The organism is Streptomyces sp. NPDC039736 (assembly GCF_055596485.1).
In genome coordinates, this window is record NZ_JBVIUQ010000008.1 from 1 (window position 1) to 114,616 (window position 114,616).

Here is a 114,616-nt window from a genome sequence, read left to right on the forward strand (position 1 = left end):
CCAGATGTGGAAGCCCGGTAACGGGTGGAGCTGACTGGTACTAATAGGCCGAGGGCTTGTCCTCAGTTGCTCGCGTCCACTGTGTTAGTTCTGAAGCAACGAACAGTTGCTGGTAAGAGCAGAACCCACTTAATTGAAGAGTGTGCTTGTTCGCTCGAAACCGATAGGGTTTCGGTGGTCATAGCGTTAGGGAAACGCCCGGTTACATTTCGAACCCGGAAGCTAAGCCTTTCAGCGCCGATGGTACTGCAGGGGGGACCCTGTGGGAGAGTAGGACGCCGCCGAACAATCTTTCAAAAGGACCCTTGGTCCCAGCGTTCATGCTGGGACCAAGGGTCCTTTTTGTTTTTCCTGCCCGAAGCGCGTCGGATGTCCGACTGCGCGAGAATGACTGCGTTGCCCGAAGACTAGGAGTCACCCATGTCCACCAACTCTCCTGACGATCGTCCGGAGCGCGAGCCGCGTCACCGTGACAACAGCGGTGACCGGGGCGGATACCGCGGTGGTCGTGACAACGACCGCGGCCCCCGTCGTGACAACGACCGGGGTGGCTTCCGTCGCGATGACCGGCCCAGCGGGGACCGCGGTGGCTTCCGCCGCGACGACAACCGTGGTGGGGACCGTCGCGACGACCGTGGCGGCCGTCCGTCCGGTGACGACCGTGGTGGCCGTCCGGCCGGCGGTGGCTACGGCCGGCGTGACGACAGCAGCTCGTCCGGCGGCGGTTTCCGCCGTGACGACAACCGGGGCGGTGGCGGCGGCTTCCGCCGTGACGACCGTTCCGGGGGCGGAGACCGTGGCGGTTTCCGTGGACGTGACGACCGTGGCGGCCGTCCCGGTGGCGGTGGCGGCGGTTTCGAGCGTCGGGACGACCGGCGTGATGACCGTGGTGGGGACCGCGGCGGGTTCCGCCGTGACGACCGGCCCAGCGGCGACCGCGGCGGTTTCCGTCGCGATGACAACCGTGGTGGGCGTCCGGGTGGTTTCGAGCGTCGGGACGACAACCGTTCCGGTGGGGACCGCGGTGGGTTCCGCCGTGACGACCGGCCCAGCGGGGACCGCGGTGGTTTCCGTCGGGACGACAACCGTTCCGGTGGCGGCTTCGAGCGCCGGGACGACCGGCCGACTGGTGACCGCGGTGGTTTCCGCCGTGACGACCGGCCGAGTGGCGACCGTGGTGGGTTCCGTCGCGACGACAACCGTTCCGGTGGTGACCGTGGCGGGTTCCGCCGTGACGACCGGCCCAGCGGCGACCGCGGCGGTTTCCGTCGCGATGACAACCGTGGTGGGCGTCCGGGTGGTTTCGAGCGTCGGGACGACAACCGTTCCGGTGGGGACCGCGGTGGGTTCCGCCGTGACGACCGGCCCAGCGGGGACCGCGGTGGTTTCCGTCGGGACGACAACCGTTCCGGTGGTGGGCGTCCGGGTGGCTTCGAGCGCCGGGACGATCGCGGTGGTGACCGGGGCGGTTTCCGTCGGGACGACAACCGGTCCGGTGGCGGCTTCGAGCGCCGTGACGACCGGGGCGGCGACCGGGGCGGTTTCCGTCGCGACGACCGTGCGCCCCGGCGTGACGACGAGCGGGGCGGGTTCCGCCGTGACGACCGGCCCAGCGGTGACCGGGGCGGATTCCGCCGCGACGACCGTCGGGACGACCGGGGGCCGCGTCGGGACGACCGCTCCGGCGGTGGCTTCCGTGGCCGGGACGATCGCGGCGGGGAGCGGGGCGGGTACCGCGGCGGGCGCGACGACCGGCGTGATGACCGGGGCGGCGACCGCGGCGGCTTCCGTCGCGAGGACCGGGACCGTGAGCCGATCAAGCGGCTGCCGATCCCGGACGACGTCACCGGGCACGAGATCGACCCGGACGTGCGTCAGGAGCTGATGAGCCTGCCCAAGACCCTCGCCGAGGACGTTGCCAGGAACCTGGTGATGGTGGCCAAGCTCATCGACGACGAGCCGGAGGAGGCGTACGCGTACTCGCGCATCGCCCTGCGGCTGGCGTCGCGGGTGGCCGCGGTGCGTGAGGCCGCCGGCTTCGCCGCGTACTCCACGCAGCGGTACACCGAGGCGCTCGCCGAGTTCCGGGCGACCCGTCGGATGACCGGGACCGTGGACCTGTGGCCCGTCATGGCGGACTGCGAGCGCGGTCTCGGCCGTCCCGAGCGTGCGCTGGCCATGGCCGGCGAGCCCGAGGTGCAGAAGCTGGACAAGGCCGGACAGGTCGAGATGCGGCTCGTGGCGGCGGGCGCCCGGCGCGACATGGGGCAGATCGATGCCGCCATCGTCACGTTGCAGGGTCCCGAGCTGGGGTCCAACTCCGTACAGCCGTGGACGGCGCGACTGCGGTACGCGTACGCCGACGCCCTGCTGACGGCGGGGCGCGAGGACGAGGCGCGTGAGTGGTTCGCCAAGGCGGTGGAGGCGGACAAGGACGGCACGACGGACGCCTCCGACCGGCTGGCCGAGCTCGACGGTGTCGAGTTCGTCGACGCGCTGGACGAGGGCCACGAGGACGAGCAGCCCGTAGTGGCCGAGGCCGAGGAGGCCGAGGTGACCGAGGACGTCGTCGAGGTGCCGGTCGAGGAGGAGCCCGTGGTGGCCTCCGAGGAGGCCGGGGCGTCCGCGTCCGATGAGCGCGAGGCCGACAAGGGCTGAGTGTGAGAGAGGGCGGCACTCCGGGATTCCGGGGTGCCGCCCTTTTTTGTGCGGTGGGTCGTGCGTGGCCGGGGCGGGTCAGTCGATGGTGAGGCTGCGCAGGACCAGGCCGGTGGCGGGCTTCGGGCCGAAGGACGTGGACTTGCGGGGCATGGTGACGCCCTGGCGGGCCAGGTCCCGTACGACTTCCTCGCGGACCGGGTGCATGAGGACGGCGGTGGCGTCGTTGCGTTCGGCCTGTTCCACGGCGGCCTCGGTGTCGTGGATGTAGGCGATGTCCTCGGGGGCGTCCGGGACGTGCCAGACATGGGCGAGGAGGGTCTCGTGCAGAACGGACGCGTCCAGGGTGCGCCAGGCCGCCGGGCGGTCGGCGCGGACCGTGCGGGCGATGAGGTCCGGGTCGGGGCGGTCCAGGAGGTGGTACGAGCCGTCGCCCGCGAGGAGGAAGGCGTTGCCGTGCGCGGCCGAATCGGCGAGGGCGGCCATGGCTTCCGGAAGGGGCGCGTCCAGGTGTCGTACGCGGAAGGAACCGCCCACCGCGGCCAGCGCCTCGGACACCGGGAGGCGGTGCAGCAGGCGGTGGATGGCGCGGACCTGGAGGGGGTGGCGGGCCGTGTCGACCAGGAGGACCAGGCCGTAGTCCCAGGGGCTGGGGGCGGGGGCGTGCTCCTGCTGGAGGCGCAGGTAGGTGGCCCAGCGGTGGTGGCCGTCGGCGATGAGCGCCTGGTGGCCGGCGAGGCCGGCGGCGGTCTCGGCGATCTCGGCCGGGTCGGTGATCGCCCAGAGGCGGTGGTGGAAGCCGTCCTCGGTGGTGGTGGCCAGCAGCGGGGGGCGGGCGACCGTGCGGTCGATCACGGACGCGGTGTCGGCCGGGCCCGGGGCGCCCCGGTAGGTGAGGAGGAGGGGCTCCAGGTTGGCGGCCGTCGCGCGCATCAGGGCGGCGCGGTCCTCCACCACGTGCGGCATGACGTCCTCGTGGGGGAGGACGACGCCCTCCTCGGGGGAGGAGAGGGCCAGGGAGCCGATGAGGCCGCGTTGGAGGAGACCGTCGCGGGACTGCTCGTACACGTACAGGGCGGGGACGCGGTCGGGGGCGAGGATGCCCTCGGCGAGCCAGTCGCGGAGCGTCTGGGCGGCCTGCTGGTGGCGGGCGGTGGCGGTGTCCGCCTGCGGGAGGATCAGCCGCACGATGTTGTGCGGGTCCGCGGACTCCAGGTGGAGCAGGCCGTCGGGGCGGACCACGACGTCGTACGGCGGAGAGGTGACGGCGGAGAGACTGCCGACGGCCTCCGGGACGTAGCGGAGTCCGCGCAGGGGGACAAGTCGCAGGCCGTGGTCCCCGTCCGGCCCTGGTGTGGTCATTGATGCATCGTAAGTGGGGTGGGCGGATGGGTGATGATCGGGGGAAAGACAGTGGAACGAGGAGCGGATGAGCATGGGTGAGCGGCAGGGCAGGACCGAGGCCGGGGCCGACGGCGGGGCCGGGGTCAGGACCCGTCCGAGCAGGAGCGGGAAGGCGCTCAGCGAGGCGTACGACACGGCGCTCCTGGACCTCGACGGGGTCGTCTACGCCGGGGGCGAGGCGATCGCGCACGCGGTGGACGCGCTGGGGGCGGCGCGGGACGGCGGGATGCATCTCGCGTACGTGACGAACAACGCGCTGCGGACCCCGGATGCCGTTGCCGCCCATCTGACGGAGCTCGGGGTTCCGGCGGAGGCGGGGGACGTCATCACGTCGGCGCAGGCGGTGGCGCGGCTGATCTCGGAGCAGGTGCCGGAGGGCTCGCGGGTGCTCGTGATCGGCGGGGAGGGGCTGCGGGTCGCCCTGCGGGAGCGGGGGCTGGTGCCGGTGGAGTCGGCGGACGACGGGCCAGTGGCGGTGGCGCAGGGGTACGGCGGGCCGGACCTGCCATGGAGCCGGTTCGCGGAGGCGTCGTACGCGATCAGGGCCGGTGTGCCGTGGTTCGCGTCGAACACGGACCTGACGATTCCGAGCGCGCGGGGGATCGCGCCGGGGAACGGGGCGGCGGTCGAGGTCGTACGCATCGCCACGGGGGCGGAGCCGCAGGTGGCGGGGAAGCCGTTGCCGCCGATGCACCGGGAGACGATTCTGCGGACCGGGGCGGAACGGGCGCTGGTGGTGGGGGACCGGCTCGACACGGACATCGAGGGGGCGAACGTCGGGGGCGTGGATTCGCTGCTGGTGCTCACCGGGGTGACGGACGCGGTGCAGTTGCTGAGGGCGGAGGCGAAGTACCGGCCGACGTACGTGGACGCGGATCTGCGGGGGCTGTTGGCGGGGCAGCCGGAAGTGGTGGAGAAGGGGGCCGGTTTCGGCTGCGGGGGGTGGACGGCTTCGGTGAAGGGGGAGGCGCTGGTGGTCGAGGGAGAAGGGGCCGCGATGGACGGGCTGCGGGCGATGTGCGCGGTGGCGTGGGGACGGGCGGGGGACGGGGCGTGTGAGCTGGAGGTGGAGGAGGCGGTGGAGAAGGTGGGGCTGGCGTAGGGGAGAGCTGTAGGCGGACGGGGGGTGGGGCGGAGGCTTTCGAGGGGCCGCCGCCCTGGCGGGTTGTGCTGCTGCGGTGGGTCGCTTCCTGGCCGGGCTGTTCCGCCTCTTTCGGCCGTCTCCTGGACCCGGCCGTTCCGACTCCTTGGGACGCCTCCCCTGCCGGGCCGTTCCGCCCCTTGGGCCGTCCTCCTGCCCGGCGGTTCCGGCCTCTCGCGGCGGGTCCGCCGCCCACTGCGGCCGAGAGAAGGGTGAGGCTAGGCTAGCCTTACCTGGTGTTGGTTGAGAGTGGCCCTGATCAGAGCGTGGAGCACCGCCCCGCTCCCGCGTCGGGCCGTAAACGGAATGCCGGTCGGGCGCTCGGGCTCCTCGTCGCCCTGGGCGTGCTCGTGCTGGTGGTGCTGGCGAGCATCGCGGTAGGGGCGAAGAACGTTCCGCTCGGGGACGTGTGGCACGGGCTGTGGCACTACTCCGGGACCGGGAACGACGTCATCGTCCAGGACGTCCGGGTGCCGCGCACCGTCCTCGGCATCCTGGTCGGCGCCGCCCTCGGCACGGCCGGCGCGGTGATGCAGGGGCTGACCCGCAATCCCCTGGCCGAGCCGGGGGTCCTGGGGGTCAACGCCGGGGCCTCCGCCGCAGTGGTCAGCGCGATCAGCTTCTTCGGGGTGACCTCGCTCACCGGGTACGTGTGGTTCGCGTTCCTCGGGGCGGCGGTCGTCTCCGCCGTCGTGTACGTGCTCGGGGGCAGCCGGGGGGCCACGCCCGTGCGGCTGGCGCTGGCCGGGACGGCGGCGACCGCCGCGCTCTTCGGGTACGTGAACGCCGTGCAACTGCTGGATTCGGCGGCCCTGGAGCGGCTGCGGTTCTGGACCGTGGGGTCGCTGGCGTCCGCCGACATGGCGGTCGTCGGGAAGGTGTGGCCCTTCATCGTGGCGGGGCTGGTGCTCGCGCTGGTCCTGGCACGGCCGCTGAACGCCATGGAGATGGGCGAGGACAGCGCGCGGTCGCTCGGGGTGCATCTGACCCGTACACGAGTGCTGTCGATGGCCGCCGTGACGCTGCTGTGCGGCGCGGCCACCGCCGCGTGCGGGCCGATCGTCTTCATCGGGCTGATGGTGCCGCATCTCGTGCGGGCGGTGACCGGCCCCGACATGCGGTGGATCCTGCCGTACGCGGCCGTGCTCGCGCCCGTGCTGCTGCTCGGCTCCGACGTGGTCGGCCGGGTCGTCTCCCGGCCCGCCGAACTCCAGGTCGGGATCGTGACCGCGCTCATCGGCGGGCCGGTCTTCATCCACCTCGTGCGGCGCCGGCGAATGGGGCAGATGTGAGCATCGACAGGGACCCGCGCCCGCCCGTGAAGGCGAAGGCGAGCGCGGGCGACAAGAGGGCACGGGCGCTGCGGGCCGGCGGGCTCTCGGTGCGGTACGACGTCCGGGCGGGCGTCCTGACGCTGCTGACCGGGGTCGTGGCGCTGGGCGTCGCGGTGGCGCTCGTCCTCGGGGGCGGCGGCGACTTCCCGATGTCGCCCGGGGAGGTCGTCCAGACGCTGCTGGGCAACGGCGCCATGGCGCAGGAGTTCATCGTCCTGGACGTCCGGCTGCCCCGGGTGCTGACCGCGCTGCTGGTCGGCGCGGCGCTGGGGCTGTCCGGGTCGGTCTTCCAGTCGGTCTCGCGCAACCCGCTCGGCAGCCCGGACATGCTCGGCTTCAGCCAGGGCGCGATGGTGGGCGCGCTGGTGGTGATCGTGCTGTTCCAGGGGAACAACTGGACGATCGCCGTCGGCTCCCTCGTCGGCTGCCTGATCACGGGGGTGCTGGTCTATCTGCTCGCCTGGAAGCGAGGGGTGCACGGCTACCGGCTGGTGCTGGTCGGCATCGCGGCCGCCGCCATGCTGACCGCCGTCATGCAGTACCTGCTGACCAAGGCCGATCTGGCGGACGCCACCGAGGCGATGGTGTGGCTCACCGGTTCGCTGGACGGGCGCGGCTGGGAGCAGGTGTGGCCGATGGCCGTGGCGTGCGTGGTGCTCGTACCGCTGGTACTGCGGCACGGGCGGGCGCTGCGGATGATGGAGATGGGGGACGACGCGGCGTTCGCCCTGGGCGTGCCGGTGGAGCGGGTCCGGGTGGTGCTGATCGTGCTCGCGGTGCTGCTGATGGGCGCCGCGACGGCGGCGGCCGGGCCGATCGTCTTCGTCGCGCTCAGCGCGCCGCAGGTCGCCCGGCGGCTGACGCGGGCGCCGGGGCCCAATCTGGTGGCCTCCGCGCTGATGGGCTCGATGCTGCTGGTGGTGGCGGACTGGGCGGCCCAGTCGGCGTTCGGCGAGCGGCAGTTGCCGGTGGGCGTGGTGACCGGTGTGGTCGGCGGCTGCTATCTGCTGTGGTTGCTGGTGACCGAGCGCAAGGCGGGACGGCTGTGACGCTCCCGGCGGGCGGCGGCCCGCACCCGACACGGAACGACCCGACGCGGAACGACCCGACGCAGCGCGACCTGACGCAGCAGGACCTGACGAAGGCCGGTCTGTCGCGGAACGACCTGACGAAGCACGACCAGAGGAGTACGACGCCCATGCAGCGCCTCGCCGCGGAATCCGTGACGCTCGGCTACGACGAGCGCGTCATCGCCGAGGACCTCTCGGTGACGATCCCGGACAACTCCTTCACCGTCGTCGTCGGCCCGAACGCCTGCGGCAAGTCCACCCTGCTGCGCGCCCTGTCGCGGATGCTGAAGCCCGCGCGGGGGCGGGTGCTGCTGGACGGCCAGGTCATCCAGTCGATGCCCGCGAAGAAGGTGGCCAGGACGCTGGGACTGCTGCCGCAGTCGTCGGTCGCGCCCGACGGCATCACCGTCGCCGACCTGGTGGCCCGCGGCCGCTACCCGCACCAGGGGCTGCTGCGGCAGTGGTCGCCGCAGGACGAGCGGATCGTCGAGGAGTCGATGGCAGCCACCGGGGTGGGCGAACTCGCCGAGCGGTACGTCGACGAGCTGTCCGGCGGGCAGCGGCAGCGGGTCTGGATCGCCATGGCCCTCGCCCAGCAGACGCCGCTGCTGCTCCTGGACGAGCCGACCACCTTCCTCGACATCCAGCACCAGATCGACGTACTCGACCTGTGCGCGGAGCTGCACGAGACGCAGGGGCGCACGCTCGTGGCGGTGCTGCACGACCTCAACCACGCCGCCCGTTACGCCACCCACCTGATCGCCATGCGCGACGGCGAGGTCGTCGCGGAGGGCGCGCCGTCGCAGATCGTCACGGCGGAGCTGGTGGAGCGGGTCTTCGGGCTGAGGTGCCAGGTGATCGAGGACCCCGAGACGGGGACGCCGCTGGTGGTGCCGGCCGCGCGGAAGGCGCGTACCGCCGCCGCTACAGCAGCTTCCTGAGGTGCAGCAGGTCGCGGAAGCCCGCTTCCAGGCGGACGCGGCCGGACGCCCACGCCTTCGCGAAGTTCAGCTCGCCGTCGACGAGGGCGACCAGGTCGTCGCCCGCCATCGCGAGGCGGATCTGCGCGCGCTCCCGCGGCGGGCCCGGCCGGGTGTCCGCCACGGTGATCCGGCCGTCCGACAGACGGCCGGCGAAGGTCGTGTCGAGGTCGGTGACGTGGCAGCTGAGCGTGCGGTCGAAGGCCGCGGCGCCGCGCACGCCGTCGTGGTCGGAGCGGGTGAGGTTCTCCGAGAGTCTGTCGAGTGCTTCGCGGCACTCCTGCAAGGTCGCCATCACGGCCGACCGTACCGCAGGCCTTCGCGGTAGCGTCATGACCATGGACGAAGAGGACGCGAGAGCCGGCGAGGACACGGGCGGCGGGGCCGGCGGCATGGTGGCGTACGACCCGGCCGCCCCGGCCCCGCTCGGCGTCGTGCGCGAACCGACGGGGCAGCCGGAGGTGGACGCCCACCTGGAGCGGCTGGCCGACGTCGACCACCTCACGGCCGACGGACACATCGAGGTGTACGAGGATGTACACCGGGGGCTGCGCGAGACGCTGACCGCACTCGACGCACGCCCGGGACCTCCGGCGCCCCCCGCTTCACCGCACGACAACAGGAGCTGAACGCACGTGGCAGGAGTGGCACGCCGCCGCCTGGACGCCGAGCTGGTCCGCCGGAAGCTCGCCCGCTCGCGGGAGCACGCGAGCCAGCTCATCGCCGCGGGCCGGGTCACGGTCGGCAGGACGGTGGCCACGAAGGCCGCGACGCAGGTCGAGACGGCCGCGGCCCTGGTGGTGCGCCAGGACGACGACGACCCCGACTACGTGTCGCGCGGCGGCCACAAGCTGGCCGGGGCGCTGGCCGCCTTCACCCCGCTGGGCCTGGAGGTCGCGGGCCGGCGGGCGCTGGACGCGGGAGCCTCCACCGGCGGCTTCACGGACGTACTGCTGCGGGCGGGCGTGGGCCACGTGGTCGCGGTGGACGTCGGGTACGGGCAACTGGCCTGGTCGTTGCAGTCCGACGAGCGGGTCACCGTCAAGGACCGCACCAACGTCCGCGAGATGACCCCGGAGACGATCGACGGGGTGCCGGTGGACCTGGTGGTGGGCGATCTGTCGTTCATTCCGCTGGGTCTCGTGCTGCCCGCGCTCGCCCGGTGCGCCGCGCCGGACGCGGACCTGGTGCTGATGGTGAAGCCGCAGTTCGAGGTGGGCAAGGAGCGCCTGGGCAGCGGGGGGGTGGTGCGCAGCGCGGAGCTGCGCGCCGGTGCCGTACGGAACGTGGCGCGGCAGGCGTGGGAACTCGGGCTCGGGGTGCGGGGCGTGACGGCCAGTCCGCTGCCCGGCCCCTCGGGGAACGTCGAGTACTTTCTGTGGCTGAGGGCCGGAGCACCCGAGCTCGACCCGGCGGATGTCGATCGTGCAGTGGCGGAGGGGCCCCAGTGACGACAACAGGGACGACCGGAACGTCGGACGGGCCGGACCCGGTGCGCGCACCGGAACCGGAACCGGAGCAGGTGCTGGAGCCGGCGCGCGTGCTGGAGCCGACGGCGGAGCGGACCGTGTTCCTGCTCGCGCACACCGGGCGGCCCGCGGCCGTCCGCAGCGCCGAGCTGGTCGTGAAGGGGCTGCTGAGGAGCGGCCTGGGGGTGCGCCTGCTGGAGTCGGAGGCGGTGGACCTGCCGCTGCCCTCGTCGGTGGAGACGGTCGTCGAGGCGACCCCGGACGTGCTCGACGGCTGCGAGCTGCTGATCGTGCTGGGCGGCGACGGCACGTTGCTGCGCGGCGCCGACATCGCGCGTGCCTCCGGGGTGCCCATGCTGGGCGTCAACCTGGGGCGGGTCGGCTTCCTCGCGGAGGCCGAGCGGGACGACCTGGACAAGGTGGTGGACCGCGTCGTCACCCGTTCGTACGAGGTCGAGGAGCGGATGACGCTCGACGTCCTGGTGCACAACAACGGTGAGGTCGTCCACGAGGACTGGGCGCTGAACGAGGCCGCCGTCCAGAAGATCTCGCCGGAGCGGATGCTCGAAGTGGTGCTGGAGATCGACGGGCGGCCCGTCACCGGCTTCGGCTGCGACGGCATCGTGTGCGCGACACCGACCGGTTCCACCGCGTACGCCTTCTCGGCGGGCGGCCCCGTGGTGTGGCCGGAGGTGGAGGCGCTGCTGATGGTGCCGATCAGCGCGCACGCGCTGTTCGCGAAGCCGCTGGTGACCTCGCCGTCGTCCGTGCTCGCGGTGGAGGTGCAGCCGCACACGCCGGACGGGGTGTTGTGGTGCGACGGCCGCCGGACCGTGGGACTGCCGTCGGGGGCGCGCGTGGAGGTGCGCCGGGGAGCCGTTCCCGTACGGCTGGCGCGGCTGCACCAGGCGTCGTTCACCGACCGTCTGGTGGCCAAGTTCGCACTGCCGGTGGCCGGATGGCGGGGCGCGCCGCACTGAGGCGGGGCCGCGCCGGCCGGCAGGCCGAGCCGAACCACGGCGACCGCGCAGGCGTGCGCTCGCGCGGCCGCCGCGCGTGGACGCCGCCTCGTGCGGACGCCGCTTCAGGTGGACGAAGCCGCGAAAATCGACATGTAGATGGAACCGATCAACCGGACGGCCGCCACGTCACCCGCTTCGCGATCGGAACCCCGCGGGCCGGGCAGGCGCGCACCATGACACAGGCCGCAGAGATCAGGGCGGGGATTTCCCCGGGTTCCGTACCGCTCCGGGGGAGGGCGGCGGACAGGGGTCGTCGCACGGGGGGCTCCGGACCTCGTAAGGTCGTGTCCGTGTTGGAGGAGATGCGGATACGGTCGCTCGGAGTCATCGACGACGCTGTCGTCGAGCTGTCACCCGGCTTCACGGCGGTGACCGGCGAGACCGGAGCGGGCAAGACCATGGTCGTCACCAGTCTCGGGCTGCTGCTCGGAGGCCGGGCCGACGCTGCCCTGGTACGGGTCGGGGCCAAGGCGGCGGTGGTGGAGGGGCGGATCACGGTGCGCCCCGGCGAACCCGCCGCGCTGCGCGCCGAGGAGGCCGGGGCCGAGATCGAGGACGGGGCGCTGCTCGTCAGCAGGACGGTTTCCGCCGAGGGGCGTTCGCGCGCCCACCTCGGCGGTCGTTCGGTGCCGGTGGGCCTGCTCGCGGAGCTCGCCGACGACCTGGTGGCCGTGCACGGGCAGACCGACCAGCAGGGGCTGCTGCGGCCGTCCCGGCAGCGGCAGGCCCTCGACCGGTACGCGGGCGACGCCGTCTCGATGCCGCACGCCAAGTACGTGAGCGCCTACCGGCGTCTGAAGGCCGTCTCCGCCGAGCTGGACGAGATCACCACGCGGGCCAGGGAGCGGGCCCAGGAGGCCGATCTGCTGCGCTTCGGCCTGGAGGAGATCGCCGCCGTCGAGCCGCTGGCCGGCGAGGACGTGGAACTCGCCGCCGAGGCCGAGCGGCTGGGGCACGCCGAGGCGCTCGCCTCCGCCGCCGCCCTCGCCCACGCGGCCCTCGCGGGCAACCCGGAGGACCCCGAGGGCGTCGACGCCAACACCCTCGTCGCGGGCGCCCAGCGGGCCGTGGACGCCGTACGGGCGCACGACCCGGCGCTGGCGGCGCTGGCCGAGCGCATCGGCGAGATCGGCATCCTGCTGGGCGACGTGGCGGGCGAGCTGGCCGGGTACGCCGACAACCTGGACGCCGACCCGCTGCGGCTGGCCGCCGTGGAGGAGCGCAGGGCCGCTCTCACCCAGCTCACCCGCAAGTACGGCTCGGACATCGACGCCGTGCTGGCCTGGGCGCAGGAGGGCGCCGCCCGGCTCACCGAACTGGACGGCGACGACGACCGGATCGGCGAGCTGACCGCCGAGCGCGACATCCTGCGCGGCGAACTGTCCCTGCTGGCGCAGGCGTTGACCGACGCCCGCACCGAGGCCGCCGCCCGGTTCGCCGACGCGGTGACCGCGGAGCTCGCGTCGCTGGCGATGCCGCACGCCCGGGTGTCCATCGACATCCGCCAGACCGAGGACCCGGCCAACGGCATCGAGGTCAACGGCCGCCCGGTCCAGTACGGCTCCTCCGGCGCCGACGAGGTGGAGCTGCTGCTCGCCCCGCACCCGGGCGCGCACCCCAGGCCCATCGGCAAGGGCGCGTCCGGCGGTGAGCTGTCCCGGGTGATGCTCGCGGTGGAGGTCGTCTTCGCGGGGTCGGACCCCGTGCCGACGTACCTCTTCGACGAGGTCGACGCGGGCGTCGGCGGCAAGGCGGCCGTGGAGGTCGGCCGACGGCTCGCGAAGCTGGCGAAGTCGGCGCAGGTGGTGGTGGTGACGCACCTGCCGCAGGTGGCGGCGTTCGCCGACCGGCAACTGCTGGTCGAGAAGACCAACGACGGCTCGGTCACCAGGAGCGGTGTCACCGTGCTGGAGGGCGAGGACCGCGTGCGGGAACTGTCGCGGATGCTCGCGGGCCAGGAGGACTCCGAGACGGCGCGCGCGCACGCGGAGGAACTGCTCGCGACGGCGAGAGCGGACGCGTAGGTGACGGCCGGGAGGCGAGGGCGCGCCGCCGTGGTCAGGAGCCTGGGCGGGCGCGCCGCCGGGACCGGGAGCCTGGGCGGGCGCGTCGCCTCGGCCAGGAGCTCGGGCGGGCGCGTCGCCGGGGTGCTGGGCGCCGTGGGAGCGACGCTGGCGGTACGGGCCGGGATGCGGCGGTGGCCGCCGGGGGAGGCCGCGCTGTGGGAGCGGAAGAACTTCGAGGGCGCGGTCGTCGACCTGTACGCCGGTCCCGCCACCGCCCTCGGGACCGCCGCTTCCGTGGCCGCGTCGCCCGCCGTCCCGATACGCGCCAGAGCGGCCGCCGTGCTCGCGGTGCTCGCCGCCGGGGGCTGCGGGGCGTATGACGACATGGCGGGGCGCGACGACCCGCGCAGGGGCTTCCGCGCGCACCTCGGCGCGCTGCGGCAGGGCGAGATCACCAGCGGCGGCGTCAAGCTGCTCGGCATCGGCGCCGCCGGGCTGGCCGCGGGCGCACTCCTCAAGGACGGTGTCGTGGACCGGGTGCTCGCGGGAGTGGTCGTCGCGGGGACCGCGCACCTGGTGAACCTCGTCGACGTACGCCCCGGGCGCGCCGTCGGCACCGTGCTCGCGCTCGGTGCTCCCGGGCTCCTCGGGGGCGGTGCGGCCGGAGCGCTCGCCGCGGCACCCGTGGGGGCCGCCGCGGCCGTGTTCGACGACGATTTCGGGAGGCGCACGATGATCGGCGACACGGGCGCGCACGCGCTCGGCGCCGCCCTCGGTGCGGCGATCGCCGCCGGGAACGGGCGCACCGGACTCGTCCTGCACGCGACCGCCCTGGTCACGGCGGCGGCCTGCGGCGACCGGGTCAGCCGCGCGGCGGGCGCCTGCTGAACAGGCGGTCACTCGTGCGGGTGGTACCGGGCGTGAAGTGAAAGGACCGGGGCATGTGCGGTGCCCCAACGGCCCGGCCGGCTGGCATCCTTGGCGCCGTACTGCGCATCGCGCGCAGCACGAGCACCAGCGCAACAGAAACACCGTGGCAGCACCAGCACCCGCGCCGCCCCGGCCGAGGCCCCCACTTCAGGAGCACCCACCACCGTGAGCAGCACCCCGCCACCGCCGTACGGACAGTCGCAGTTGAGCGCCGTCCAGGTCCTCGGCGGCGGCAGCGCGGGCAGCAGCGCGCACGTCAGGTCGTTGACCGCAGGGCTCGTCGCACGGGGCGTGCGGGTCACCGTGTGCGCCCCCGCCGAACTGGAGAGCGCCTACGGCTTCGCGGACGTGGGCGCCGAGGTGGTGACCGTCCCCCGGCGCGGCGACCCGGTGGCGGTGGCGGCGCTGCGGTCCGCGTGCGGCGGCGCCGACGTCGTCCACGCGCACGGCCTGCACGCCGCCGTGCGGACCGCGTTCGCGCTGAGCGGGCGGGCGGCGCGCCGGGACGGGGCGCCGGGCCCGCGCACCGGACACGGCGGCCGGGTCCCGCTCGTCGTCACCTGGCACACCAGGGCCCACGCGGAGGGGCCGCGCGGTCACGTCGTACGGCTCATGGAGCGCAGCGCCGCCCGGGCCGCCGCCGTCGTCCTCGGCACCTCGTCCGACCTCGTCGACCGGGCCCGCAGCCGGGGCGCCAGGGACGCGCGCCTCGCACCGGTGACGGTGCCCGCGCCGCGGCCTCCGGAGGAGTTCCGGGAGAGCAAGGCGCGGGCCGAACTGGGCGCGGTGGAGCGGCCGTTGCTGATGGCCGTCGGCAGCCTGGTGCCGCACCGGGGCTACGACGTCCTGCTGGACGCCTCCCGGGCCTGGCGCGATCTCGACCCCGCCCCGCTGGTCACCATCGCCGGGGAGGGCCGTGAGCGGGCCGCGCTCCAGCGCCGGATCGAGGCGGAGGACCTGCCGGTGCGCCTGCTGGGGCGGCGCGACGACATCGCCGAGCTCCTCGCCGCCGCCGACGTCGCCGTGCTGCCCAGCCAGTGGGAGGCGCGCTCGGTGCTCGCGCAGGAGGCGCTGCGCGCGGGCGTCCCGCTGGTGGCCACCCGGGTCGGCGGCATCCCGGAACTGGTCGGCCGGGCTGCCGAGTTCGTGCCGTACGGAGATCCGCGGGCGCTCGCGAGCACGGTGCTCGCCCTGCTCGCCGACCCAAACCGGCGGGCGGCGCTGGCCGAGGAGGGACTGCGGCAGGCGGCCACCTGGCCCACCGAGGACGAGACGGTGGCGCAGGTGCTCAGCGTGTACGACGAGCTGACCGGGCAGAGCTGACCGGACAGAGCTGACCCCTGGCGGAGGGCCCGCGGGCCTAGGAGGCGTGCCGCCGCGCCCGCAGGGCCAGGCTCAGCGCCAGCACCGTCTGCGGATCGTCCAGGTCGGTGCCCAGCAGCTCCGAGATCCGCGCCAGCCGGTTGTAGAGCGTCTGCCGGTTGAGGTGCAGCTCGCGCGCGGTCTCCGCCTTGCGGCCCGCGTGCGCCAGATACGTCTCCAGGGTCGGCAGCAGCGGCGGGCGCGACGCCTTGTCGTGGTCGCGCAGCGGGCCGATCGCCCGGTCCACGAAGGCCGCCAGGTCCGGATGGTCGCGCAGCCGCCACAGCAACAGGTCGATGTCCAGGCGGCGGGCGTCGTACCAGGGCCGGTCGTGCAGCCCCTGCGCCGCCGTCGCCGTCTCCGCCGCGTGCCGCAGCCCCGCCGACGCCGCCGCCCAGCCGCCCGCGACCCCGACCACCACGACCGGCGGGTGCGCGCCCGCCCGGCCGAGCCCGGCGCGCTCCACGCCGGCGCGCAGGGCGGCGGCCACCCGGTCGGCGACGGCGGTGCGCTCCGACTCGGTCCGCAGCCCCAGCAGCAGCGGCACCCGCCCCTCCACGGGACGCACGCCGAGGAGCACCGGCACGCCCACCGACGCCAGCTCCTCCAGCACCGCCCGCGCCAGCACCGCCCAGTTCCCCGACGGCGACAGCTCGGCCGCCAGCCGCATCACCACCGGCAGCAGCGGCCCCTCGCCGGGCTTGAAGCCCAGCACCCGGGCCTGCGCCGGGGCCTCGTCCGCCGAGATGCGGCCCTGTGCCAGGTCGGTGAGGAAGTCGCCGCGTCCGCGCGCGGCCAGCTCCTCCTCCTGCCGGGCCTGCATCAGGACCACCGCCAGGATGTCCGCCGCCCGCTCCGCCGCCATCCGGTGCACCGGCAGCAGCGGATGTGCCACCCCGAGCAGCACCAGCCGGGCCCGCACCGAGCCCGCCCCGTGGCCCCCGCCGGGCACGTCCACCAGCACCCCGTTCGCGGGCGGCCCCGACTCGCGGGCCTCGCGCTGGCCGCGCAGCCCCTCCCAGACCTGGAGGGGGTCGGCCCCGGAGTCCCCGGCGGCGGGCCCGGCGGCGTACAGGAGCTGTCCGTCGGCGGTCTCCAGGAAGACCGGGTTGGCGGTGAAGTCCGCCAGGATGCCCAGCACCTGCGGCACCCCGCCCCCGCCGAGCAGCGCCTCCGTGCAGCGGCGGTGCACCTCTTCGGCCCGGCGCAGCAGCGTGTAGTGCCCGTTGACGATCTCGGTGTGCACCTCTTCGGTGACGGACACGAACGGCACCTCGCGGTGCAGCTGCACCAGCGGCAGCCCGGCCGCCCGCGCGGTCTCCACCAGCGTGGCGGGCAGCCGGCTGAAGCGCGGGCCCAGCTCCACGACGAGCGCCGCGATGCCCCGCTCGGCGAGCCTGCGCACGAAGGCGCGCTGCTCCGCCGGGCGGGTGCCCAGGCCCAGGCCGGTCGTCAGCAGCAGCTCGCCGCCCTTGAGCAGGGAGGCGATGTTGGGGACCTCCCCGGCGTGCACCCAGCGCACGGTCCGGGTCAGCCGGTCCGCGCCCGCCACGACCTCGGGCAGTCCGCTGCGGAGTCCCGGCAGTTCCAGCGCCCGTTGCACGGTGATTCCGCCCTGCGTGTCCATGGACCGGGACGGTACCCGCGCGCCTGTTCCAGGAACATCACCCGCCGGTCACAGCGGGCGTCCCCGGGCCGTCCGCCCCGACAACTCGTCGTGCGCCGAGGCCATTTGAACGACCGGTTGCCGATTGTGGCGTACGTCACGCGGCGGGAGACTGCATCGCCGCCCCCTCCACGACCCGTACGGCACGTCCCGGACCAGAGGAATGAGCGCACCCATGCCCGACCGCACACCACCGCAGGTGAACCGCCTCAAGGCCAACTCCGTCGGTCTCGTCGGCGTCGTCTTCATGGCGGTCGCCACCGCCGCCCCGATCACCGCCATGACCGGCAACCTCCCCATCGCCGTGGGCTTCGGCAACGGCACGGGCGCGCCCGCCGGGTACCTCTTCGCCACCCTCGTGCTGACGGTCTTCTCGGTCGGGTACGTCGCCATGGCCAAGCGCATCACCGCCGCCGGCGCCTTCTACGGCTACATCTCGCACGGCCTGGGCCGCGTCGCCGGAATGGCCTCCGGGATGCTCACCGTCCTCGCGTACGTCGTCTTCGAGGCGTCCATCGTCGGGATCTTCGCCTACTTCGCGCAGACCACCATGGCGGCGCAGCTCGGCGTCGACCTCCCGTGGGTCCTGTACGCCGCCCTCATGCTCGCGGTGACGGCGGCCCTGTCGTACTTCGACATCAACCTCACCGCGAAGGCGCTGGGCGTGATGCTGGTCGGCGAGATAGCCGTGCTGTTCGCGGTCGCCACGGCGGTGCTCCTGGCGGGCGGCGGCCCCGACGGCATCCCCGTCGAGCCGATCAACCCGGTGGGCGCCTTCACCGGCACCTCCGCCGGACTCGGGCTGTTCTTCGCCTTCTGGTCGTGGGTGGGCTTCGAATCCACCGCGATGTACGGGGAGGAGTCCCGCGATCCCAAGAAGGTCATCCCGCGCGCCACCCTGATCTCGGTGATCGGCGTCGGGCTGTTCTACATCTACGTGTCCTGGATGACGATCGCGGGCAACGGCCTGGCCGGCGCGGTGCGGGTCTCCTCCTCCGCGAGCCCGCTCGACCTGTTCTTCGACCCGGCCCGCACCTTCATCGGCGGCTGGGCCGTCAGCGCCTTCCAGTGGCTGCTGCTCACCGGTTCCTTCGCCTGCGGCATGGCCTTCCACCAGTGCGCGTCGCGCTATCTGTACGCCGTCGGGCGCGAGGGCTTCCTGCACCCGGCGCTGGGGCGCACGCACGCCGCGCACGGCTCCCCGTACGTGGCGTCCTTCGTGCAGTCGGGGATCGCGGTGGTGCTGGTCGGCGCGTTCTGGCTGACGGGCCAGGACCCGTACGTCCACCTCTACACACTGCTCGCGATCCTCGGCACGATGGCGATCCTCATCGTCCAGACGCTGTGCTCGTTCGCGGTGATCGGCTACTTCCGCCGGAACCACCCCGAGGACCGGCACTGGTTCAGGACCTTCACCGCGCCGCTGCTGGGCGGGATCGGCATGATCGCCGTCGTCGTGCTGCTGGTCGTGAACATGGAGACGGCGGCCGGGCTCGCCGCCGACTCGCTCTTCTTCGCGGCGATCCCGTGGATCGTCGGAACCGTCTTCTTCGGCGGCCTCGGCCTCGGCTTCTACCTGAAGGCCAGGCGTCCGGAGCGGTACGCCGTCATCGGCCGGATCGTGCTGGAGGACGCCACCGAGCGCGCCGCCGAGCCCGGCCCCGCCGCGCGGTCCACCACCGTCTGACCCGCACCTGGCACAAGGCCCCGGCGCGGCCGCTCCCGCGCCGGGACCGTCCTTCCCGTCCCCTCTCACCGAGGAGTCCCGCCATGTCGCGTGCACCCGCCCCCCGTACCCCCGCGATGCGTGCCCTGCGCCGGCTCGTCGCCGAGCACCGGGCCGCCGACCGCCTGAACATGCCCGTTGCCGACGTACGGGGCGCCACCCGGCGCGACCTGCTGCGGCGGGCCGGCGCGCTCGGCCTCGGCGTGGCGCTCGCGCACCGGGCCGCCCCGGCAGCGGCGGCGACGCCCGCCGCCGTGCGGGGCGACGCGCCCCGGATCGCCGTGGTCGGCGCGGGCATCGCCGGGCTGACCGCCGCGCTCACCCTCCAGGACGCGGGCCTGCCCTGCACCCTGTACGAAGCGAACCCGGACCGGGTCGGCGGCCGCATGTGGACGCAGCGCGCCCACTGGGGCGCCGGGCAGCTCTCCGAGATCGGCGGCGAGCTGATCGACACCGGCCACAAGAAGATCCTGGAGCTGTGCCGCCGCTTCGGCCTGCGCACCGAGGACTTCCTCGGCGGCGGTCCCAACGGGGCGGAGGAGGTGCTGTGGTTCAACGGCGCGTACTACCCGCGCGCCCGGGCCGACGAGGACTTCAAGGCCGTCCACCAGTCCCTGCGCCGCGACCTCGGCGAGGCGGGCGAGGTGAGGTGGAACCGGACCACCCCCGCCGGCACCGCCCTCGACACCATGTCCCTGTACGAGTGGATCGAGACCCGCGTACCCGGCGGCCACACCTCCCCGCTCGGCCGGTTCTTCGACGTGGCGTACAACGTCGAGTACGGGGCCGAGACCACCGAGCAGTCCGCGCTCGCCCTCGTCCTGCTGATGGGCTACCAGACCAATCCGGGCCACTTCAACATCTGGGGCCTGTCCAACGAGCGCTACCGCATCACCGGCGGCAACGACCGGCTCCCGCGCGCCATCGCCGCCGCCCTGTCGCCCGGCACCCTCCAGCACCACAAGCAGCTCACGGCGGTACGCGCCAACGCCGACGGCACCCAGACCCTGACCTTCACCGACGCCGGGACGACCACCACCGTCACCGCCGACCGCACCCTGCTGTGCGTCCCGCTGCCGGTGCTCCAGCGCCTCGACCTCTCCCGGGCGGGCTTCGACCCCCGGATGACGAACCTCGTCCGGGACGCCCGCATGGGCGTCTGCACCAAGCTCAACATGCAGTTCTCCGCCCGCCCCTGGCGCGGCGCCGGACCCTGGCCCGGGGTCTCGGCGGGCGACTGCTTCACCGACGGCGACGTCCAGCAGACCTGGGACACCACCAAGGTCCAGCCCGGCGGCGGCGGAATCCTCGTCCAGTTCGGCAGCGGACGCCTGGCCGGGGCGCTCACCCCGGCGACCCCCTTCGCCACCGAGTCCGACCCGTACGTACGCGACCTGGCGGCCCGGCGCGTCCGGGAGATCGACGCGTTCTTCCCCGGAACGTCGGAGAGCTGGACCGGCAGGGCCCAGCTCTCCGCATGGCACCGCAACCCCCACAGCCTGGGCGCGTACTCCTACTGGCCCATCGGCTACCTGCACCGGTACGCGGGCTACGAGGGCACCCCGCAGGGCAACATCCGCCTCGCGGGCGAGCACACCAGCTACGACTTCCAGGGCTTCATGGAGGGCGGCGCGACCGAAGGGGCCCGCGCCGCCCAGGAGGTGATCAGCGAACTGACCTGAGCCTCAGCCCCCGTACGCCCCGCTCGCCGTCAGCCGCAGTGCCGTGTCGATCAGCGGCACGTGGCTGAAGGCCTGCGGGAAGTTGCCCACCTGGCGCTGGAGACGGGAGTCCCACTCCTCGGCCAGCAGCCCCAGGTCGTTGCGCAGCGACAGCAGCTTCTCGAAGAGCTTCCGCGCCTCGTCCACCCGGCCGATCATCGCCAGGTCGTCCGCCAGCCAGAACGAACACGCCAGGAACGCGCCCTCGTCGCCCTCCAGGCCGTCCACACCCGCGCTGTCCCCCTCGGTGGGGTAGCGCAGCACGAAGCCGTCCGGCGTGGACAGCTCGCGCTGGATGGCCTCGATGGTCCCGATGACGCGCTTGTCGTCGGGCGGCAGGAAGCCCATCTGCGGGATGAGGAGCAGGGAGGCGTCCAGCTCCTTGGAGCCGTAGGACTGGGTGAAGGTGTTGCGCTCGGGGTCGTAGCCCTTCTCGCACACGTCGCGGTGGATCGTCTCGCGCAGCTCGCGCCAGCGCTCCAGCGGGCCGTCCGCGTCGCCGCCCTCGATCAGCTTGATCGTGCGGTCGACGGCCACCCAGGCCATCACCTTGGAGTGCACGAAGTGGCGGCGCGGGCCGCGCACCTCCCAGATGCCCTCGTCCGGCTGGTTCCAGTGGTCCTCCAGGTAGCGGATCAGCTTGAGCTGGAGGAGGGAGGCGTAGTCGTTGCGGGCCAGGCCCGTCATGTGCGCGAGGTGCAGGGCCTCGGTGACCTCGCCGTACACGTCGAGCTGGAGCTGGTGGGCGGCGCCGTTGCCGACCCGGACCGGGCCGGAGCCCTCGTAGCCGGGCAGCCAGTCCAGCTCCGCCTCGCCGAGCTCCCGCTCGCCCGCGATGCCGTACATGATCTGGAGGTTCTCCGGGTCCCCCGCCACCGCGCGCAGCAGCCACTCGCGCCAGGCGCGGGCCTCCTCGCGGTAGCCGGTGCGCAGCAGCGAGGACAGGGTGATCGCGGCGTCCCGCAGCCAGGTGTAGCGGTAGTCCCAGTTCCGGGAGCCGCCGATGTCCTCCGGCAGGGAGGTCGTGGGCGCGGCGACGATGCCGCCGGTCGGGGCGTACGTCAGGGCCTTCAGCGTGATCAGCGAGCGGACCACGGCCTCGCGGTAGGGACCGTGGTACGTGCAGTGCTCGACCCACTCGCGCCAGAAGTCGAGGGTGAGCTCCAGCGCGCCCTCGGGGTCGGGCAGCGGCGGGGCCTCCTTGTGCGAGGGCTGCCACTGGATGGTGAACGCGAGCCGCTCACCGGGCGCCACCGTGAAGTCGGAGTGCGTGGTCAGGTCCTGGCCGTGCGTCTCGACGTCCGTGTCCAGCCACACCGAGTCGGGCCCCGCCACCGCCACCGTGCGGCCGTCCATCCGGTGCACCCAGGGGGTGATGCGCCCGTAGCTGAAGCGCATGCGCAGCGCCGAGTGCATCGGCACCCGGCCGCTGACGCCCTCCACGATTCTGGTGAGCTGGGGAGCGCCGTCGCGCGGCGGCATGAAATCGGTCACCCGGACCGTGCCCCGCGGAGTGTCCCACTCCTGTTCCAGGACGAGGGTGTCCCCCCGGTAGCGGCGGCGGGAGGCCACGGGGGCCTCGGCGCCTTCCGCGTACGAGGGGCCGATCCGCCAGAAGCCGTGCTCCTCGGTGCCGAGAAGTCCGGCGAAGACGGCATGGGAATCGAAGCGTGGAAGGCACAGCCAGTCGACTGAGCCGTCCCGGCAGACCAGCGCCGCTGTCTGCATGTCTCCGATGAGTGCGTAGTCCTCGATGAGCCCGGCCACGTGCAATCTCCAGTCGAACGGCCACAGTCGCCCCCGGGGAAGGAGGCGGTCTGCGGTCAGGGGATCTTCGACGACGAGCTTCAGGGGCCGGGAGCGGGCGCGATGTGTGCCTTCGCCGGCCGGCTCGCAGCGATGTTCAGTGAAGGATACGACGCAGGAAGCCCATCTGCGGGAGGTCGTCACAAGGTGGGGGGCCCGAACGGGTGAGGCACACGTGATGCCGGTGTGTCGTTATGGTGAAGACGGCTCGAACGGGCGGCCGGAACACTGGCCCCGGGGGACCCGCCCGCCCCTGGCCGCCTTCACAGGTGGGGCCCCGGGGGCGCCCGGAAACAGGTCCAGCCGCCCCCGGGAAGGCCCCCGCGGGCACCCGGAAACCAGGCGCACCCGCCCTCCGCGACCTCCCCGCGGCCGCCCGGAGACGGATCGCCCCCGTTCCCCGGAAACCTCCCGCCGGGGCGGGCCCGCGGCGGACGCCGGAAGCAGCCTCCCGGAGTCGCTGATACCCTGGTAGCCCGTGGGCGGTGGGAGCAAAACCCCCCGAACCGCAGCGACGACGCCCCCAGACATCACCGGTGGAGAAACCGGCGATCCCTCCTTGGGCGGCCGGAAACGCACCCTCACCTCGCGACCACGGGAGCCCCGTCTTGGCCATGCAGACCTCTGCTTTTAAGAACAAAGCAGTCACGACGACCAAGCACATCTTCGTCACCGGGGGTGTCGCCTCTTCCCTCGGCAAGGGTCTGACTGCCTCCAGCCTCGGTGCGCTCCTGAAGGCCCGCGGTCTTCGGGTCACCATGCAGAAACTCGACCCGTACCTCAACGTCGACCCCGGCACGATGAACCCCTTCCAGCACGGTGAGGTGTTCGTCACCAACGACGGCGCCGAGACCGACCTGGACATCGGCCACTACGAGCGCTTCCTCGACGTCGACCTCGACGGCTCGGCCAACGTCACCACCGGCCAGGTCTACAACACCGTCATCGCCAAGGAGCGCCGCGGCGAGTACCTCGGCGACACCGTGCAGGTCATCCCGCACATCACCAACGAGATCAAGCACCGCATCCGGCGCATGGCCACCGACGACGTGGACGTCGTCATCACCGAGGTCGGCGGCACCGTCGGCGACATCGAGTCGCTGCCGTTCCTGGAGACCGTCCGCCAGGTCCGCCACGAGGTCGGCCGCGACAACGTCTTCGTCGTGCACATCTCGCTGCTCCCGTACATCGGCCCCTCGGGCGAGCTGAAGACCAAGCCGACCCAGCACTCGGTCGCCGCCCTGCGCAACATCGGCATCCAGCCCGACGCGATCGTGCTGCGCGCCGACCGCGAGGTCCCCACCGCCATCAAGCGCAAGATCTCGCTGATGTGCGACGTCGACGAGGACGCGGTGGTCGCCGCCATCGACGCCAAGTCGATCTACGACATCCCCAAGGTGCTGCACACCGAGGGCCTGGACGCCTACGTCGTCCGCAAGCTGGACCTGCCCTTCCGCGACGTGGACTGGACCGTCTGGGAGGACCTCCTGGACCGCGTCCACAACCCGGACCACGAGGTCACCGTCGCGCTGGTCGGCAAGTACATCGACCTGCCCGACGCCTACCTCTCGGTGACCGAGGCCATCCGCGCCGGCGGCTTCGCCAACAAGGCCCGGGTGAAGGTCAAGTGGGTGACCTCCGACGACTGCAAGACGCCGGAGGGCGCCCGCAAGCAGCTCGGCGACGTGGACGCGATCTGCATCCCCGGCGGCTTCGGCGAGCGCGGCGTCACCGGCAAGGTCGGCGCCATCCAGTACGCCCGGGAGAACAAGGTCCCGCTGCTGGGCCTGTGCCTGGGCCTGCAGTGCATCGTGATCGAGGCGGCCCGCAACCTGGCCGGCATCGAGGACGCCAACTCCACCGAGTTCGACGCCGCCACCGGCCACCCGGTGATCTCCACCATGGAGGAGCAGCTCGCCTACGTCGAGGGCGCGGGCGACCTGGGCGGCACCATGCGCCTCGGCCTCTACCCGGCGAAGCTCGCCGAGGGCTCCATCGTGCGCGAGGTCTACGGCGACGAGCAGTACGTCGACGAGCGCCACCGCCACCGCTACGAGGTCAACAACGCCTACCGCGCCGAGCTGGAGAAGAAGGCGGGCATCGTCTTCTCCGGCACCTCCCCGGACAACAAGCTCGTCGAGTACGTCGAGTACCCGCGCGAGGTGCACCCCTACCTGGTCGCCACCCAGGCGCACCCGGAGCTGCGCTCGCGCCCGACCCGCCCGCACCCGCTCTTCGCCGGCCTGGTGAAGGCGGCCGTCGAACGGCAGCAGGAAGCGCGCCAGCAGGGCAAGTAGGTCCCAGGCGTTACGGTGGACCGGGGTGGGGGCCGCTTCCAGGCCCGCACCCCGGTTCTCTCGTTTCATGGAGGCGTACGTGGCGATCAAGGACACCCCCCAGGAGTGGCGGATCACCGGGACGGTGATCCCGTTCGAGGGGGCCAAGACCAGTGTCCGCACCGACAGCGTGGTCATGCCGGACGGCTCGGTGGCCGGCCGCGACTACCAGGTGCACCCGGGCTCGGTCGCCGTCCTGGCACTCGACGACGAGGGAAGCGTCGCCGTCCTCTCCCAGTACCGCCACCCGGTGCGCCACAAGCTGTGGGAGATCCCCGCCGGACTCCTCGACGTGCCCGGCGAGAACCCGCTGCACGCCGCCCAGCGCGAACTGTACGAGGAGGCGCACATCAAGGCGGGGGACTGGCGGGTGCTGACCGACGTCTACACCTCGCCGGGCGGTTCCGACGAAGCGGTACGGATCTTCCTCGCCCGGGACCTCTCGGAGGCGGAGGGCGACCGGTTCGAGGTCTCCGAGGAGGAGGCCGACATGGAGCACGCCCGGGTGCCCCTCGCGGAACTGGTGCGGGGCGCCCTCAGCGGTGAGCTGCACAACAACTGCCTGGTCGTCGCGGCGCTCGCGGCGACCGCCGCGCTGGCGGGGGACGGGCTGGACGCGCTGCGGCCGGCGGAGGACCCCTGGCCCGCCCGGCCGTTCTGAGCGACTTCGAGACCGTTCATCGTAAAAACTGCTGATCCGATCGGGGGACCTGCCCGCCCTGCTCCTCCGGATCGGTAGCAGAGCGTGAACTACGCTCGGATCCCCGGCCGCAGTCGCCGCCGGGGACTGGAGCGCAGGCGGACGGGAGCGTGGCCCGTGACGGACCAGGCGGTGGACATCGGCAGCGCGGCGGCGGTCACGGCGACCGCTCCCGCGACGGCCTCGGCCCATGATTGGGCCGCCGGTCAATTCTTCGGCCGGAAACGGGAGTTGAAGGGCCTGCGCGCCGACATCCAGCGCACCGGCCTCGACACCCTCACCGGCCGCAAGGCGCCCAGGGCCCGCGTGCTGCTGATCGCCGGAAGGCCCGGTTCCGGACGGACCGCCCTCGCCGAGGAACTCGCCCGCGAGCTCTCCGGCGACTACCCAGAAGGGGCCTACCGGGCCCGCCTCACCGCCTCGGGCGGGCAGCGCGTCCCCACCGAGGAGACCGCCCGGGGCCTCCTGGACGACCTGGGCGTCGCCGCCCCCGCGGGGGCCGACGCGGACACCCTCGCCGCGATGGTGCGCGAGGCCCTCGCCGTACGCAGGGCGCTGCTGGTCCTGGACGACGCGGTGGACGCGGAACAGGTCGACCCCCTGCTCCCCGACAACCCCGCCTGCCTGGTCGTCGCGACCTCGCAGGGACCGCTCACCGGCATCGTGGACGTACGGCCCTGCACGCTCGGCGGCCTCGACACCGCCTCCGCCGTCGCCCTCCTCGCGCACTACACCGGCAGGGTCCGCATCACCGTCGACCCGACCGCCGCCGACGCGCTCGCCGAGGAGTGCGGGGGGCAGCCCGCGGCGCTGGTGCTGGTGGCCGGATGGCTCGCGGCCCGGCCCAAGCTGTCGGTGGCCGACGCCGTCCTGCACCTGAACGAACTCCCCGCCGACCTCGGACAGCCGCAGGGCGAGGGCCCGTTGGTCCGGGCGCTGCGCCTGGTGTACGGGTCGCTGCCGCAGCCGGCCGCGCGGATACTGCGTCTGCTCGCGCTCGCCCCCGCGGGCCTCGCGGACGCGCACACCGCGTCCGCGCTCGCCGGGTGCTCGGTGTCGGCCGCGCAGACCACACTGGACGACTTCGCGGTGCAGGGGCTGCTGCACCCGGTGCACGGTCCGGTGCCGCAGTACCTGGTGCCGGGGTGCCTGGCGCCGCTGCTGCTGGCGTTGACGGAGGCTCAGGACCGCGATTCGGAGCGGCAGTTGGCGCGGGCCCGGATGCTGGAGCGGACCGTTCGGCAGCTCCACTCGTGCCGGGCGGTCACCGAGCCCGAGGGCTCGCCGGCCCGCAAGAAGCTCGCCGGACTGCCGCGTTCGCTGCGTTTCTCCGGCCGGCGGGAGGCCGCCGAGTGGCTGCGCGCCCGGCAGCCCGCGCTGCTCGCCGCGGCCCGCGCGGCCGTCGAGGACGGCGGGCTCGACACCCTCGCCCGCAGGCTCGTCGCCGCACTCGTACGGGCACTGGTGGCGCACCGGGGCACCGAGGACGCAGCCCCCGAGCTGTACGGGCTGCACCGGCTGGTCCTGGACGTGGCCGAGCGCCGCGACCTGCACCGCGAGAAGGCCGCCGCCCTGCTCAACCTGGCCGATCTCGACGCGGGCACCGGCCGTACCGCCGAGGCGCTGGCCCGCTACCGGGCCGCCCTGGACGCCGCCCGGACCGCCCAGGACCCCTACGCCACCGCCCGCGCGATGGAATCCGTAGGCGGGACGTACCAGGAGATGGGGGACTTCCCCCGGGCCGCCGACTGGTACGGCCGGGCGCTCGCCCAGCGCCTGGCGCGCGGCGAGCACGAGGACGGGGCCCGGCTCTACGGGCGGCTCGGCGCGGTCCACACCTACGCGGGCCGCTACGGGGAGGCGCTGCGGGAGTGGCGGGCGGCCGCCGCCGCGCTGCGCAGGCTCGGTGATCTCCCGGGCCACGCACGGGCGTTGAGCGAGATGGCCCGGGTCCAGGAGTACGCCGGACGCCCCGAGGAGTGCCTGCGCACCTGCCAGGAGGCGGTGGAGTGGGCGCGCCGGGCCGACGACGTGCGCCTGCAGGCGGCGCTCCAGCTGCGGCTGGCCGACACCCTGGACCGGCTCGGCGACCCGGCGTCCGCCCGGCTGTACCGGGGGGCGGCGGAGAGACTAATGGAAGATGAGGTTCCAGCCTACGAAATCCGTAGCGCATCCGCGCGAGGTTGATGCTTTGTAAGGCTAGACAGCGGGAAATCCTTCATTAGACTGAGTTTGCTGCAACCGTCCGCGGCGTTCCCCAGGCCTGCCCTCTGTGCCTGGCCGTGTGCGGTGAGTGCCCGTTTTGCGGGTACTTGTTGCACACTCCGTTTCGTACCCCAGAGTCAAGGACCGTGATCGACGTGAAGGTCGGCATCCCCCGCGAGGTCAAGAACAACGAGTTCCGGGTGGCCATCACCCCGGCCGGCGTGCACGAGCTCGTGCGCCACGGCCACGAGGTCGTCATCGAGAAGGACGCCGGTCTCGGCTCCTCGATCACGGACGGCGAGTACGTCTCGGCCGGCGCCCGCATCCTGGACACCGCCGACGAGGTCTGGGCCTCGGCCGACCTGCTGCTGAAGGTCAAGGAGCCGATCGCCGAGGAGTACCACCGCCTCCGCAAGGACCAGACGCTCTTCACCTACCTGCACCTCGCGGCCTCCCGCGAGTGCACGGACGCGCTCCTCGAGTCCGGCACGACCGCCATCGCGTACGAGACGGTCGAGACCGCCAACCGCGCGCTGCCGCTGCTCGCCCCGATGTCCGAGGTCGCGGGCCGCATCGCCCCGCAGGTCGGCGCGTACCACCTGATGCGCCAGGTCGGCGGCCGCGGCGTGCTCCCGGGCGGCGTCCCGGGCACGGCGGCCGGCCGGGCCGTCGTCATCGGCGGCGGCGTCTCCGGCTGGAACGCCACCCAGATCGCCGTCGGCATGGGCTTCCACGTGACCCTGCTCGACCGTGACATCAACAAGCTGCGCGAGGCCGACAAGATCTTCGGCACCAAGGTGCAGACGATCGTCTCCAACGCCTTCGAGCTGGAGAAGGCCGTCGTCGAGGCCGACCTCGTCATCGGCGCCGTCCTCATCCCGGGCGCCAAGGCCCCGAAGCTGGTCACCAACGAGCTCGTTGCCAAGATGAAGCCCGGAAGTGTACTTGTCGACATTGCAATCGACCAGGGCGGCTGCTTCGAGGACTCGCACCCGACCACGCACGCCGAGCCGACGTTCAACGTCCACAACTCGGTCTTCTACTGCGTGGCCAACATGCCGGGCGCCGTCCCGAACACCTCGACCTACGCGCTCACCAACGCCACGCTGCCCTACATCGTGGAGCTCGCGAACCGCGGCTGGGTCGAGGCGCTGCGCCGCGACCCGGCGCTCGCCAAGGGCCTCAACACCCATGACGGCCAGGTCGTTTACCGCGAGGTGGCCGAGGCGCACGAGCTGCCGCACGTGGAGCTGAACACCCTGCTCGGCTGACCCGTCAACAGGCGTCGTCAACATCGCGCGCCCGGCCGGACCTTGCCCACGCGAGGTCCGGCCGGACGCGTGTCCGGCCGCTTTGCGACACTCGCTCAACTCGTCACGAAAGCCACCTTTTCCCCGTTTCGCACCCCGGCGAAACGAGTCGGTCGCACCCTGTCCGCGTGCGCGCGCACCCTTGACAGAGGGGTGTTCCATTGCCGACACATCGACCCGGGTCCGGTGGATTGTGTTGCTGCGGACCGGTGACACGCCATAGAGTCGGCCACCGTCGGCATGGTGCCACGCTGACCTATCGATAAGTTTCCTGGTCACGTCCCAAGGAGGTAAGACGACTTGTGAATGAGTCGACATTTACTCCCGGAGGTGGTCAACCGGGAACGCCTGCGCAGGGCCAGAGCCCTACGGGGCTCGAAGCTGTCGGCTCGGTCGCGGTCCGCACCTTCGCCACCCATCAGCACATGACGACATCCCACCAGAGCATGGACGGCCTACACGTGAACGCCATGGCCGGCGACCAGAGTGGCGATAAGTCCACCACCGGCTTCGCCGACTTCGACGAGGTCCCCCAGGGGCACTTCTACGATCCCGACGCCGAGTACGAGCCCGACCCCGAGTACGCGGCCACCCTCGCCCCCGACGCTGCCCGCCAGCGCCGCGAGCGGATCGGCCCGACCGGACGGCCGCTGCCGTACTTCCCGATCCCCGGACCGCTGACCGAGCACGGCCCGGCCAAGATCATCGCGATGTGCAACCAGAAGGGCGGGGTCGGCAAGACGACCTCGACCATCAACCTGGGTGCGGCCCTCGCCGAGTACGGACGCCGCGTCCTGCTCGTCGACTTCGACCCGCAGGGAGCCCTGTCGGTCGGTCTCGGGGTGAACCCGATGGAGCTCGACCTCACGGTCTACAACCTGCTCATGGAGCGGGGCATGTCGGCCGACGAGGTGCTGCTGAAGACGGCCGTTCCCAACATGGACCTGCTGCCCAGCAACATCGACCTCTCCGCCGCCGAGGTGCAGCTCGTCAGCGAGGTGGCCCGCGAGTCGACGCTCCAGCGGGCGCTCAAGCCGCTGATGAACGACTACGACTACATCGTGATCGACTGCCAGCCCTCGCTCGGCCTGCTCACCGTGAACGCCCTCACAGCCGCGCACAAGGTGATCGTGCCGCTGGAGTGCGAGTTCTTCGCGCTGCGCGGGGTGGCCCTGCTGACGGAGACCATCGAGAAGGTCCAGGAGCGGCTCAACCCGGACCTGGAGCTCGACGGCATCCTCGCCACGATGTACGACTCCCGCACGGTGCACAGCCGTGAGGTGCTCGCGCGCGTGGTGGAGGCGTTCGACGACCACGTCTACCACACGGTGATCGGCCGTACGGTGCGCTTCCCGGAGACCACGGTCGCCGGTGAGCCCATCACCACGTACGCCTCGAACTCCGTGGGCGCCGCCGCCTACCGCCAGCTCGCCAGGGAGGTGCTCGCCCGGTGTCACGCCGAGTGAGTCTGCCGGGGGCCGACGAGCTGTTCCGTACGACCGGGGGAATGGGCCTGCAGTCGGCGGGCCGCAGGTCCGGCGCGAACGGCGAGCCCCGCATCCCGGCGCCCGCCGGCGAGAGCGGGCCCGCGCCCGTGGAGCCCGCCGAGGGCCCCGAGCACGGGATCGCCGCCGACACCGCGGAGCAGCAGCGGACCCGGAGCGGCGAGGCCGCACCCCCGGCCCCCGCCCCGGCCGTCGGCCGCTCCCAGGAAGCCCCTGGCGCGCCCCGTGGGGCCGCGGGGGCCCCTGCGGGAGCCCAGCCCCGCCGGCGCGGCGGAAGGGGCGCCAACCGGCGTCCCAGCGGCCGCGAGCGGCACGACGAGAAGATCACGGTCTACGTCTCCGCCGAGGAGCTGATGGACCTGGAGCACGCCCGGCTGGTGCTCCGCGGCGAGCACGGGCTCGCCGTCGACCGGGGACGGATCGTCCGCGAGGCGGTCGCCGTCGTCCTCGCCGACCTGGAGTCCCGGGGCGACGCGAGCATTCTCGTGCGGCGCCTGCGCGGGCGCTGAGCGGGGCGGCGGTAGCCTCGCGGCTGCCCCCACACCGCTTCGCCCGCACCTCAGGACCTCCTTGATGCCGCCCGCCCCTTTGCTGCCGCCCGCCCCGCCCGACGACACCACCGGCCGCCCCTCGCGCCGCCGCCCCCCGGGGCGCGGTGCGGGGGCGGCTGCGTTCGCGGAGCCGGAAGCCGCTCCCGGGGCGGCGCCCGGGGCCGGCGACGGGAGGTTCACCGTGCGGCTGGCGAACTTCGAGGGGCCGTTCGACCTGCTGCTCCAGCTCATCTCCAAGCACAAGCTGGACGTGACCGAGGTCGCCCTGTCCCGGGTGACGGACGAGTTCATGGCGCACATGCGTGCCATGGGGCCTGACGGGGACCTGGACCAGACGACGGAGTTCCTGGTGGTCGCCGCCACCCTGCTGGACCTGAAGACGGCCCGGCTGCTGCCCGTCGCCGAGGTGGAGGACGAGGCGGACCTGGCGCTCCTGGAGGCGCGCGACCTGCTGTTCGCACGGCTGCTCCAGTACCGGGCGTACAAGGAGATCGCCGGGATCTTCGCGGAGCGCTGGGAGGCCGAGGGGCGCCGGTTTCCGCGCACCGTGGGCCTGGAGGAACAGCTCGCGCGGCTGCTGCCGGAGGTGGTCGTCGGCATCGGCGCGGAGGGTTTCGCCGGGCTGGCGGCCAGGGCGATGCAGCCGAAGCCGAGGCCCGAGGTGTACGTCGACCACGTCCACGCCCCCCTGGTGTCCGTGCAGGAGCAGGCGGGAGTGCTGGCCGGGCTGCTGCGGGCGCGGGGCGCGGCGAGCTTCCAGGAGCTGGTCGCGGACGCCCCGGACACCCTCACCGTGGTCGCCCGTTTCCTGGCCCTGCTGGAGCTGTACCGGGAGAAGGCCGTCGAGCTGGACCAGGAGCAGGCGCTGGGGGAGCTGACGGCGACCTGGGTGGGCAGTGCGTCCGGCGACCTGGCGGTGACCGGGGAGTTCGATCTCGTGGTGGAGGAGGAGAAGTGAGCGAGCGGGAGCTGCGCGGGGCGCTGGAGGCCGTGCTGATGGTCGTCGACGAGCCCGCGACCGCAGAGCACCTGGCGAAGGTCCTGGACGTCGGGGAGCGCGAGGTGAGCGACGCGCTGCGGGAGCTGGCCGACGAGTACACCGGGCAGCAGCGCGGCTTCGAGCTGCGGCTGGTGGCGGGCGGCTGGCGCTTCTACTCGCGCGCCCGGTACGCGCGGGCCGTGGAGGCGTTCGTACTGGACGGACAGCAGGCCCGGCTCACCCAGGCGGCCCTGGAGACCCTGGCGGTCGTCGCGTACCGGCAGCCGGTGTCCCGCTCGCGGGTTTCGGCCGTACGGGGAGTCAACTGCGACGGGGTCATGCGCACCCTCCTCCAGCGGGGTCTGGTCGGGGAGGCGGGCACGGAACCCGAAACAGGTGCGATCCTGTACAGGACGACGAACTACTTTCTGGAGCGGATGGGCCTGCGAGGCCTGGACGAGCTCCCGGAGCTCGCGCCCTTCCTCCCCGAGGCAGACGCGATCGAGGCTGAGACGCTAGAGGGTGTGCCGTCGTTCGATCCGGACGCCCCGGAGACTGACGCAGACGACGACAAGACGGATTTTTGATGCGAAGCAACGACAGGAACAGCAGCGGCGGCAACGACCGGAACCAGCGGGGTGCGGGTAACGGACGCGGCCCCGCTGGTGGCGGGCGCGGCGGCGCGGGCGGCGGACGAGGCGCGGGCTCCGGTGCAGGCTCGGCGGGTGGCTCCCGCGGCGGCGCCGGCGGCCGTGGCGGCTCCGGCGGCGGCCGCTCGGGCGGCGGCCAGGGCTTCGGCGGCGGGCGCGGCGGCTCGGGCGCCGGGCAGGGCTTCGGCGGCGGGCGCGGGACGTCCGGCGGCGGCCGTGACTCCCGGGACTTCCGCGACTCGCGTGATTCCCGCGACGCACGTGACTCCCGCGCCCCCCGCGATGGGCGTGACGCGCGTGACTCCCGTGATTTCCGTGACGGCGAGCGCGAGCAGCGGGAGCGTCGTCCGCGTCCCGAGGAGCGGCGCTACGACGTGGGCCCCTCCGCGACCCACCAGGGGCCGCGCAGCGGCCGCGGCGACTCCGCGCGCGGCGGCGCCAAGGGCGGCCCCAAGGCCCCCAAGACCCCGCAGAAGCCGGGCCGCCGCGGCAACTACAACGCCGGCGCCTCGCGTCCCCGCGAGCTCGACGCCAAGATCGAGCAGCGCAACCGGGACCGCTACGCGGGCAAGCCCGACATCAAGATCGAGAAGACCTTCCCGGGCGCCGAGCAGGAGGGCGAGCGGCTGCAGAAGATCCTCGCCCGGGCCGGCATGGGCTCGCGGCGCGCGTGCGAGGAGCTCATCGAGCAGGCCCGCGTCGAGGTCAACGGCGAGATCGTCGTCGAGCAGGGCATGCGGGTCGACCCGCACAAGGACGAGATCAAGGTCGACGGCCTGACCGTGGCCGCCCAGTCGCACCTGTTCTTCGCGCTGAACAAGCCCGCGGGCGTCGTCGCGACGATGGGCGACCCGGACGGCCGGCAGAACCTCAACGACTACGTGAACAACCGCGAGACGCGGCTGTTCCACGTGGGCCGTCTCGACACCGAGACCGAGGGCATCATCCTGCTCACCAACCACGGCGAGCTGGCGCACCGGCTGACCCACCCCAAGTACGGCGTCAAGAAGACCTACCTGGCCGCCATCCAGGGCCCGCTCCCGCGCGAGCTGGGCAAGCGCCTCAAGGACGGCATCGCCCTGGAGGACGGGTACGCCCGCGCCGACCACTTCCGCGTGGTCGAGAACACCGGCAAGAACTACCTGGTCGAGGTGACCCTCCACGAGGGCCGCAAGCACATCGTCCGCCGCATGCTGGCGGAGGCCGGCTTCCCGGTCGAGCGCCTGGTGCGCACGTCCTTCGGCCCGATCGCGCTGGGCGACCAGAAGTCGGGCTGGCTGCGCCGCCTGACCAACACCGAGGTCGGCATGCTGATGAAGGAAGTCGGTCTCTAAGGACCGCCGGACCCCCTCGGGGGTGCGCCCGGGGCCGGGATCCGCTCACGCGGGTTCCGGCCCTGGGCTTTTTCACTGCCCTTGCCGGGACGCGGCCCGGCCTTTATAGTCAATCTGACTATTTACGGTGGGGGGTGCGGCGATGAACTGGACGGAGGCCGTCGGGTTCGTCGCGGGCGCGCTGTGCGTGTGGCTGATCGGCCGTCAGTACACCGCCAACTGGCCGCTGGGCATGGCCGCCAACTGCCTGTTCGCCGTGCTCTTCTCCCGTGCCAGGCTGTACGCCGACGCGGGACTCCAGCTCGTCTTCACCGCCCTCGCCGGGTACGGCTGGTGGACCTGGACCCACGGGGGTGGACCGGGCCCGCGGCTGCCGGTCCGGCGCACGCGCCGGTCCGAGTGGCTGCTGCTGTGCGGGGCGGGGGCGGTGGGGACGGCCGCCGTCACCGTGCTGCTGCACCGGGCGACCGACTCGACGGTGCCGTTCTGGGACGCGTCGACGGCCGTGCTGTCCCTGCTGGCGACGTACGGCCAGTGCCGCAAGCTCGTCGAGTCCTGGTGGCTGTGGCCGGCGGCGGACGTGGTGCACGTGCCGGTGTACGCGTCCAAGGGGCTGTGGCTGACCGCGCTGCTGTACGGGGTGCTGGCCGGCCTGTGCGTGGCCGGGCTGCGGGAGTGGCGCCGGGATCTGCGGGGACGGGAGCGGATGTTCCGTACGGAGGCGGAGACGGAGACGGAGGCAGGGGCGAAATGGTGACAGGAATCGACATCCCGGAGGGATACGACCCGAAAGCGTTCGCGCCCTTCGCGGTCACGGCCGATCTCGCGGTCTTCACCGTGCGTCAGGCGGCCCTGCACGTGCTGCTGGTCCGGCGGGGGCAGGCGCCGTTCGCGGGGGCGTGGGCGCTGCCGGGGGGCTTCGTGCTGCCGGACGAGTCGGCGGAGCGGGCGGCGCTGCGGGAGCTGGCCGAGGAGACGGGGCTGTCGCGGGAGCGGGCCGCGGGGCTGCACCTGGAGCAGTTGCGCACCTACAGCGATCCGGAACGGGACCCGCGGATGCGGGTGGTGTCGGTGGCCTTCGCCGCGCTCGTACCGGACCTGCCGGAGCCGCGCGGGGGCGGGGACGCGGCGGAGGCCCAGTGGGTGCCGGTCGCGTCGGCCGTGTCCCTGGCCTTCGACCACGGGCGGATCCTCGCCGACGCGCGGCGCAGGATCGGCGACAAGCTGGAGTACACCTCGCTCGCGACGGGCTTCTGCCCGCCGGAGTTCACGCTCGGCGAGCTTCAGCAGGTGTACGAGACGGTGTGGGGGGTCCCGTTGGACCGGCCCAACTTCCGGCGCAAGGTGCTGGCGACGCCGGGGTTCGTGGAACCGGTGGGCGGCGCTGCGCCGAGGCGGACCGGGGGACGGGGCAAGCCGGCGGCGCTGTACCGGGCGGGGAGGGCCGCGGTGCTGCACCCGCCGTTGCTGCGACCCGCTGTCGATTCTTCTGAGGGAGGGCGTTGAGGATGACTGCCGCGCACGTGAAGAAGGCCGCCACCGGGGCCATGGTGGGGCTCGCGCTCGGGGACGCGCTGGGGTTCCCGACCGAGTTCGACGACGTACCGTCGATCCTGGCGAAGTGCGGGCCGTGGCGGGAGATGGAGCTGCCGAAGAAGGCGCTCGTCTCCGACGACACCCAGATGACGCTGGCACTGGCGCGGGGGCTGCGGGTGGCGCTGTCGCGGGGGCCGCTGGGGCCGCGGCGGATGGAGCGGCCGGTGCGGGAGGAGTTCGTGGACTGGTACCACTCCCCGGAGAACACCCGGGCCCCCGGGCGCACCTGCATGGTCGCGTGCCGCCTGCTGGACAGTGACCTGCCCTGGCAGAGGGCCTCGCAGATCGACTCCAAGGGGTGCGGGGCGAACATGCGGGTGGCACCGGTGGGGCTGGCGCCGGGGCTGGGGGAGCGGGAGCGGTCGGGGGCGGCACAGTTGCAGGCGGCGCTGACGCACGGACATCCGACGGCACTGGCGGCGAGCGACCTCACGGCGCGGGCGGTGTACCTGCTGGCCCGGGGGGTGGAACCGGCGGGCCTGGTCGGGCAGTTGCGGTCGTACGCGCTGGAGAGGCGGGAGCGGTACGACGCGCTGTGGCTGGGCGACCTGTGGTCCTACGCGCAGGACCCGACGCCGGAACGGTTCATCGCGCGGGGCTGGGACGAGTGCCTGGGCGTGCTGGAGGGGCTGGAGGCGGCCCTGCGCGACCGGTCGGCGCGGGCGTCGCTGGCGGAGACGGACCCGTGTCTGGTCACGGGGGACGGGTGGGTGGCGGAGGAGGCACTGGCGACGGCGCTGCTGTGCTTCCTGCTGTTCCCGGAGACCCCGCTCCTGGCCCTCCGCCGCGCGGCGTGCACGAGGGGCGACTCGGACTCCATCGCCTGCCTGACGGGCGCTTTCGCGGGGGCTTACCTGGGGGCGGGGGCGTGGCCGGGGGATTGGACGGAGAGGGTGGAGTATCGGGGGGAGTTGGTGGGGGTGGGGGTGGGGTGGGACGGGGCGGACCTGACCGGGTTGTAGGGAGGAGTGGTCAGGCGGGCCGGGATGTGGGGCTTGTTCGCGCACTGCAACTGGGAGGCCATGGTGCGGGCGACGGTTGCGGCGACCCGGCCGCGCAGCTCGGGGGAGAAGCTGTCGAGGTTCTTGGCGTTGAGGCGCACGGAGAGGGGGATTTGCTCCTGCTGCTGAGGGTGGGAGCCGCGGATCTTGCACGGGAAGGCGTAGCGGGAATCGCCTTCGTGGAGCCACCAGCCAGACAGGACGTCGCCCCCGGCAGCACGCCAGCCTGTTTGCGCTGACGCACTAAGGGGCCAGGCGTGCCATCCCACTCGCACAGTCAGAGAGCTTAGGCTCTTAGCTGGACCAAAGACACAGGGTGTTGCGCCGGGATCGTAGTCATTGTTGTCCGGTCGCCATGTGCGGGCTGCTGTTGACAGTTCAGCAACCAGTTTGCTGAGTGGGACGCCTGTGTTCGCATAAACGATTTCACCGCCGCCCATTGACTTGACGACCTTTTGCGCATTGGCCGAATCGATAAGGGAATTGCAGATGTCCTTCCCGCTTGAGTGGCTCCGTTGCGCGGGGGCGGAGCACCCTGCGACGGCAAGCGCAGCGGAGAGAAGGACACATGCGTGCGCGCTGTGTTTCTTCATGGCTCCCCCTAGGCGACTTGGCGGGACGACTGGATTTTCGCTCTGCCGAGGGCGTGCGACTCTTCAAGTTCTCGAAGGAGGGTGGATTTTTCGGCGCTGGACAATCCCACTGTGTTGCTGTATCTGGTTACAGGGCTTAGCGCTTCACGTTCGCAGGCGCCTTCGATTTCCTGCATCGTCCTAAGCGCCTTGCCGTCATTTTTGACCTCGTTGTCCTTCAGGTACTGCAACGTGTGAGTCCCGTACGCGGTACCGACCGCACCTGCTCCGGCGTCCATCGCCAAGGGCACGACAGTCGCCACCGCCACCCCAGCCGCAGGGCCGAGAATGAGTGTGCTGCCCACACCAGCCACCACGGCCGCCGTGCCCCCGACGGCATACTTGCGCCACTCGCCCTTCTTCTCCTCGTCCAGATTCGCTTGTTCCTCTTTGTCCTTGAAGTCGAGCTCGACCTGGGAGATTCGTGACTGGTCGAGAATTCCGTGCACCTTGGCAGCGTTGTGTGCGAAAGCCTTGCCCGATTCCGGGTCGTCCTCGAATGAGGCCAACGCGCTGGAGGTGTAGATCTGCTGAGCCGCCGACAGGATCTTGTACCCCTCCTCATCGGCCGCGACGACGTTCATGAAATTTCGCACCTTGTACTCGTCGAAGTCCGTGCGGGGGCCGCCGGACCTCCCGAAGAGCCCGGCCCTGTTCACGTCGTCGCCTCCGCCGCCGAAATTGAGTGTCGAGTAGTTCAGGTCGTCGATGTACGCCGCCCCCATCCGCCCCAAGCTGTCCATCAATGCCCCTTGCGGCTTCACCTCGGTCGTTGGGCTGTACAACTCGATGACCTTCCGCATGATGGCCGCCGTGTCCTTGTCCCGATGAAGCCCCGGCCTCGTGTCGTCCCACGGATGCCCCGTCGTCGCCGCCTCCAAGCGTGGCCCAGTGCGTCCGGGCCGCCCTCGTGGGAGTCCTCGGAGGAGCGGTCCAGGGTGTCGGGGGCCCATGTGAAGCCGGCGCTTGTCAGGTCGTCCAGGTGGCGGCCGGCCCTGAAGAACTCCTTGGCGGCCTCGGGGCTGTGGCCCAGGCCCTCCAGCACGCTGGTCAGCGGGTCGTAGCCCGCGCCGGTGAGGCCGGAGGGGTTGAAGCCGAAGTCGGGGTCGTCCGAGCGGCGGGGTTTGGTCTCCATGAAGAAGCCGGGGTCTTCTTTGTGGATGCGGAGGATGTCCTCCGCGATGGGGTTGATGAAGCGCGGGTCGTAGTCGCCGTAGCGCAGCAGCCCGCCCAGGATCTGGTAGCCGTACGGGCGGTCGATGCCGAGCGCGGGGGTGGGGACGGGCTGCGTGCCCAGGGCGCGGAACTCCTCGGCCCAGGAGACGGGGAGATGCGTGCGGTTGTCGGGGTCGGTGGCGGAGGCGAGGGCCGTGCCCATGGCGCGCTGGAGGTCCTTGGCCAGGGCCAGACGTTCGGGCTGGTCGCCGACCGTGCAGTCCAGGGACATCCGGGCGTAGAACTCCAGGGCCTGCTTCGGACTGCCCAGGCCCTGGTAGAAGGCCGTGGAGAAGTCGGAGTCCTTGGCGTTGAACGCGAGGATGCTGTTCAGCTCCGTGAACTGGGCGTCGGACAGCATCGGCCCCACCCCGGCCAACTCCAGCGCCCGTTCGGACTGTGCCGCGTCCAGTGAGCCGTACGACCGGTGGCCGAAGTTGCCGGGATCGCTCCCGTGGGACTTCCGCAGGGCGCGGGCCACCGAGGCGTCGATCTCCGCGGCGTGGGCGGCCAGCACCTTCAGCCGCCGGCTCAGCTCGATCTCGGCGGGCTTGGTCGGGTGGAGGGAGGGCGCGGCCATCCCCGGCAGGCCGGCGAGGTTCATGCCCAGCTTCGGGCCCTCCACGTCGCGGATGTGGCGTACCGCCTTCTGGAGCTTGGTGAGTTCCTGGTGGGCGTCTTCCAGGACGTGGGCGATGCTTGTCGCCTCCGTGCACGCGTCGGCGAATTCCTTCGTCGTCCTACGGATGAAGTCACGGGTGACGGTCGCGTTGACGCCGTCCCAGCGGGCGCGTTCGGAGGCGGGGAGGAGCCCCGAGCGGGCCTGGGCGGAGAGCCGTCTGAGGTGGGCCGCGGTCTGCTTCCAGTCGGCGGCCGTGCGTCCCAGCAGAGTCAGGTCGACCTCGGCCACGTCCGTGTACGTGAGGGTGCTCATCCGCCGTCGCCCCTACTTGAAGTAGGCGGAGAGGCGTGAGACGGGGACTTCGGGGGCGGCGACTCCCCGGATGGCGGTGCGGATCTTCGCGTCGTCCCGGGCGTGCGCCGCCTTCGTGTGGTCCAGGTGGTTGGAGACGTGCGCGCAGGCCTGGAGCAGGGAGCGCAGTTGGGAGGTCCAGACGCCGGCGGTCGTCTCCAGGGCGGCGCCCATCGCGAAGTGGTGGCGCCTGAGGGCCGCGGCGGTCCGGGCGGAGTGGTCCCGGGCGGCCACGTCCGCGTGCCGCAGGAGGGCTCCGTGCAGGACGTACGCCTCGTGCCCCACCGCGCCCAAGTCGTCCTGGTGGGCGATCAGGTCGGCCCGGGGGGCCGGGGCGGACTTCAGTTCGTTCCACTCGTTCCAGGCCACCGGCCGGTTCCTCCCCAGGTGTGCGTCAGCTCGACTCCTCGTACGCCAGGGCCGAACCGCGGCGCGTACGGATCAAGAAGTCTTCCACCCGGGCGTGGTCGGGGATCTCCGGAAGCGGGCTCGTGGAGAGCGCCGCCGCCGCGTCCTCGACCAGGGCGGCGAGCCGCTTCTCGACGGCTGGCCAGGGGACTTCGCCGCGTTTCACCGCGAGCAGCGGCTCGCGGGCGTCGCCCACGTCGACCGTGAGTTCACCCGTACGGAGAAGGTCCAGGCAACTGGAGAGGAGACGCAGGAGGTGCATGGCGTGCTTCCAGCGCGGGGCGCCGTACCGGCGTACGTCCGCGTCGATCTTGCGGCGCTGGCTCGCCGCGTACCCGACGAACGTGGCGTGGGCCCGGCGGGAGAGGAAGGCCGTGCGGAGGGTGAGGAGTTCCTCGCCGCGCGGGTCCGTGTGGAGGGGGAGGGGGGAGTGCAGGCATTCGAGGATGTTGGGGTTGGCGCGCAGGGCGAGGTCGCAGAAGCGTTCCAGTTCCCAGGAGAACTGTTCCGGGGCGGGGCCCTCGACGTGGGCGGGGGGTTTGGTGAAGCGCCAGAAGAGCGGGGTGGGGGCGAGGTAGACGCCCCGCACGTCCGTGTCGCTGTCCTCCGTCGCCAGGCCGAACGCACGCGAGCCCATGACGCAGGAGTAGAGGGTGTGGTCGCGGACGAGGACGTGCGGTGCGGGAGGGGGCGTGGTCATGCGGGAATTGTGGAGGGTCAGGACAGGCGGATCGAGCCGTTTTCCACGGTGATGGCGCGCGGCGGGAGCGGGCTGGGCGCCGGGCCGCCCGCCACGGAGGCGTCCGCGACGCGGTACTTGCTGCCGTGGCAGGGGCAGTTGATGGTGCCGCCGGTCACGTCGGCGACCGAGCAGCCCGCGTGCGTGCAGGTGGCGGAGAAGGCCTTGAAGCTGCCCGCCTCGGGCTGGGTGACCACGATCTTCTCGTCCTTGAAGACCTTGCCGCCGCCCACCGGGATGTCGGAGGTCGCCGCCAGCGGGGCCGGTTGCGGGGCCGACGGGTCGCTCGGGGCGGGCTGGTCGGCGGGGTCCTTCGCGGGCGGCGGGTCGGTGTCGCCGTCGCCGCCGTGCGTGGAGCAACCGGCGGCCGCCAGCACGGCCGCGGTCGTGGCGGCCGCCGCCAGGACCGTCCGGCGGGTCGTGGGTGCGTGCATGGGGGACTCCCTTGGGGTGCGGGGGTGCGGGTGCGGGGGACGCTGCCTCAGGTGGGTGACGCCGAACGTGCGGAAGAAGCCAGAGTGCCGAGGCCGGCCGAAGCACGGTAAGTACGGAGCACAGTAAGTCCGGAGCACAGTAAGTACGGTGCAGCCCAGACCGCCGACGACCGGCGGCAGTCACCCCGGCAGCCCCCGGCAGCCCCCGGCAGCCGCTGGGGCCGGCGGGCGGGCCCCGGGCGTGCGCGGCCGGCGGCGGGGGAGCGATCGCGTCGGCGTGGGCGGCCGGAGCCGTTGTCGGTGCGGCCGACTACGCTGAACGGATCATTGGGAGCAGTCGCACCGAGGAGTACGTCGTGGCGGTACGAGCGGTCCGCGGAGCCGTCCAACTGGAGACGGACGACGCCGCGCACATGGGCGAGCGGGTCGGCGCGCTGCTGACCGCCGTCCTGGAGCGCAACGGGCTGAGCGGCGACGACCTCATCAGCATCTGGTTCACGGCCACCCCCGACCTGCACAGCGACTTCCCGGCCGCCGCCGCCCGCCACCTCGGCATCGACGCCGTCCTCGACGTCCCGCTGATCTGCGCGCAGGAGCTCGACGTCACCGGGGCCATGCCCCGTGTCGTACGGCTGCTGGCGCACGTCGAGACCGGCCTCGCCAAGCCGGACATCCAGCACGTCTACCTCGGCGCCACCGCCGCCCTGCGCAAGGACATCGCCCAATGAGGACCGCACTCGTCATCGGCACCGGCCTGATCGGCACCTCGGCCGCCCTCGCGCTCGCCGCCCGGGGCGTCACCGTCCACCTCAGCGACCACGACCCCGACCGGGCCCGCACCGCCGCGGCCCTCGGCGCCGGGACCGACGAGCCCCCCGCCGGGCCGGTCGACCTGGCGATCGTCGCCGTGCCGCCCGCGCACGTCGCCGCGACCCTGGCCGACGCCATGCGGCGCGGCGCCGCCCGCGGGTACATCGACGTCGCCAGCGTCAAGCAGGGCCCGCGCCGCGACCTGGAGGCACAGGGCTGCGACCTGAGCACGTACATCGGTACGCATCCCATGGCGGGCAAGGAGAAGTCCGGTCCGCTGGCCGGCACCGCCGACCTCTTCGAGGGCCGTCCCTGGGTGCTCACCCCCACCCGCGACAGCGACACCGAGGTCTTCAACCTGGCCCTGGAGCTGATCGCCCTGTGCCGGGCCGTGCCCGTCGTCATGGACGCCGACGCCCACGACCGCGCCGTCGCCCTCGTCTCGCACACCCCGCAACTGGTCTCCTCGCTGGTCGCCGCCCGGCTGGAGGAGGCCGACGAGACGGCGGTACGGCTGTGCGGACAGGGCATCAGGGACGTCACCCGCATCGCCGCCTCCGAACCCCGGATGTGGGTGGAGATCCTCTCCGCGAACCCGGGGCCGGTCGCCGACGTGCTCAGCTCCGTCGCCGCCGACCTGGACGAGACCGTGCGGTCGCTGCGGGCCCTGCAGTCCGCCGACCAGGACAAGCGGCAGGGCGGCGCCGAGGGCGTCGAGGACGTCCTGCGCCGGGGCAACGCCGGCCGCGTACGGGTGCCCGGCAAGCACGGCTCGGCCCCCACGGCGTACGAGACGGTCACCGTGCTCATCAGCGACCAGCCCGGGCAGCTCGCCCGGATCTTCGCCGACGCGGGAGCGGCCGGGGTCAACATCGAGGACGTACGGATCGAGCACGCGACCGGACAGCAGGCCGGCCGCGTGCAGCTCACGGTGCAGCCGTCGGCGGTGGAGGGGCTGACGCGCACGCTGACGGAGCGGGGGTGGTCGCTGCGGCCGTAGCGGGAGTCCGCCGGGTGCCGCCCGTCAGGGGTACGCCATTCAGCCGGTACCGTAGATGGTTGGCAGTGTTGCGCCCCTGCGAGGGGCGAAACCGTCCCCACCGCCCCGCTCCGTGTACCAGGAAGGTGTCCGACACCGTGGAAACCGCCGCCCGGACCGCTCCGGCCGCAGTGATCGTCGCCATCGACGGCCCCTCCGGCACGGGCAAGTCCAGCACGTCCAAGGCCGTCGCCGCCAAGCTCGGACTCAGCTACCTGGACACCGGCGCCCAGTACCGCGCGATCACCTGGTGGATGCTGACCAACAACGTCGACACCTCCGACGCCGCCGCCGTCGCCACCGCCTCGGCCAAGCCCGCCATCGTCTCCGGCACCGACCCGCTGGCCCCGACCATCACGGTCGACGGCGTGGACGCGTCCGGTCCGATCCGTACGCAGGAGGTCACCGCCGAGGTCAGCGCGGTCAGCGCCGTGCCCGAGGTGCGCACCCGGATCACCGAACTCCAGCGCGAGATCGCCCGCGGCGCCGAGGGCGGCATCGTCGTCGAGGGCCGCGACATCGGCACCACCGTCCTCCCCGAGGCCGGCCTGAAGATCTTCCTCACCGCGTCCCCCGAGGCCCGCGCGGCCCGGCGCAGCGGCGAGACCAAGGGCGCCGACGTCAACGCCACCAAGGAAGCCCTGATCAAGCGGGACGCGGCCGACTCCGGCCGCAAGACCTCCCCGCTCGCCAAGGCGGCCGACGCCATCGAGGTCGACACCACCGACCTCACCCTCGACCAGGTCATCGAGTGCGTCGTCACCCTGGTCGAGGAGAAGCGGGCCGGCAAGTGACCGACACCTCCGCACCCGGCGTCGCCACCCGCCGGGGCGCCGCCGTCGGGCGCGGCATCGGCATCGGCCTGATGTACGGCCTGTGGAAGCCGCGCGTACTGGGCGCCTGGCGGGTGCCGGCCTCCGGGCCCGTCATCCTCGCGGTGAACCACGCGCACAACATCGACGGACCGATGCTGATGGGGACCGCGCCCCGCCCGGTGCACTTCCTCATCAAGAAGGAGGCCTTCGTCGGCCCCCTCGACCCGTTCCTGCGGGGCATCGGCCAGTTGAAGGTCGACCGGTCGGGCGCCGACCGGACGGCCGTCACCGACGCGCTGGGCGTGCTGCGCGACGGCGGGGTCCTGGGGATCTTCCCCGAGGGCTCGCGCGGCGAGGGCGATTTCGCCGCGCTGCGCGCGGGCCTCGCCTACTTCGCCGTACGGTCGGGGGCGCCCATCGTCCCCGTCGCCGTGCTCGGCGGGGCGGAGCGCCAGGGACGGCTGATACGCGCGCTGCCGCCGCTGCGCAGCAGGGTCGACGTCGTCTTCGGCGACGCCTTCGAGGCCGGGGACGGCAGCGGACGGCGTACCAGGAAGGCGCTGGACGAGGCCACCGTGCGCATCCAGGAACGGCTGACCGCCCACTTGGCGGGGGCCAGACGGCTCACCGGGCGTTAGGCGTTAGCGCGCCGCCCGAAGGTGGGCGAGACTTGAGTAGTGGGCCGCGGGGAAACGCGGCCCATCGATGATGAACGAGGACAGGACTTCATGAACGACCAGAACCACTCCGGCGACGAGCACGGACCCGAGCAGGCCGTGGACCACGGTGCGCTCGGCGACGCCGAGTACGCGGAGTTCATGGAGCTCGCGGCGCAGGAGGGCTTCGACCTCGAGGACATCGAGGGCGCCCTCTCCGAGGCCGCCGCCGGGCCGCTGCCCGTGCTCGCCGTCGTCGGCCGCCCCAATGTCGGCAAGTCGACCCTGGTGAACCGCATCATCGGCCGCCGCGAGGCCGTCGTGCAGGACAAGCCCGGCGTCACCCGCGACCGCGTCTCCTACGAGGCCGAGTGGGCGGGCCGCCGCTTCAAGGTGATGGACACCGGCGGCTGGGAGCAGGACGTGCTGGGGCTCGACGCCTCGGTCGCCGCCCAGGCCGAGTACGCGATCGAGACCGCCGACGCGGTCGTCTTCGTGGTGGACTCCACCGTCGGCGCCACCGACACCGACGAGGCCGTCGTACGGCTGCTGCGCAAGGCCAAGAAGCCCGTCGTGCTGTGCGCCAACAAGGTCGACGGCCTGTCCGGCGAGGCCGACGCGACCGCCCTGTGGTCGCTGGGCCTCGGCGAGCCGCACCCGGTCTCCTCCCTGCACGGCCGCGGTACGGGCGACATGCTCGACGCCGTCCTGGAGGCGCTGCCGGAAGCACCCGCGCAGACCTTCGGCAACGGCGCCGGGCTCGGCGGCCCGCGCCGCATCGCGCTCATCGGGCGTCCGAACGTCGGCAAGTCCTCGCTGCTGAACAAGGTGGCCAAGGAGGACCGCGTCGTCGTCAACGAGCTGGCCGGCACCACCCGCGACCCGGTCGACGAGCTGATCAACCTCGGCGGCACGACCTGGAAGTTCATCGACACCGCCGGCATCCGCCGCCGTGTGCACCTCCAGGAGGGCGCGGACTACTACGCCTCGCTGCGCACCGCCGCCGCCCTGGAGAAGGCCGAGGTGGCCGTCGTACTGATCGACTCCAGCGAGTCCATCTCCGTGCAGGACCAGCGCATCGTCACGATGGCCGTCGAGGCGGGCCGTGCCCTGGTGCTCGCCTTCAACAAGTGGGACACCCTCGACGAGGAGCGCCGCTACTACCTGGAGCGCGAGATCGAGACGGAGCTCGCCCAGGTCGCCTGGGCGCCGCGCGTCAATGTCTCCGCCCTCACCGGCCGCCACATGGAGAAGCTGGTCCCGGCGATCGAGACGGCGCTGGAGGGCTGGGAGACCCGTGTTCCCACCGGCCGGCTGAACGCCTTCCTCGGTGAGCTCGTCGCCGCCCACCCGCACCCGGTCCGCGGCGGCAAGCAGCCGCGCATCCTGTTCGGGACGCAGGCGGGCGCCAAGCCGCCGCGGTTCGTGCTGTTCGCCTCGGGCTTCCTGGAGGCGGGCTACCGGCGCTTCGTGGAGCGCCGGCTGCGCGAGGAGTTCGGCTTCGAGGGAACGCCGATCCACATCTCGGTGCGGGTGCGCGAGAAGCGCGGCCGCAAGAAGTAACACCTCTGCGAGGTGCTAGTAGCCCCTGCGGGGGCCGGGCGGCAGTGCGGCGGGGAAGTGGTTCCCGCTGTGCTGCCGCCCTTGGTTGTGCTGGGTGTGCAGGTTGTGCCAGGTGCTCAGGTGCGAGGGCTGGGCCGGCTGCGGGACCGGGGCGATCCGGTGGTGGGCCGGGTAGCCGCCGTGACCGTGGTGGCCCGTTCCCAGGCCCGCGCCGAAGGCCGTGAAGCCGAGGTCCTCCTCGCCGCTGCGGTCGCCCGGCAGGGCCCGGAACGAGCGGCGGTACTCGGAGTACAGCGCGTCGTAGATCGGTGTGTACGTCGGGTGGGCCTGCGGCGTCTCCTGCGCGGGCCGCATCGAGGGGATCTGGCTCTGGTACGGGCGAGTGGGGTCGTATGAGTGCACGTACGTGCCAACGACCCCACTGCCCGACGGATGCGGGTACGCAGCGTACGGAACGGACCGGAATCGGATACGCAGCGTACGCGCGCGGCCGCGCCGGGGCCGACGCCCCGGGGTGGGCTCAGGTGCCCGCGAGCGGCATCGTCGCGGCCACCAGCCGGCCGTTCGCCGCGGCCTTGTCCAGGGCGCCGCGCAGCAGGTCCTCGCGCGGCTGCCGGCCGATGGAGCCGACCGGGGCGGCCAGCACCAGGATCTTCTGCGACTTGTTCGCGGCGGCCCGCCAGCCGTCGGTGACCTGGAGCGGGCGGTGCGCCTGCCACCAGGCGACCGGTCCGCCGCCGTTGGTCCCCGGCTGCAGCACGGCGTGCAGCTGGCCGGCGGCGAGCAGCACGGACCAGCCGGGCAGCACCTCGGGGACCGCCTTCAGGTCGGCGACCGGCGTAAAGCCCTGCTCGATGAGCAGCGGCAGGAACTCGTCGCCGTCCTGCGAGCCGGGGCGGGCGACGGCGGCCGTCGGCTCGACCACCAGGGCCGGCCGCAGCTCGCCCTCGATGAGGACGAGACCGCTGGTCACGCCGAGGACGGCCTGCTCGGGCAGGGCGTCGGGGCCCCCCGCGGAGCCGTCCTGGCTCGCGGTGATGGACCGCACCGCGCCCTGGAGCTGCTCCTCGGAGACCGGGACGACCTGGGAGGGGATGCAGGTGGCGTGCGCGAAGGCGAGGACGGCGGTCTCCTCGCCGACGAACAGCACGGTGGAGGTGGCCTCCTGCGCGGAGTCGCCGGGGGTGCGGCAGGAGGTGCAGTCGTAACTGCCGGGGGCGTTCTCGCCGGCGAGCAGCCGGTCGGCTTCTTCGTCGCCGATCTCGGCGCGTACGTCGTCGCTGACGTCGAGCATGCGCGACACGGGTGGCTCCTCGAACTGGGTGCTGGCACCGGGCGGTTCCCGGAGCGTCAAGAAGACAACGGGCGATCCGTCGCCCGGGTCACGCGGGACGGGGAACGGAATCGACTCATCCGAAGCGGGGGCGAAATCGCGGAGCGCCGGTGGGGGTGAAGGACAAATACCGATATCGGGGAATCAAGCGGGTGGCCGGATTCGGCCGTTACCCGGGGTAGAGGGCGATCGTGTGTTCCCGGGCGGCACGACCGGGGGCCGGCGTCGTGGGTGCGGGGTGCGTCCGTGCGGGTCCCGGCCGGTCGCCCGACCGGGTGGGGCCCGGCGGTCCTCCGCGCGGCACGCGCGCGCGGGGGCCTCGCGGTGGTGGGGTGGGGCGGGTGTTGACGCCTCGATTCCGTTTCCTGTCCTGCGGCGTGCTCGGCGCGCTGCTCGCCCTCTCCCCGCTGTCCGGCGCGGCCGCCGAACCGGCGCCCGACGCGAAGGGGTTCGGACCGTACGGCTGTGCCGCGAGCCAGTGGCCCTGGAGTTGCCTCGCCGAGTGCGAGAGCAGCGGCGACTGGGCGATCAACACCGGCAACGGCTACTACGGCGGCCTCCAGTTCGGGCAGCCCACCTGGAAGGAGCACGGCGGACCGGCGTACGCGCCGCGCGCCGACCTCGCCACCCGGGACGAGCAGATCAAGGTCGCCGAACGGGTGCTGGCCGTGCAGGGGTGGCGGGCCTGGCCGCAGTGCTCGCGGAAGTACCGGCTGGGCGATCGGCGCGTGCACATCGTGAAGAAGGGCGACACGCTGGCGTCGATCGCCGCCACGTACAAGGTCAAGGGCGGTCCGCAGGCCCTCCACCAGGCGAACAAGGACATGATCGGCCCGCGCCCCGACGCGCTGAACCCGGGAACCTGGCTGGTCGTCCCCGACGCCTGACCGGCCCCGCGAGGGGCGGGCGGCACGCGGGCCAGCCGCCTCGCCGGGCCCCAACTGCCGTACGCGACCCGGGGGTTCCCGCTCTGCACCAAAGCGTTCCATCTCGCCCGCGCGAGGGGGCCGGGACAGTACAGTCCCCTGCGGAAGCACGACGGCGGACACCGCGAGCGGACCGCCGCAGACCGGGGGGACGCGCCGCCTCATGCACATCTCATTCCTGCTCCACAACGCGTACGCCGTCGGCGGCACCATCCGCACCACGTTCAACCTCGCCCGCGCCCTGGCCGAGCAGCACGACGTGGAGATCACCTCCGTCTTCCGGCACCGCGACGAACCCTCCCTGGGCGCCCCGGAGGGCGTCCGCCTGGCCCATCTCGTCGACCTGCGCGGGCAGAGCCCGCAGTACGACGGCGACCACCCCGACCACCGGCTGCCCGCCCGGATCTTCCCCACCGGGGACGGCCGGCACCCCCAGTACAGCCGCCTCACCGACCGGCGGATCGGCGCGCACCTGCGGGAGCTGAAGGCCGACGTCGTCGTCGGCACCCGGCCCGGGCTCAACGTGCACCTGGCCCGGCAGGCCCGCACCGACACCGTGCGCGTCGGCCAGGAGCACCTCACCCTGGACGGCCACCGCTTCCGGCTGCGGCGCGAACTGCGCTACCGCTACGCCGCGCTGGACGCCGTCACCACCGTCACGGAGGCCGACGCCGGGTCCTACCGCGAGCTGCTGAAGCACACCGGGGTGCGCGTAGAGGTGATGGCCAACAGCGTCCCGGCCGCCCGCCTGGCGCCCAGTGACGGCACCGGCAAGTGGGTGATCGCAGCCGGGCGGATCGCCCCCGGCAAGCGGTACGACCTGCTGGTGCGCGCCTTCGCCCAGGTGATCGCCGTACGGCCGGACTGGCGGCTGCGCATCTACGGCGGCGGCGAGAGCCTTTCGGGGCTGCGCGCCCTGGTGCACGAACTGCGCCTGCACAACCACGTGCTGCTGATGGGCGTCACCGACCCGCTGGAGGCGGAGTGGCCCAAGGGGTCCCTGGCCGCCGTCACCTCCGACCTCGAAGCGTTCGGCATGACCATCGTCGAGGCGATGCGCTGCGGGCTGCCGGTCGTCTCCACGGACTGCCCGCACGGCCCGCGCGAGATCATCCGCGACGGCGTCGACGGCCGGCTGGTCCCCAGGGGAGACGCCGACGCCGTGGCCCGCGCCCTGATCGGCCTGATCGAGGACGACGGCCTGCGCCGCCGCATGGGCCGCGCCGCCCTCGTCAACGCGGCCCGCTTCGACCCCGCCCCGATCGCCGAACGGCACGCGGCGCTGTACGCCGAACTCGTCGCCCGTGGGGCCCGCACCCGCACCCGTGGCACCTTGCGCGACCTGGCGCACCGCGTGCCGGGGGCGCTGATCGACGAAGCGTTCACCCTGCGCCGCAAGGTCCTCTCCACGCTCCGGAAAGGGCGTACCGCATGAGCAGCACCCCCTCCTCCCGGCCGGTCACCGCGCAGACCGCCGTACCGGCCGCCGGCTCGCCGTGCGCCGACTGCACCGCGGACTCCGCGGGCGGCCTCACCTTCGACGTGGGCGCCGCCGCCGCACCCGACGCCGCCCTGGTGCTGCACCGGGTCGGCGGCGGCGCCCGCGACGAGGTACGGCTCCCGCTCACCCCCGTCTCCGCGGGCCGGCTGCGCGCCGTGCTGCCGAGCACCGTCGACCTCCCCGAGGGCCGCTGGGAGACCCGGGTGCACGGCGCGGGCTCCGACCTGGCGGTGCGGCCGGGGCTGCGGGACCTGCGCGCCCTGGTGGACCGCACCCCCGACCCGCGCTCCGAGGCCGTCGCCGTGCGCATCCCGTACGCCACCTCCGACGGCCGCCTCGCGGTGCGCAGTTGGCGGCGGTCGCCGCACGCCGAGGCCGGTGACATCGTTTTCGCGGACGACGGCACCGCGATCACCGTCCGGGGCCGGCTGTACGGCGCCCGGCCCGGCCCCGGCGCGGCCGTCGAGGCCCTGCTGCGCGGCGAGGGGCGCGTGCACCGCGAGCCGGTGGCGCCCGTGGCGGAGGACGGCCACGACTTCACCTTCACGCTGCCGTGCGCGGCGCTCGCCGAGGGGCGCGACGGGGCGAAGTGGGTGTGGGACCTGTGGCTGGACGCGGACGCGGCCGGGGCCGGCGGGCCGGTACGGGTGGCCCGGCTGCTGGACGACATCGCCGAGAAACAGGGCGTGTTCAGCTACCCGGCGCTGCCGGTCGGCGACGACCCCAAGACCGTGGCCTTCCCGTACTACACCCTTGACAACGACCTCGCGGTCCAGGTCAGCACCCCCTGAACCACCGGGAGGCCGTTTCCCGGGGCATCGCGGACCGTACCTGTCCGCGAACCCTGGCAGACTCCACCGCATGTTGGAGACCTCGGCCCGGCTGCTGCGTCTGCTCTCGCTGCTCCAGGCCCACCGCGAATGGACCGGACCCGGCCTGGCGGAGCGCCTCGGCGTCACCCCGCGCACCGTGCGGCGCGACGTCGACCGGCTCCGCGAACTCGGCTACCCCGTCAACGCCAGCCCCGGCACCGGCGGCGGCTACCAGCTCGGCGTGGGCGCGCGGCTGCCGCCGCTGCTGCTCGACGACGACGAGGCGGTCGCCGTCGCGGTCGGCCTGCGCACCGCGGCCGGCCAGGGCGTCGAGGGCATCGGCGAGACCTCGGTGCGCGCCCTGGCCAAGCTGGAGCAGGTCCTGCCGGAGCGGCTGCGCCGCCGGGTGGGCGCGCTCAACGCGTTCACCGTGCCCCTGCTGCCGGGGCGCCGGTCCGCCGCCGTCGACCCCGGTGTGCTCACCGAACTCGCCACCGCCTGCCGGGACTGCGAGCGGCTGCGCTTCGAGTACCGCGACCACGCGGGCAATTCCACCCGGCGCACCGTCGAGCCGCACCGCCTGGTGTGCACCGACCGCCGCTGGTACCTGGTGGCCTGGGACGTGGACCGAGCCGACTGGCGTACGTTCCGCGCCGACCGGATCACCCCCAGCCCGCCGCACGGACCGCGCTTCGAGCCCCGTGAGGCCCCGGCCGACGACCTCGCCGCGTACGTCTCGCGGGGGATCTCCACGGCGGCGTACCCGGCGACCGCCGTTCTGCGCCTGTTCGTCCCGGTGGACCGGGCGCGCGAGGCCGTGGGGCCGGAGGACGGCGTACTGGAGGCCGAAGGACCGGACACCTGCCTGCTGCGGACCGGGGCGCACTCCATGGACGTCCTGGTGATCCATGTGCTGCTGATGGGGCTGGAGTTCGAGGTGGTGGAGCCGGCGGAGCTGACGAGCCGGATCACTGCGGCCCGTGATCTCCTCGCAAACGCTCTGGATCGAGGGGAGCGGGGTCCGTCTGCGACAGCCGCTGGAGCTCGGCGATCTCCGGATGGTGCAGGTCGAACGCCGGGGACTCCGAACGGATCTTCGGCAGGGTGACGAAGTTGTGCCGGGGCGGCGGGCTGGACGTCGCCCACTCCAGCGAGCGCCCGAAGCCCCAGGGGTCGTCCAGGCCGGCCTTCGCGCCGTACTTCGCGGTCTTCCAGACGTTGTGCAGGAACGGCAGCGTGGACAGGCCCAGCAGGAACGAGCCGCCGGTGGAGAGCATGTTCAGCACGGTGAACCCGTCGGCGGCCAGGTAGTCCGCGTAACGGCGGGGCATGCCCTCCGCGCCCAGCCAGTGCTGCACCAGGAACGTGGCGTGGAAGCCGACGAACAGCGTCCAGAAGTGGATCTTGCCCAGCCGTTCGTCGAGCAGCTTGCCGGTGAACTTCGGCCACCAGAAGTAGAAGCCCGCGAACATCGCGAACACCACCGTGCCGAACACCACGTAGTGGAAGTGCGCCACGACGAAGTAGGTGTCCGTGACGTGGAAGTCCAGTGGGGGCGACGCCAGCAGCACTCCGGTCAGCCCGCCGAACAGGAAGGTGACCAGGAAGCCGACGGACCACAGCATCGGCGTCTCGAAGGACAGCGAGCCCTTGAGCATCGTGCCCGTCCAGTTGAAGAACTTCACCCCGGTCGGCACCGCGATCAGGAACGACATGAAGGAGAAGAACGGCAGCAGCACCGCGCCGGTGGCGAACATGTGGTGCGCCCACACCACCAGCGAGAGGCCGGTGATGGCCATCGTCGCGCCGATCAGCATCACGTATCCGAAGATCGGTTTCCGGGAGAAGACCGGGATGATCTCCGTGATGATGCCGAAGAAGGGCAGCGCGATGATGTAGACCTCCGGGTGGCCGAAGAACCAGAACAGGTGCTGCCAGAGCAGCGTCCCGCCGTTCTCCGGCGCGAACACCGTCGAGCCGAACCGCCGGTCCGACTCCAGCACCAGCAGGGCCGCCGCGAGCACCGGGAAGGCCACCAGGATCAGGATCGAGGTGAACAGCACGTTCCAGGTGAAGATCGGCATCCGGAACATCGTCATGCCCGGCGCGCGCATCCCGATGATGGTTGTCAGGAAGTTCACCGCGCCCAGGATCGTGCCGAAGCCGGACAGGGCGAGCCCCATGATCCACAGGTCGGCCCCCGTGCCCGGCGAGCGCGTCAGACTGCTGAGCGGGGTGTAGGACGTCCAGCCGAAGTCGGCCGGGCCGGTGGTCACGAGCAGTGACCCGAGCACGATCAGCCCGCCGAAGAGGAACAGCCAGTACGAGAACATGTTCAGCCGGGGGAACGCCACATCGGGCGAGCCGATCTGGAGCGGCATGATCGCGTTGGCGAACCCGGCGAAGGTCGGCGTCGCGAACAGCAGCAGCATGATCGTGCCGTGCATCGTGAACGCCTGGTTGTACTGCTCGTTCGACATGATCTGCATGCCCGGCCTGGCCAGCTCGGCGCGCATCAGCAGCGCCATCAGCCCGGCGACCAGGAAGAAGCCGAACGAGGTGATCAGGTAGAGGTGCCCGATCTTCTTGTGGTCGGTGGTGGTCAGCCAGTCCACGACCACCCGCCCCGGCCGCCCCTGCCGTGCCGGTGGAGCGGCAGGCGCCTGCATGGTCTCCGTACCCATCGTGCCCCCTCGCGTCAGCGGACCGGGCCCCGCCCGAGACATGATGCGCGCGCGGCCCGGGCTCCGACAGGGGGCGTACGCGACGGGATCGCCGGAGGAGGCGGTGAGTTAATACGGAATAAAGGATTCCGCGGCTTTGCCGGCACCGTGCTTATCCGCGGCCTACGCCGCTTCATAACCCCGACGGCAGCCCTGGCCTGCGGTTCGATTCTTTTTCGGACGGAATTCGAAGAAAGCGTCGAACGTCTCCATTCCCGGGCCAATGCGCGGCGAGTCGGCGGGGAATGCGCCCCATCGAGTGAAAGTGGCGCGGACAAACTTTTGTCGTGATCTTGTGACACAAGCGTGACCGGGGAGGTATCGGGCCCTACGGTGGCCCCATGGCACCTCTACCGACACCTCCCGCCCAGCCCGACGACAACCCCGACACCTATGTGGGCCTCGCCCCGGAGGACGCCGAGCGCGCCGCCGCCGAACGCGGCTGGAGCACCGTCAGGACGCTTCCGCCGGGCTCCGTCATCACCATGGAGTTCCTGCACGGGCGGCTGAACTTCGAGGCCGAGGACGGCCGCGTGACCCGCTGCTGGATCGGCTGACCCGCCCGGCGGGCCCCCTCCGGCCGGGGCGGTCGGGCAGCTGCCCGGCGGCCCTCCGTCGGCCGTCCCGGCCCCGGCGGGACGGCGAAGGCCCCGTACCGCGCGATGCGGTACGGGGCCTTCCCTGTGCGTGCGTCGGGGACGCGGGGCGGCGCGCTCAGCGCGCCGGGTGGGGGGCGTGCGCCCCGTTGCCCCCGCGGGCCTGCGGCGGCCTGCGGCTGCCCACCGGGGTGACCGGCGCGCGCTCCGGGCGGGACGTGTGCGGCCGGGGCGCGAGGTGCGCCGGGGCCGGCAGGTGCTGGGCGGGACGGGTGCTCGCGTACCGGCCGCCGCCCGCGCCCACCGCCTCGCGGGCCGCGGCGGCGTCGGAGAGGGGCCGTATCGAGGGAACCACCACCGGGGAGACCGGCTCGACCGGGCCGGGCACGGCCGGGGCGGGCGCGCGGCGCGCACGCCAGCGGTCGCGCAGCTCGAAGAGGTACGCCTCGGCGCGGCCGATCGTCGGCTCCACCCAGGGCAGCGCCAGCAGGATCAGCAGGCCCGCGGCCCAGCCGAGCAGGACGTCGCTCAGCCAGTGCGTGCCCAGGTACACCGTGGTCGCCCCGACGCTCAGGGCGACCGTCGCGGAGATCACCGACAGCCAGCGCCTGGCCCGCGGGGTGGTCGCCAGATACGCCAGGATTCCCCAGGTCACGACGGCGTTGGCGGTGTGCCCCGAAGGGAATATATCGCCGCCCAGGAACAGCTCGGCCGAGCCGATCTCGGTGGCGTAGTGCGGACCGAGCCGGCCGAGGCCCACCTTCACCGCGCCCACCGTGATGTTCAGCAGGAGCAGGGAGGCGGCCATGACCAGCAGCGGACGCAGCGTGTGCTGCCGCCAGGAGCGCCAGCCCAGCCAGGCCGCGATCATCACGGCGGTCGGACCGCGCTGGCCGAGCACCACGAAGTAGTCGAGGAACGCGTGCACCTCGGGCCACTGCTCGTACGGCCGGAAGAGCATGACCTTCCAGTCGAGCAGCACGAGCCAGGACGAGACCAGGACGAGCCAGACGATGGCGATGTAGAACGCCACCGTCGACCCGAAGAGAACCTTGCGGGTCCGGCTCATGCCGGGCACCGCAATCTCCGGGGGCTCGGGTTCCCGGTCCAGCCGGGCAAAGATTCTGTCGATACGCACCCAATCGACATTACAGCGGGTGAGTGTGGGGCCCGCCCGGTCCCGCCCCTTCGTGATGACCATGTGATGTGGGGTGCGTCTCACGGCGGAGTTCGTCACCGGCTGTTCGGGAAAGGCCAGGGGCCTTGTGCCCTATTTCCCCGGGAACCCTCCGGACGGTCTCCCGGAATCCCGGGAATTCCTCCGGATGATCATTTCGGCGGGAAATCCACCGCGCGCGACAGGCGGGGTGCGTAACGGAGGGCCACGGCGGGCACCAGCCAGGGTGCCGGGCACGGGAACCGGCCGGCGGGCGCCGCGCGTGTCCGTGCGGGGAGCGCGGAACGCACGGTGCGGCGCGCCCGCGTGGCGCATGCCACACGGGCCGGGAGGTTTCCGTGAGAGGTGGGCCACGCACCCCGGAGGCGAACTCGCGTACGCTGACGGCTCGCTCGCCCGTCGATGCCGGGCCCACCAGGACCTATCACTTCGGACAGGTCCCCGGCGGCCCGCCGAGCGCGAGGGTTTTCACTGGGAGGTTACGTACATGGCAAGGACAACCACGGCCGGCAAAGAGCTGACTGCGGGAGGTCCTTGGCGACGGCTCCTCTCCGGTGACGGGGCCAACCGCTGGGTCGTGCTCGTCGTCCTGCTGCTCAGCCTGATCCTGGTCGCGCTCGACTCGACGATCCTGCACATCGCGGTGCCCTCGGTCACCGAGGACCTGCGGCCCGGCTCCGTGGAGCTGCTGTGGATCGTCGACTCGTATCCGCTGATCTGCGCCTCGCTGCTGATCCTCTTCGGCACGCTGGGTGACCGCGTCGGACGACGGCGCATCCTGATGATCGGTTACGCGCTGTTCACCGTCGCCTCCGCGATGGCGGCCCTCGCGCAGACCCCGGAGCTGCTCATCACGGCCCGCGCCCTGCTCGGCGTCGGCGGCGCGATGATCATGCCCGCGACGCTCTCCATCGTCCGCGCGGTCTTCCCCGACCGGCGCGAGCGCTCCATGGCGATCGGCATCTGGTCCGCGGTCACCGGCATCGGCGCGGCCGCGGGACCCGTGCTCGGCGGCTTCCTGGTCGAGAACTTCTGGTGGGGCTCGGTCTTCCTGATCAACATCCCGCTGATGCTCGTGATCATCCCGCTGGGCCGTCTGCTGCTGCCGGAGTCCAAGGGCAGCGGCGAGGGCCCGTGGGACGTGGTCGGCGCGCTGATGGCCTCCGCCGGCGTCCTCGGCGTGGTGTACGGGGTCAAGCGCGCGGGCAGCGGCGATCCGACGCTGGACGTCCTGACGCTCGGCCCGCTGCTGGCCGGCGCAGTCCTGCTGGTGCTCTTCGTGCGCCGCCAGCGGCGCCGGACGCATCCGCTCATCGACATGAAGCTGTTCTCCCGCGCGCCCTTCACCACCTCGGTGGGCTGCATCGTGCTGGGCATGCTGGCGCTGGTCGGCCTGGAGCTGATCGCGGTCCAGTACCTCCAGCTCGTGCTGCACCTGAGCCCGCTGGAGACCGGTATGCGGCTGCTGCCGCTGACCTTCGCCGCGATGGTGGCGGGCGGTCTCGGCTCCTACGTCCTGCAGCGGGTCGGACCCCGGGCGATGGTCGCCTTCGGGTTCACGCTCACCGCCGCCTCCGTCACGCTGCTGACGATGATGGGCCAGGAGGACCGGCCCTGGCTGCTGGCCGGCGGGTTCGTCCTGCTCGGCTTCGGCCTCCAGGCCACGCTGTTCGGATCGTACGAGTCCATGCTCAGCGAGGCCCCCGCCGACGCGGCGGGCGGGGCGGCGGCCATCGGCGAGACCGCCTACCAGCTCGGCGCGGGCATGGGCATCGCCCTGCTCGGCAGCGTCATGAACGCCGCGTACGCCCCCGGGCTCAAGCACGTCGAGGGCGTCGCGGCGGCCGACTCCCGGTACGCGTCGAACTCGCTCGGCGAGGCGTACGAGGTGGCCAAGGAGATCGGCGGCGCGGCCGGCAAGGCGCTGTACGACGCGGCCCGGGTCGCCTTCGTGCACGGACTGCACGTCACCCTGCTGACCAGCGCGGGCCTGCTCCTGGTCGGCGCGGTCGCCGCGCTGAAGCTGCCCCGCGGCATGGACCAGACGGACAGGGACGCCGACACGGACGCCGAGGACGCCCCCGCGTCGGGTGCCGTTCACTCCCTGAAGAAGTCCGGCTCCGCCACGCTGCCCGCGGCCCGGGAGCCCGCCGAGGCGACGGCCGGCCGGGACTGACCCGGCCGGAAGGATGCGGGGCCGCTCTGGACGAGCCGGGCCGCCGACCCGTACCTTCTCCCCGGAGCTTTGACCAACACCGCTGGTCGAGGCCGCTGTGAGCCATCGCAGTCCATCAGAGCCGCCGGAGGGCACCGATGTCCGCACGTCCCGCGAAGCTGCCGCCGTTCGACCCCGCCGACCCGCTCGGCATCGACGACCTGCTCGGCCCCGAGGACCTCGCGATCCGGGACACGGTCCGCGACTGGGCCGCCGACCGCGTCTTGCCGCACGTCGCCGGCTGGTACGAGCGCGGCGAGCTCCCCGTCATCCGCGACCTCGCCCGCGAACTCGGCTCCCTCGGCGCGCTCGGCATGTCCCTGACCGGCTACGGCTGCGCGGGTTCCACCGCCGTCCAGTACGGCCTGGCCTGCCTGGAGCTGGAGGCCGCGGACTCCGGCATCCGCTCCCTGGTCTCCGTGCAGGGCTCGCTCGCCATGTACGCGATCTGGAAGTACGGCTCCGAGGAGCAGAAGCAGCGCTGGCTGCCGGCCATGGCGTCCGGCGACACCATCGGCTGCTTCGGCCTCACCGAGCCCGACCACGGCTCCGACCCGGCGGGCATGCGGACGTACGCGAAGAAGGACGGCACCGACTGGGTGCTGACCGGCCGCAAGACGTGGATCACCAACGGCTCCGTCGCCGGGGTCGCCGTCGTCTGGGCGCAGACCGACGAGGGCATCCGCGGCTTCGTCGTCCCCACCGGCGCCCCCGGCTTCTCCGCGCCCGAGATCCACCACAAGTGGTCGCTGCGGGCGTCGGTCACCAGCGAACTGGTCATGGACGAGGTGCGGCTGCCCGCCGACGCGGTGCTGCCCGGGGTCACCGGTCTCAAGGGCCCGCTGAGCTGTCTCAGCCACGCGCGGTACGGCATCGTCTGGGGCTCGATGGGGGCGGCGCGTGCCAGCTTCGACGCGGCTCTCGACTACGCGAGGACCCGCGAGCAGTTCGGCAGGCCGATCGGCGGCTTCCAGCTCACCCAGGCCAAACTCGCGGACATGGCGGTCGAGCTGCACAAGGGCGTCCTGCTCGCCCACCACCTGGGGCTGCGCATGGACGCCGGGACGCTGCGCCCGGAACAGGTCAGCTTCGGCAAGCTGAACAACGTACGGGAGGCGATCGAGATCTGCCGGACCAGCCGGACGATCCTCGGCGCCAACGGGATCTCCCTCGAATACCCCGTGATGCGGCACGCCACCAACCTGGAATCGGTGCTCACCTACGAGGGCACCGTGGAGATGCACCAGCTCGTGCTGGGCAAGGCGCTCACCGGGCTCGACGCGTTCCGGTGAGCGGGCCCTGCACGGACCCGGCCGGACCGGGTGCCGGTGAGCGCCCTGCTCAGCTCTGGTTGAAGAAGCCGCCGGTCTGCCGGCCGGCGGACTCGCCGCTCACGATGGACGTGTCGGCGGGGGTCAGCAGGAACACTCTGGTGGCCACGCGCTCGATGGAGCCGCGCAGGCCGAAGGTCAGGCCCGCCGCGAAGTCCACGACGCGCTTGGCGTCGCCGGGCTCCATGGCGGTCAGGTTCACGATCACCGGGACGCCTTCCCGGAACAGCTCGCCGATGCCGCGGGCGTCGCGGAAGCCGTCGGGGGAGACGGTCGCGATGCGGCGGCCGGTGTCCTCGGCCTTCTCGGAGACGACACGGACCCGGGGATCCGTGACCCAGGGCTCGGGCGTCTCGTTGTTCCCCTCGGCGTACTCGTCGTCGTAGTAGCGGTCGTCGTCGTTGTCCTCGACGAGTCCGAGCCAGGCACTCGCCTTGCGCACCGATCCCATGAACGCCTCCTTTCACCGCGGTCTGCTTGTGTTCCGCTCCCCCTATGGTCGTCCATCATGCGGATTGCGCGCCAAGTGGATAGTCGGCGCGCAGGGTTTTCGTGACGGTACTGGTGCAGAAGTTGTGGTGATTTACCGGGGTTCTCTCGTTGCGGGGGCCGCCGGGAGAGTGTAAATCCCACCATCGGGCCAGACGGGTGAGCAGGGACACGCGCGGGTGAACATACGCCGTCGGTACGATCCCTGACGGACGGTTCACTACGTGTCCGGCGGCCCGTCGGCCCAGGCCGGACCGCTTTACGGGGGCGCGGAATGTTCGGCATCGTCAGGCCATGCACACATCGGCTCAGCGAGGGGCTCAAGACGGAGTGGATGGCGCACCTGTGCGGTCTCTGTCTGGCGCTCCGCAGTGACCACGGCCAGTTCTCACGGGTCGTCACCAACTACGACGGCCTGATCGTCTCGGTCCTGACGGAGGCTCAGTCGGTACGGTCCACTGACTGGCGGCGCACGGCCGGCCCCTGTCCGCTGCGGGCGATGCGCACCGCTCCGGTCGCACAGGGGGAGGGGGCGCGGCTCGCCGCCGCCGTCTCGCTGGTGCTGGCGTCCGCGAAGATACGCGACCACGTCGCCGACCGGGACGGGCTGTTGGGCCGCAGGCCGGTGGCGCTCGCCGCCCGCCGGGTGGCGAGGGGCTGGGACCGGGCCGGGGCCAGGATCGGCGGCTCGCTCGGTTTCGACACGGCGGTACTGGTCGACGCCGTCGACCGGCAGACCGGCATCGAGGCCGTCGCCGGGGCCGGTACGCCGCTGCTCTTCGTCACCGAGCCGACGGAGACGGCCACGGCCGCCGCCTTCGCGCACACCGCCGTCCTGGCCGGGCGGCCCGGGAACGCGGCCCCCCTCGCCGAGGCCGGACGCCTCTTCGGGCGGCTCGCGCACCTGCTGGACGCCGTGGAGGACAAGGCGGCCGACGACGCGTCGGGCGCCTGGAACCCGCTGACCGCGACCGGCACCTCCCTCGCCGAGGCGCGCCGGCTGTGCGACGACGCGGTGCACGGAGTGCGCCTGGCGCTGCGCGAGGCCGAGTTCGTCGACGGCAAGCTGGTGCACGTACTGCTGGCGCACGAACTCCAGCAGTCGGTGCACCGGGCGTTCGGCACCACCGCGTGCGGACCCGCCGGACACGGTCCCGCGGTGCTCGACGCGCACGGCAACCCGTACGCCCCGCCCGGCGGCCCGCAGGCGCCGGGCGTGCCGGGGGAGCCCGGCGGGCCGACCCCGCCGCCCGAGCCGCCGCGCGGTCCGCGGGGGCTGCTGGCCGGGTGCATGGTGGCGATCGGGCTGTTCTGCACCTGCCAGGTGTGCTGTGCGGACGAGTTCGAGGGGCCGTGGTCGCGGCGGAGGCGCGAAGGATGCGGCGGCAACTGCGACTGCTCGTGCTGTGACTGCTGTGAAGGGTGCAGTTGTTGCGAGGGCTGTGAGTGCTGCGACTGCAGCTGCTGACGCCGGAAAAACGAGGGGGGCGCGCAGCGGAGAAGCGGGAGGCGTGTGCGCCCGGTCGGCGTCGGTGGCCGGTGGGCGGCGGACAGTGGCGGGTGGAGTCCGACGCTCAACAGGACGCGGACCACACGCGACCGAAGTCGATGTGGGAGCGCGTGACCAGCCACTGCTGCGGATGCATGGCTGTCATGGAACAGGTGTTTCCGTGCGGCGTCAACCGGCGTGAGACCTGCTGCCCACAGTGTGGACATGCTTGACAGGGCGCGGATCGGCGGCCGTACGCTCCCCCCAGGGCCGTGCCTCCGGGTGCGGCGCAGGACCGTGCTGAGGGGCTCGGGCCGCCGTGTGTGCCCGTTTCGCGTGCCGTGTTGTGCCCGGTGGGGTGTGGACTCCCCTGTCCGTACCCCGCGTTCACGGAGCTCCCGCATGCCTGTCTCTGCCCTCCTGTCCTCCCCGGCTGCCCTTCCGCGCACCGCCGTGCCGCGTCTGTCGATCCCGCCCGCCGAAGGACGCGCCGCGCGCTACGAGGCCGACGTCGACGGGGAGTCGAGGTGTCTGCCCGTCGGATGGGATCCGGTACCCGCGCGGCAAGCGCGACGTCCGGAGGGGGAGTGACCGTGGGGTCGGCAGTCAGCAGGCCGCTGCATCTGGGGGCGGAGATCGGCGGCGAGGGGGAGGTGGCCGCCCGGGTGCGGCTGGCGGAGAGCGGGGCGCTGGACTTCGTCACCCTCGCCGGGACGGACGCGCTCGACGGGCTGGTCCGGGGGGCCTCGCAGACGTGCCGGGTCGGGCTCGCGCCCACGCTCGGCGCCCCGCACGCCGGACCCGTCGCAGCCCTGGCCGAACTGTTCCGGGAGGGACCGGGGCGCACGGGGTGGCGGGTGGACGCGTCGGCGGGCGGGGCGGCGGACCTCGCGCAGCGGGCGGCGGCGGGCGCCGGTGCCGCCGTCCGGGGGCCGGGCGGTGCCGGCGGCGGAACCGGGGGGCCGGGGGAGCGGCCGGTGACCGTCGTGGACGTGACCGTGTGCGGGGCGGACGGGCTCGCCGTGGCCGCGTACTGGGCCGATGTCGTCCTCGTACGGGCGTACAGCCCGGGCGAGGCCGGAGTGATGCGGGCCGAGCTGCGCCGACGCGCCGCGGCCGCCGGGCGCGCCCCCGACGGCCTGCGCGTCCTCGCGGCGCTCACCGTCGACCTCGCGGCGGAGCCCCGCCTGGACGGGCCGCCCGCCCCGGACCCGGAGGCGGTGCGCATCGGGCAGGACGGGTCCGCCCGCTACACCGGGGGGCCCGTCGGACTCGCCCAGGTGCTCACCCGGTGGCACGCGGCGGACGTGGTGGACGGGTTCCACGTGACGCCGCTGGCACCCGACCGGGACCTGGAACGGCTGGTCAACGGCACCGTCACGCTGCTCCAACACCGGTGTCTGCTCCGGCACTTCTACTCCGGGGCCACCCTCCGAGAGCACCTCGGGCTGCCGGACCCCGCCCGTGGGCACACCGCGGGAAGCCGGTCGTGAGCGCGCCGGGCGCGAGTGCGTGCCGTATGGAAGGGTGGCAGGCATGAGCAGCAGTGATCACACGCCGGAGGCCGCGCAGAACCCGCAGGCAGCCGCGCAGGACTGGCAGCGCTGGCACGAGCGGCGCGTCGAGACGGTCTCGTCCGCCTACGGACCCCTCTCCCTGACCGGCACCCACTGGCTGGCCGACCACCCGGACGGCCGCATCGACGGCGTGCCCGGGCGGTGGCGGGACGCCGGCGCCGAGGTGCTCCTGAGCGCCGAGGAGGCCGACGGCATCAGCGTCGACGGCGAGCCCCTCGCCGGAGAGGTGTCGCTCGGCCCGGACCGGGGGCCGATTCCCGCCTCCCGGGTCTCGGCCGGGGAGCGGCGGCTCGCCGTCCTGACCCGGGAGGGCCTGTGGGCGGTGCGCGACTTCGACCCGCACTCCCCGGCGCGGCGCGCCTTCAAGGGCATCGAGGCCCGGGGCCACGAACCCGCCTGGGTGCTGCCGGGCAGGTTCGTCCCGTACGAGGAGCACCGGACGGTGCAGGTGGAGAACGCCGACGGGCGCACCCGGGGGCTCGGGCTCGCGGGGCGGATCGTGTTCGCACACGAGGGCGCCGAGCACGCGCTGCACGTCGCCGTCGAGGGCGACGGCTCGCTGTGGGCCGTCTTCGCCGACGCGGGCAGCGGCAGGAGCAGCTACCGCTTCCGCTTCCTGCGGCCGGCCGCGCCCGGGGCCGACGGGACGGTGACCGTGGACTTCAACCGGTCGCTGCTGCCGCCCTGCGCGTTCGCCGACCACTTCATCTGCCCGTTCCCGCCGCCCGGCAACACACTGCCGTTCACGGTGCCGGTTGGGGAGCTCAACAAGCTCTAACCGTACGGAAGTTGACTCACACCGGCCCCGGGCGCCCCACGTGCACCGGGGCCGGCGCACGTCGCGTCGCCGTACGCCCGTACGCGGCTGAAACACGCCCTTGCGCGCCCCGGCAGCCGCCCGAATACTCCCGAGACAGCGCTTGTCAGGGGCATTGCGGGTTGGTCAGTGGTCACGGAACCCGCCGGACCGCCCCCGGCTGCGCCTCACGGGCCCCGGGAGATCCCCACCGCACCGGGCCCCCGATTCCCCTCGGGAGGAACGACAAGTGAGGAACGAGCGCACCACCACACCCCGCAGCGGAATGGCGAGACGCTTCCGTTTCATGGCCGTGGCGGCAGGACTCGCCGCCACCGCCGCCGTCGCCGTACCGAACGCACAGGCCCAGCCCGCCGCGACCCCGGCCGCGTTGAGCTCGGCGGAGCTCGCCACCGCCCAGGCCGCCGTCCTGCGCGCCGACGTGGCGGGCACCGCCTGGCACGTCGACCAGGCGACCAACACCCTCGTCGTCACCGCCGACAGCACCGTCTCCCGCGCCGAACTCGCCCGCATCACGGCATCCCTGGGCGACAAGGCCCGCGCCCTGCGCATCGAGCGCACCCCCGGCAAGTTCTCCAAGCTGCTCTCCGGCGGCGACGCCATCTACGCGCCGTCCTGGCGCTGCTCGCTGGGCTTCAACGTCCGCAAGGGCACGACGTACTACGCGCTGACCGCCGGGCACTGCACCGACGGCAACCCGACCTGGTACACCAACTCCGCCCGCACGACGCAGATCGGCCCGACCACCGGGTCCAGCTTCCCGGTCAACGACTACGGCATCCTGCGCTACGACAACGCCAACGTGGCCCACCCGGGCACCGTCGGCAACGTCGACATCACCGGCGCGGGCAACGCCACCGTCAACATGAACGTGACCCGGCGCGGCTCCACCACCGGCATCCACAGCGGCCGCGTCACCGGCCTCAACGCCACCGTCAACTACGGCGGCGGGGACGTCGTCTACGGCATGATCCGCACCAACGTGTGCGCCGAACCCGGCGACAGCGGCGGCCCGCTGTACTCCGGCACCACGGCGATCGGTCTGACGTCCGGCGGCAGCGGGAACTGCAGCACGGGCGGCACGACCTTCTTCCAGCCCGTCACCGAGGCGCTCAGCGCGTACGGGGTCACCATCTACTGACCCCCCCCAGGGGACCGGTGGGCCTTCCCCGGGCCACCGGCTCCCCGCAACGAACCGCAGCCAGCAGCGGGCAGGCCCCCGTACCGGACTCCTCCGGGCGGGGGCCTGTCGGCTGCGGGAGAAGGCGGGCGTCATGTCCGACCCGCCCGCGGCGCTCCGACTCCGCCTGCTCCGGACGGTGGTGGCGGGGACGGCTCCGGCTTCGCCCGCGGTGTTCGCACCTGCGACCGGCGGTACGCACACCGCGCACCGCGACGGCATGTCAAAGGAATGGGGGCGTGCGGTGCTTGTCGTGTGCGCGTACGGAAGTCGACCTTGTGTGCTCCCTGTGAGCCTGTGAATAGTGAGGCCTCACCCGGGCCCACCCCCACCTTCCGGGGCTCGGGACCCCCCACAGGAGGTCACTTGTGAAGCACCGACGCATACCCAAGCGGCGCGCGGCGGCGGCGGGAACCGCCGCCGTCGCCCTGGTCGCCACGGGCATCACCTTCCAGACCGCGAACGCCAGCGAAGGCGCGGCCCCCACGCCGGCGCTGAAGACCCTGTCCGTGGCGGGCGCGGGGCAGCTCGCGGCCACGCTCACCCGCACGCTCGGCGCGGACGCCGCCGGGTCGTACTACGACGCGAAGGCCCAGAACCTCGTCGTCAACGTCACCGGCGAGGCGGCGGCCGCGAAGGTGCGGGCGGCCGGCGGGCAGGCCAGAGTCGTCCAGCACACCCTGGCCGAGCTGACGTCGGCGCGGACGACGCTGGCCGGGCGGGCGTCGATCCCGGGGACGTCCTGGGCCACCGACCCGGTCAGCAACAGGATCGTCGTCACGGCGGACCGCACGGTGCGGGGCGCGAACCTCGCCAAGCTCGACAAGGCGGTCAAGGAACTCGGCTCGAAGGCGCTGCTCAAGCGCTCGAAGGGAGAGTTCAGGCCGCTCGTCGCGGGCGGCGACGCCATCTACGGAGGCAGCTCCCGCTGCTCGCTCGGCTTCAACGTCACCAAGGGCGGCGAACCGCACTTCCTGACCGCCGGCCACTGCACGGCCGGCATCCGGAGCTGGTCGGACAAGCAGGGCGGAGCGGCGATCGGCACCACGGCCGACTCCAACTTCCCCGGCAGCGACTACGGCCTGGTGAAGTACACGGGCGACACCCCGCACCCCAGCGAGGTGAACCTCTACAACGGCAGCACCCAGGCCATCACCAAGGCCGGTGACGCGACCGTCGGGCAGCAGGTGACGCGGTCCGGGTCCACCACCCAGGTCCACCGGGGCCAGGTCACCGGCCTCGACGCCACCGTGAACTACGGCGACGGGCAGGTCGTCAACGGGCTCATCCAGACCACGGTCTGCGCCGAACCCGGCGACAGCGGCGGTGCGCTCTTCGCGGGGGACACGGCGCTGGGGCTCACCTCGGGAGGCAGCGGGGACTGCTCCTCGGGGGGCGAGACCTTCTTCCAGCCGGTACGGGCGGCGCTGGCCGCCACGGGGACCCAGATCGGGTGATTCCGCGTCCGGCTCCGTGCGGTGCGGGGCGCGGTCCCGGCCCCCGGGGCCGGGGCGGGTTCTCTCCCCGCCCCGCCCCTTCCCGTCACCCCGCGGGGCTGTGATCGGGCCCGTGCGGGTGTGCGGTGGCCGGTCGCGCGGTTCCCCGCGCCCCTGCGAGGGGCGCGGGGAACCTTCACGAGCAGCCCGCCCCGGGGCCGCGGGCGTCAGCAGCGGCCCGCCGGGCGCTCGCGGGTGACCAGGTCGGTGTGGCCCGTGGTGCCGTCGCCCCAGACGACCCGCTTGCCGGTGTCGGCGGCCACGCCGTACTGCTCACCGCGCGAGCAGGAGACGCGGACCGGGTTCAGGCCGGCCGGGTCCGTCTGGATCAGCTTGGACAGGCTGGAGTTGACCAGGTCCTGGCCGGGCTTGAAGTACGTGTGGGTGAGCGCCTGGTCCGTGGCGTCCAGGCTCCAGATGTACGCCCGCTCGTCCGTCTCCCCGATGAGGTCGGTCATGCCGGTGCCGTCGACGTTCGCGCGGCGCAGGATCTGCCGGTTGTCGTCCATGATGTCGTCGACCAGCCAGTACAGGTGCTTGCCGGTGAGGACCAGGTTCCCGATGCCGATGTGGCCGCCCTTCGCGGGCAGCAGGGTCTTGGCGCCGGTGGCCAGGTCGAGGATCTCGGTGGAGATCTCCGAGTAGCCGTCCGGCGTCGGATAGACCTTGCCGTACGCCAGCTTCGTACCGTGCAGGGCCGGCAGACCCGTGGTGATCGTGGCGTCGTCGCCGTCCGCGTAGTGCACCTTCGGGTCGTTGCCGCGCACCCAGGCCACGCGCGAGGGGCGAGCCTGGTCCCCCTCCTGCCAGGTGACCACGTCCCCGGAGACGCGCACCGCGCCCGCCAGCGTGGGCAGGCTGCGGATCTTCCGGATAGGGCCGCCCTTGAGGGGGCGGGACAGCACGTCGGAGCCGTTCGCGCCGACCGCGACCCAGGCGACGGTCGTGCCGTCGGTGTCCGGACCGATGTGGTACCGGCCGTCGTTGGGGCTGATCAGCCGGGGCGCGCCACCCCTTCCGTCGGTGCGTCCGGCCCAGACCGAGTACGCCTCCTCGCCCTCCGCGTCGGACTTCGACGCGGCCCACCAGCCGCCGCCGGCGCCGGGCGCGGTGCCCCGGGTGTTGAGGTCGCCCAGCAGGGTGTCGGTGTCGACGCCGATGGCCTGCTCCCAGCCGGGCACGATGCCGTGCGCGGCGAAGGCGCGGGTGACCTTCTTCAGCTTGTCGCCCGTGACGCCCAGGTCCTTGGCCGCGGCCAGGACGGCGGCGCGGGCCTCGGTGAAGCCGTCGAGCGGGGTGAGGTACTCGGTGAGCGCCTTGTAGACGATCCGGTCGGCCTGCTTGCCGCCGAGGTCCTCGCGGATGTCCCACAACGCGCCGGAGAATATGGTGGAGTTGAGGTGCACGCCGCCCCGGTCCAGGCCGAAGGAGACGCCGAGGAAGTCCTTGGACGTCGTCCGCCCGTCGTTGAGGTCGCGCAGCGCGCAGTCGCGCGGCGACTTCGTACGGCACAGGCCCTCGCCGATGAGGCCGGCGTCGGGGGACTTCTCGTCGCCGCTCACGCTCACGTCGATGGCGTTGCCGAAGTAGTCGGCGACGGCCTCGTTGAGGGCGCCGGACTGACCGGTGTAGACGAGCCCTGCGGTGTGCTCGACCACGCCGTGCGTCATCTCGTGGCCCACCACGTCCAGGTCGGCGGCCAGGCTCTTGTACTCCTCGTCGCCGCTGCCGTAGACCATCTTGTCGCCGTCCCAGAAGGCGTTGGCGTACGGGACGCCGTACTCCGTGACGCCGACCAGGGAGTTGACGGCCATGCCGCGGCCGTCGAGGCTGTCGCGGCGGTGCTGCTTCTTGTAGTAGTCGTAGACCTGCCCGGCCGCCCAGTGGGCGTCCACGGCACCGCTCTCGGTGGCCTCCTTGCCGAACGTCTTCGACGGGGAGGCGACCTCCTTGATTCCCACGGGCCACTTGCCGGACGCGTCGCCGACGTCGACGCCCGCCGCGTCCCAGGTGGTGATGGGCTTCTTGCCGGCCTTCGCGGTGCGGGTGTGGTCGACCAGCAGGTACGCGGAGCCCCGCTGCTCGACCTCCAGCCTCACCTTCCCGCCGTCGAGCTTGACGCCCCTGCCCGTGGTGCCGGGCTGTTCGGCCTTCTTCGCGGCGGGGTCCACGGCGTTCTGGATGCCGGAGTACGAGAGCACCGGGAACCCGGCGTGGGCGTCGACGTACACCTCCTGCTTGACCGGCGCCTTGGCGAGCGGGTCGTAGCCGGTGACGGTGACGTGGTGGGTGAGGACGCCCTTGCCCCGGGGCAGGACGACGAGGCCGTGCGAAGCGGCGGCCAGTCGCGGCCGGCCGGCCCCGCCCTGCCGGCCGGGCCGGCGGGGTTCGCCCGTGTCGGGCAGGCGGAGCTTGCCGGCCGCGAGTTCCGTGCGTACGGAGGACAGGGCGCGCTCGCTCGCGGTCGCGGCCGGAACGGACGCCGTGGCGTCGACGTCGAGGCCGGTGAAGTACTTGCCGGAGGTGCCGGTGACCAGGCGTTCGCCGTCCTCGCTCTGCATCCGCACCAGGTACTGGCCGCCCAGGACCTTGACCCCGCGGTGCCGCTGCTGGAAGCGGACCGTCTCCGCCGCGCCGTCCCGGACGGTGTCGGCGGCGGTCAGGTCGCGCCGCGGGTCGGTGATGGCGTACCGGTCCCGCTTCGCGGCGAGGTGGCCGCGGGCCGCGTCCGCCGGGGTGCCGGCGGCGGGGGCCTGCTCGGCGATGTTGCCGACGAGGGCGGGGGTGGCCGTGCCCTCGCCGGGGACGACGTCCGCCGGGGGAGGGGCGGGGGCCGCGTGCGCGGGGAGGGCTCCGGTCAGGAGGGCCGCCGCGCCGAGCAGCGCGGCGACGCCAGCGGCGCGGGATGTCCGGCCGGGGGCCGCCGTGGGTCTGGTCTTGCTCAAGGTGTTCCCAACTTCCGTGGTCGCTTGCGCTGTTCATCGTTCATGCAAGGTGTTGCACGGATGTTGATCAAGGAATAAGTCCTGTCCACAAGTGAGGGCCGCGCGGGGCTGGACAGGACCGGGAGCGATGTGCGGAGCGCCGCCCGGCGAAAACTTGTGAAAGTTTTCACAAGCGCTCAAGGGTCTTTGGTCCCGAGCTGTTCGCGCAGGTGGGAAGGGGTGTACGCGCCCTCTTCGGCGAATCGGAGGGACCTTCTGCCCGCTTGTTGGGGGCATTCGCCGATCCTTTCCCGGCCCTGTCGGGAGTGGAATGGAGTCATCAGCGAGAAGGCCGCAGCGAAGGAGCACCTGTCATGCAGGCCCAGGAGATGGTCGACGGACTCGTCCGGGGAGCACTGGACGCGCTCACCACGTTCGAGGGGCTCGGCCAGGAGCAGGTCGACCACATCGTCAAGAAGGCGTCGCTCGCCGCACTCGCCGCCCACGGGGACCTGGCGCGGCAGGCGGTCGAGGAGACCGGCCGGGGCGTCTTCGAGGACAAGGCGGTCAAGAACCTCTTCGCCTGCGAGCACGTCACGAACTCCATGGCCGGTCTCAAGACCGTCGGCGTCGTCTCCCGCGACGAGCTGAACGGCATCACCGAGATCGCCGAACCGGTCGGCGTGGTCTGCGCGATGACCCCGGTCACCAACCCCACCTCGACCACCGTCTTCAAGGCGCTCATCGCCCTGAAGACCCGCAACCCGATCGTCTTCGCCTTCCACCCCTCCGCGCAGAACTGCTCGGCCGAGGCCGCCCGCATCGTCCGCGACGCCGCCGTCGCCGCCGGAGCGCCCGCCGGCTGCGTGCAATGGATCGACACCCCGTCCATGGAGGCCACCGGGCTCCTGATGAACCACCCCGGCGTCTCCACCATCCTCGCCACCGGCGGCAACGCCATGGTCAAGTCGGCGTACTCCTGCGGAAAGCCCGCCCTGGGCGTCGGCGCGGGCAACGTCCCCGCGTACGTCCCCAAGAGCGGCAGACTCCAGCGCGCCGTTCACGACATCGTGCTCTCCAAGGCCTTCGACAACGGCATGATCTGCGCCTCCGAGCAGGCCGTCATCCTCGACGCGGAGATCTACGAGGCGGGGATCGCCGAGTTCGAGCGGCTGCACGCGTACGTCCTGACGGCGGCCGAGAAGACCAAGCTGGAGCAGTTCGTCTTCGGCGCCACGGCGTACGCCACGAACTGCTCCGGCGCGAAGCTGAACGCGGCCGTCGTCGGCAGGTCCCCCCGGTGGATCGCCGAACAGGCGGGCTTCGAGGTCCCCGAGGACACCTCGGTCCTCATCGCCGAGTGCGCCGAGGTCGGCCCCGCCGAACCCCTCACCCGCGAGAAGCTGTCCCCGATCCTCGCCGCCCTCAAGGCGAACGACACCGAGCACGGGCTGGAACTCTCCGCCCGGACGGTCGAGTTCGACGGCCTCGGACACAGCGCGGCCGTCCACACCGAGGACGAGGAGCTCGCCGAGGAGTTCGGCAGGCGGGTCAAGGCGGTCCGCGTCATCGTCAACGCGCCCTCCACCTTCGGCGGCATCGGCGACGTCTACAACGCCTTCCTGCCCTCCCTCACCCTCGGCTGCGGCAGTTACGGCCACAACTCGGTCTCCGACAACGTGACCGCGGTCAACCTCCTCAACATCAAGCGGATCGGACGGCGCAACACCAACATGCAGTGGTTCAAGGTCCCGCCGAAGATCTACTTCGAGCGCAACTCGCTGCGCCACCTCGGCGAGATGGCCGGAATGAAGCGGGTCACGATCGTCACCGACAAGACGATGAGCGCCCTCGGCTTCGTCCAGCGGGTCACCGACATCCTGGGCAGCCGCGAGGACGGCGTCGCCCTCCAGGTCATCGACACCGTCGAACCCAACCCGGAACTGGCCACCGTCCAGGCCGGTGCGGCCCTCCTGCGGGACTTCCGGCCGGACACGATCATCGCGCTGGGCGGCGGTTCACCGATGGACGCGGCGAAGATCATGTGGCTGATGTACGAGCGGCCGGAGGTGGAGTTCGCGGACGCCAGGGAGAAGTTCTTCGACGTGCGCAAGCGGGCGTACAAGTTCCCGGCCCTGGGGGAGAAGGCCCAGCTCGTGGCCGTCCCGACCACCTCGGGAACGGGCTCGGAAGTCACTCCCTTCGCGGTGATCTCCGACCCGGCGGCCGCCCAGAAGTACCCCCTCGCCGACTACGCCCTCACCCCGAACGTCGCCATCGTGGACCCCACCCTCCCCATGGGCCTCCCGGCGACCGTCACCGCCGACTCCGGCTTCGACGCCCTCACCCACGCCACCGAGGCGTACGTCTCGGTCTACGCCAACGACTACACCGACGGACTCTGCCTCCAGGCCGTCAAGCTCATCTTCGAGAACCTGGAACGCTGCGTCGTGGACGGCCCCCACGACCCCGAGGCCCGCGAGAGGATGCACAACGCGTCGACCGTCGCCGGGATGGCCTTCGCCAACGCCTTCCTCGGCATGGTCCACGCCATGGCGCACACCCTGGGCAACACCTTCCACGTCGCCCACGGCCGCACCAACGCCCTGCTCCTCCCGCACGTGATCCGGCACAACGGCCAGGTCGCCGCCAAGGCCACCCCGTGGCCGAAGGCCGAGGTCTACCGGGCCCCGGAGCGCTACCAGGCCATCGCCCGGCACCTCGGCCTCCCGGCGTCGACCCCCGCCGAGGGCGTCGAGTCCTACGCCCGGGCCGTGGAGGAACTGCGCGCCAGGTGCGGCATCCCGGCGAGCTTCCAGGAGGAGGGCGTCGACGAGAAGGCCTTCCTGGCCGCCCTGCCGCAGCAGGCCCTCAACGCCTACGCCGACCAGTGCGCGCCCGCCAACCCCCGGATGCCGATGCTCGCCGACATGAAGCAGCTCATGCGCAGGGCGTACTACGGCCGTTAGCCCCGCCCCGTGACGGACGACCGCCCGCCGACAGCCGGACCCGTCGGCGGGCGGTCGTGTCTCCCCTGGGGGGCGGTGGCGGCGCCCGGCCCAGGCAGGGAGCGGCCGTTCCCGCCGGATCGGGCGGGGATCACACGAGCGGGGTCTGCGGGGTCACGACCTCCGTCGCGCCGCCCGGGGTGTCGTCCGCACCCTTGCGGCTGGACTTCACCCGCGCGGCCACCGCCAGGGTCAGCGCCGTGCCCGCGACCGCCCAGGCGGAGAGGACCAGCAGCGGGCCCGTCACGTTGTTGCCCTTGAAGTACGCGATCGAGCGGGCCACCCACGTCGCCGCGCCCGGCGGCAGGGCCGGGCCGATGGAGCGCCAGAAGCCCGGCAGCATGGGGCCGGGGAACGCGCCGCCCGCACTCGGGTTGCCGCCGATCACGATGACCAGGATGGCCAGGCCGATGCCGACCACGCCGAAGATGCCCTGGAGGGCGAGCGTGAGCGCGCCGACCGCGAACACCGTGAGCGCGCCCAGACCCCACAGGCCCCACATGCTCCCCGGCAGCGCGCCCAGGACCGGGCCCGCGATCACCGCGCCGAGCAGGCCCGAGACGATCGCGTACAGCGCCATCGCACCGAGCCGGATGCCGGCCCGCTTGGTGTTCGCCGGGCGGGCGCCCGCGCTGATCGCCAGGATGGCCGCGCACAGGTAACCGCCCACGCACCAGCCGACGACGAGGTAGAAGGAGCTCAGCCCATTGGCGTCCTGCGCCGAGGCCGGGGCGATGTCCCGGAAGGCGACCGTGCGCTGCTGCTTCTTGGCCACCTCGGTGAAGATCTGCTCCAGTGCCCGGGTCTCCGAGCCGCCCTGGCCCGAGGCGACGAGAAGGGTGTCGTTCTTGCCGCCGCGCGGGTCGACCAGGAGCGTCGCGTCGATGTCGCGGTTCATCATCTCCTCGCGGGCCGCCGCCTCGGAGGCCAGCGGGCGTGCGTCCAGCGGGGAGCCGGGCAGCTCGTTCAACTGCCCGGTGAGCTGCTCCGCCGCCCCGCCCGGCGCGACCACGGCCACCTTCACGTCCCGCGGCTCGGGGTGGTGGAGGGCTCCCACGTACGACGTGATGAAGAGCAGTTGCAGGGCCAGGCAGCCGAGGACGAGCAGGGCGGCTCGCGGGGTCACGGCGTTCTTCAACTCGTCGGCGAATCTCATGCCCCCACGGTCCGGCGCGACGCCCCTCCGCGCAGGCGGGGCGGGCCGTACGGGTGAAGCCGGAGGACGGATTCCGGGGGAGGCCGCGGACGTGGCCGCCCGGCCGCGGCCGATCCGCGAGGAGGCCGTGCCGTACGGGAAGCGACGGCGGCCCCGGCACGGGTGTGCCGTCCCTTCCCCCGGAAAGGACGGCACACCCGGCTGACCCGGTGCCTAGCGGCCGTGGCGGCCACCCGTCGCGGACCTGCGGCGGACCGAGCCGAACAGCACGGCCGCGCCCAGCGCCAGCACCGCCGCGCCGCCGACGGCGATGTACGGGGTGGAGGAGTCGCCGCCGGTCTCGGCGAGGTTGTCACCGGCCGGGGCCGCGACCGGGGTGGCCGGAGCGCCCTGCGGGGCAGGGGTGTTCGCGTCCGGCTCGGCGGGCGGGGCCGGCGGGGCGGACGGGGTCTGCGGGGCGGCGGTCTGCACGCCGGCGCCCGTCGTGTGGTCGCTGTCGCCGTGGCCCTTGTGCTCCACGGTCGACTTGTCGGCACCGGCGGCGATGTCCTTGTCGGACGGGGCGGACGCGGCCGGGGCCGGGGCGCCCGCGCCGCCCGTGCCCGTGCCGCCCGTGTCCTTGCCGAACACCACGTCGGAGCAGGTGTAGAAGGCCTCCGGGCTGTCCGAGCGCTGCCAGACGCTGTAGACGAGGTGGCGGCCGGACTTCTTCGGCAGGGTGCCCTCGAAGACGTAGTCGCCGCCCTGCATCCGCGGGTCGGTGACCCGCACGAAGGGCTTGGCCTCCAGGTCCGACCACTTCAGCGGCTTCGTCGGGTCGTAGCCGTCCTTGGTGACGTACAGCTCGAAGGAGCCCTTGTGCGGGGCGGTGCCCTTGTAGCGGAAGGTGTGCTTGCCCGGCGCGAGCTTCGAGGACGGCCAGTCGGCGCGCGGCAGGTCCAGGCCCTTGTACTTGTCGTTGCCGGCGGAGCACAGCTTGCCGTCGGGGATCAGGGCCTTGTGGTTGCCGGCGGCGTTGGCGATGTTCACAGCGTTCCAGTCGTAGAACGCCTGGGCGCCGCTGGCGGCGACGGCCGCCTTGCAGGCCGCCGGCTTCGGGCTCTCCGGGCCCTCCGCGTAGCAGGCCGAGACCCGGCTGACCGGGTCCGTCATGGAGCCGTGCGCGGCGGCCGGGGAGGCGGCCAGGCCGGTCAGCGCGAGCGGCCCGAGGCCGAGGGCGGCGACGGTGGCGGCCTTGCGGCGGGCGGCGGTCCGACGAGCAGCGGTCATGGTGCGGAACTCCTTGGCAGGGGACGTGTGCGGGCCGGGGAGAGGGGGGGAGGTCTCCCCCGGCGGAAACAGACGCTAAACCCCGGGAACGGCGAAATTCCCTGCGAGGAGCGGGTGGTGGTGATCTTTATGGTGTGCTTAAGGAAGCGCTCAGAGACGGTTAAGAAGCTGCCTGGAATGGGCGCTTCCGGCCGGGCCGGCGGCTGTCGGTGCGTGCCCGTGCCGCAGGGTGGTCGTCGGTGCGTGCCCGTGCCGCACGGTCGCGGGTGCGTGCCCGTGCCGCACGGGGGCCGTGGGTGCGTGCCCGCCCGGCTCGGCGCCGGCTGTCGGTGCGTGCCGTGCGGCCCGGTGGCTGTCGGCCCCGCGTGCGGCGGGGCTCACACCACCCACCGGTAGCGCCGCTCCGGCCGGCCCGTGCCGCCGTACCGCAGCGTGACCTCGGCCCGCCCCGTCGTCGTGAAGTACTCCAGGTACCGGCGCGCGCTCACCCGCGACAGGGCCCCCGCCTCCGCGCACTCCGTCGCCGACAGGCCCTCCGGATGCGCCTGCAACGTGCGCTCCACCAACTCGGCGGTGTGCGCGGCCAGCCCTTTCGGGAGCTCCCGGGACCCCGGCGGGCGCGTCCCGAAGAGCTGGTCCACGTCCTCCTGCCGGGCCGGCCCGTGCACGGCCAGCGCGTCGAAGCGGGTGCGCAGCGAGGCCACGTGCCGCAGTTGCTCCCGCAGGGCCGCCTGGTGGAACGGCTTGATCAGGTAGTGCAGCGCCCCGGCCCGCAGCGCCGCCCGCACCACACCGGCGTCCCGGGCCGCCGTGATGAACAGGGCGTCCGCCGTCGGCCGGCCCGCGTCCAGCGCCTCCGCCGCCCGCAGCTCACGCAGCACGTCGAGGCCGTCCATGTCGGGCAGGTACACATCAAGGAGGACGAGGTCGGGGCGCAGCCGCTCGGCCGCGCGCAGGGCGTCGGCACCGCTGTGGGCCACCCCGACCACCGTAAAACCGTCCATCGCGGACACGCAGCGGCTGTGGACCTTCGCCACCATGAAGTCGTCGTCCACGACCAGCACATTCGTCACCCGCGCAGGCTAGGCGCGCGACCACAAGGACCACAACGTCCGTTGGTTCCGGAACGGCGACAGCTCCTTAACGCACCGGCAACATGAGCCCACCCCCCTCCCCGCAGCAGAACTGAAGAAAGGCGGCGTCCGTGCGATTGCGCACCCCCCTCGCCCTTGCCGGGGCGGCACTCCTGGTGCTCGTGGGGCCACCGCTGCTCACCACGGGCAGTGGCTCCGACACCGGCACCCAGATCCCCGGCCTGCGCTTCATGGTCCCCAACACCCCCGGCGGCGGGTACGACATCACCGCGCGCACCGCCGCCAAGAACGCCGAGGAGGCCGGTCTCACCGGAGGTATCGAGGTCTTCAACCTGCCCGGCGCGGGCGGCACCGTGGGCCTGGCCCGGCTGGCCGGCGACCACGGCAACGGCAAGGCCGCCATGTCGATGGGTCTCGGTGTCGTGGGCGCCGTCCACACCAACAAGGCCCCCAAGTCCCTCGCCGACACCACCCCCATTGCCCGGCTCACCGAGGAGCAGGACATCGTGGTGGTCGGCAAGGACTCCCCGTACCGGACGATCCAGGACCTGCTGGCGGCCTGGAAGGCGAACCCGGCGAAGGTCCCGGTCGGCGGCGGCTCCTCGCCCGGCGGGCCCGACCACCTGGCGCCGATGCTGATGGCGCGCGCCGCCGGGATCAAGCCGAAGGACGTCAACTACGTCCCCTTCGACGGCGGCGGCGAACTCCTCGCCTCCATCCTCGGCGACAAGGTCGCCTTCGGCGTCTCGGGCGTCGGCGAGTACCTGGACCAGATCGAGGCGGGCGAGCTGCGGCTGCTGGCCGTCACCGGACCCGAGCGGGTCCCGGGCCTGGACGCCCCGACCCTGCGCGAAGCCGGGCTGGACACCGAGTTCACCAACTGGCGCGGCATCGTCGCACCGCCCGGCCTCACCGACGCCGAACGCGCCAAGCTCGTCGCGCTCTTCGAGAAGCTGCACGCCTCGAAGCAGTGGAAGGACTCGATGAAGAAGAACGGCTGGGACGACGCCTTCCTCACCGGGGAGAAGTTCGGCGACTTCCTCGCCGAGGAGGACAAGCGGGTCGACTCCGTGCTGAAGGAGCTGGGGCTGTGACGAACTCCCTGGAGAAGGCCCCCCCTTCGGCGGACGGGTCCGCCGCGCCGGGCGGCGGCCGCAGGGCCTGGCTGCGCGAGCACTCCGAACTCGGCGTCAGCGTCCTGCTGTTCGCGATCGGCGTCCTCGTGCTCACCGACGCGCTCACGATGCACGCCGAGATCGCCCAGCGCGGGCCCGTCGGCCCGACCACCGTGCCGGTCGTCGTCGGCGGCGCCCTGCTGCTCGTCGCCGTCCTGCTGGCCGTCGACGTCCTGCGCGGCGGCCGCGGCGAGGCCGAGGGCGGCGAGGACATCGACCTCTCCGAGCCCGCCGACTGGCGCACCGTCCTGCTCCTCGCCGGCGTCTTCCTCGCCAACGCCGTGCTGATCGGCCCGCTCGGCTTCCCGGTCTCCGGCGCGCTGCTCTTCTGGGGCTCCGCGTACGCGCTCGGCAGCCGCCACCACCACCGGGACCCGCTGATCGCGGCCGGGCTCTCCCTCTTCACCTACGTCGTCTTCAACAACCTGCTGGGCGTCCCACTGCCGGGCGGCCCGCTGATGGGAGTGCTGTAACAGTCATGGACTCCCTGAACTCACTGATGGACGGTTTCGGAACCGCCCTCACCCCGCTCAACCTGCTGTGGGCCGCCCTCGGCGTCCTGCTCGGCACCGCCATCGGCGTCCTGCCCGGCATCGGCCCGGCGATGGCGGTCGCGCTGCTGCTCCCGGTGACGTACGGACTCGAACCCACCGGCGCCTTCATCATGTTCGCCGGCATCTACTACGGCGCGATGTTCGGCGGCTCGACCACCTCGATCCTGCTCAACACCCCCGGCGAGAGCGCCGCGGTGGTCGCCGCCATGGAGGGCCACCCGATGGCCAGGTCGGGACGCGGCGCACAAGCGCTCGCCGCCGCCGCCATCGGGCACTTCGCGGGCGGCATGATCGGCACGATCCTGCTGGTCGCCCTGGCCCCCGCGGTCGCCGCGCTCGCCGTGGACATCGGCGCGCCCGACTACTTCGCGATCATGGTGCTGGCGTTCATCGCGGTCACCTCCGTGCTGGGCTCCTCCCGCATCCGGGGCCTCGCCTCGCTCCTCATCGGCCTGACCATCGGGCTCGTCGGCCTCGACCAGATGACGGGCCAGTCCCGCCTCACCTTCGGCTCGCTCGAACTCGCCGACGGGGTGGACGTGGTGATCGTCGCGGTCGGCCTCTTCGCGATCGGCGAGGCGCTGTGGGTCGCCGCCCATCTGCGGCGCGGAGGCGTGGAGGCGATTCCGGTCGGCCGCCCGTGGCTCGGGAAGGCGGACGTCAGACGCACCTGGAAGTCCTGGCTGCGCGGGCCGCTGATCGGCTTCCCGTTCGGCGCGATCCCGGCGGGCGGGGCCGAGATCCCGACCTTCCTGTCGTACGTCACGGAGAAGCGGCTCTCGAAGCACCGCGAGGAGTTCGGCAAGGGCGCCATCGAGGGCGTCGCGGGCCCGGAGTCGGCGGCCTCGGCCTCGGCGGCCGGAACCCTGGTCTCCATGCTCACCCTGGGCCTGCCGACCACCGCCGTCGCGGCCGTGATGCTGGCCGCCTTCCAGCAGTACGGCATCCAGCCGGGGCCGCTGCTCTTCGAGCGGGAGCCGGAGCTGGTGTGGGGGCTCATCGCCTCGCTGTTCGTCGGCATGGTGCTGCTGCTCGCGCTGAACCTGCCGCTCGCCCCGCTGTGGGCGAAGCTGCTGCGGATTCCGCGCCCCTACCTGTACGCGGGCATCCTCTTCTTCGCCTCGGTCGGCGCGTACGCGGTCGGCGGCGAGGCGCTGGACCTGGTGGTGCTGCTGATCATCGGCCTGATCGGGTTCGGGATGCGGCGGTACGGGCTGCCGGTGCTGCCCGCCGTCATCGGCGTCATCCTCGGCCCGGCCGCCGAACAGCAACTGCGCCGGGCACTCCAGATCAGCGACGGCAGCGTGACGGGGCTGGTCGACACGCCCTTCTCGGTCACCGTGTACGTGATCGTGCTGCTGCTCCTGTCCTGGCCGCTGCTGAAGAGGCTGCCCTTCCTGCGGCGGGGGGCGGACGCGTGACACCGTCCCGCTGGGGGGTGGAGGCGGCGGAGCCGGATGCCGCCGCCCCCGGCGCGGACGCTAGCGGCCGGCCAGCAGGCCGGTGAACTCCGGGGTGCGGGCCGCTCGTTCGAGCACGTCCAGGGTGCGCGCGGCCTCCGCCGCCGCCCGCGGATCGCGTACGGCGAGCCCGCTCGCGGCGAACTCGTCCTCGTCCAGGCGCAGGACCTCCGTGCCGTCCGCCGAACGCCACAGGTCCAGGTCCAGGTCCTCGACCTCCACGGTCACTGCCGTCCCGTCGGCGTCGACGACGGCGGGCCGGGCCACGTCGCAGTACCACCCCTTCAGGCGGCCGTCCGCGGCTCTCACCTCCTTCACCGCGTACCAGCGGTCCCGCCAGTAGTGCTCCACGAAGATGTCACCGGGCTCGAACCGCACGAACCCGAAGTCCTTGACGGTCTCCCGCGCCCAGGCGGCCCGCACCACCAGGTGGGTGCCGTCGTCGGAGAGCAGCTCCGCCGGGTACCGGATCTTCAGCTTCCCCGCCTTGGTGAGCGCGACCTGGGCGGTGCGTGCGGGGTCAGCCGAAGGGGCGGACATATTCGACCTCCGTGGTGCCGTGGGCGTACCCGAGCCAGGTGTTGACGGCCCGCATGGGCCCGTTCGTGTCGTCGTTGCTGGTGACGGCCAGCCGGTGGCCCGTCGCACGGGCCTTGCGCAGCGAGTGGGACTTCACCGCCTTCGCCAGGCCCAGCCCGCGGAAGTCCCGGCGGACACCGGTCATCCCGGACCGGTAGCGGTCCTCGCCGTCCGACTGGGCCGTGGTGAAGGCGGCGATCCGCCCGTCGGGGGCGACGACGACGCTGGACAGGCCGCGGTCGTGCAGCGGGTCGTTCCAGTCGTGGGCGAGCCAGTCCGCGTAGTCGTCCAGCACCCACCCCACGGAACCGGGCTCGTCCAGCACCACCTCGGCGTCCGCGTCGAACAGGGCGCGCGGGTCGTCGCCGAGGAAGGACGTGTCGCGCAGCTCGAACCCGGCCGGCAGCGGCGGCGCGTCGGGCAGGGTGGCGGTCGTCAGGTCCAGCCCCAGGTAGTGGAGCGCGTGCCCGGTGGGCTCCCAGCCGCGCTTCTCGGCGAAGGACCGGCCCCGTTCGTCCAGCGCCCAGACCCGCAGGGCGCGCGCCCCGGCCCGTGCCGTCTGCTCCTCGGCCGCCCACAGCAGGGCCGCACCGATGCCCTGCCCCAGGTGGGCGGGGTGCACCAGCACCACGGCGAAGCCCTGGCCGGGCTGCTTGGCCTGATGGTCGATGCCGGCCCGCAGCACGCCGACGACGCGGCCGCCCGCGCCGTCCTCGGCGAGGGTGAGCCGGTGGTGGGAGTCCGGGTGGGCGTCGGTCACCCCGTTCTCGACGGCCTCGGCGGTGGAGAGGTTGAAGGGGAGCAGCAGGCGCCGCAGGTGCAGGACGGACTCGGCGTCGTCGGTGCGGGGGCGGTAGTCGCGCAGCATCACAGTCATCGGCGCTGAGACTATGCAGGGGCGCCATGGGCCACAATGCGTTTTGTGACCCTCAAGATTGTCGTGGACTCCGAAGACGCCGTCGCCCCGTACGAGCAGGTGCGCGCCCAGATCTCGCAGCAGGCCCGCGCCGGGACCCTGCCGGTCGGCCACAAGCTGCCCACGGTACGGGGCCTGGCCGCCGACCTGGGCCTCGCCGCGAACACGGTGGCGAAGGCGTACCGGGCGCTGGAGGGCGACGGGGTGATCGAGACGCGGGGACGCAACGGGACGTTCGTGGCGGCGGCCGGGGACGCGGCGGCCCGCGAGGCGGCGCAGGCGGCCGGGGAATTCGCCGCCCGGGCCCGCCGGCTCGGCCTGACCCGCGAGGCCGCCCTCGCCGCCGCCGAACAGGCCCTGCGGGCGGCGTACGCGGACCGGGCCCCGGATTCGCGGGGCCGCACCCGTCAGAGGTAGAGGCCCGCGTCGGGGGAGGGGCCGGGCCCCTGGACGCCCGCCGGGGCCACGCCCCGGCGCAGCGCGTACAGCTCCGCCAGCGTGGTGCCCTCGCGGCCCACGCCCTCCTCCGTGCCCAGCCAGGCGACCGACTCCGCCCGGGTCAGCGGGCCGACCTCGATCCGGGCCAGGCAGCGGCCGGGGCGGACCACCGCCGGGTGCAGCCGCTCCAGGTCCTCGTTGGTGGTGACGCCGACCAGGACGTTGCGCCCCTGCCCCAGCAGCCCGTCCGTCAGGTTCAGCAACCGCGAGAGCGCCTGCCCCGCCGTGTGCTTGGCCTCGCCCCGGATCAGTTCGTCGCAGTCCTCCAGGAGCAGCAGCCGCCACCGGGACTTGCCCGTCACCCCGTCGTCCTCGCCGATGGCGATGTCCATCAGGTAGCCGACGTCGTTGAAGAGCCGCTCCGGGTCCAGTACGCAGTCCACCTGGCACCAGTCCCGCCACGACCGGGCCAGCGTCCGCAGCGCGGAGGTCTTGCCCGTCCCCGGCGGCCCGTGCAGGAGCAGCAGCCGGCCCGCGATGTCGTCCGGCGTCACCTTCATCAGCCGGTCCATCGCGTCGGCCACCGGCGCCGTGTAGTTCGGCCGCACCTCCTGCCAGGTCCCGGCCGAGATCTGCCGGGTCGTGCGGTGCGGGCCGCGCCGGGGGGACACGTACCAGAAACCCATGGTCACGGCCTCGGGCTGCGGTTCGGGTTCGTCCTGCGCGCCGTCCGCCGTCGCGTCCAGGACCTTGGCGGCCAGCTCGGGGGAGGTGGCCGTGACCGTGATGTCGGCGCCCCGGTTCCACCGGGACACCAGCAGCGTCCACCCCTCGCCCTCGGCGAGGGTCGCGCTGCGGTCGTCGTCCTTGGCCGCGCGCAGCACCGTCGCGCCGGACGGCAGGAGCGGGGCCCCGGACCGTACGCGGTCGACGGACCGGCTGTGCGCGTACGGCTGCTCGCCCGTGGCGAACCGGCCCAGGAACAGGGCGTCCACCACGTCCGACGGCGAGTCCGAGTCGTCGACGTTCAACCGGATGGGCAGCGCGGACTCCGGACCGGCCGGCCCGCCGGCACTTCCGGGCCCCTCACGATTCGCGCGGTTCGCAGACATGCCGCACATGATCCGGCACCCGCCCGCCCCGCGCACGGACTTTTCCTCCTTCCCGCCGCACCCGACGACGTCCACGCATACCCGCCCGCGATGTCAACTCCCGGCGTTACCCTGGCAGGTGATGGGACGTCATGGGTGGAACCCCGGGGCACGGCGGTGGCGCCTCGCCGCGCTGATCGGCGTCGGCACGGTCGCGCTCGCACTCGTGCTGACCATGTGCACGGTCTGGCCCCGGGACCCCGGCGGAGCCGGCCCGGGCGGCACGACCAGCGACGGGGCGAAGGTCCACGGCACCCCGGCGCCCCGCCCCGGCGCCCCGGAGCCGGAACTGGGCTGGGGCTTCACCCACACCCAGTACAGCGCCGACGCGGGCGGGACCGCCGCCCGCGAGCGCGCCGGGAAGCTCCTCGCCGCGTACCGGCTCCCGCAGATCCAGCACCTCATGGGCTGGGGCTCCGACAACCCCGAACCCGCCCCCGGCCGCTACCGGTTCGGCGCGATGGACAGCCGGATCGACCTGGTCCGCAGGACCGGCGGCACACCCGTCGTCACCCTGTGCTGCGCCCCCGACTGGATGAAGGGCGGCCGCGCGGGGGAGGACGGCACCGACTGGTCGCAGGAGGCCCTGGAGACCGCGCCCCGCCCCGAGCACTACGCCGACTTCGCCAGGCTCGCCGGGGTGGTGGCCCGCCGCTACCCGGACGTGAAGCACTTCATCGTGTGGAACGAGTTCAAGGGCTTCTTCGACGACGACGCCAAACGCTGGGACCACGAGGGCTACACCCGGCTCTACAACCTGGTGCACGCCGAGCTGAAGAAGGTGGACAAGGACATCCTGGTCGGCGGCCCCTACCTCGTCATGGACAGCCTCGACCCCCGCGCCACCGAGCACGCCTCCGCCCTGAAGGGGCCCTGGGGCGCCGTCGACCAGCGCTCCCTCGACGCCTTCAGGTACTGGAACGAGCACAAGAGCGGCGCGGACTTCGTCGTCGTCGACGGTTCCAGCTACACCAAGGACGACGAACTGCTGCCGTCCGAGGCCGCCGCCACCGACAAGTTCACCGCCGTCAGCCGCTGGGTGCGGCAGCAGACCGGGGGGAAGCTGCCGCTCTGGTGGGCGGAGTACTACGTCGAGCCGGGCGACGCCCAGGACGAGCGCGACGACTGGAGCGAGCCGCGCCGGACCGCCGTCCACGCGGCCGGCATGGTCGCCCTCGCCAAGGGCGGCACCACCACCGCCTTCTACTGGAACCCCCAGAAGCAGGGCGGGAAGTGCGCGGGCTGCCTCTGGACGCCCACCCAGCAGGCGGACGGCGGCCGCGAGTTGCCGCTGCTGAAGCTCATCTCCCGGTTCGCGGAGGAGTTCCCGCCGGGCACCCGCTACGACGACACGGTGCGGGTCGCCCCGGACGGCGCGCCGGACGTCCGCGTCCTCGCCGACGCCACGACCGTCCTCGTCGTGAACACCGCCGACCGTGCCGTCCGGGCCGAGGTCGACGGCCAGCCCCTCGACCTGGCCCCGTACGGCATCCGCTGGCTCACCCGCTGACGGGGGCCGCCGGGGCGCTCAGGCCCACACCCCCGAGAGCGTCAACAGCCGCATCACCAGTGCCGCCAGCAGCACCGCCAGCAGCGGCAGCGCGAACCAGAACGTCGACTGCATCCACTGGAGCTTCCGCGCGCTCTCCGGCCGGCCGACCCGCACCACCTCCCGCGCCGACAGCAGCACGATCAGCGCCAGCGCCGCCAGCGCGCCCACCACCGACCACGGCGTCCACGTCACCCGCGGCCCGGCCGGGCCCGGCTGCGCCTTCGCCACCGGCCCCGCGGGCTGCTTCCGCAGCGCGTACAGCGTGGCGTCCGCGTTCGACAGCACCCGCGTCAGCTCCGGGCGCGCGTCCAGGTTCGCCAGCAGCCGCCGCTCCCAGTCCGCGGCGTACCCCGAGTCCATCCGGAGGTAGATCGCCTGGCTGCGGTTGACCATGAGGTACGAGCGGGGGCCCGCGTCCTTCAGGGCCTTGACCAGCGACGCCACCAGCACCGGGTCGCGCGGGGCCGCCGTGGGTTCGTACTGGACCTTCTCCATGTCGCGGGCGCCCCACGGGATCGCGGGCGTGACGTTCTCCTCGACGTCGCTGCTCATCCACAGCAGCCGCGCCGTCGGCTCGTCGTGCGCGTACACGTACTCCATCGCGGCGACCTCGCCCGCCCGCACCTGCTCGAACGCCTCGTTGCCCCACCGCGCCACCAGGAACCCGCCGATCAGCACGAGCCCCGCCAGCAGCGCGGCGAGCGGGGCCGGGCTGGTGCGGTCGGCGTCCCGTTCGGCCCGGGTCGCCCCGGTGCGGGGGAAGAAGCCGAGACCGGCGAGCAGGGCCGCGCCGGGCAGCGCGAACAGGAACACGCGCAGCGCCATCTCTCCGCCGTACGACTGCATGCCCAGCATCAGGAAGGGGACGAAGGCCAGCACGGCCAGCGAGCGTTCGGCGTACCCCGCGAAACGCCGCCGCGAGATGCCCCAGCAGGCCAGCGCCATCACCCCGCCGGCCAGCGCCACCCGTACGTACAGCACCAGCTTGTGGGTGGAGCTGCCGCCCTCGATGCGGCCCGCGACCGACGAGGACACGTTGTCGCCCAGCCCGCCGATCCCGCCGAAGAGCTCGGCAAAGTGCCCCGACCAGTACGGCTCGGCGAAGTACCCGATCCACACCGCCAGCAGCACCGCGAAGAGCAGCGGCAGCCCGCGCAGCGTGCACCGGCGCACCATCACCAGCACCATCAGCACCCCCAGCATCACGAAGGGGGTGAGCTGGTGTGCCGGGACCGTCCCCGCGAAGACCGCGACGAGCACGACGAGCAGCGTCGCCTTCTCGCGCCGGCCCGCCGCCGCCACCTCCGCCTCGCCGGGCCGCCGCCTGGTCCACAGGACGCGCGGCTCGCGGAACCAGACCAGCAGGATCGCCACGAAGGCCAGGTAGAGGAGGTACGTGTAGCCCTGCGGCGAGAAGTAGTCCTGGCCCACCCAGCCGCTCAGCACGAAGAACCAGGCGCCCGTCCACTTCGCCCGCCAGCTCGCCCGCAGCGACCTCAGCAGGAGGAACAGCGGTGCCAGGCAGAGGAGTTGCAGGGCCAGGGGCCACCAGCGGACGACCGGTGACAGGTCGGAGATCCCGCAGGCCTCGGCCACGAACGCCGCCGCCGCGAAGAACCCGGGCCAGCTCCACCGGGCGTCCAGGTCCGGCACGGCGGTGCCGGTGCGGTCGATGTAGTCGAGGAAGCCGAGGTGCTGCCACGCCGTCGGGAAGCGCGGCACGTCCTCCAGCACGGCCGGCAGCGCGTGCAGGGACACCACCGTCGCCAGCAGGGCCGCCGCGAGCAGTACGGTCCTCGGCCGCTCGAACCACAGCAGCGACGCGAACGACACCGCGAGCAGCCCCGCACCGGCCAGCGTGGCGAGCGGCAGTACGGAGACCAGCCCGAGCCCGCCGACCCGGTCCAGGTCGGCCGCGTCGACTCCGCGCAGGGGCAGCCAGTACAGCAGCAGCGCCGTCAACAGCAGCCCGCCGAGCAGGAGTTCCCGCGTCCGCCCGCGCAGCGAGGACGGCGTGCGCCGGGCGGCCGGGGGCGCGGGCTTCTCGCTCATGTCCAGGGACGGCTCGGCGACGGGGGTCGAGGCGGGCGAGGACGGCGGGAAGGGCTCCGGGGTGGGGGTGGAGGTGGCGGGTGCGGTCTGTGTGGTGGGCGTGACCGGTGTGATGGGCGTGACGGGTGCGCTCTCCTCCGGGGCGGATTCCGCGGCGGGCCCCGGGACGGCTTCGGGCGAGGGCTCCGAGGCGCTTTCCGGGGCATGGTCGGGCGCGGCGGCCGGGGTGTGTTCCGGTGCCGGTGCCGGTTCCTCCGCCGCCCGCGCGGGCGTCTTCACCGCCCAGGCCGGTCCGCGTACGTCGGGCCTGCGCTCCAGGTGGTCGAAGTCCGCGGCCGTGCCCAGCGGCAGCGTCGTCGCGTCCCCGAGCGCACCGCGCAGCGACCGCCGCGGCTCCCCGTCGGCGGTCGCGTCCTGCGCGAGCGCGTCCTCCGCCACCGGCTCCGCGGGCCGGCGTACGACTCCGTACAGCTTGACGGCGGCGACCGCCGCGATCACCGCGAGGCTCGACACCTCGGCGACGCCCGCGCCCGTCAGCCCCAGCCGGGGCAGCAGGACCAGCGTCAGCCCCAGCACCAGCGCGCACAACGCGCCCTGGAGCCAGGCGAGCCCGCTGGTGCGGCTCTGCGCCCGCAGCACCGCGAAGTACACCTCGATGACCACCCGCAGCAGCGCCCCCACCGCGAACCAGCGCAGCAGCGGAGTGGCGGCCTCCGCGTACCCGGCGCCGAAGACGCGCAGGATGTACGGCGCGCCGAAGAACAGCACGGCCGCCACCGGCACCATCAGCTTCGCCATCTTGCGCAGCGAGGCCCGGCAGTTGCGGGCCAGCGACGCCGGGTCGTGCGCGCCCTCGACCGTGAGCGAGGCGCCCATGTTGATGGCGAGCAGATTGACCGTGCCGCCGATGGTGGTCGTGATGTAGAAGTACGCGTTGTCCGCCGGGGGGACCTGGGAGGCGACGATCACCGGCACCAGGTACACCACGGCCAGCGAGAAGAGCGAGCCCGTGTAGTCACCGGCCAGGAAGCGCCCCATCTGTCGCAGCGACGGCGGCTCCGCGAGCCCCTCGGTCGCCGCCGCATGGCGCGGCACCAGCCTGCGGAACACCAGGATCCCCAGCGGAACCACGGACACCGAGATCGCCGCGACCCACGACACGAAGACGCCCGCCGTCGGCACCGAGGCCGCGATCAGCACGAGCAGCAGCAGCTTCACCGCCGAGAAGACGGTGTTGCCGACCGGCACCCACAGCGCGCTGCGCAGCCCGGTCAGCACCCCGTCCTGGAGAGTGAGCAGCGACCACAGGACGACCGCGAGCACGAACCCGAGCCCGTTCAGCGGCCCGTGCAGGAACCGGTACGAGGGCCCCCAGAAGTCCAGCGTGAGCAGGAAGGTCCCGGCCGCCACCGCGACGACCAGCGAACTTCCCGCGTATGTACGGAGGACCAGCCGCCCGGTGCGCCGGCCCGACACCGGGATGAACCGCGCCATCGCGCCCGTGAGGGTGAGCGCGGTCAGTCCCGCGAGCAGTTTCATCGCGGCGATCGCCGCCGACCCCTGACCGACCGCCTCGGGCGTGTAGTAGCGCGCGGCGGCCAGCCAGAAGCTCAGGCCGAGGAGCGCGCTGACGCCCGTGTTGAGCATCAGCGCGTAGGCGTTGCGGAACAGGGGGCTCCCGTTCCCCGGCCCCCTCTCCCCGGCGGGGGGCTTTCCGGGGAACTTCCCGGGGAGCCGCAGCCGGCGTCCCGCCGGTGCCGGGGCGCGGACCGCCCCGTTCTCCCCGGTGCCGTCCTCGGTCCGGGCGGTGGTCGTGTCAGACACGGCGGGCTCCCGCCTCCCGCACACGCGTGTCCCGTACGATCCGCACCGCCGACCGGGACCTGCGCACCACCGCGTACCCCCGGGTCAGCGCGCGCTCCCTGGCGACGTCGCGGTAGGTGCCCGCACCCTCGACCATCCGCTCGAACCGGTCCAGCGGCGTGCCGCGCCGCACCGTGACGCGGCGCAGCGCGAACGGGCCCTGCGGGCGTGCCGCCAGGTCGTTGTTGACGGCGAGGGCCTGCGCGTACCCGGCGTCGCGGACGGCTGCGCGCACCCGGCGGCTGGAGTAGCCGTACGGGTAGGCGAACGAGTCCGGCGCCCGGCCCAGCTCGTCGGCGGCCAGCTCCCGGCAGCGCAGCAGCTCGAACCGCAGCCGTTCGTCGGGGAGTTGGTCGAGCTGGGGGTGGCTGTGGCTGTGTCCGCCGATCTCCGTGCCGGCGTCCCGCAGGGCCCGCACCTGGTCCCAGTCGAGCATGGCGTCCAGGGCGCCCCCTTCCTCGTACCGCCCCCGGAGCCAGCCCGTGGTGACGAACAGGCTGCTGCGGAAACCGTGCCCGGCCAGGACCGGCAGGGCGTGCCGGTGCACGCCCTCGTACCCGTCGTCGAAGGTGATCAGCACCGGCTTCGGCGGCAGCACGGCGCGCCCCGGCCGCCAGGCCGCGCCCAGTTCCCGCGTGGTGAGGGGGGTGAAGCCGTTCGCGGCGAGCACGCCCATCTGCGCGGCGAAGGCCTCCGGCGAGACGGAGAGCCCGTACGCGGCCCGCGCGGGCCGGCGCCCGACCGCGTGGTACATCAGGATCGGCACCCGTGCGCCGTGGGCCTGCGGTCCCTGCCGCCCCTGTAACCCCTGTGGCCCTTGTGCCCCCTGGAAGCCCCGTGCCGCTCCCGCCGTGGTTCTGCTGCCGCTCATTCCCGCGTCGCCCCCTCGCGTCCCTCGCTCTCCCCGCCCGCGCCGTCCTCCCGCGCCCCGGGAAGGCCCGCGGCCGGCGCGACCGGGATCGGCGCGACCGTGATGTTCCCGCCTCCCCTGCGGGCCCGGACGCTGCCGAGTACGTACCCTCCCGCCGCCGCTGCCACTCCGGTCACGATGGCGCCCGCCCGGCCTGCGCCGCCCGGCCGCAGCAGCGCCGCGTCGCGCAGGCCGCGCAGGACGCCCCGGGGGAGCACCCGCGTGGTGTACCGGCGCTCGGACTCGAGTCCCCTGCCCGCACCGACACATCGCGCCACGAGCGCCTTGGACAGGCCCTCCGCGTACGTCCGGGTGCGGAAGTAGCCGAAGCTCTCCCGCGTCCCGGGCACCTTGTGGTGGATCACCGCGCGGTCGTCGATGATCAGCACCGCGTCGGGCAGGGCCTTCGACAGCCGGATGCACAGCTCCGTCTCCTCGCAGCCCAGCGGCCGCCTGTCGCCGTCGCGGCCGATGCCGGTGGCGAAGCCGCCCGCCGCGTCGAAGGCCTCCCTGCGGAAGGAGGCGTTGCCCCCCAGCACGTTGCGCACCCGCACCTTCCCCTCGGGCAGGCCCTTGTACGTACAGCCGACGACCCAGTCGAACTCCTCCGGGAACCAGGCCGGGCGGCCGCCCGAGGCCCAGACGGGCACCGTGCGGCCGCCGACGGCCATGACGCGCGGGTCGGCGTACCCGGCGGCGAAGTGGCGCAGCCAGTCGCGCTCGGCGACGGCGTCGTCGTCGAGGAAGGCGACGAACTCGCCGCGGGCGGCGGCGATCCCCGTGTTGCGGCCGGCGGACAGGCCGCGGGGGCCCGCGTTGGCGAGCACCCGCACCGGTCGCGCGCCGTCCTGGTACTCCTTCGCCAGGCGCTCCAGCAGCGTGGGGTTGTGGTCCACGACCAGCAGCGTCTCCAGCGCCGCCAGGGACTGCGCGTGCACCGAGGAGACCGCCGCGAGGATGTCCTCCCAGCGGTCCTCGGTGTATACGCAGATCACCACGGAGAAACCATGGGAGAACCGTGCGCTCAAGACGCCTCGCTCCGGCCGATGATCCGGCGCGGCGCCACCACGGGCAGCGGGGCGCGGCGGCGGCCGTGCCGCTTGCCGTGCTCCTTGAGGATCACCCTGAGCACGCGCAGCCCGTCGCGGACCGCGCTGAGGTTGCTCATGCCGTGGATGCGCTCGAACTCGTGGCTGGGTATCTCCTGCACGCGCAGGCCGGCCTTGACGACCCGGATGTTCATCAGGGTCTCCACCTCGAACCCGGTGCAGTCGAGGTCGATCTTGTCGAGGCAGTGCCGCCAGAAGGCGTTGTAGCCGTAGCACAGGTCGGTGTAGCGGGCGCCGAACTTCTTGTTGACGACCGTGCACAGCACCCAGTTGCCCAGCTTGCGGACGGGCGTCATGTCGTCGGTGCCGCCGCCGTTCGCGAAGCGCGAGCCCTTGGCGAAGTCCGCACCGGAGACGAGCGCGGAGACGAAGGCGACGATCTCGTGGCCGTCGGCGCTGCCGTCCGCGTCGACCATCACGATGATGTCGCCCGTGCACGCGGCGAATCCCGCGATGAGCGCGTCGCCCTTGCCCTTTCCGGTCTGTTTCACGACGACGACGTCCGGGCGCAGTTCCCGGGCCACGGCGACCGTGTTGTCGGTGGAATTCCCGTCGACGAGAACGACTTCGTGAATCCATTCCGGCAGTGTCTTGAAGACGTACGGAAGGTTCTCCGCCTCGTTCATGGCGGGAATGACCACGCTGACCGGCGGCGTGATGGCGAGATGCGAAGAGATGGGACGGTACTTCAGGCTTTTCTTGATCGCGCCGTGCCGGCTGTTTCCGTTTGTGGACGGTTCGCCGAGCGGATCCTGCCCCGGTACCGCGGGTCGGAGAAACGAGCTCATGAGTCTTTTCCCTCTCCACCGGTGGACCGCCCGCCCCCGGGCGGTCCGGATGAGTTTCCGGTTTGAAAGGGGGGTCGCACACCCGGCCATGACGGAATGGAACTCCGTGCACGTGCTCTCTTGCTTTCCGTACTGACCGGGCGAGCCGGTTGTCGCTCTGCGCGGAACGTGCCTCGGCACGGCGTGCGACCAGCGAACTGCACGCGTCGACCGAGCACGGCACCCCCCTGCCGCGCTTCCGCTCCCGGCCGTGCTCGCGACGCTTGAGCCCTCCCCTAGAGTCGCTGTGCTCGATGGCCGGTTGCGGGTGATGTACGACGGTATTGACGATGGGGACCTTATGGCAAGACCTGGAACGCAGGCTCGCTTTTTTGTGACTTCGGCCGTTCTTCGACGGTCACATCCGGAACCGTCCCGATCGGATTTCGCCGATCCGTTTCAGCAATCTGTCCGCCGGTGCGAACAGTTCAGGCCGTTCCGCCACCGTGTTCCGCACGGCCCGTACGGGTGCGCGGTGTGCCCGGTGGCCGAACGCGACGGGGTGACGGCGCATCACCCATCCCTCGGCGACCACGATCTCCCTGGTCTTGAGGGAATCCTTGTATTCTTTCCGGCCGCGCCCCAGGTCGATGTGGGCGATGCCCTCGGAGGCCGCCGATTCCGCGATCTTGAGCTGCATCAGCAGACCCGGCGAGTACGTCGCGAAATCCGGGTCGTACGCCGGAAACCAATTCGCGATGATCCTTTCCGAGCGCAGTCCGAAGTGCGCGGCAACGGGCCGTCCGGCCGCGTACAGCACCGACAGCAGCCCCGTGGAGGAATCGCCGCGGGTGTGGAAGAGCTGCTCGACCAGGCGGACGATCCAGTCCTGCGCGAAGCGGTCGGAGCGGCCCGTCCTGCGGTACTGCGCGGATTTCCAGCGCATCAGCGTCGCCAGCATCGCCGGGTCCCGCTCGTCGTGCACGTACCGCACCTCGCCGACCCGGCGCGCCAGCCTGCGCTCCTTGGCGAGCGTGGTCTTGAGGAATTTCGGGGCGTGCGTGCGCAGATGGTCCAGGTATACGTCGTACCCGTCGAGCGTGTCGATCACCGGTGAGGCGAACCAGCCGGTCGCGCCGGTCTCGAACCCCGTCTGGCCCGGGGCGAGATGGTCGAATTCCCACACCGCGAGCCCGCAGGCCCGCAGCATCTCCCGTGCGTCCCAGGTGAACCCGGGCCGGTGCACGATCCCCTGGCTGTCGGAGACGCCCAGGCCCAGGGCCCGGCCCACGCCGGCCGGGGACCGCTGGTGCGCGAAGAACGCGACCGGCTCGTCCCCCTCCCGCACCACGGCGATCCGCACTCCGCGTCGGCACCGGCCCAGCGCCAGCGCGAACTCGGGGGAGAGGAAGGGGTTCGCCAGCTCCGGTGAGCCGTGCAGATGCGCCTTGGCCTGGAGTGCCGTCCAGGCCGCCCGGTCCGCCGACGACAGCTCGCCGGGGCGGTGGACGGTGATACGGGAGCCGTTCACGTCAGGGTGCCCGCCTTCCGGTCGTACGGCCGCCTCGGCGGCCCAGCAGCGTGAGCGCGGATCTCAGCAGGAACAGCAGGACGCTGACCGCGGCCACGGCCGCGATCCCGCCCCTGATCGACCACAGGTGCGTGGCCAGCATCGCCTGTGCGACGAGCAGGTTGAGTGCGAGTGCCGCTACTGTCGACGCCACCGCGCGGCCCAGCGGTTCCAGTCCGCGAAGCCAGCCGGCCACGGCGAGGGCGGGCGCGAGAACCAGGAACACCACCGTGCACGGCGCGCGCAGGGGAGTCGACAGGTCCGCGAAAGCCAGGACGGCTCCCGCGGCCGCCACGGCGAGGCCCGCCCCCGCCGCCAGCGGCAGGGCGTCGCGTCCCACCGCCGGACGCGGCCCGCGGTCCGCTTCGTCCGCTCCTGACGCTCCGTCATGCATGTGCTGGCTGGCCTGCATTGGCGACTTCGCCCCCCGACGCGCCGGATGCCGGGCTTCAATGTCGCGCAGGCCGCGGAGCGCCGTCAAGGATGCGTAGGGGTTGTGAAGGAGATCCGCGCCCAATGTTCTTGGCATGAACACTACCGGCGAGTCACCAGGGCTGGTACGACATGTGGGACGGCTGCTCACCGTGAGGCGGCCCGCTCAGGGAGGTTCCATGAAACTGACCCGTTTCGCGGCGTACTCGGCCTCGTTCGCCCTCGCCGGAACCCTCGCCCTCACCGGGGCTGGTGCGGCGGGCGCGGCCCAGAAGGCCCAGGCCGTCGACTACGTCGCGCTCGGCGACTCCTACTCGTCGGGGGTCGGCGCAGGCAGTTACGACGGCTCCAGCTGCAAGCGCAGCTCCAAGGCCTACCCCGCCCTGTGGGCGGCGCGGAACGCCCCCGCCACCTTCAAGTTCGCCGCGTGCAGCGGCGCCCGCACCGGCGACGTCACCTCGGGCCAGCTGGGCTCGCTGAGCTCGGCCACCGACCTCGTCAGCATCACCGTCGGCGGCAACGACGCCGGGTTCGCCGACGTCATGACCACCTGCGTCCTCCAGGGCGAGGCCGCCTGCATCAGACGCGTCAACCAGGCCCGCGCCTACGTCGACTCCACCCTCCCCGGCCAGCTCGACTCCGTCTACAACGGCATCAAGGCCAAGGCGCCCGCGGCCCGCGTCGTCGTCCTCGGCTACCCCCGCTTCTACAAGATCAACGGCACCTGCTCGGTCGGTCTCAGCGAGAAGTCCCGCACCGCCATCAACAACGCCTCCGACTACCTCAACACCGCCACCGCCAAGCGCGCCGCCGACCACGGCTTCGCCTTCGCCGGGGTCGCCGCCGCCTTCTCCGGCCACGAGATATGCACCCCCACCCCCTGGCTGCACAGCCTCAACTGGAGCAACATAGGCGAGTCCTACCACCCCACCGCCGCGGGCCAGTCCGGTGGCTACCTCCCGGTCATGAACTCCGCGGCCTGACCCCGCATCCCGTACGTCGCGCCGCCGTCGGCCGTCGCCGGCGGCGGCGTGGCCGTCCCGCCCGACCCGTTCTGCCCGTCGGTGGCGGCCGGGGTCTCCTTCTCGCAGGTCACCGTGAACGCCACGGCGCCGGAGTCCACCGACTTCGGACTGCGCACCTTCACCCGGACCGTGTCCTTCCAGACCTCGTCCTGCTTGTACGTCCCCTCCGTGTGGCGCACCCGCTGCGTCAGGGTGCCGGCGGCGAAGGCCGCCTTCAGCCACTCGCCCCCGCTGGTCTCCCCGCTCCCCGTCGTCCACTGGTACTCCACGTCGGCGGGAGCGCGCCCCACGGTGATCGTCGCCGTGAACGTCGGCAGCGCGTCCGGGGGCGGCGGGCACTTCCCCGTGTAGCTGTCGCGCACCGCGTGCACGGACACCTTCACGGTCTGCTCCGGGGGCGGCGCGGTCGTACCGCTGCCGCCGCTGCCGTCGGCGGTGGAGCCGTCGCCGGTCGTGGTGCTGCTTCCGGTGGCGTCGCCGCTGCCGCCGGTGCTCCCCGTGGTCGGACCGCCGCCGGTGCCGGTGCTCCCGGTGGAAGCGGTGCCGGAGTCCGTGCCGCCGCTGCCGGTCTGCCCGTTCGTGGTTCCGGCGGTGGCGCCGGCGGTGGTGCCGGGGTCGTCCTTCCTGGTGAACGCGTACACCAGGCCCGCGACCGCCAGCACCAGCACCGCGACGCCGAGCGCCAGGACGGCCACCGGGCGCCGGGGCCGGTCCTGCGCCGGACTCGCCGCCGTCCGCCCGCCCGCCGGGCCGTACGCACCACTGGACGGCCCCGGCCCCGGCACCGGAAGGGGCGCCGGCCGCGGCGCGGGCGTCGGCTCCGGGCGGTAGGGGGTCGACCCCGTGACGGTCGGGCTGCTGTGCACCCCGCCGGTGGCGGTCGCCGTGCCGCCCGCCGCCACGACCCGCAGCAGCCGCTCCGCCTCCGCGCCCGGCATCCGCCGCGCCGGGTCCTTGCGCAGCAGCCCCTCGATCACCGGCCGCAGCGCCCCCGCCCTGCCCGGCGGCGGCAGTTCCTCGTCCACCACCGCCCGCAGCGTGGACAGCGGGGTGTCGTGGCGGAACGGCGAGTTCCCCTCCACCGCGGCGTACAGCAGCACCCCGAGCGACCACAGGTCCGACTCGGGTCCGGGGGTGCGCCCCAGCGCCCGCTCGGGCGCCAGGAACTCCGGGGACCCGATCAGCTCGCCCGTCATCGTCAGCGCGGAGGTCCCCTCGACCGTCGCGATGCCGAAGTCGGTCAGCACGATCCGCCCGTCGCTCCCCACGAGTACGTTGCCCGGCTTGACGTCCCGGTGCAGCACGCCGGCCTCGTGCGCGGCCCGGAGCGCGGCGAGCACCTCCGCGCCGATGTGCGCGGCCCGCTGCGGGGGGAGCGCCCCCTCGGCGTCCAGGACGTCGGACAGGCTCAGGCCCCGGACCAGTTCCATCACGATCCACGGGCGGCCGTCCTCGGCGGCCACGTCGTACACCGTCACGACGTTGCGGTGCGCGATCCGGGCCGCCGCCCACGCCTCGCGTTCCAGCCGGGCGTAGAGCCGGGACTGGTCGGTGCCGCCGAGCCCGGCCGGCGCGCGCACCTCCTTCACGGCGACCTCGCGGCCCAGCACCTCGTCGCGGGCCCGCCAGACGACGCCCATGCCGCCCTGCCCCAAGGGGGCCAGAAGGCGGTATCGGCCCGCCACCACCCTGTCCTCGCCCGGCACTTCTGTCACAGGACGCATCCCCCGATCCGCAAGCGAGCGGCATCATGGTCGAAACCCTTCCAAGCTAGCTCAACTGGGCCCTCCTGCCGCCCCCTTGGACCATCACGGTCCGTCAACACGGTTTCGGCTGTGATGAATCCCCCGGGCGGGATACATGTGTGTCATGACGGGGAGATAGGGTTAACCTGCCCGGTGACGGGTGCCCTCGTACGGGTGGGGAGTGACATGGAACAGATAACGGTGCGCAGCAGGCCCCGGGTGCCTGCCATCACATGCGGGAGCAGTGCGACCAGCACGCGGCTCGACCGCCATCTCGCGGTGCTCGGCGGTCCTGCCGTCCCACTGCGTGAGACGGCCGAGGCCACGATGCTGATGCGGGAGCTGACCTCGCGCGAGGTGCCGCGCACACGCAACACCAGCAGGGGGACGCGCATCTCGCGCGTCTCGCTGTTCGCGCCGCTCAAGCGGCTCCGCCGGTCCCTGTTCGGCAACCGCGGCTGACGCGGCGGCCGAACCGGCGACACAGGCGGGTTCGTCCCGCGGTACACGATGAGCCGTCCCACGTGCCCGTCCCGTCATTCCCGGGGCAGTGGGGCGGCTTCGTGCTGCCCGGACGCCGACCGCACCGCGGTCCACCGGGCGGGCCGCTCCCGCCGCTTCAGAGCAGCGCGAACTGCCCGCCCGGCCCCTCCTCGTGGTGGTCCAGCACCGACGCGGGCCGCCGCGCCGCCGCCGGCACCGGCAGCACGCCCGCCCCGGCCAGCTCCTCGCGCGAGATCTCCCCGCTGAACTCCCGCTCCCCGCCCGTCAGTTCCGCGTACAGCGCCAGCACCGTCACCAGTTCCAGCAGCTCCGAGGACCACTCCTTGGGCCACGCCGCCGGCCGTACCGCCTCCAGCGTGCCCGGCGACGCCTCGGCGGTGCGCACCGCGAACCACCGTTCCAGCACCCGCACCCCGCCCACCTCGAAGGTCCAGGCGGCCTCCGGCACCGGGGAGATCCGGCCCGTACCGCCGATGAGCAGGGCCGATTCCGCACGGTCGTACGCGAGGGAGCCGGGCCGCGCCGGGACCGCCGCCCGCACGTAGGGCCGGCGGCCGCCGGGGAGGCGCGGGCGTTCGCCGCCCCGCGCGCCGCGCAGCAGCAGGGTGCGCAGCCGGCGCCCCCGCTCCAGCCCGTGCCGCCAGGCCGCCGGGTCCCGGGGGAGCGGCACGACAGCGCCCCGGGGCGAGGGACGGGCGGCGGCCAGCGCCCAGGCGGCGACGTCCTCGGGGGCGACCTCGCACCCGTACCGCGTGCCGAGGAAGTCCGTCAGGCCCGGGGCCAGGTTCGGCTCCAGGCCGCCGGGCCTGCGGTACAGGGGCCGGACGCGGCCGGGCCGTCCGGCGGGGGAGTGTCCGTCGGGCAGCAGCGCGGTGGCCAGCACGGCGGGTCCGGCCGCCCCGGGAACGTAACCCTGTTCGACGGTGAAGAGCTGCCGCGTGCCGTCCAGGACCCGCCACACCTCCGGGCGCGCGACGTCGATGAGCCGGTGGTCGGGGATCAGCCACTGCTCGTCGAAGGGGCCGTGCAGGACGCGCACCGGCTCCGGGCAGCGGCCCCGCTCGGCGGCGAAGCACGTGGTGGCGGTGCGCTGCCCCGGCAGCGCGGCCACCGAGGTCCGCGGGGTGCGGGCCCGGGTGGGCGCGAAGAGCGCCTCCCGGGCCTCGGGCGTACCCGCCCCGGTCACCGCCTCCCAACGGGCCCGCAGCGACGCGGGGTCGGGCCCGCGCACCCAGCCGCGGCCCAGCCGCAGCGGCGGCACGGACCACGGCATGAGGTCGTCGAGCAGCAGGGGATCGCGCGCGGTACCGGCAACATCGCTCACGCCCCGCATCGTAGGCACAGACGCGCACGGCCCCTACGGCGTCGGCGACTCCACCGTCACCGAGAAGGAGAACCGGTCGCCCCGGTAGCGGATCCGCGCCACGTCCACGACCCGCCCGTCCGCGTCGTAGGTGACGCCCGTGTAGTGCAGGATCGGCGAGCACAGCGGCACCTTCAGCAGTTCCGCCGTCTCCGGGTCGGCGAGGCGGGCCTCGATGGTGTCGGTGATGCGGCTGATGCGCACGCCGACGATGTCGCGCAGCACCTTGGTCATCGGCCAGCGCTCCAGGTCCTCGGCCCTCAGCCGGTCGGCGAACTCCGGACGCACCGCGTTCTCCGCCCAGTTGGTGGGCTCGCCGCTGTCGCTGTCACGGCGCAGCCTGCGGTACGTCAGGACCTCGGCCACGTCGGGGAAGTGCTCGGCGAGATCGCCGGGCACCGGCACCGGGCCGTGGCCGAGCAGGGTCGTCGGCTCGCCCGACTGCTGGGCCACGACCGCGTCGATCGAGCCGATGAGGCGGCGCGGGGCGCCCCGCCTGGCCCCCGGCTCGATGAACGTGCCCCGTCTGCGGTGCCTGCTGATCAGGCCCTCCGACTCCAGCTCCTTGAGCGCCTGGCGCATGGTCAGCACGCTCACCCCGTAGTGCGCGGCGAGCTGCTCCTCGGTGGGCAGCCGCAGCGAGGCGTCGGGGGTGCGGCCCAGTATCGAGGCGCGCAGCGACTGGGAGACCTGGTACCAGAGCGGCAGCTTCCGGTTCAGGACGAGGGAGTCGGGGGCGAAGGCGGTCACCTGGAGGTCTCCCGGTCAGCGGTTACGGGCGGAAGTGTCGCTGAAGACCCTGCCACACGTCGTCGTACGCGGACTGGAGGTGACCGGCGTTCGCGGCCTGTCCGGTCGCGGTGACCGGCCAGCGGGTCTCGAACATGAACGCGAGCCCGTCGTCGATCTTCTGCGGCTTCAGCTCGGCGGCGCTGGCCCGGTCGAAGGTCTCCCGGTCGGGCCCGTGCGCGGACATCATGTTGTGCAGCGAGCCGCCGCCGGGCACGAACCCCCCCTCTCCAGCGGTCTTGGCGTCGTACGCGCCCTCGATGAGGCCCATGTACTCGCTCATGACGTTGCGGTGGAAGTACGGCGGGCGGAAGGTGTCCTCGCCGACCAGCCAGCGCGGCGCGAACACGACGAAGTCCACGCCCGCGAGGCCGGGGGTGTCGGACGGCGAGGTCAGCACCGTGAAGATCGACGGGTCCGGGTGGTCGTACGAGATGGACCCGATGACGTTGAAGCGGTGCAGGTCGTAGACGTACGGCACGTGGTTGCCGTGCCAGGCGACCACGTCGAGCGGGGAGTGGTCGTAGGTGGCCGACCAGAGGTTGCCGCAGAACTTGTTGACCACCTCGACCGGGCCCTCGACCTCCTCGTACGCGGCCACCGGCGCGCGGAAGTCCCGGGCATTGGCGAGGCCGTTGGCGCCGATGGGCCCGAGGTCGGGGAGCTGGAAGGGGGCCCCGTAGTTCTCGCAGACGTAACCGCGGGCGGTGGCGTCGAGCAGTTCCACCCGGAAGCGGACGCCGCGCGGGATCAGCGCCACCTCGCCGGGCTCCGCGCGCAGCAGGCCGAACTCGGTGCGCAGCAGCAGCCCGCCGTGCTCGGGGACGATCAGCAGTTCGCCGTCGGAGTCGCTGAACACCCGCCGGTGCATGGGGGAGTCGGCGTGGTAGAGGTGGATCGCCATGCCGGAGCGCTGGGTGGCGTCGCCGTTGCCGCCGAGCGTCCACAGGCCGGCCAGGAAGTCCGTGCCGGGGGCCGGGGCGGGGAGCGGGTTCCAGCGCAGCCGGTTGGGGTCGGGGACGGTCTCGGTGAAGGGGGCGCTGCGCAGGCCGCCGTTGTCGACGCGCACGAAGGCGGGGTGCGCGGCGGAGGGGCGGACCCGGTAGAGCCAGGAGCGCCGGTTGTGCGCGCGGGGCTCGGTGAAGGCGCTGCCGCTGAGCTGCTCCGCGTACAGGCCGAGGGGGGCGCGCTGCGGCGAGTTCCGGCCGTCGGGGAGCGCCCCGGGAACGGCTTCCGAGCTGTGTTCGTTGCCGAAGCCCGAGGAGTAGGCCAGGCCCTCCGCGGCCTTGCGTGCCGCTTCGACGTGCCGGTCCGTGCCGTTGCCGCTCATCGTCCGCTCCTGGGAAGAGGTGGGGCTCGAAAGGGAAGGGTGGGACGCGTAAGCAATCCTATGGCTGACAGTAGGATTGCGCGCCCCGGACGTCAACGGTGATCCACGGGCGGGGCCGGAACGGTTCGCGGCGCCCCCGCCGGTGCGGGCGGCATGATGGGCCCGTGAACCACGGATACGAGCCCGAGGTCCCCCCGGACGCCGCCGCGCTGCGCCGCGCCCCCGTCCAGCGGCGCAGCGCCGAACGGCTGAGCCGCATACTCGACGCCTGCGCGGCCCTTCTCGACGAGGTCGGCTACGAGGAGCTGAGCACCCGGGCGGTCGCCGCCCGCGCCGGGGTGCCCATCGGCTCCGTCTACCGCTTCTTCGGCAACAAGCGCGCCATGGCCGACGCGCTCGCCCTGCGCAATCTCGACCGCTACGCGGAACGCGTCGCCGCCGGGGTCGAGGGCCTCGCGGACGCGGACTGGCGCGGCGCGGTCGACGTCGTTCTCGACGAGTACCTCGCCATGCGCCGCACCGTTCCCGGCTTCACCCTGGTCGACTTCGGCATGCAGATCCCGGTCGGCGGACCCGCCCGCGACTCCAACCACCGGGTCGCCGACCGCCTCACCCGCCTCCTCGCCGCCCAGATCGGGCGCGCCCCCGACGCGGCGCTGCGCCGCACCTTCCTGGTCGCGGTCGAGGCGGCGGACGCGGTCCTCCAACTGGCCTTCCGCGCCGACCCGTCGGGGGACGCCGCGGTGGTGGAGGAGGCACGGGAGCTGCTGCGGGCCTATCTGGCGAGGGTGCTGGACTGAGCGCGGGCCCCGGAATCGGCCCGCTTCCGCCGTTCCCCACGTCCCTACCGGTCGGTATGCTCGCGGTGCCCGCACGTCGTCGTGCCTCCGGAGGACCCCGTGCCCCGCACCGCCCCGCGCATCTGCCCGCTCTGCGAAGCCACCTGCGGCCTGACCCTCACCCTCGACGGCTCCCGGGTCACCGGTGCGCGCGGGGACGCCGACGACGTGTTCAGCAAGGGCTTCATCTGCCCCAAGGGGGCCGCGTTCGGCCAGCTCGACGGCGACCCGGACCGCCTCACCGCACCCCTGGTCCGGACGGACGGGCGACTGCGGGAGGCGAGCTGGGCCGAGGCCTTCGACCTGATCGCCGCACGCGTCCGCCCCCTGGTCGAGGAGCACGGGCCGCATGCCGTGGGCGTGGTCCTCGGCAACCCCAACGTGCACACCATGGCCGGGGCGCTCTACCCGCCCGCACTGCTCGGCGCGCTCGGCACCCGCAGCCTGTTCACCGCCTCCACCGTCGACCAGATGCCCAAGCACGTCTCCAGCGGCCTCCTCTTCGGCGACCCCTTCGCCGTCCCCGTCCCCGACCTGGACCGCACCGACCACCTCCTCCTCATCGGCGCCAACCCCCTGGAGTCCAACGGCAGCCTGTGCACCGCCCCCGACTTCCCGGGGAGGCTGAAGGCCCTCAGGGCGCGCGGCGGCACGCTCACCGTGATCGACCCGCGCCGCACCCGCACCGCCGGTCTGGCCGACCGGCACGTGGCGATCCGGCCGGGCGCGGACGCCGCCCTGCTGGCCGCGCTCGCGCACGTACTCGTCACGGAGCGGCTCGCCGCACCGGGCCCGCACCTGACGGACCGGATCGACGGGCTCCGCGAACTGGAGGACGCGGTGAAGGAGTTCAGCCCGGAGGCCGTCGCCGGGGTGTGCGACGTGCCGGCCGAGGTGATCCGCGACGTGGCCCGCGAACTCGCCGCCGCGCCCACCGCCGCCGTGTACGTCCGGGTCGGCGGCTCCACCGTCGCCTTCGGCACGCTGGCCAACTGGCTCGTCGACGTGCTCAACGTCCTGACCGGCAACCTGGACCGGCCGGGCGGCGCGCTCTTCCCACTCTCCGCGACCTCCCCTCCCGGGCCCCCCTCGCGCCGGGGCTTCGCGCTCGGGCGGTGGCGCAGCCGGGTCGGCGGGCACCCGGAGGCCAAGGGCGAACTCCCGCTCGCTGCGCTCGCCGAGGAGATCGCGACCCCGGGCGACGGCCGCGTCCGGGCCCTGATCACCATCGCGGCCAATCCGGTGCTGTCCGCCCCCGACGGCGACCGCCTCGACCGGGCACTCGCCGACGCCCTCGACCTGATGGTCTGCGTCGACCCGTACCTGAACGAGACCTCCCGGCACGCGGACGTGATCCTGCCGCCCCCGCCGCCGTCCCGCAGCGCCCACTTCGACTTCGCCTTCAACGGCTTCGCCGTGCGCAACCAGGTCCGCTACACGCCCGCCCCCGTCCCCCTGGACCCCGGCGCGATGGACGAGTGCGAGATCCACGCCCGGCTGGTCCTCGCCGTCAGCGGCCTGCACGGGGCCGAGCCGTCGGCCGTGGACGACCTGATCGTCGACCGCCTCCTGCGCAGGGCGGGCGCCTCCCCGGACCTGGCCGCCGACCTCACCGGCGCCACCGGCCCCGAACGCATCCTCGACCTCATGCTGCGGCTGGGCCCCTACGAGGGCCTCACCCTCGACGCCCTGCGCGCCGCTCCGCACGGCATCGACCTCGGCCCGCTGCGGCCCCGGCTCGACCAGGTCCTGCGCACCCGCACCGGCCGGATCGACCTCCTCCCGGAGCCCATCGCCGCCGACCTGCCCCGCCTGCGCGCCTCGCTCGACGCACGGCGGGCGGACGGGACGCTGCTCCTGGTGGGCCGCAGGCACCTGCGCTCCAACAACAGCTGGATGCACAACCTCCCGGCCCTCAACGGCGGTTCCAACCGCTGCACCCTCCACATCCACCCCCGCGACGCGGAGCGCCTGGCCGTGACGGACGGTTCTGCGGTACGGGTCCGGAGCGCGGGCGGCGAGATCGAAGCCCCCGCGGAGGTGACGGACGCGGTCCGCGAGGGCGTGGTGAGCCTGCCGCACGGCTGGGGCCACGACCGGCCCGGCACCCGCCTGTCGGTGGCCGCCGCGCGGCCGGGGGCGAACGTCAACCAGCTCCTGGACGGTTCCCTGCTGGACCCCCTCTCGGGGACGGCGGTGCTGAACGCCTTCGAGGTGACGGTGCGCCCGGCCCTGGCGCCGTAAAACTAACACCGCTAGTTTGAGGGTGCGGAAGCAGGACCGACGGACGACCGGACGCGTGGAGGAACTTCGATGACGGTGCAGGCACAGAGCGGCATGTACATCGGCGGCGCATGGCGTCCCGCCCTCGGCGAGGACACCCTCCCCGTCGTGAACCCCGCCGACGAGCAGATCATCGGGCACGTCCCGGCAGGCACCGCCGCCGACGTGGACGCGGCGGTCGCGGCGGCACGGGAGGCGTTCCCCGGCTGGGCCGCCACCCCGCCCGCCGAACGGGCCGCGCTGCTCGGCGCATTGCGCGACGGGCTCGCCGCGCGCAAGGACGAGATCGCGGCGACCGTCACGGCGGAGCTGGGCGCGCCGCCCGCCATGGCCGAGGCCGTGCACGCCGGGCTGCCCGTCGTGGTCGCGGGCTCGTACGCCGAACTGGCCGCCACGTACCCCTTCGAGGAGCGGATCGGCAACTCGACGGTCTACGCAGAGCCGGTCGGCGTCGTCGGGGCCATCACGCCCTGGAACTACCCCCTCCACCAAATCGTCGCCAAGGTGGCCCCGGCCCTGGCGGCCGGCTGCACGGTCGTCCTCAAGCCCGCCGAGGACACCCCGCTGACCGCGCAGCTCTTCGCCCGGGTGGTGCACGAGGCGGGGCTGCCCGGCGGGGTGTTCAACCTGGTGACGGGCCTCGGGCCGGTCGCCGGACAGGCGCTCGCGGGGCACGAGGGCGTCGACCTGGTGTCGTTCACCGGCTCCACGGCCGTGGGACGGCAGATCGGGGCGGTCGCGGGAGCGGCCGTGAAGCGGGTCGCGCTGGAGCTGGGCGGCAAGTCCGCCAACGTGATCCTGCCGGGGGCCGATCTCGCCAGGGCGGTGAACGTCGGCGTCGCCAACGTCATGGCCAACTCCGGACAGACGTGCAGCGCGTGGACCCGGATGCTGGTGCACACGCAGGTGTACGAGGAGGCCGTGGCGCTGGCCGCGGACGCGGTGGCCAAGTACGTGCCGGGGGAGCGGATGGGACCGCTGGTCAGCGCCAAGCAGTTGGAGCGGGTGCGCGGGTACATCGAGAAGGGCGTCGCGGAGGGCGCGCGGCTCGTCGCGGGCGGGCCCGAGGCCCCGCTGGAGAAGGGGTACTACGTCGCGCCGACCGTGTTCGCCGACGTCACCCCCGAGATGACCGTCGCGCAGGAGGAGATCTTCGGACCGGTGATCTCGATCCTGCGGTACGAGGACGAGGCCGACGCGCTGCGGATCGCGAACGGGACGGTGTACGGGCTCGCGGGCGCGGTGTGGGCGGCGGAGCCGGAGACGGCGGCGGCGTTCGCGCGGCGGATGGAGACCGGGCAGGTGGACATCAACGGGGGGCGGTTCAATCCGCTCGCCCCCTTCGGCGGGTACAAGCAGTCGGGGGTGGGGCGTGAGCTCGGCGCCCACGGCCTCGCGGAATACCTCCAGACGAAGTCCCTCCAGTTCTGAGCGACCGCCCTCGTTCCTCCCCGCACCCCCCAAGGAGCCCCCGTGACCCGCGCCGCCGTCGTCCGCGCACCCCGCGCGCCCCTCCACCTCACCGACATCACGCTCCCCGCCCCCGCCCCCCACCAGGTCCGCGTCGAGCTCGCCGCCGCCGGCGTCTGCCACTCCGACCTCTCCCTCGCCGACGGCACCCTGCGCGTCCCCCTCCCCGCCGTCCTCGGCCACGAGGGCGCCGGCACCGTCACCGAGGTCGGCGACGCCGTCACCCACCTCGCCCCGGGCGACCGCGTGGTCCTCAACTGGGCGCCCTCCTGCGGCTCCTGCCACGCCTGCGGGCTCGGCGAGGTCTGGCTGTGCGCCGACGCCCTCACCGGCGCCGGCGACGTCCACGCCCGCACCACCGACGACGGCACCGACCTGCACCCCGGCCTCAACGTCGCCGCCTTCGCCGAGGAGACCGTCGTCGCCGCGAAGTGCGTGCTCCCCGCCCCGGACGGCATCCCGCTCACCGACGCCGCCCTGCTCGGCTGCGCCGTCCTCACCGGGTACGGCGCCGTGCACCACAGCGCCCGCGTGCGCGAAGGGGAGAGCGTCGTCGTGTACGGCGTCGGAGGCGTCGGTCTCGCCGCGATCCAGTCCGCCCGGATCGCCGGAGCGGGCCAGGTCCTCGCCGTCGACGTCTCCCCGGCGAAGGAGGAACTGGCCCTGCGGGCCGGGGCCACCGACTTCCTGCTCGCCTCCGACACCACCGCCAAGGAGGTCCGTCGCCGCACCGGCGGGCACGGCGCGGACGTCGCCGTCGAGTGCGTGGGCCGCGCCGCCACCATCCGTACCGCCTGGGAGTCCACCCGCAGGGGCGGCCGTACGACAGTGGTCGGCATCGGCGGCAAGGACCAGCAGGTCACCTTCAACGCCCTGGAGATCTTCCACTGGGGGCGCACCCTCTCCGGGTGCGTGTACGGCAACAGCGACCCGGCCCGCGACCTGCCCGTCCTCGCCGGGCACATCCGGGCGGGCCGCTTCGACCTCGCCTCCCTGGTCACCGAGCGCATCACCCTCGACGGCATCCCGGCCGCCTTCGACAACATGCTCGCGGGCAGGGGCGGCCGGGCACTGGTGGTGTTCTAGCGGGCCTTCGGCGTCTCGGGGGCGGCGGCGTCGGCCAGCGGCACCTCCGCCCCGGACGCACGCGCACGCGAGCGCGACACCGCCACCCCCGCCAGGCACACCGCCCCGCCGAGCAGCGTGATCCAGCCCGGCACCTCGTCCAGCAGCAGCCACGACATCAGGACGACGATCGCCGGCACCGCGTACGTGGTCGCGCCCATCTTCCCCGCCGTGGTGCGCTTCAGCGCGTACGCCCAGGTGGTGAAGGCCAGCGCGGTCGGAAAGACGCCCAGGTAGACCATGTTGAGCGTGGCGGAGAGCGGCGCGTGCGCCAGCCCGTGCGCCAACTGCCCGCCGAACGGCAGGCACGCCACCGCGCCGATCAGGCAGCCGTACGTGGTGGCCTGGAGCGGCGTCGCGTGCGTCAGCGCGGGCTTCTGGACGACCACACCGACCGCGTACGTCACGGCGGCCGCCAGGCACAGGACCACGCCCAGCACGGACGTCCCGCCGCCGCCCGACATCGAGACGCCCACGATCGCCGCGCCCGCGAAGGACACCGCCATCCCGGCGATCAGGCGCGGCGGCAGCCCCTCGCCCAGGAAGCGGCCGGCCAGCAGGGCCATCAGGATCGGGGCCACGTTCACCACGAGCGACGCCGTGCCCGCGTCGACCAACTGCTCACCCCAGTTGAGCGCGACCGCGTACGCGCCGAACCAGAGCAGGCCCGAGACGGCGATGCCCGGCCAGGCGGCCTTCGGCGGCAGGCCCTCGCGCCGTACCAGCAGGATCACCACCAGGACGAGGGAGCCGGACAGCAGGCGGCCGAGCGCCAGCGCGCCCGGCTCGTACGAAGCGCCGGCGCTGCGGATGGACACGAAGGCCGAGGCCCACAGGACGACGGTGACGGCGGCCGCGACCAGCGCGAGCGGCTCGGAACGGGCGGCGGGATAGGAGGAGTTGCTCATGCCGCGATGCTAGGACAGGGACACTTCGGTTGTCACCGAAGTATTGTCGCCGGCGAAGCGCTCATTCGGTGAAGCGTTGGTTCGGTGAAGTTCGTTCGGTGAAGCGCTCGTTCGGCGAAGTGCCGTCGGCGAAGCATCCATTTCGGCGCACTCTCGTCAGCGAAGGGTCGTCGCGTCGATGCCGAGCAGTTCGGCGAGGGCGTGTTCGCCCTCCGGCGTCACCTGCACCGCGCGCTCGGTCCCGATCCGTACGCACCACTTCTCCGCCAGCGCGCGACGGCACAGCTCCGCCCCCGCGACGCCCGCCAGATGGCGCTTGCGCTCCGTCCAGTCCAGGCACGAACTCACCGTCGGGCGACGGGACGTGACGGCGGCGAGGTGGATGCCCAGGCCGGCGAACCAGGCCAGGCCCGCGTCGGTCAGCGCGAAGCCGTTGCCCGTCAGGAGCAGGCCCCGGCCCTCCATCGCCTCCGTGATCGCGATGCCCAGCCGGCCCGCCAGATGGTCGTAACAGGTGCGCCCCCGCGCCATCGCGGCCCCCGCGCTCGCCGCCCGCAGCGTGTGCGGGGCGTCACGGCCCGGAATCGCGTACGCGGCCACCGCCTCCAGCAACTGCGCCACGTCCGCGTTCGCCAGGCGTACGTAACGGTGGCGGCCCTGCCGCTCCTCGGCGAGCAGCCCGGCGCCGACCAGCCGCCCCAGGTGTTCGCTGGCCGTGGAGGCGGCGACGCCGGCCTGCCGGGCGAGTTCGCTCGCGGTCCAGGCGCGGCCGTCCAGCAGGGAGAGCAGGAACACGGCCCGGGTCTCGTCGGCCAGCAGCCCGGTGAGCGCGGCGAGCCGGGCGGCGGGGGACGCGGCCGTGGCGGACCAGGGGGCCCCGGCCTTCAGGCCCGCGGAGGCCCTGTCCTTACCGGCCGCGGGGACTCTGGCCGTACCGGCTGCGGAGGCGGAGGGATTCGGCATGCCCCCAGGGTGCCCTACCCGGGCTTCGGCGTCGGCCGAACCGTCGCCCGTGCCTCCGCGGGCCCGCGCGGGCGGCGGCGGACCGCCTCGTACTGGACGCCCAGCCCGTCCAGCAGTGCCCGCAGGCCCGTCTCGAACGCCCCCTCGTCCACCCGCTCCTGGTGGTCCGCGAGCAGGTGCGCCTGCCCCAGGTGCGGGTAGTCCGCCGGGTCGTACGCCGTCGCGTCGTCCACGAAGCCGCGCGCGAAGGAGCCCAGCGCCGAACCCGTCACGAAGTAGCGCATGAGAGCGCCGATGTACGTCGCCTGGGCGGGCGGCCAGCCGGCCCGCACCATCGCCCCGAACACGGCGTCGGCGACCCGCAGCCCGGCCGGGCGGCGGCCGGGGCCGCGCGCGAGCACCGGGACGATGTGCGGGTGCTCGGTGAGCGCGGCGCGGTAGGAGAGCGCCCAGTCGTGCAGGGCCTGCCGCCACTCGCGGCCGTCGTCCGCGTCGAACATCGACAGGTCGACCTTCGCCGACACCGCGTCCGCGACCGCCTCCAGGATCTCGTCCTTGGTGCGGAAGTGGTTGTAGAGCGACGGTCCGCTGACCCCGAGCTCCGCCGCCAGCCGCCGTGTGGAGACCCCTTCCAGGCCCTCGGCGTCCACGAGCGCGCTCGCCGCCTCGACGATGCGGTCTCTGCTCAACAGGGGCTTGCGCGGACGGGCCATGCGGCACATAGTAGGCCCGGCGATCAGAAACTAGCAGTGCTAATTTATCGTCGGCGAAGAACGGAGTGGGTGCCGTGAACCTGGAGCTCAGCGAGGAGCAGACGGCCGTCCGGCGGCTCGCCCGCGACTTCGTGACCCGCGAGGTCGCCCCGCACGCCGCGGAGTGGGACCGCGCCGAGAGCGTCGACCGGGCGATCGTGGGGAAGCTCGGAGCGCTCGGCTTCCTCGGTCTGACGATCCCCGAGGAGTACGGCGGCAGCGGCGGCGACCACCTCGCCTACTGCCTGGTCACCGAGGAACTCGGCCGCGGCGACTCCTCGGTGCGCGGCATCGTCTCCGTCTCGCTCGGGCTGGTCGCCAAGACGATCGCCGCGTGGGGGAGCGAGGAGCAGAAGCGGGCGTGGCTGCCGCGCCTGGCCTCGGGCGACGCGATCGGCTGCTTCGGCCTCACCGAGCCCGGCACCGGCTCCGACGCCGGAAACCTGAGCACGCGCGCGGTCCGCGACGGCGACGGTTACGTCGTCAACGGCACCAAGACGTTCATCACCAACGGCACCTGGGCCGATGTCGTCCTCCTCTTCGCCCGCTCCACCGACGCCCCCGGGCACAAGGGCGTCTCCGCCTTCCTCGTCCCCACCGACACCCCCGGTCTCACCCGGCGCACCATCCACGGCAAGCTCGGTCTGCGCGGCCAGGCCACCGCCGAACTCGTCCTCCAGGACGTCCGCGTCCCCGCCTCCGCGATGCTGGGGCCCGAGGGCAAGGGCTTCTCGGCCGCCCTGTCGGCGCTGGCCAAGGGCCGGATGTCGGTCGCGGCCGGCTGTGTGGGCATCGCGCAGGCGGCCCTGGACGCGGCCCTGTCGTACGCCGGAGAGCGTGAGCAGTTCGGCAGGACCATCGCCCACCACCAGCTCGTCCAGGAACTCATCACCGACATCGCGGTCGACGTCGACGCCGCCCGCCTGCTCACCTGGCGCGTCGCCGACCTGATCGACCGGGGCGAGCCCTTCGCCACCGCCGCGTCCCAGGCCAAGCTCTTCGCCTCCGAGGCCGCCGTGCGCGCCGCGAACAACGCCCTCCAGGTGTACGGCGGTTACGGCTACATCGACGAGTACCCGGTGGGCAAGCTGCTGCGCGACGCCCGTGTGATGACCCTCTACGAAGGCACCAGCCAGATCCAGAAGCTGCTCATCGGCCGTGCGCTGACCGGGGTCTCGGCCTTCTGAGCGCACCGGGCGGCCCTCTGAGTACGTTTCTGAGTACGCGTACGGATGGCCGCCCCGAGTGACCCGCGCCACCCTTGCCGCATGAGCGATACACAGGTCAAGCAGCAGAACACCGGGGCCTACTACGGCCAGGCCGTCGCGTCGTTCGTCGTGGCCGTCTCCGCGACCGCCGTGGGCATCTTCTCCCTCGAGGCCAGCGGCTGGGTGCGCGCCTTCCTCGCCATCGCCGTCCTCTACCTCACCACCTCCTGCTTCACCCTCGCCAAGGTGATCCGCGACAAGCAGGAGGCCGGGCAGCTCGTCAGCCGGGTCGACCAGGCGCGGCTGGAGAAGATCCTCGCCGAGCACGACCCCTTCCAGAAGCTCTGAGACACCCTCGGACCCGCCGCGCTAAGCGCTTGCTCAGTGCTGCGCGGTATGGTGTGCGTCCTGCTGTACGGACGGGAAAGGGGTGCGCGATGAGCACGGCGCAGGACGCGGAGGGCGCCGCCGAGGGCGGGACCGGCGAGGCGGCCGCCTGGGGAGAGGTCGCCCCGGAGGCCGCCAGGAGGCTGCTCGTCGCCGCCGTCGGGGCCTTCGCCGAGCGCGGCTACCACGCCACCACCACCCGTGACATCGCGGGCCGCGCGGGCATGAGCCCGGCCGCGCTCTACATCCACTACAAGACCAAGGAAGAGCTGCTCCACCGGATCAGCCGCATCGGCCACGACAGGGCCCTGCGCATCCTGGAGACCGCCGCCGACGGCGACGGCAGCGCGGCCGAACGGCTCGCGGACGCCGTCGTGACCTTCGTGCGGTGGCATGCCGCGCACCACACCACCGCCCGCGTCGTGCAGTACGAACTGGACGCCCTCGGCGAGGAGCACCGCGCGGAGATCGTGGAACTGCGCCGCCGCAGCGACGCGGCGGTGCGGCGCATCATCAACGACGGGGTGAAGGCGGGGGAGTTCGACGTCCCCGACGTGCCGGGCACCACGCTCGCCGTGCTGTCGCTGTGCATCGACGTCGCCCGCTGGTTCAACGCCGAGGGGCGGCGCACCCCCGACGAGGTCGGCGCGCTCTACGCCGACCTCGTGCTGCGGATGGTGGCCGCGGGCTCGTAGGCGGGGTCCGGAAGCGCCCGCGGGTTCGTGGGGCGGCCCGGCAGCGCGTGGGCGGGCGCCCCAGCGGTGCGAGGGCGACCCGGAGTGCGAGGGTCGGGCCCGGCAGCGCGTGGGCGGGGCTCAGAAGTAGTAGCGCGAGATCGACTCGGCCACGCACGCCGGCTTCGCGCCGCCCTCGATCTCCACCGTCACCTTCGCCGTCACCTGCACCCCGCCGCCCGCCTCGGACACGTCGGTCAGCACGGCCGTGGCGCGCAGCCGCGAGCCCACCGGCACCGGCGACGGGAAACGGACCTTGCCGGTGCCGTAGTTGATGCCCATCTTCATGCCCTCGACCCGCAGCACCTGCGGCACGAACAGCGGCAGCAGCGACAGCGTCAGATAACCGTGCGCGATGGTCTTCCCGAACGGCCCCCCGGCCGCGCGCTCGGGGTCCACGTGAATCCACTGGTGGTCGCCCGTCGCGTCGGCGAACAGGTCGATCCGCTTCTGGTCGATCTCCAGCCACTCGCTGTGCCCCAACTGCTCGCCGACCCCGGCGCGCAGCTCCTCGGCGGACGTGAAGATCCTCGGCTCGGTCATCCCTGCTCCCTCGCTGCCCACGCGCTTGATCAAGCGTTTGCTCAGCATGATCGGACCCCCGCGTCCCTGTCAACGGACGTCCATTAGGGTTCACCGGGTGCCGCAGATTCCAGTGAAGATCCACGAGCTCACGGTCGGCCAGTTGTCCGCGCGCAGCGGCGCCGCCGTGTCCGCCCTGCACTTCTACGAGGCCAAGGGCCTGATCAGCAGCCGCCGCACCTCCGGCAACCAACGCCGGTACACGCGCGACGCGTTGCGCCGGGTCGCCTTCGTGCGCGCCGCCCAGCGGGTCGGCATCCCGCTGGCCACCATCCGCGACGCGCTGGCCGGACTTCCGGAGGAGCGCACCCCCACCCGTGAGGACTGGGCCCGCCTCTCGGAGAACTGGCGCGCCGAACTGGACGCCCGCATCCAGCAGTTGGGCAGGCTGCGCGACCACCTCACCGACTGCATCGGCTGCGGCTGCCTGTCGCTGGAGACCTGCGTGCTGTCCAACCCGGACGACGTCATCGGCGAACAGATCTCCGGCTCGCGCCTGATGGGGGAGAAGAAGCGGGGCTGAGCCCGCCGCGCCGCCCTCCGCCGCGCCGTCTTCCGCTGGGCCCGGCCGCCCGGACGCGCGTCAGCAGTCCTTGCCCGGCCACCGGATGCCGCGGGCGGCGCTCACCAGTTGGGCGTTGGACTCCGCGTGCCGTCCGTCCGGGAGCAGCAGCGTGTCCTCCAGCCCGATGCGGGTGGCGAGCCCCAGGCGTCTGGCGAGGGCGAGCACCGGCCAGGCCCCGCCGTCCTCCCCGTGCAGCAGCATCGGCGCTCCGCGCACCTCGCCCCGGTCGCCGACCGCGCCCCGCCGCGAGAGGTCGGCCAGGAACTGGAGCGCGGAGTCCTCGGCGGTGAGCGGATCGGGGTCGGTCACCTCCACCAGCACCCGCAACGACCGCTTCGCCAGCGGGGAGTCCAGGAAGCGGTCCACGCCGTCGGTGCCGGACCACAGCCCGGACTCCACCGCCACCCCGCGCGCGAGCAGCGCCTCGACGACCTCCTCCGCGCCCGGCTCGTGCCAGTTCACCGAGGCGTGGTCGGGCAGCACCGTCCAGGACGCGATGCGCTCGACCCGGCGCCGCGGCTCGGGCTCCGTCCAGGCGCCGGTCGTCACGCCCACGGGGACGTCCACCGCGTCCCGTATCGCCGTCAGCGTGCTCGCCAGGAAGCGGGGCGACAGCGTGTCGTCGCCGCACGGTGTCTTGGGGTGCACGTGCACCTCACAGGCCCCGGCGGCCACCGCGGCGGCGGCGGACCGGGCCATGGCGTCCGGCGACACGGGAACGGCGGCACCGTCGCCGGGACCGCGCTGACCGTTCACACAGACCTGAATCAAGGGTTCGACCATGCATTCGATGGTGACACCCGCCACTGACATTCAGCCATGCTCAGAGCATTCGCCCTGTCGCCGCGCGGAAACCCCCACGGACCGCCCTGTCACGAACACGGGGGACCCGCGTCCACACCGGGCTCCCCGTCACGAACCCGGGGGACCCCGCCGGCCGCGGACGCCCAGTGCTCCCCGCCGCGGACACGGGGGGCGCGGCGCCCCGGGCGGTGCCTGCGCCGCGCCCCGCGTGCTCACGCCACGGACGCCAGTTCCCTGCGCCGCGCCCGCTTCGCCCGGGACAGCGCCTCGGGCGTCAGGACGGGCTGCGGGACCAGGATTCCGCATCCCGTGCAGACCGGTCCGAACCACGGTTCGTGGACCAGGTCCTGCCGCCACACGATCCGGCTCGACGCGCACACCGGACAGTGCTCCCCCGGCTCCGACTCCAGGGCGGAGATCAACCCGCGCAGCACCTCCGCCAGGGAGGCCGCCGGATGGGCCGCCGGATCGTCGCACCACGCGACCCCGAACCCGCCCCAGGTGCGCCGGTGCCAGTCGTCGAAGGAGCCCGGCCGCCGCAGCCCGTCGTGCTTCTCGCGCTTGCGGCGCTCGGCGAACTCCACCTCGTACGCGAGCCAGACGGCCCGCGCCTCCTCCAGTTCCTCCAGCGCGGCCACCAGCCGCGCCGGATCGGGCGCCCTGTCCTCGGGACCGAACCCGTGCCGGGAGCACAGGTGGTCCCAGGTCGCCCGGTGCCCGTACGGGGCGAACCGCTCCAGACACTTGCGCAGCGAATAGCGCCGCAACGCAAGATCACACCTCGGATCACGGACCTGTCTCGCAAGACTCCGAAAACCGGCCATCGCACTGCCACCTCCGTCGCTGGTACTTCGGCGTCGATGAATGGACGTACGGGTGCCCGTTTCGGCTCCATTGAAAATCCGATGAGCCCCATCAGGGATCAATTGATCCCGGTTCGCACGGATCTCTCCCTTCTCTGTCCACTCCTCCGTCACGCAAGGTCCACGCCTCCTTGCTCGAACGCCTCACTCGAACGAGTGAAGAGCGGCGGAAACTGAGGGGCTCTCACCCCGGCGTCACCGGTACAGCAGATGCTCCCGCCGGACCGCGCGGAACGCCGCCAGGTCCGCCTGCCAGGCCGCCACCACCTCGGCCGTCCCCGCCCCCGCGTCGATCATGGTCCGCACCCGGGTGCTGCCGGTGAGCTTGTCGATCCAGTTGTCCGGACGCCAGGCGAAGCCGCGCCAGCTCCGCTTCGCCGTCACCAGCAGGGCGATGCCGGTGCGCACCGGGTCGAAGGACCGCCGGTCGTGGACGTGGAGCTGGACACCGCCGACGGTCCTGCCCTGGAACTTCGAGAACGTCGGCGTGAAGTACGCCTCCCGGAACCGCACCCCGGGCAGCCGCTCCGCGTTCGCCGCCCGTGCCCAGCTCCGGTCCACGCCCTCCGCGCCCAGCAGCTCGAACGGGCGGGCCGTGCCCCGCCCCTCCGACAGGTTCGTCCCCTCGAAGAGGCAGGTGCCGGAGTACACCAACGCGGTGTCGGCCGTCGGCATGTTGGGGCTCGGCGGCACCCACGGCAGCCCCGTCGCGTCGAAGAAGTCGCCCCGCCGCCACCCCGACATCCGCACCACCTCCAGCGGCACCGGCTCCGCCAGGAACTCCGCGTTGAACAGCAGCGCCAGCTCCGCCACCGTCATGCCGTGCGCCTGCGCGATCGGCTCCCGCCCGACGAACGTCGCGAACGCCCGGTCCAGCACCGGCCCGAGAGCCGCCCGCCCCGACACGGGGTTCGGCCGGTCCAGCACCACGAAACGCTTGCCGGCGAGCGCGGCGGCCGCCATGCAGTCGTACAGCGTCCAGATGTACGTGTAGAAGCGCGCCCCCGCGTCCTGGATGTCGAAGACGACCGTGTCCACGCCGGACGCCGTGAAGACGTCGGCCAGCGGCTGCCCGCTCTTCAGATACGTGTCGTACACCGGCAGTCCCGTCGCCGGGTCGTCGTGACGCCCCTCCGAGCCGCCCGCCTGCGCGGTGCCCCGGAAGCCGTGCTCGGGGCCGAACACGGCCGTCAGGTCCACCGCCGCGTCCGCGTGCATCACGTCGACGACGTGCCGCACGTCGGCGGTGACCCCGGTGGGGTTGGTGACGATGCCGATCTTGCGGCCGCGCAGCAGCCGGTACCCGTCGGCCGCCAGCCGGTCGAAACCGGTCCGCACCCGGGGCCCGCCGCCCGCCCGCGCCGCCGCCCGCGCCGGGCCGCCCGCCGCGAGCACCCCCGCCGTGCCGCCGCCCGCCGCCAGCAGACCTCGTCTGGACAAGCTCATCCGTGCCACCTCCGCGCCCGGACGCCCGGCCTCGCACCGGGCGTCACCCCGAATGTCCCGCGCACCGCTGTGCCCCGCGGCACGTCCGCGCACGCTAGCCCCTCCGGGGGCCCCGCGGAACGCAGCGCGCTCCGGATCTCCCGCGTGCACCCCTTTCCCCCTCCATACCGACTGGTTAGTCTGCTGGGGACGTCGGCATCGAGAGGCAGGTCCCGGATGGATGCGGTACAGGGCGCGACGGTCGTGGTCACCGGAGCGGGAGGCGGCATCGGAGCCGCCCTGGCCCGGCGGTTCACGGCCGAGGGAGCCCGGGTCGTGGTCAACGACCTGGACGCGGACAAGGCGCGGGCGGTCGCCGCGGAGATCGGTGCGCTCGCCGTCCCCGGGGACGCGTCGGGGATCGTCGAGGAGGCCCGCGAGGCCCTGGGCGGAAGGATCGACGTCTACTGCGCCAACGCCGGCGTCGGCTGCGGCGGCGACCCGTTCGCCGAGGACCTGTGGGAGCTGGCCTGGGACGTCAACGTGATGGCGCACGTGCGCGCGGCCCGCGCGCTGATCCCCGAGTGGGTGGAGCGGGGGAGCGGCCGGTTCGTGTCGACGGTCTCGGCCGCCGGGCTGCTCACCATGATCGGCGCGGCGCCGTACAGCGTCAGCAAGCACGGGGCGCTCGCCTTCGCGGAGTGGCTGTCGCTGACGTACCGCCACCAGGGCGTCGCGGTCCACGCGATCTGCCCGCAGGGCGTGCGGACCGACCTGCTGACCTCCGCCGGATCGGCGGGCGACCTGGTGCTCGCGCCCACCGCCATCGAGCCGGAGGACGTCGCGGACGCGCTCTTCGAGGGCATCGCGGCCGACCGCTTCCTGATCCTGCCGCACCCCGAGGTGGCCGACTACTACCGGGCCCGGGCGGGCGACACCGACCGCTGGCTCGCCGGGATGAACCAGCTCCAGCAGAAGTGGGAAGGGTCAGGACGGTGACCGGCGCCGCCGCGCGTCCACGTGCCCGCGCGAGGCGGTCGGCCTGCCGGAACCGCCCAGGACGGCGAGTGGGAAGATCGTCCGACGGGAACCGCGTTCCACGCACGAGTACGAGCACGAGTACGAGACAGCACGGGGCGCCCCGTACCAGACAGCACAGGACGCCCCGTACGCAACAGCACGAGACTTCTCACGCGCACAGGCAAGGCAGGTAGCGGCACATGGCCAGAACGACCGAACCCGGCGGCACTCCCGTTCCGCAGCGGCTGCTGGCCGCCGCCACCCGGCTCTTCGCGGAGCGCGGATACGACCGGACCTCGGTCCAGGAGATCGTGGAGGCGGCGGGCGTCACCAAGGGCGCCCTCTACCACTACTTCGGCTCCAAGGACGACCTGCTGCACGAGGTCTACGGCCGCGTCCTGCGCCTCCAGCAGGGACGCCTGGACGCCTTCGCCGACGCGGACGCCCCCGTCGAGCAGCGGCTGCGCGAGGCGGCGGCGGACGTCGTGGTCACCACCATCGAGAACCTCGACGACGCCTCGATCTTCTTCCGCTCGATGCACCAC

97 protein-coding genes, 1 rRNA gene and 2 pseudogenes (1 of these 100 cut by a window edge) are annotated in these 114,616 nt (G+C 73.0%); 62 read left to right on the forward strand and 38 right to left on the reverse strand.

The window, feature by feature from the left end; translation table 11 throughout:
• Positions 1-170 precede the first annotated feature (170 nt).
• From rrf to ACZ56L_RS24270, 3 genes and pseudogenes are all read left to right on the forward strand, one after another.
• Positions 171-287 (forward strand): 5S ribosomal RNA (rrf, locus tag ACZ56L_RS24260).
• A gap of 820 nt (positions 288-1,107) precedes the next feature.
• Positions 1,108-1,809 (forward strand): annotated as a pseudogene (locus ACZ56L_RS24265) (hypothetical protein); the annotation flags it as partial.
• Between the two features lie 75 nt (positions 1,810-1,884).
• A complete protein-coding gene (locus ACZ56L_RS24270; protein ID WP_380837901.1) occupies positions 1,885-2,658 on the forward strand; it encodes a tetratricopeptide repeat protein in 774 nt (257 codons plus the stop codon).
• Positions 2,659-2,736: 78 nt separating this feature from the next.
• Here the strand turns inward: ACZ56L_RS24270 and ACZ56L_RS24275 are convergent, their stop codons facing one another.
• Positions 2,737-4,020, reverse strand: coding sequence for a DUF1015 domain-containing protein (locus ACZ56L_RS24275; protein ID WP_471066328.1), 1,284 nt, complete (start codon positions 4,018-4,020; stop codon positions 2,737-2,739).
• Between the two features lie 73 nt (positions 4,021-4,093).
• On the opposite strand from ACZ56L_RS24275, the gene ACZ56L_RS24280 reads away from it, so the two are divergent.
• The 4 genes from ACZ56L_RS24280 to ACZ56L_RS24295 all read left to right on the forward strand — a co-directional run bounded on the left by ACZ56L_RS24280 (position 4,094) and on the right by ACZ56L_RS24295 (position 8,548).
• On the forward strand, positions 4,094-5,164 hold the full coding sequence (locus tag ACZ56L_RS24280) for an HAD hydrolase-like protein (RefSeq protein WP_471066330.1): 1,071 nt from the start codon (positions 4,094-4,096) through the stop codon (positions 5,162-5,164).
• Between the two features lie 377 nt (positions 5,165-5,541).
• Positions 5,542-6,495: a FecCD family ABC transporter permease gene (locus ACZ56L_RS24285; RefSeq protein WP_380837904.1), complete on the forward strand. Its 954-nt coding sequence runs from the start codon at positions 5,542-5,544 to the stop codon at positions 6,493-6,495.
• Positions 6,496-6,497: 2 nt separating this feature from the next.
• Positions 6,498-7,586 (forward strand): FecCD family ABC transporter permease, encoded by a 1,089-nt coding sequence (locus ACZ56L_RS24290; protein WP_471066680.1) that lies wholly within the window; start codon positions 6,498-6,500, stop codon positions 7,584-7,586.
• A 149-nt stretch (positions 7,587-7,735) separates the two neighbouring features.
• Positions 7,736-8,548 (forward strand): ABC transporter ATP-binding protein, encoded by an 813-nt coding sequence (locus tag ACZ56L_RS24295; RefSeq protein ID WP_401761046.1) that lies wholly within the window; start codon positions 7,736-7,738, stop codon positions 8,546-8,548.
• Here ACZ56L_RS24295 and ACZ56L_RS24300 read toward each other — a convergent pair.
• Complete coding sequence (locus ACZ56L_RS24300; RefSeq protein WP_401760999.1) at positions 8,532-8,882, reverse strand: SCP2 sterol-binding domain-containing protein; 351 nt, start codon at positions 8,880-8,882, stop codon at positions 8,532-8,534. The two genes, ACZ56L_RS24295 and ACZ56L_RS24300, sit on opposite strands and share 17 nt — an antisense overlap.
• Positions 8,883-8,979: 97 nt before the next feature.
• Here ACZ56L_RS24300 and ACZ56L_RS24305 point away from each other — a divergent pair, with 97 nt between their 5' ends.
• The 6 genes from ACZ56L_RS24305 to ACZ56L_RS24330 all read left to right on the forward strand — a co-directional run bounded on the left by ACZ56L_RS24305 (position 8,980) and on the right by ACZ56L_RS24330 (position 15,337).
• Positions 8,980-9,216 carry a hypothetical protein gene (locus ACZ56L_RS24305; protein WP_345226605.1) on the forward strand — a complete coding sequence of 79 codons (237 nt, stop codon included), beginning with the start codon at positions 8,980-8,982 and terminating at the stop codon, positions 9,214-9,216.
• A gap of 6 nt (positions 9,217-9,222) precedes the next feature.
• Positions 9,223-10,038: a TlyA family RNA methyltransferase gene (locus ACZ56L_RS24310; RefSeq protein ID WP_380837822.1), complete on the forward strand. Its 816-nt coding sequence runs from the start codon at positions 9,223-9,225 to the stop codon at positions 10,036-10,038.
• Between the two features lie 92 nt (positions 10,039-10,130).
• The gene (locus tag ACZ56L_RS24315; RefSeq protein WP_345226608.1) at positions 10,131-11,036 is read left to right on the forward strand and encodes an NAD kinase; all 906 of its coding nucleotides are present in this window, start codon (positions 10,131-10,133) and stop codon (positions 11,034-11,036) included.
• Between the two features lie 326 nt (positions 11,037-11,362).
• Positions 11,363-13,102, forward strand: coding sequence for a DNA repair protein RecN (gene recN / locus ACZ56L_RS24320; protein WP_471066332.1), 1,740 nt, complete (start codon positions 11,363-11,365; stop codon positions 13,100-13,102).
• A 123-nt stretch (positions 13,103-13,225) separates the two neighbouring features.
• The gene (locus ACZ56L_RS24325; RefSeq protein WP_471066682.1) at positions 13,226-13,972 is read left to right on the forward strand and encodes a hypothetical protein; all 747 of its coding nucleotides are present in this window, start codon (positions 13,226-13,228) and stop codon (positions 13,970-13,972) included.
• Positions 13,973-14,179: 207 nt separating this feature from the next.
• The gene (locus tag ACZ56L_RS24330) at positions 14,180-15,337 is read left to right on the forward strand and encodes a glycosyltransferase family 4 protein (protein WP_471066335.1); all 1,158 of its coding nucleotides are present in this window, start codon (positions 14,180-14,182) and stop codon (positions 15,335-15,337) included.
• Between the two features lie 37 nt (positions 15,338-15,374).
• Here ACZ56L_RS24330 and ACZ56L_RS24335 read toward each other — a convergent pair whose 3' ends face one another.
• Positions 15,375-17,003, reverse strand: coding sequence for a PucR family transcriptional regulator (locus ACZ56L_RS24335; RefSeq protein ID WP_345224389.1), 1,629 nt, complete (start codon positions 17,001-17,003; stop codon positions 15,375-15,377).
• 214 nt (positions 17,004-17,217) lie between these two features.
• Between ACZ56L_RS24335 and ACZ56L_RS24340 the strand changes: the two genes are divergently transcribed.
• Positions 17,218-18,729 (forward strand): APC family permease, encoded by a 1,512-nt coding sequence (locus tag ACZ56L_RS24340; RefSeq protein WP_471066337.1) that lies wholly within the window; start codon positions 17,218-17,220, stop codon positions 18,727-18,729.
• A gap of 83 nt (positions 18,730-18,812) precedes the next feature.
• Entirely contained in the window at positions 18,813-20,450 is a 1,638-nt protein-coding gene (locus ACZ56L_RS24345) for a flavin monoamine oxidase family protein (protein ID WP_471066339.1), read from the forward strand.
• Between the two features lie 3 nt (positions 20,451-20,453).
• Here the strand turns inward: ACZ56L_RS24345 and ACZ56L_RS24350 are convergent, their stop codons facing one another.
• Complete coding sequence (locus ACZ56L_RS24350) at positions 20,454-22,256, reverse strand: glycoside hydrolase family 15 protein (protein ID WP_345224395.1); 1,803 nt, start codon at positions 22,254-22,256, stop codon at positions 20,454-20,456.
• A gap of 653 nt (positions 22,257-22,909) precedes the next feature.
• Between ACZ56L_RS24350 and ACZ56L_RS24355 the strand changes: the two genes are divergently transcribed.
• The 12 genes from ACZ56L_RS24355 (at position 22,910) to ACZ56L_RS24410 (ending at position 36,423) form a co-directional block, all read left to right on the forward strand.
• Complete coding sequence (locus ACZ56L_RS24355) at positions 22,910-24,592, forward strand: CTP synthase (protein ID WP_345226612.1); 1,683 nt, start codon at positions 22,910-22,912, stop codon at positions 24,590-24,592.
• 79 nt (positions 24,593-24,671) lie between these two features.
• Entirely contained in the window at positions 24,672-25,292 is a 621-nt protein-coding gene (locus tag ACZ56L_RS24360; protein WP_345226615.1) for an NUDIX hydrolase, read from the forward strand.
• 156 nt (positions 25,293-25,448) lie between these two features.
• A complete protein-coding gene (locus tag ACZ56L_RS24365) occupies positions 25,449-27,518 on the forward strand; it encodes a tetratricopeptide repeat protein (RefSeq protein ID WP_471066341.1) in 2,070 nt (689 codons plus the stop codon).
• Positions 27,519-27,691: 173 nt separating this feature from the next.
• Complete coding sequence (gene ald / locus ACZ56L_RS24370; RefSeq protein ID WP_345226620.1) at positions 27,692-28,807, forward strand: alanine dehydrogenase; 1,116 nt, start codon at positions 27,692-27,694, stop codon at positions 28,805-28,807.
• Between the two features lie 341 nt (positions 28,808-29,148).
• The gene (locus ACZ56L_RS24375; RefSeq protein WP_345224399.1) at positions 29,149-30,312 is read left to right on the forward strand and encodes a ParA family protein; all 1,164 of its coding nucleotides are present in this window, start codon (positions 29,149-29,151) and stop codon (positions 30,310-30,312) included.
• Positions 30,309-30,860: a hypothetical protein gene (locus tag ACZ56L_RS24380; protein ID WP_471066685.1), complete on the forward strand. Its 552-nt coding sequence runs from the start codon at positions 30,309-30,311 to the stop codon at positions 30,858-30,860. The genes ACZ56L_RS24375 and ACZ56L_RS24380 overlap by 4 nt, the downstream gene beginning before the upstream one ends.
• Positions 30,861-30,924: 64 nt before the next feature.
• Positions 30,925-31,860, forward strand: a complete 936-nt coding sequence (locus ACZ56L_RS24385) for a segregation and condensation protein A (protein ID WP_471066344.1) — start codon at positions 30,925-30,927, stop codon at positions 31,858-31,860.
• Positions 31,857-32,468, forward strand: a complete 612-nt coding sequence (gene scpB, locus ACZ56L_RS24390) for an SMC-Scp complex subunit ScpB (protein ID WP_345224403.1) — start codon at positions 31,857-31,859, stop codon at positions 32,466-32,468. Before ACZ56L_RS24385 ends, scpB begins: the two co-directional genes overlap by 4 nt.
• Positions 32,468-33,865 carry a pseudouridine synthase gene (locus ACZ56L_RS24395; protein WP_345224406.1) on the forward strand — a complete coding sequence of 466 codons (1,398 nt, stop codon included), beginning with the start codon at positions 32,468-32,470 and terminating at the stop codon, positions 33,863-33,865. Before scpB ends, ACZ56L_RS24395 begins: the two co-directional genes overlap by 1 nt.
• A 142-nt stretch (positions 33,866-34,007) precedes the next feature.
• Positions 34,008-34,622: a nicotinamide riboside transporter PnuC gene (pnuC, locus tag ACZ56L_RS24400; RefSeq protein ID WP_471066346.1), complete on the forward strand. Its 615-nt coding sequence runs from the start codon at positions 34,008-34,010 to the stop codon at positions 34,620-34,622.
• Positions 34,616-35,371 carry an NUDIX domain-containing protein gene (locus tag ACZ56L_RS24405; protein ID WP_471066348.1) on the forward strand — a complete coding sequence of 252 codons (756 nt, stop codon included), beginning with the start codon at positions 34,616-34,618 and terminating at the stop codon, positions 35,369-35,371. Before pnuC ends, ACZ56L_RS24405 begins: the two co-directional genes overlap by 7 nt.
• Before the next feature lie 2 nt (positions 35,372-35,373).
• On the forward strand, positions 35,374-36,423 hold the full coding sequence (locus tag ACZ56L_RS24410) for an ADP-ribosylglycohydrolase family protein (RefSeq protein ID WP_471066350.1): 1,050 nt from the start codon (positions 35,374-35,376) through the stop codon (positions 36,421-36,423).
• 640 nt (positions 36,424-37,063) lie between these two features.
• Here the strand turns inward: ACZ56L_RS24410 and ACZ56L_RS24415 are convergent.
• The 5 genes from ACZ56L_RS24415 to ACZ56L_RS24435 are packed head-to-tail and all read right to left on the reverse strand — an operon-like array spanning position 37,064 to position 40,863.
• Complete coding sequence (locus ACZ56L_RS24415) at positions 37,064-37,897, reverse strand: hypothetical protein (protein WP_471066352.1); 834 nt, start codon at positions 37,895-37,897, stop codon at positions 37,064-37,066.
• On the reverse strand, positions 37,855-39,243 hold the full coding sequence (locus ACZ56L_RS24420; protein WP_471066354.1) for a hypothetical protein: 1,389 nt from the start codon (positions 39,241-39,243) through the stop codon (positions 37,855-37,857). Before ACZ56L_RS24420 ends, ACZ56L_RS24415 begins: the two co-directional genes overlap by 43 nt.
• 12 nt (positions 39,244-39,255) lie before the next feature.
• Positions 39,256-39,651, reverse strand: coding sequence for a hypothetical protein (locus ACZ56L_RS24425; RefSeq protein ID WP_471066356.1), 396 nt, complete (start codon positions 39,649-39,651; stop codon positions 39,256-39,258).
• Positions 39,652-39,676: 25 nt separating this feature from the next.
• Positions 39,677-40,390 (reverse strand): nucleotidyltransferase domain-containing protein, encoded by a 714-nt coding sequence (locus ACZ56L_RS24430; protein WP_471066358.1) that lies wholly within the window; start codon positions 40,388-40,390, stop codon positions 39,677-39,679.
• A 17-nt stretch (positions 40,391-40,407) separates the two neighbouring features.
• The gene (locus tag ACZ56L_RS24435; protein WP_401760976.1) at positions 40,408-40,863 is read right to left on the reverse strand and encodes a Rieske (2Fe-2S) protein; all 456 of its coding nucleotides are present in this window, start codon (positions 40,861-40,863) and stop codon (positions 40,408-40,410) included.
• A gap of 356 nt (positions 40,864-41,219) precedes the next feature.
• Between ACZ56L_RS24435 and aroH the strand changes: the two genes are divergently transcribed.
• The 5 genes from aroH to der all read left to right on the forward strand — a co-directional run bounded on the left by aroH (position 41,220) and on the right by der (position 45,746).
• A complete protein-coding gene (gene aroH, locus ACZ56L_RS24440) occupies positions 41,220-41,591 on the forward strand; it encodes a chorismate mutase (protein WP_401761038.1) in 372 nt (123 codons plus the stop codon).
• Complete coding sequence (locus ACZ56L_RS24445; RefSeq protein WP_345224428.1) at positions 41,588-42,673, forward strand: prephenate dehydrogenase; 1,086 nt, start codon at positions 41,588-41,590, stop codon at positions 42,671-42,673. The genes aroH and ACZ56L_RS24445 overlap by 4 nt, the downstream gene beginning before the upstream one ends.
• Positions 42,674-42,798: 125 nt before the next feature.
• Positions 42,799-43,506 (forward strand): (d)CMP kinase, encoded by a 708-nt coding sequence (cmk, locus tag ACZ56L_RS24450; protein WP_401760975.1) that lies wholly within the window; start codon positions 42,799-42,801, stop codon positions 43,504-43,506.
• Entirely contained in the window at positions 43,503-44,165 is a 663-nt protein-coding gene (locus tag ACZ56L_RS24455) for a lysophospholipid acyltransferase family protein (protein WP_401760974.1), read from the forward strand. Before cmk ends, ACZ56L_RS24455 begins: the two co-directional genes overlap by 4 nt.
• Positions 44,166-44,255: 90 nt before the next feature.
• A complete protein-coding gene (gene der, locus ACZ56L_RS24460; RefSeq protein ID WP_345224434.1) occupies positions 44,256-45,746 on the forward strand; it encodes a ribosome biogenesis GTPase Der in 1,491 nt (496 codons plus the stop codon).
• Between the two features lie 15 nt (positions 45,747-45,761).
• Here the strand turns inward: der and ACZ56L_RS24465 are convergent, their stop codons facing one another.
• Entirely contained in the window at positions 45,762-46,148 is a 387-nt protein-coding gene (locus ACZ56L_RS24465) for a hypothetical protein (RefSeq protein WP_471066362.1), read from the reverse strand.
• A gap of 118 nt (positions 46,149-46,266) precedes the next feature.
• A complete protein-coding gene (locus tag ACZ56L_RS24470; protein WP_471066364.1) occupies positions 46,267-47,049 on the reverse strand; it encodes a hypothetical protein in 783 nt (260 codons plus the stop codon).
• 371 nt (positions 47,050-47,420) lie between these two features.
• Between ACZ56L_RS24470 and ACZ56L_RS24475 the strand changes: the two genes are divergently transcribed.
• The 4 genes from ACZ56L_RS24475 to ACZ56L_RS24490 all read left to right on the forward strand — a co-directional run bounded on the left by ACZ56L_RS24475 (position 47,421) and on the right by ACZ56L_RS24490 (position 51,426).
• Positions 47,421-47,966: a LysM peptidoglycan-binding domain-containing protein gene (locus ACZ56L_RS24475; RefSeq protein WP_471066366.1), complete on the forward strand. Its 546-nt coding sequence runs from the start codon at positions 47,421-47,423 to the stop codon at positions 47,964-47,966.
• A gap of 202 nt (positions 47,967-48,168) precedes the next feature.
• On the forward strand, positions 48,169-49,440 hold the full coding sequence (locus ACZ56L_RS24480) for a glycosyltransferase (RefSeq protein ID WP_471066368.1): 1,272 nt from the start codon (positions 48,169-48,171) through the stop codon (positions 49,438-49,440).
• Complete coding sequence (locus tag ACZ56L_RS24485; protein WP_471066370.1) at positions 49,437-50,297, forward strand: hypothetical protein; 861 nt, start codon at positions 49,437-49,439, stop codon at positions 50,295-50,297. The genes ACZ56L_RS24480 and ACZ56L_RS24485 overlap by 4 nt, the downstream gene beginning before the upstream one ends.
• A 70-nt stretch (positions 50,298-50,367) precedes the next feature.
• The gene (locus tag ACZ56L_RS24490; protein WP_401760968.1) at positions 50,368-51,426 is read left to right on the forward strand and encodes a helix-turn-helix transcriptional regulator; all 1,059 of its coding nucleotides are present in this window, start codon (positions 50,368-50,370) and stop codon (positions 51,424-51,426) included.
• On the opposite strand, the pseudogene ctaD reads toward ACZ56L_RS24490, so the two are convergent.
• Positions 51,364-53,002: pseudogene (ctaD, locus tag ACZ56L_RS24495) on the reverse strand (aa3-type cytochrome oxidase subunit I); the annotation flags it as partial. The gene ACZ56L_RS24490 and the pseudogene ctaD overlap by 63 nt on opposite strands.
• Before the next feature lie 380 nt (positions 53,003-53,382).
• Between ctaD and ACZ56L_RS24500 the strand changes: the two are divergent.
• Positions 53,383-53,598 carry an I78 family peptidase inhibitor gene (locus ACZ56L_RS24500; protein WP_345224447.1) on the forward strand — a complete coding sequence of 72 codons (216 nt, stop codon included), beginning with the start codon at positions 53,383-53,385 and terminating at the stop codon, positions 53,596-53,598.
• Positions 53,599-53,755: 157 nt separating this feature from the next.
• Here ACZ56L_RS24500 and ACZ56L_RS24505 read toward each other — a convergent pair whose 3' ends face one another.
• Positions 53,756-54,775, reverse strand: coding sequence for a phosphatase PAP2 family protein (locus ACZ56L_RS24505; protein WP_471066372.1), 1,020 nt, complete (start codon positions 54,773-54,775; stop codon positions 53,756-53,758).
• Between the two features lie 526 nt (positions 54,776-55,301).
• Here ACZ56L_RS24505 and ACZ56L_RS24510 point away from each other — a divergent pair.
• Together ACZ56L_RS24510 and ACZ56L_RS24515 are read left to right on the forward strand one after the other, a co-directional pair.
• Positions 55,302-56,990: an MFS transporter gene (locus ACZ56L_RS24510; protein WP_471066374.1), complete on the forward strand. Its 1,689-nt coding sequence runs from the start codon at positions 55,302-55,304 to the stop codon at positions 56,988-56,990.
• A gap of 137 nt (positions 56,991-57,127) precedes the next feature.
• Positions 57,128-58,321: an acyl-CoA dehydrogenase family protein gene (locus ACZ56L_RS24515; RefSeq protein ID WP_471066376.1), complete on the forward strand. Its 1,194-nt coding sequence runs from the start codon at positions 57,128-57,130 to the stop codon at positions 58,319-58,321.
• 49 nt (positions 58,322-58,370) lie between these two features.
• On the opposite strand, the gene ACZ56L_RS24520 is transcribed toward ACZ56L_RS24515, so the two are convergent.
• Positions 58,371-58,811, reverse strand: a complete 441-nt coding sequence (locus ACZ56L_RS24520) for a cell division protein SepF (protein ID WP_345224457.1) — start codon at positions 58,809-58,811, stop codon at positions 58,371-58,373.
• Between the two features lie 312 nt (positions 58,812-59,123).
• Between ACZ56L_RS24520 and ACZ56L_RS24525 the strand changes: the two genes are divergently transcribed.
• From ACZ56L_RS24525 to ACZ56L_RS24545, 5 genes are all read left to right on the forward strand, one after another.
• The gene (locus tag ACZ56L_RS24525; protein ID WP_401760961.1) at positions 59,124-60,317 is read left to right on the forward strand and encodes a DUF5685 family protein; all 1,194 of its coding nucleotides are present in this window, start codon (positions 59,124-59,126) and stop codon (positions 60,315-60,317) included.
• A 614-nt stretch (positions 60,318-60,931) separates the two neighbouring features.
• Entirely contained in the window at positions 60,932-61,831 is a 900-nt protein-coding gene (locus tag ACZ56L_RS24530) for an LLM class flavin-dependent oxidoreductase (RefSeq protein WP_471066378.1), read from the forward strand.
• Positions 61,832-61,874: 43 nt separating this feature from the next.
• A complete protein-coding gene (locus ACZ56L_RS24535; protein ID WP_471066380.1) occupies positions 61,875-62,693 on the forward strand; it encodes a DUF1684 domain-containing protein in 819 nt (272 codons plus the stop codon).
• 268 nt (positions 62,694-62,961) lie between these two features.
• Positions 62,962-63,873, forward strand: coding sequence for a S1 family peptidase (locus tag ACZ56L_RS24540; RefSeq protein WP_471066382.1), 912 nt, complete (start codon positions 62,962-62,964; stop codon positions 63,871-63,873).
• A gap of 407 nt (positions 63,874-64,280) precedes the next feature.
• Entirely contained in the window at positions 64,281-65,369 is a 1,089-nt protein-coding gene (locus ACZ56L_RS24545; protein WP_471066384.1) for a S1 family peptidase, read from the forward strand.
• Between the two features lie 206 nt (positions 65,370-65,575).
• On the opposite strand, the gene ACZ56L_RS24550 is transcribed toward ACZ56L_RS24545, so the two are convergent.
• Entirely contained in the window at positions 65,576-68,353 is a 2,778-nt protein-coding gene (locus ACZ56L_RS24550) for a M4 family metallopeptidase (protein ID WP_471066386.1), read from the reverse strand.
• Positions 68,354-68,706: 353 nt separating this feature from the next.
• Between ACZ56L_RS24550 and adhE the strand changes: the two genes are divergently transcribed.
• Complete coding sequence (gene adhE, locus ACZ56L_RS24555; RefSeq protein WP_471066388.1) at positions 68,707-71,301, forward strand: bifunctional acetaldehyde-CoA/alcohol dehydrogenase; 2,595 nt, start codon at positions 68,707-68,709, stop codon at positions 71,299-71,301.
• A gap of 130 nt (positions 71,302-71,431) precedes the next feature.
• Here adhE and ACZ56L_RS24560 read toward each other — a convergent pair whose 3' ends face one another.
• The 3 genes from ACZ56L_RS24560 to ACZ56L_RS24570 form a co-directional block, all read right to left on the reverse strand.
• A complete protein-coding gene (locus tag ACZ56L_RS24560; RefSeq protein WP_345224474.1) occupies positions 71,432-72,496 on the reverse strand; it encodes an ABC-2 transporter permease in 1,065 nt (354 codons plus the stop codon).
• 213 nt (positions 72,497-72,709) lie between these two features.
• Positions 72,710-73,765 (reverse strand): lytic polysaccharide monooxygenase auxiliary activity family 9 protein, encoded by a 1,056-nt coding sequence (locus ACZ56L_RS24565; protein ID WP_471066391.1) that lies wholly within the window; start codon positions 73,763-73,765, stop codon positions 72,710-72,712.
• A 377-nt stretch (positions 73,766-74,142) separates the two neighbouring features.
• Complete coding sequence (locus tag ACZ56L_RS24570; RefSeq protein ID WP_345224478.1) at positions 74,143-74,838, reverse strand: response regulator; 696 nt, start codon at positions 74,836-74,838, stop codon at positions 74,143-74,145.
• A 131-nt stretch (positions 74,839-74,969) separates the two neighbouring features.
• On the opposite strand from ACZ56L_RS24570, the gene ACZ56L_RS24575 reads away from it, so the two are divergent.
• The 3 genes from ACZ56L_RS24575 to ACZ56L_RS24585 are packed head-to-tail and all read left to right on the forward strand — an operon-like array spanning position 74,970 to position 78,009.
• A complete protein-coding gene (locus ACZ56L_RS24575) occupies positions 74,970-75,953 on the forward strand; it encodes a Bug family tripartite tricarboxylate transporter substrate binding protein (protein ID WP_401760948.1) in 984 nt (327 codons plus the stop codon).
• An 8-nt stretch (positions 75,954-75,961) separates the two neighbouring features.
• Positions 75,962-76,507 carry a tripartite tricarboxylate transporter TctB family protein gene (locus tag ACZ56L_RS24580; protein WP_471066687.1) on the forward strand — a complete coding sequence of 182 codons (546 nt, stop codon included), beginning with the start codon at positions 75,962-75,964 and terminating at the stop codon, positions 76,505-76,507.
• A gap of 5 nt (positions 76,508-76,512) precedes the next feature.
• A complete protein-coding gene (locus ACZ56L_RS24585; RefSeq protein ID WP_345224482.1) occupies positions 76,513-78,009 on the forward strand; it encodes a tripartite tricarboxylate transporter permease in 1,497 nt (498 codons plus the stop codon).
• A gap of 60 nt (positions 78,010-78,069) precedes the next feature.
• On the opposite strand, the gene ACZ56L_RS24590 is transcribed toward ACZ56L_RS24585, so the two are convergent.
• Together ACZ56L_RS24590 and ACZ56L_RS24595 are read right to left on the reverse strand one after the other, a co-directional pair.
• Positions 78,070-78,588 (reverse strand): ribonuclease FAU-1 family protein, encoded by a 519-nt coding sequence (locus ACZ56L_RS24590; protein WP_471066394.1) that lies wholly within the window; start codon positions 78,586-78,588, stop codon positions 78,070-78,072.
• Positions 78,569-79,504: a GNAT family N-acetyltransferase gene (locus tag ACZ56L_RS24595; protein ID WP_471066396.1), complete on the reverse strand. Its 936-nt coding sequence runs from the start codon at positions 79,502-79,504 to the stop codon at positions 78,569-78,571. The genes ACZ56L_RS24590 and ACZ56L_RS24595 overlap by 20 nt, the downstream gene beginning before the upstream one ends.
• Before the next feature lie 45 nt (positions 79,505-79,549).
• Between ACZ56L_RS24595 and ACZ56L_RS24600 the strand changes: the two genes are divergently transcribed.
• Positions 79,550-79,960: a GntR family transcriptional regulator gene (locus ACZ56L_RS24600; protein WP_345224490.1), complete on the forward strand. Its 411-nt coding sequence runs from the start codon at positions 79,550-79,552 to the stop codon at positions 79,958-79,960.
• On the opposite strand, the gene ACZ56L_RS24605 is transcribed toward ACZ56L_RS24600, so the two are convergent.
• Positions 79,951-81,093: a DUF5925 domain-containing protein gene (locus ACZ56L_RS24605; protein WP_471066398.1), complete on the reverse strand. Its 1,143-nt coding sequence runs from the start codon at positions 81,091-81,093 to the stop codon at positions 79,951-79,953. The genes ACZ56L_RS24600 and ACZ56L_RS24605 overlap by 10 nt on opposite strands.
• A gap of 121 nt (positions 81,094-81,214) precedes the next feature.
• Between ACZ56L_RS24605 and ACZ56L_RS24610 the strand changes: the two genes are divergently transcribed.
• Positions 81,215-82,642 carry a xylan 1,4-beta-xylosidase gene (locus tag ACZ56L_RS24610; RefSeq protein ID WP_471066400.1) on the forward strand — a complete coding sequence of 476 codons (1,428 nt, stop codon included), beginning with the start codon at positions 81,215-81,217 and terminating at the stop codon, positions 82,640-82,642.
• 18 nt (positions 82,643-82,660) lie between these two features.
• On the opposite strand, the gene ACZ56L_RS24615 is transcribed toward ACZ56L_RS24610, so the two are convergent.
• The 6 genes from ACZ56L_RS24615 to ACZ56L_RS24640 form a co-directional block, all read right to left on the reverse strand.
• Positions 82,661-86,560 carry a lipopolysaccharide biosynthesis protein gene (locus ACZ56L_RS24615; RefSeq protein WP_471066402.1) on the reverse strand — a complete coding sequence of 1,300 codons (3,900 nt, stop codon included), beginning with the start codon at positions 86,558-86,560 and terminating at the stop codon, positions 82,661-82,663.
• Positions 86,553-87,353, reverse strand: coding sequence for a polysaccharide deacetylase family protein (locus ACZ56L_RS24620; protein WP_471066689.1), 801 nt, complete (start codon positions 87,351-87,353; stop codon positions 86,553-86,555). The genes ACZ56L_RS24615 and ACZ56L_RS24620 overlap by 8 nt, the downstream gene beginning before the upstream one ends.
• Before the next feature lie 113 nt (positions 87,354-87,466).
• Positions 87,467-88,504, reverse strand: coding sequence for a glycosyltransferase family 2 protein (locus tag ACZ56L_RS24625; protein ID WP_471066691.1), 1,038 nt, complete (start codon positions 88,502-88,504; stop codon positions 87,467-87,469).
• Between the two features lie 29 nt (positions 88,505-88,533).
• The gene (locus ACZ56L_RS24630) at positions 88,534-89,406 is read right to left on the reverse strand and encodes a glycosyltransferase family 2 protein (protein WP_401760935.1); all 873 of its coding nucleotides are present in this window, start codon (positions 89,404-89,406) and stop codon (positions 88,534-88,536) included.
• Positions 89,407-89,803: 397 nt separating this feature from the next.
• The gene (locus tag ACZ56L_RS24635) at positions 89,804-90,916 is read right to left on the reverse strand and encodes a GNAT family N-acetyltransferase (RefSeq protein WP_471066404.1); all 1,113 of its coding nucleotides are present in this window, start codon (positions 90,914-90,916) and stop codon (positions 89,804-89,806) included.
• Position 90,917: 1 nt separating this feature from the next.
• Positions 90,918-91,295 (reverse strand): hypothetical protein, encoded by a 378-nt coding sequence (locus ACZ56L_RS24640; RefSeq protein ID WP_345224503.1) that lies wholly within the window; start codon positions 91,293-91,295, stop codon positions 90,918-90,920.
• 271 nt (positions 91,296-91,566) lie between these two features.
• Here ACZ56L_RS24640 and ACZ56L_RS24645 point away from each other — a divergent pair, with 271 nt between their 5' ends.
• On the forward strand, positions 91,567-92,370 hold the full coding sequence (locus ACZ56L_RS24645) for an SGNH/GDSL hydrolase family protein (RefSeq protein ID WP_401760931.1): 804 nt from the start codon (positions 91,567-91,569) through the stop codon (positions 92,368-92,370).
• On the opposite strand, the gene ACZ56L_RS24650 is transcribed toward ACZ56L_RS24645, so the two are convergent.
• Positions 92,340-94,136, reverse strand: coding sequence for a serine/threonine-protein kinase (locus ACZ56L_RS24650; RefSeq protein ID WP_471066407.1), 1,797 nt, complete (start codon positions 94,134-94,136; stop codon positions 92,340-92,342). The two genes, ACZ56L_RS24645 and ACZ56L_RS24650, sit on opposite strands and share 31 nt — an antisense overlap.
• A gap of 207 nt (positions 94,137-94,343) precedes the next feature.
• Here ACZ56L_RS24650 and ACZ56L_RS24655 point away from each other — a divergent pair, with 207 nt between their 5' ends.
• A complete protein-coding gene (locus ACZ56L_RS24655; RefSeq protein WP_345224510.1) occupies positions 94,344-94,619 on the forward strand; it encodes a hypothetical protein in 276 nt (91 codons plus the stop codon).
• Between the two features lie 157 nt (positions 94,620-94,776).
• Here ACZ56L_RS24655 and ACZ56L_RS24660 read toward each other — a convergent pair whose 3' ends face one another.
• From ACZ56L_RS24660 to hmgA, 3 genes are read right to left on the reverse strand one after another with little or no spacing between them, the layout of a single operon-like run.
• Positions 94,777-95,994, reverse strand: a complete 1,218-nt coding sequence (locus ACZ56L_RS24660) for a type ISP restriction/modification enzyme (RefSeq protein ID WP_471066693.1) — start codon at positions 95,992-95,994, stop codon at positions 94,777-94,779.
• A 24-nt stretch (positions 95,995-96,018) separates the two neighbouring features.
• Positions 96,019-96,774, reverse strand: a complete 756-nt coding sequence (locus ACZ56L_RS24665; RefSeq protein WP_468689421.1) for a GntR family transcriptional regulator — start codon at positions 96,772-96,774, stop codon at positions 96,019-96,021.
• A gap of 22 nt (positions 96,775-96,796) precedes the next feature.
• Positions 96,797-98,143 carry a homogentisate 1,2-dioxygenase gene (gene hmgA, locus ACZ56L_RS24670; RefSeq protein WP_468689423.1) on the reverse strand — a complete coding sequence of 449 codons (1,347 nt, stop codon included), beginning with the start codon at positions 98,141-98,143 and terminating at the stop codon, positions 96,797-96,799.
• Between the two features lie 164 nt (positions 98,144-98,307).
• On the opposite strand from hmgA, the gene ACZ56L_RS24675 reads away from it, so the two are divergent.
• From ACZ56L_RS24675 to ACZ56L_RS24690, 4 genes are all read left to right on the forward strand, one after another.
• Positions 98,308-98,943, forward strand: a complete 636-nt coding sequence (locus ACZ56L_RS24675) for a TetR/AcrR family transcriptional regulator (protein WP_468689424.1) — start codon at positions 98,308-98,310, stop codon at positions 98,941-98,943.
• A gap of 99 nt (positions 98,944-99,042) precedes the next feature.
• On the forward strand, positions 99,043-101,226 hold the full coding sequence (locus ACZ56L_RS24680; protein WP_471066412.1) for a molybdopterin-dependent oxidoreductase: 2,184 nt from the start codon (positions 99,043-99,045) through the stop codon (positions 101,224-101,226).
• Between the two features lie 75 nt (positions 101,227-101,301).
• The gene (locus ACZ56L_RS24685; RefSeq protein ID WP_471066695.1) at positions 101,302-102,696 is read left to right on the forward strand and encodes an aldehyde dehydrogenase family protein; all 1,395 of its coding nucleotides are present in this window, start codon (positions 101,302-101,304) and stop codon (positions 102,694-102,696) included.
• 42 nt (positions 102,697-102,738) lie between these two features.
• Entirely contained in the window at positions 102,739-103,821 is a 1,083-nt protein-coding gene (locus tag ACZ56L_RS24690) for a zinc-binding dehydrogenase (RefSeq protein WP_471066414.1), read from the forward strand.
• Here the strand turns inward: ACZ56L_RS24690 and ACZ56L_RS24695 are convergent.
• The 3 genes from ACZ56L_RS24695 to ACZ56L_RS24705 form a co-directional block, all read right to left on the reverse strand.
• Positions 103,818-104,768 carry a DMT family transporter gene (locus tag ACZ56L_RS24695; RefSeq protein ID WP_471066416.1) on the reverse strand — a complete coding sequence of 317 codons (951 nt, stop codon included), beginning with the start codon at positions 104,766-104,768 and terminating at the stop codon, positions 103,818-103,820. The two genes, ACZ56L_RS24690 and ACZ56L_RS24695, sit on opposite strands and share 4 nt — an antisense overlap.
• Positions 104,769-104,924: 156 nt before the next feature.
• Positions 104,925-105,731, reverse strand: coding sequence for an ArsR/SmtB family transcription factor (locus tag ACZ56L_RS24700; protein WP_468689429.1), 807 nt, complete (start codon positions 105,729-105,731; stop codon positions 104,925-104,927).
• A gap of 14 nt (positions 105,732-105,745) precedes the next feature.
• Positions 105,746-106,444, reverse strand: a complete 699-nt coding sequence (locus tag ACZ56L_RS24705) for a TetR/AcrR family transcriptional regulator (RefSeq protein ID WP_468689431.1) — start codon at positions 106,442-106,444, stop codon at positions 105,746-105,748.
• A 74-nt stretch (positions 106,445-106,518) separates the two neighbouring features.
• Here ACZ56L_RS24705 and ACZ56L_RS24710 point away from each other — a divergent pair, with 74 nt between their 5' ends.
• From ACZ56L_RS24710 to ACZ56L_RS24720, 3 genes are all read left to right on the forward strand, one after another.
• Entirely contained in the window at positions 106,519-107,670 is a 1,152-nt protein-coding gene (locus ACZ56L_RS24710) for an acyl-CoA dehydrogenase family protein (RefSeq protein WP_471066419.1), read from the forward strand.
• Positions 107,671-107,751: 81 nt separating this feature from the next.
• The gene (locus ACZ56L_RS24715; RefSeq protein WP_345224536.1) at positions 107,752-108,039 is read left to right on the forward strand and encodes a YiaA/YiaB family inner membrane protein; all 288 of its coding nucleotides are present in this window, start codon (positions 107,752-107,754) and stop codon (positions 108,037-108,039) included.
• Between the two features lie 89 nt (positions 108,040-108,128).
• Positions 108,129-108,773, forward strand: a complete 645-nt coding sequence (locus ACZ56L_RS24720; protein ID WP_345224538.1) for a TetR/AcrR family transcriptional regulator — start codon at positions 108,129-108,131, stop codon at positions 108,771-108,773.
• Positions 108,774-108,893: 120 nt separating this feature from the next.
• On the opposite strand, the gene ACZ56L_RS24725 is transcribed toward ACZ56L_RS24720, so the two are convergent.
• Positions 108,894-109,355 (reverse strand): MaoC family dehydratase, encoded by a 462-nt coding sequence (locus ACZ56L_RS24725; protein WP_401760916.1) that lies wholly within the window; start codon positions 109,353-109,355, stop codon positions 108,894-108,896.
• A gap of 97 nt (positions 109,356-109,452) precedes the next feature.
• Here ACZ56L_RS24725 and soxR point away from each other — a divergent pair, with 97 nt between their 5' ends.
• Positions 109,453-109,917 (forward strand): redox-sensitive transcriptional activator SoxR, encoded by a 465-nt coding sequence (gene soxR, locus ACZ56L_RS24730; RefSeq protein ID WP_345224542.1) that lies wholly within the window; start codon positions 109,453-109,455, stop codon positions 109,915-109,917.
• 60 nt (positions 109,918-109,977) lie between these two features.
• Here soxR and ACZ56L_RS24735 read toward each other — a convergent pair whose 3' ends face one another.
• From ACZ56L_RS24735 to ACZ56L_RS24745, 3 genes are all read right to left on the reverse strand, one after another.
• Entirely contained in the window at positions 109,978-110,730 is a 753-nt protein-coding gene (locus ACZ56L_RS24735; protein ID WP_471066696.1) for a 3-keto-5-aminohexanoate cleavage protein, read from the reverse strand.
• Between the two features lie 245 nt (positions 110,731-110,975).
• Complete coding sequence (locus ACZ56L_RS24740) at positions 110,976-111,587, reverse strand: hypothetical protein (RefSeq protein WP_345224544.1); 612 nt, start codon at positions 111,585-111,587, stop codon at positions 110,976-110,978.
• A 234-nt stretch (positions 111,588-111,821) separates the two neighbouring features.
• A complete protein-coding gene (locus ACZ56L_RS24745; RefSeq protein ID WP_471066422.1) occupies positions 111,822-113,072 on the reverse strand; it encodes an exo-beta-N-acetylmuramidase NamZ family protein in 1,251 nt (416 codons plus the stop codon).
• Positions 113,073-113,288: 216 nt separating this feature from the next.
• Between ACZ56L_RS24745 and ACZ56L_RS24750 the strand changes: the two genes are divergently transcribed.
• Both ACZ56L_RS24750 and ACZ56L_RS24755 read left to right on the forward strand, forming a co-directional pair.
• Positions 113,289-114,050, forward strand: coding sequence for an SDR family oxidoreductase (locus ACZ56L_RS24750; RefSeq protein ID WP_468689436.1), 762 nt, complete (start codon positions 113,289-113,291; stop codon positions 114,048-114,050).
• A 221-nt stretch (positions 114,051-114,271) separates the two neighbouring features.
• Positions 114,272-114,616: the 5' portion of a TetR/AcrR family transcriptional regulator gene (locus tag ACZ56L_RS24755; protein WP_471066425.1), read on the forward strand. It continues 249 nt past the right edge of the window; the window shows 345 of its 594 coding nt (coding positions 1-345); its start codon is at positions 114,272-114,274; its stop codon lies off the right edge, out of view.

Coding starts and splice junctions, on each gene's coding strand:
- ACZ56L_RS24300 (WP_401760999.1), bottom strand. CDS start 8,882: ATGGCGACCTTGCAGGAGTGCCGCGAAGCACTCGACAGACTCTCGGAG.
- ACZ56L_RS24295 (WP_401761046.1), top strand. CDS start 7,736: ATGCAGCGCCTCGCCGCGGAATCCGTGACGCTCGGCTACGACGAGCGC.
- ACZ56L_RS24725 (WP_401760916.1), bottom strand. CDS start 109,355: ATGACCGAGCCGAGGATCTTCACGTCCGCCGAGGAGCTGCGCGCCGGG.
- ACZ56L_RS24620 (WP_471066689.1), bottom strand. CDS start 87,353: ATGTACCACGCGGTCGGGCGCCGGCCCGCGCGGGCCGCGTACGGGCTC.
- ACZ56L_RS24590 (WP_471066394.1), bottom strand. CDS start 78,588: ATGTCCGCCCCTTCGGCTGACCCCGCACGCACCGCCCAGGTCGCGCTC.
- ACZ56L_RS24585 (WP_345224482.1), top strand. CDS start 76,513: ATGGACTCCCTGAACTCACTGATGGACGGTTTCGGAACCGCCCTCACC.
- ACZ56L_RS24565 (WP_471066391.1), bottom strand. CDS start 73,765: ATGACCGCTGCTCGTCGGACCGCCGCCCGCCGCAAGGCCGCCACCGTC.
- ACZ56L_RS24305 (WP_345226605.1), top strand. CDS start 8,980: ATGGTGGCGTACGACCCGGCCGCCCCGGCCCCGCTCGGCGTCGTGCGC.
- ACZ56L_RS24395 (WP_345224406.1), top strand. CDS start 32,468: ATGCGAAGCAACGACAGGAACAGCAGCGGCGGCAACGACCGGAACCAG.
- ACZ56L_RS24630 (WP_401760935.1), bottom strand. CDS start 89,406: ATGAGCTCGTTTCTCCGACCCGCGGTACCGGGGCAGGATCCGCTCGGC.
- ACZ56L_RS24525 (WP_401760961.1), top strand. CDS start 59,124: ATGTTCGGCATCGTCAGGCCATGCACACATCGGCTCAGCGAGGGGCTC.
- ACZ56L_RS24270 (WP_380837901.1), top strand. CDS start 1,885: ATGAGCCTGCCCAAGACCCTCGCCGAGGACGTTGCCAGGAACCTGGTG.
- pnuC (WP_471066346.1), top strand. CDS start 34,008: ATGAACTGGACGGAGGCCGTCGGGTTCGTCGCGGGCGCGCTGTGCGTG.
- ACZ56L_RS24500 (WP_345224447.1), top strand. CDS start 53,383: ATGGCACCTCTACCGACACCTCCCGCCCAGCCCGACGACAACCCCGAC.
- ACZ56L_RS24335 (WP_345224389.1), bottom strand. CDS start 17,003: ATGGACACGCAGGGCGGAATCACCGTGCAACGGGCGCTGGAACTGCCG.
- ACZ56L_RS24605 (WP_471066398.1), bottom strand. CDS start 81,093: ATGTCTGCGAACCGCGCGAATCGTGAGGGGCCCGGAAGTGCCGGCGGG.
- ACZ56L_RS24490 (WP_401760968.1), top strand. CDS start 50,368: ATGTTGGAGACCTCGGCCCGGCTGCTGCGTCTGCTCTCGCTGCTCCAG.
- ACZ56L_RS24355 (WP_345226612.1), top strand. CDS start 22,910: ATGCAGACCTCTGCTTTTAAGAACAAAGCAGTCACGACGACCAAGCAC.
- ACZ56L_RS24715 (WP_345224536.1), top strand. CDS start 107,752: ATGAGCGATACACAGGTCAAGCAGCAGAACACCGGGGCCTACTACGGC.
- ACZ56L_RS24420 (WP_471066354.1), bottom strand. CDS start 39,243: ATGAGCACCCTCACGTACACGGACGTGGCCGAGGTCGACCTGACTCTG.
- ACZ56L_RS24610 (WP_471066400.1), top strand. CDS start 81,215: ATGGGACGTCATGGGTGGAACCCCGGGGCACGGCGGTGGCGCCTCGCC.
- ACZ56L_RS24750 (WP_468689436.1), top strand. CDS start 113,289: ATGGATGCGGTACAGGGCGCGACGGTCGTGGTCACCGGAGCGGGAGGC.
- ACZ56L_RS24720 (WP_345224538.1), top strand. CDS start 108,129: ATGAGCACGGCGCAGGACGCGGAGGGCGCCGCCGAGGGCGGGACCGGC.
- ACZ56L_RS24695 (WP_471066416.1), bottom strand. CDS start 104,768: ATGAGCAACTCCTCCTATCCCGCCGCCCGTTCCGAGCCGCTCGCGCTG.
- ACZ56L_RS24385 (WP_471066344.1), top strand. CDS start 30,925: ATGCCGCCCGCCCCTTTGCTGCCGCCCGCCCCGCCCGACGACACCACC.
- ACZ56L_RS24510 (WP_471066374.1), top strand. CDS start 55,302: ATGGCAAGGACAACCACGGCCGGCAAAGAGCTGACTGCGGGAGGTCCT.
- ACZ56L_RS24415 (WP_471066352.1), bottom strand. CDS start 37,897: ATGCGGAAGGTCATCGAGTTGTACAGCCCAACGACCGAGGTGAAGCCG.
- ACZ56L_RS24275 (WP_471066328.1), bottom strand. CDS start 4,020: ATGACCACACCAGGGCCGGACGGGGACCACGGCCTGCGACTTGTCCCC.
- ACZ56L_RS24485 (WP_471066370.1), top strand. CDS start 49,437: ATGAGCAGCACCCCCTCCTCCCGGCCGGTCACCGCGCAGACCGCCGTA.
- ACZ56L_RS24430 (WP_471066358.1), bottom strand. CDS start 40,390: ATGACCACGCCCCCTCCCGCACCGCACGTCCTCGTCCGCGACCACACC.
- ACZ56L_RS24405 (WP_471066348.1), top strand. CDS start 34,616: ATGGTGACAGGAATCGACATCCCGGAGGGATACGACCCGAAAGCGTTC.
- ACZ56L_RS24520 (WP_345224457.1), bottom strand. CDS start 58,811: ATGGGATCGGTGCGCAAGGCGAGTGCCTGGCTCGGACTCGTCGAGGAC.
- ACZ56L_RS24645 (WP_401760931.1), top strand. CDS start 91,567: ATGAAACTGACCCGTTTCGCGGCGTACTCGGCCTCGTTCGCCCTCGCC.
- ACZ56L_RS24700 (WP_468689429.1), bottom strand. CDS start 105,731: ATGCCGAATCCCTCCGCCTCCGCAGCCGGTACGGCCAGAGTCCCCGCG.
- ACZ56L_RS24655 (WP_345224510.1), top strand. CDS start 94,344: ATGGAACAGATAACGGTGCGCAGCAGGCCCCGGGTGCCTGCCATCACA.
- ACZ56L_RS24445 (WP_345224428.1), top strand. CDS start 41,588: ATGAGGACCGCACTCGTCATCGGCACCGGCCTGATCGGCACCTCGGCC.
- ACZ56L_RS24345 (WP_471066339.1), top strand. CDS start 18,813: ATGTCGCGTGCACCCGCCCCCCGTACCCCCGCGATGCGTGCCCTGCGC.
- ACZ56L_RS24480 (WP_471066368.1), top strand. CDS start 48,169: ATGCACATCTCATTCCTGCTCCACAACGCGTACGCCGTCGGCGGCACC.
- ACZ56L_RS24340 (WP_471066337.1), top strand. CDS start 17,218: ATGCCCGACCGCACACCACCGCAGGTGAACCGCCTCAAGGCCAACTCC.
- hmgA (WP_468689423.1), bottom strand. CDS start 98,143: ATGAGCGGCAACGGCACGGACCGGCACGTCGAAGCGGCACGCAAGGCC.
- ACZ56L_RS24280 (WP_471066330.1), top strand. CDS start 4,094: ATGGGTGAGCGGCAGGGCAGGACCGAGGCCGGGGCCGACGGCGGGGCC.
- adhE (WP_471066388.1), top strand. CDS start 68,707: ATGCAGGCCCAGGAGATGGTCGACGGACTCGTCCGGGGAGCACTGGAC.
- ACZ56L_RS24650 (WP_471066407.1), bottom strand. CDS start 94,136: ATGCGTCCTGTGACAGAAGTGCCGGGCGAGGACAGGGTGGTGGCGGGC.
- der (WP_345224434.1), top strand. CDS start 44,256: ATGAACGACCAGAACCACTCCGGCGACGAGCACGGACCCGAGCAGGCC.
- ACZ56L_RS24740 (WP_345224544.1), bottom strand. CDS start 111,587: ATGGCCGGTTTTCGGAGTCTTGCGAGACAGGTCCGTGATCCGAGGTGT.
- ACZ56L_RS24515 (WP_471066376.1), top strand. CDS start 57,128: ATGTCCGCACGTCCCGCGAAGCTGCCGCCGTTCGACCCCGCCGACCCG.
- ACZ56L_RS24745 (WP_471066422.1), bottom strand. CDS start 113,072: ATGAGCTTGTCCAGACGAGGTCTGCTGGCGGCGGGCGGCGGCACGGCG.
- ACZ56L_RS24595 (WP_471066396.1), bottom strand. CDS start 79,504: ATGACTGTGATGCTGCGCGACTACCGCCCCCGCACCGACGACGCCGAG.
- ACZ56L_RS24410 (WP_471066350.1), top strand. CDS start 35,374: ATGACTGCCGCGCACGTGAAGAAGGCCGCCACCGGGGCCATGGTGGGG.
- ACZ56L_RS24560 (WP_345224474.1), bottom strand. CDS start 72,496: ATGAGATTCGCCGACGAGTTGAAGAACGCCGTGACCCCGCGAGCCGCC.
- ACZ56L_RS24660 (WP_471066693.1), bottom strand. CDS start 95,994: ATGCGGGGCGTGAGCGATGTTGCCGGTACCGCGCGCGATCCCCTGCTG.
- ACZ56L_RS24435 (WP_401760976.1), bottom strand. CDS start 40,863: ATGCACGCACCCACGACCCGCCGGACGGTCCTGGCGGCGGCCGCCACG.
- ACZ56L_RS24535 (WP_471066380.1), top strand. CDS start 61,875: ATGAGCAGCAGTGATCACACGCCGGAGGCCGCGCAGAACCCGCAGGCA.
- ACZ56L_RS24705 (WP_468689431.1), bottom strand. CDS start 106,444: ATGGCCCGTCCGCGCAAGCCCCTGTTGAGCAGAGACCGCATCGTCGAG.